The following is a 115,343-nucleotide window of genomic DNA, read 5'->3' as shown; positions in this document are numbered from 1 at the left end:
GTGCTGAATCGGTTGGACGGCGGTGCCAGCATTGCGCAGTTGAGCGCCATCACACTTTTGCACCGCACCACCGTGCGCCGCCTGCTGGAAACATTGCAGGAAGAGGGCTATGTGCGCCGCAGCCCCTCGGACGACAGCTACCAGCTCACGCTCAAAGTGCGTGAATTGAGCGAAGGGTTCCGCGATGAGCAATGGATCTCCGCCATCGCGGCCCCGCTGCTGGGGAAGCTGTTGCAAGAGGTGGTATGGCCCACCGACGTCAGCACCCTGAATGTCGACGCCATGGTGGTACGTGAAACCACCCACCGTTTCAGCCGCCTGTCGTTCCACCGCTCGATGGTTGGCCGCCGCCTGCCCTTGCTGCTGACCGCTTCCGGGCTGACCTATCTGGCGTTTTGCCCGGACCATGAGCGGGAAGCGTTGATCTCACTGCTGGCCACCCGCGATGAAGTGGAATACCGCCTGGCGCGCGAGCCACTGCGCCTGGCGGGTATTCTGCAACGCATCCGGCAGCGCGGTTACGGTGAAAACTACATGGGTTGGCAGCAAGAACAGAAAATCGCCTCAATTGCCGTGCCCATCCATAGTCAACAGCGGGTGATCGCCAGCCTGAATCTGGTGTATATCGCCAAAGCGATGTCCATTGAGCAGGCGGCAGAACGCCATCTGGCCACTCTGCAGGAAACCGCACGGCGCATCGAAGCAGGCATACGCCAAGACACTCCACATAGCCGCTAAATCAGGTTTTTCAGCGCCACCTGCGGATCAAGCAGTTGTTTCTCATCCAGCGTTATGCCCTGCTGGATCAACTTGCGCAGATGGCGGATTTCCCGGCCTTGATTCAGCGTAATCGCACCGGTCAGCCTGCCGTCTTGCAGCGCAAACCAGATCACGCTGTGCCCCTTGGTATTCCCGCGCATCAGCCAGCGATCGCTGTGCATCGCGCCAACAAACTGGATATTGCTGTCAAATTGATCGGTCCAGAACCACATCGGCACCGCTGCGGGTAACGGTTTATCCAGCATGGCGCAGGCCGCCACCAGCGCCTGTTGATTGGCGTTGTCCCAGGTTTCCAGACGTACCAGTTGCCCATTCTGGCGGCGCAAAGTGACGTCACCAGCCGCATAGATATTGGCTACCGACGTGCGGCACTGGTCGTCAACGATGATGCCGTTCGCGGTAGCCAGCCCGGCCTGAACGGCCAGTTGATCGTTGGCCTCAATGCCGATGCCATAAATCACCGCATCACCGCGCAACTGTTCACCGCTCTGCAACGTCAGTACCACCCGCTCCTGCTCAAGTGCTGCATGCTCGATCCGCGCATCCAGGCAAAAACGCACCTGATGTTGCTGATGCAGATTCATCAGGTAATCACGCACGGGTGGCGGTGCGTTACGCCCCATCACTATTGGAGCCTGTTCCACTACCGTCACCTGGCAACCACGCTGCGTAGCGCTGGCCGCCAGCTCCAGGCCGATGGTGCCCGCCCCGACAATCAGAATCTGCTGGCCCGCGTTCAACACGCTGCGCAACCGCCGGGCATCTGCCGCCGTGCGCAAAGTGTGCGATTTATCCCCCAGCGCATCCAACTGCGCCAGGCGGCGCGCTTTAGCCCCGGTCGTGAGCAGCAATTTATCCCACGCCAACTCTTCACCATCGGCCAGCACTACGCTGTTGTGGTTGATATCGATGGCCACTACCCGCTTATTGCTGCGCAGGGTAATGCGATTTTCTTCATAGAACGTGGCTGGCAGAATGTCCTGCAACTGCGGTGTTGGCGACAACAGCATGTCTTTCGACAACGGAGGGCGCTCATAAGGCAACTCGGGCTCTTCGCTGATTAACGTGATACTGCCGCTAAACTGCTGTGCCCGTAGCGCAGCCGCAGCCATGGCTCCGGCCTGGCCGCCGCCAATAATGACTATCTGTTTCATCTGGGCTCCTATAACGACAAGCCACCCGCCACGTAGCGGATACCACGGATCGCCAGGCCCGCATCCGCATTGATCATCACGCCGCTCAGCGTGCGATTATTGCGGCGCGACGCCAGCATCACATAAGGGCCGGTGAAATCTTCCGGCTCAGGGGCGAACTGCAAGGGTAAAATAGCCGCAATCTTTTCTGGCGTGAGGGACTGCATAATCGAGGTATCCTGCTGCCCCAGCGCCTGTGGGCCACGCAGATCGCTGGCCATGCCGCACGGCCCAACACCGTTGACCCGCACCTTGGGGGCCAGTTCGTAAGCCAACTGGCGAATCAGCCCCACGGCGGCATGCTTGCTGGCGGTATACAGCGGGCCACCGCCGCCTGGATACCAGGCGGCATTGGAGAGCGTAAAGATCATGCTGCCACCGGAGGCGATCAGTGCCGCAGCGCTGGCCTTGGCCCCCAGCAAATAACCTTTGACGTTGACGCCAAACAGTTCGTTAAAACCGGATTGCAACTGCTCAGCCGGGGTCGCCAGCAACGAGGCGTTATGATCCCAGATCCCGGCATTGCCGATAAAACAGTCCAGGCTGCCAAAGCGCGAAAGTGCCCTCTCTACCACCCGCTGATTATCGGCAAAACAGGTCACATCCCCCTGCACGGCAACCACTCGCTCGCCAAACTGCTGCTGCAACCGGCTCACTTTTTCTGCCGAACGTTCGAGGGTTGCCACGCGGGCACCTTCTGCAATAAAGCGGGCCACCAGCGCCAGCCCCAAGCCCGAACCGCCACCGGTAATCAGCACCACATCATCCTTAAGATCGGACATCAGGCTCCCTCCGGGATATCGATAAACACGGCCCCGTCAACCACGCTAACCGGGTAGGTTTGCAGCGGTATCGTGGCTGGCAGGCACAGCGCTTTGCCGGTTTTCAGGCAAAAACTGGTGGCGTGCAACGGGCACTCCACCGTGGCGTCATCGTCGATGTAGCCTTCAGACATTGAGGCATTGCCATGGCTGCAACGATCGTTGAGCGCATAATATTCGCCCCCCACGTGAAACAGCGCGATGACGGGGTCAGTATTCAGCCGCAGGGCTTCCCCTTCCGGCAGTTCCTCAGCAAAACAGGCATGAATTCGCTTCATCAGAAAAGTACACTCAGGTTATGGGAGGTTATAACCACCTGATCGAGAATGATTTCACGCCCGCACAGGCCAAAGCCCGCCGATGTATCACGGCGGCGCAGCAGATCGGTACGCGTACCGATGTAAAACGTCTCATCGCGTTCTTTCTGCGCCCGATACAGCAGATAGTTAACCCGCACAGAAAACACGTCAGGTTGTGCGGTTTCGCTCACCACGCAGTTGTTGACAAAGTGGCGCGTGCGCGACGGGGGTTCTTCGGCCCAGGCCATGCCGGTTTCCAGACGCGCCACCCGGCGTTCCAGTTGCGATTTACTGTCGTTGAAGATCCAGGTGGTTGGCGGCTGCGCACCTTTACGCCGATCGCGGGTCTGGCTATTGACGGTCGTGCGCATGGTGTAGCGCAAGTCTTCGTCCAACAGTTCTAACCAGGCACGGAAATCCCAATCATCCAGCAGCGCGGCTTCGTAATAGAGAAATTGGCTGATTTGATGATGGAGCTCAAAAGAGACGGACATACTCATTTCATCACCTCCTGTTGATACGCCGCAGTTTTCTCTTGCACTTCTTCCCAGGTTGCGCTGCTCAGTAGATCCGCCCAGCGCTGGTACATGCCGCGCGCGGCAGTTTCAGAGAAGATGTAGTTGGTGATCCCCGGGACACCGTCAGCGCGGCGTGTCTCCTGATTTAGCCCCATCTCCAGGCACAGCGGATTGTTGCGGGCCTGATGGCCTTTAAGCAGCTTCTGGATTTCGCACCAGTTTTCCGAATCATCCTGTTCCAGGAAACCGGCAGGGCCGAAGGCGCGGGTGGCGCTGTTTTCAAATGCCGCTTTAACTTCAGGCGATGCGGCTTTATCAGTGATACAGAATGCCCAGACTTCGACCTGATCTGGCCCGCGTGGGTGCCAGACCCGCAACGTCGCGGTGCCGTTCAGCCAGGAAAGGGTGGGGAAAATGTTGTTATGCCCGGCCAAGCGCAGCGCGCGGATCTTGCCCAAGCGCTGTTCCGCCTCGGCATAGCTTTCGCGGTAATAACGCGAAACCTCACCATCAACCCACACGTTGGCATCCGGTTGTTCGGTGAAAAAGAAACCGCAGCCGTGGCCATCCTGACCAAACTGCACCGCATCCTTGGCGGTTTCCCACACCGGGCGCGGGGTCTGATCGTTACCGAGTTTTTTCTCGCTGCCATCTGCCATACCGCCCAGCACCTGCACCGCCGAGACGTGGCTGAACAAGGCGTGATACTGATCGCTGGCAAACTGTTCGGCGGGGAATTTCCAGTTACAGTTGATCACCCACTTCTGCACGCCGCCAACGATTTCGGTGCCGCCTTCGCGGCGATCCAGCAGGCCATCCAGATACCAGGCCATATCCCCCAGATAGTCGGTCAATGAAGGGGCACTAGTGTCCCAATTGCCAAAAATCAGGCCTTTGTACGATGCCACACCAGGCACTTCTTTCAGCCCCCAATGCGATTTGCACAGCCCTTGCGGATAGGCGCGCGGTTCCAGCGGCACTTCAACCAGTTCGCCATCAATGCCGTAAGACCAACCGTGATAAGGGCAGGTAAAGGCACGGGTGTTGCCGCTGTCGGCATAGCTGACACGCATCGCGCGGTGTCGGCACTGGTTGAGGAACGCTTTGACGGAACCATCTTTCTGGCGAATCACCACCACCGCGTCCTCACCCATGTAGGTGTTAAAAAAGTCTCCTGGTTTTGGGATCTGGCTTTCATGGGCCAGAAACAGCCAGCAACGGCCAAAAATCCGCTCCAGTTCCAATTGATAAATTTCCGGATCGGTATAGATACGGGGCGTAACTTGCCCGTTTTTAGCGTCGATCAAGCCGTAGATGTCTAATTTTGCGCTCGTGGTCATATTATTTAATCCTCATTCAAGAGATGTATTGACCTTCGTAGGGGTTGGCGCAAAGGATGTTGCTTTCCAGTTGCTAGTTTGTGAAATAGTAAAAATCTACCGTACTAGACATTTTTTCTATGATGAGAGGAAAAAGCATGGAGTTAAGGCACTTACGGTATTTTGTCGCGGTAGCTGAGGAACTTAATTTCACGCGGGCAGCGGAAAAACTGCATACGTCACAGCCCTCACTGAGCAGCCAGATCAAAGATCTTGAGCACTGTATCGGCGTACCGTTATTGGCCAGAAATAACCGTCAGGTGTCACTGACCCGCGCTGGCGAAGTGTTTTTTCAACAGGCGACGCATATTCTCGCCCTCTCTGAACAGGCCAAACACCTGGCACGTAAAGCCATGGAGGAGCAGGTGCGGCTGACCATCGGTTTTGTTCCCTGCGCAGAGGTGAATATCCTGCCGGACGTTCTGCCCCCATTGCGTCAGCAGCTCCCTGCTGCCCATATCGAGTTGGTCAGTCTCATTACCACTCAGCAGGAAGAGAAATTGTTGAAAGGGGAAATTGATGTTGGCTTTATGCGGCGGCCCATTACCAGTAACCAGTTGAGTTATCGTGTGGTTTATCGTGAACCATTGATGGTGGTGATGCACGTCAACCACCCGTTAAGCCAGGAAACACAGCTCAGCCCGCAACATCTGCATGGCGAAAACTTTATCAGCACCGATCCGGCCCACTCGGGCGCGCTGTATCAGATGGTAGAAGCTTATCTGGCGCAAGCCCACAGCAAACCCAATACCGTGCAGGCCGCCACCAATATTCTGGTCACCATGAATCTGGTAGGAATGGGTCTGGGGATTTCTATCGTGCCGCGCTATGTCTGCCATTTTCAGTCGGCCAACGTAGTGTTCAGGCCGCTACCGGCCAATGCCCCGCAGATCGAATTATTGATGGTCTGGCACCAAAAGAATAACAACCCAGGTTTGGCTCACCTGCTCGATCTGGTGGCAGAGCAGCCCGCAGCCTTGGCCGAACCCACGTAGCTTTACGAATGCGCTGCCTGTTTAAAACGATCGCGAACAGGTGACATAGGTGGCGCCATCGAGCGGGAAGTCGAACAAGTTGCCATTGCCTAAATAAACGTAATGGCGGGCATTGCCCGCGCTGACCAGTTCAGCCGCCCAATAGTTACCCGAGAACCAACCGTCAGAGTAACGGCCCATAGGGCCCCATTCGTTCCACAAGCGGCCATCGGCATCGCGGTTAGCCCCGGTCTGGCTGGTTGGCGTTCTGTCGGTCATCTGGGCATAGCCCGGCACCGCATAGCCGCCGCCTTGAGAACTGCACCAGGCGGCAGCATTGCTGAACGTCATAAAGTTGAAACTATTATTTCTGAACCAGCGATTAACCGTGAACCGGTAGGTTAATGAAGTCCCATTGCTCTGATGTTCAGCCGTCACCGTGACGCTGTTATTGCCCGCGCTCGGTTCCTGATTGAATCTGACGTTGCCGTTGCCATCCACGCTAGCCCAGCTCTGATTGGTGCTCCAGTTGTAGTCGCTGTTGCCTGCCGGGGTTTCGCCAATCACCAGTTGGAACTCTGCACCGACAAATCCGGTTCTTGGGAATCCGTCATTAACCGAGAAAGAAGCGCCGTTGGCGATGACATGCGTCATTTGCAGCTCTTCAGAGAAATCAACGGCCACCGTAGAAGCAATGCCATTGCTGGCAGTGGCGGTAATCGCACTGCTGACCGGCGACTCGCTGGTGATCGCGACGGTAACCTCGCCTTCGCTGTCGGTTTGCGCACTGGTTTTACTCAGCGTCACGCCGTTTGTCGCAGTGAAAGTGATGGTTTCCCCCACCACACTATTGCCCTGGCTATCCTCTACGCTGACCAGCACATTGTTATCATCAACGCCATTCGCCAGCGCGTTATTCTGCGTCACTTCCGCATCAACAACGTAGGCCGGGCCTGCGACAAACAGTGTATCAATAGATTTTGAGTCATCATCAATGCGGGCGGTCACCTGCGTGGTTCCGGCGATCACGTTGCTCACGTAAGCGGTCGCCACACCGTCGATCCCCGTTTGCGCCGTGGCGGAAATGTTGCCCATATTGTCGGCATCAAACAGCACCGTGGCCCCCACGGCGGGTGTGCCATCCAGATATTGCACCGTCGCACGCACGGTATTCAGCGCCTGCCCATCGGCCACGACGCCCAACGGCGCTTCCACCCACGCCAGGCTGGCAATGGTTCGCTGCCACTTGATATTGATCGGCGTCGGTAGCTGAACCGGTAGCCCTTCGCTAGGGACAGTGATATTGGGATCGGTCTGCGGGGTGACGATCACATTCAGTTCGCTGCCCGCCAGAATATCGCTGAGATCCAGGGTATAGCTCGGCCCCGTCGCCCCGCTGATGGCGGCACCGTCTAACGTCCACTGATAGGTTGTTCCCTGCTCAGCATCGCCATCGACGTCGTTGAAAGCAGAGGTGACCGTAATAACGTCCCCAACCTGTGGTTGGGTATTATTGACCGATGGCGCGGCGCTCGGCGCGCGGCCATGAACTGGCGTGGTGGATTGCTGAACGGCCTGTACCGCCTGGCTCATAATGAGAATCAAAGCCAGTAATATCGCGCATAACAAAACCTTAAAGATACTTTCGCGGCGCAGCATTCAGCGTATCCATCATACCTGATTAGTGAAATAGGCAGGCTTGACACCCGATCAAGCCTGCCTGAACTGACTTTTATGGTGCGTTGCCAACCACAACCTGCACTCTCAGCCGCTGATCTGTCCGTACTGGTGTATAGGTATTGCTGGTTGCGCCACTGATGTCGCTGAAGGCATTGGTGCCGACACCCGTTTCGATCTGCCACTGGTAAGTCACATTGGTACAGGTTCCACCCGCACAAGTTGCGGTAGCGACCAGAGGTGTATCAACCTGTGGATAGCCGCCCACTTCACCAGTGACCGTCACGCCAGTGACGATACCACCCGCAATCACCGTCAGGGCATTTGAGGCCACGGCCAGCCCTTCTGCCGGATCGGTAATCGCCGGGTCGGTGTGCGGGGTGACCAGCACCGTGATGGTTTTGCCTAAATCACCGGCAACGATGGTGTAGGTATTACTGGTGGCGCCGGGAATATCTGCACCATCAGCCTGCCATTGATAAGTTTGCGGTATCGCGATGTCACCGTCTTCATCGCTGAACGTGCCGGGAGTACTGATACTCAAGGTATCCCCAATATCGATCAGCCCATTGCCGCTGGCATTGTCTGAAACGATGGTGCTTTGTGTCACCACCGGAGCTCGCCCTCTTACGGTAGAGGTTGGCGTGGACGTGACTGCCGCCCAGGCTGATCCTATGATCAGCATGCTGAGCACCATCCCCGATAGCAGAGAGCCTATTTTATGCTTCATCGTTTTCTTTCCTCTATCTGTACTCAAAATCAACGTTTGAATAACATTCCGGTACCGCTTGGAATAGCCAGAATTAATGCGAAACCACTCTAATAGCCCGTTTCTGTAAATCCCCTGTCACCGTCAATGTTTCTGAAGTCGCGCCAGGAATCGCGACAAATACCCCTGAACCCACCGCAGACTCCACTTCCCACTGGTAACTTATTGACACCCCGTTACATAAAGCAATTGAGCACATGGCAACTGCGACCAGCTTATCGCCAACGACCGGATGCTCAGTCAATTCAGCCCCGTTGTGGTAGATCAGTAATTTCTTGGGCGTCTCCGCCATAAAATAGATTTCAATCTGTTCTTCATGGCCAGCGGTGCTGGCAGTGACTCTGGTGATACCCGGATTGATATTCGCCAGTTGCGTCTTCACCACCCCTTCGGCATCCGTCATGCCGTCGGGAGAGATCACCGTCGCCCCGTTATCAGCATCGAACTCCACAGGCACATCATCAAGGGGGTTACCATGCAGGTCTGTCACCCGCGCTTGCACTTTGTTGGCAGCAATCCCGTCAGCTAGCGCCTCATCGTTAACGATGGTCAGGCCAATAGTCGCCGTGCTGTGATCGGCAATCAGCCTGACTTCGTGCGACGCCACCGCCATCGCTTCGCCATTCACCGTCGGGATGACCGTGACGCTGCCCGCCACCACCCCGCTGAGGGTCGCGCTATACACGCCGTTATTTTCCGTGACTGGGCTCAGGGTCACTTCCGGTTCACCCGTCACCTCAAAGGCCAGCTTTAACCCGGTAATCGGCTGATGGCGATCGTCCTTAGCGCTAAAGCTAAGGATGCTGGTCTGTATACCATCAGCAACAATCTCTGCTGGCTCAACGCTGAAAATGGAATTATCCAGATTCGGGGTATGGCTGCTTTCCGTTAAAATAACTTTAGCTGATGCCAGAGAGATATTTTGGATGGTTGGCACAATAATCACTTCACCATGAGTGAACCCTGCGGTTAACTGCGCGGTATAAATACCCGGTTCGGTTTCCGTTATCGCCCCCAACACAGGCTGGTTAACCGGCTGAGCTGCCGCCGCATCTGGCGTAAACTGCAAGTCTAGCGTCAGTTGATCGCCCACGCCCTTGACCGGCAGGTTGTTTGTATCTTTTAAATTGAGGGTGATCAGGCTCTCGGCCACGCCATCTGCCGGTATTTCAGCCGGTGCAACCTGTAAAGTAGAATGATATTGACTGACCACCTGTTGCGTGACCACGATCTGCGTCGTGCTGCGGTTTGAGGCATTCCCTTGGCTATCGTAAGCCACCGCCCCTAAGGTATAAATATTACTGCCCGCAGTATAAGGCGGCAGTTTTATCGAGATACTCTGCGCAGAGATTTGCTGCACCACGCCCCCCGCCGCCACTAACGCTGCAGTATCCCAATCGATTCTTTCAAGCCCGTATTTTGCCGTTACCTGCGCATCTATTTTGATGGTTTCAAACGCGCTGCCGCTCATCTGATCCGGTAATGCCAGTTGGATCAGATCCTGTTTCTGATACTCCAGCACAATATTGTTATTACGCTCCACCAGATCGTAACGGCTGCCAGCCAATGTACGGCTGGCGGCCACCGCCGAGGGATCGATTTGTGTCTGCCAGGGTTCCCCAAGGTGATAATTCAACTGGACGCTAATATTGGTGTCGTTTCTGCCACTTTTACCGGCGCGGTGCTCTGCCCCGATGGTGATCAAGGGAATCGGCGTGTAGTTAATCCCAGCGGTGAAGGCAAACGGATCCTTCTGCCTGTCGTCCTTGCCAAACAGCGCCACTTCATTGCCCCAATAATGTTCGTACACCAAATTACCGCCTAACTGTGGGTAAGCCGGTAAATAAGCGTCAACCCGCAGATCGTAACCGTTGGCTGGGCGCTCGTTGTAATCGGCAAAGTCGCGGGACTGATGCCAATTGGTCAGGCGCAGATAGCTGTTAGCCGATAACTTCAAATAATCCGTCCAGGCTTCGGCACCAAAACCAACGCGGTTGTTCTTGCCCGTCATATCACGATCAAAAAACGCGTTGGCCCCATACATCCAGTTCCCTTCCAAGGTGCGAATGCCTGCGCCGAGATTGACGGTATTACGGTTGTCTTTGTTGCGAACCCCAAACTGGCTGAAAAATAAGGATTGCCGATCGTCATACAGCGGCACCAGCATGTCGAATGAGCTGCCTTCAAGGCTGAGCTGGTCATTCAGGTTAAGCTGAACACGGGCCGTGCCAAACTGGCTCAGCCAGTGCTGCATGGAGTCGTTGGCCTCCCCCACCACCATTGAACGCGCCATACCGGCGGCGGCCTGTGGCGTGTTATCGTCAGCCAGCAGCGTCGCACCCTTTAACAGATTGTGGGCCAACCGTTCTTGATATTGAGGGGCCGGTGCCGCTTGAGCCTCTTCCTGGTGGTTTTTCAACGTTAGCGCCGCCGCGTGCGGAATATCAATTTCATCGCCGCTGCCCAATTGTTCGAAGGGTTTTGAAAATGCGCGAAACTGATTAATTTTTTTTAATTCCTCAACCGTAAGATGATATTTTTTCGCAATAAGAAAAACGGTTTCACCCGTTGCCAGAGTATAGGGTTCGGTTTCATGCGGCATAGCCGAAACCGTTTGCGCTGCAGGAGCCAACATTTTGGCTATTGCAGGATAAAAAGAGAGGCTCAACGGCAATAGCAGTTGTAAGGTTATATTGATCCACACCACTACAGATTTGCATGTCACCGTGGAAAACTCCTTCTGGATATCAGTTAGAGTAGACGCGCTTTATGCTTTTCTCAAACCATCGGTACGCGTAGCAGCAGGCCGAACTCAGAGTTTTATGTTTCAAAATCAATCAATTTATGCCGTGTGTGCTCGGGGCCTGCTTTAAGCATTTATCGTCGTTTTCAGTTAAGACTGCGTTGATATCCAGCATCAATACCGTCACCCAAGATGAGCCGCTACGCACGCCAAGCTCATTGTGATACGACTCACAGCCGCTTGTGCATCCGCCCAAGTGACAACCTTATTCTCGAAGCAATTTGCATTAATTTCCTAATGACTATTGGATGAACATCCTCAATAATTCAATAAAATGAAATATCATTTCCTTTTAAATGGAACATAATTTTATTAAATCGGGATAAATGACATTAATATAAGCAAGGTTTTGTACCAAAAATAATTCGAGGCTGGTAACACCATGAAAATAGAATCTATTAACGTCCAGGTATTCACCTATCCCACCCGTCGTGTTTCCGACAGCGCTGGGCATTCCCACCCGGGCCCGAAGTCACTGGCAAAAATGGCAATGCTGACCATCACCTGCGACGATGGCAGCGCGGGTTATGCGTTTGCGCCACCGGAGGTGATCCGCCCACATATCATCAACTCCTTTTTCCGTAAGGTGCTGATTGGGCAAAACCCGTTCGACCGCGAACGGTTGTGGAACGATCTGGTGCATTGGCAACGCGGCAGCGCCAATCAATTGACTGACCGCGCGCTGGCTATTGCCGAGCAGGCCATCTGGGATCTGCTGGGGCGTAAGCTGGATTTACCGGTGCATAAGCTGCTGGGGGGCTACCGCGAGAAAGTCCCGGCCTATGGCAGCACCATGTGTGGTGATGAGCTGAGCGGGGGCCTGTCAACGCCGGAGGAATATGGCCGCTTTGCCGAGCAACTGGTTGCACGCGGCTATAAAGCCATCAAGCTGCACACCTGGATGCCGCCAGTGTCTTTTTCACCTAGCCCGAAGATGGATGTCCGCGCCTGTGCCGCCGTCCGCGAGGCCGTGGGGCCGGATATCGCCCTGATGCTGGATGGCTACCACTGGTACAGCCGCAGCGACGCCCTTTACATCGGTCGCGAACTGCAAAAGCTCAATTTCGCCTGGTTTGAAGAGCCGATGGAGGAGCAAAGCATGGCTTCTTACGTCTGGCTGACGCAAAACCTGGATATCGACGTGATCGGGCCAGAAAGCCTGTCGGGCAAGTATTTCAGCCGCGCGGACTGGGTTAAAGCGGGTGCCTGCGACATCTTGCGTGCCGGTGTACAGGGCGTTGGCGGTATCACCCCTTGCCTGAAAGTGGCCCATCTGGCGGAATCCTTTGGCATGGATTGTGAGATCCACGGCAACGGTGCGCCGAATCTGGCCGTCGTGGGTGCCATCCGCAACTGCCGCTGGTACGAACGCGGTCTGCTGCATCCGTTCCTCGATTACGACGAGCCTGCGGCCTATCTCAACAGCCTCATTGACCCGATGGATGCAGAAGGTTTTGTGCATCTGCCGACACGGCCTGGATTGGGTGAGGATATCAACTTCGACTATATCGCGGCGCATCAGGTCGCACCGGAATAAGCCCCGTTTTCGATAACAATAACATCAGAGTCCTATCCCACTTGGAGATGGTCCATGAAAACAACATTGATATTACGTTCCCTCTGCCTTTCCCTACTGGTTGCCACGGCGAGCCCTGCCGTGGTCAACGCTAAAACCCCCAACGATCAGCTGATCGTTGGGATGAACATGAACAATCTGCTCTCACTCGATCCGGCGGCAATGACCGGTAACGACGCCGTCGGCATTATTGTTAACCTTTATGATTCACTGGTTGAGCTGGATCCCGTCAACCTGAGCCACGTGCTGCCCGGCGCAGCGAAAAGCTGGGAAATCAGCGAAGACGGCAAGCTGATCACTTTCCACTTGCAGGAGGGGGCGAAGTTTCACTCGGGTAACCCACTGACAGCCAGCGACTTTGCCTGGTCGATGAAGCGCCTGCTGAACCTGAATATGGCGCAGGCGACCACCTGGAAGTCGTACGGATTTACCGCCGACAACGTGGAGAAAATGATCAGGGCCACCGACCCACTGACCATTGAGATCGAACTGCCCAAGCCTACCGACCCCAAACTGGTGATCTACTCGCTGGCAACGCTGGGCAGCGGTTCGATCCTCGATCACGACACGGTGATGCAGCATGAAAAAAATGGTGACTGGGGCAACGGCTGGCTGACCACCAATGAGGCCGGTTCCGGGCCGTTCAAGCTGGATGTCTGGCAGGCGAAAGACGTGCTGCGCATGAGCCGCAACGACAGTTACTGGCGCGACGACGCCAAAATGAAGCGTGTGATCTTCCGCCATATGACCGAATCACAGGCGCTGCGCCTGATGATCGAAAAAGGCGATATCGATATCGCCACCGGTATGTCGGTGCCTGATATCAACGCGCTGAAGAACGATCCGCAGATCGTCATCGACGACGTGAGCAAAGGCACCATTTACTACGTGGCCATGAGCTTCAAAGAGCCGCATTTCGCCAATCCGAAAGTCCGTGAGGCGGTACGTTCCCTGATTGACTACGATGGCATCAACAAAACCATCATGCCCGGTTACGGCCTGTACCATCAGCGGCCAATCCAAAAGGGCATGAGCGCCACGTTGCCGGATCCTGGTTACAAGCTGGATGTCGCCTACGCCAAGAAGCTGCTGGCAGAAGCGGGCTACCCTGACGGCTTTACCACCACCCTGCGCGTGCTGGCCGATCCGCCATTTATCAATATCGCCACCTCCGTGCAGTCCACGCTGGCTCAGGCCGGTATCAATGCCAAGATCATGTCAGGCACCGGTAACCAGGTTTACGGTGCCATGCGCGATCGTCAGTTCGATATGCTGGTTGGGCGCGGCGGTGGCGGTGTCGATCCCCATCCACACTCCAGCCTGCGCTCGATTGCCTATAACCCGGATAACAGCGATGCGGCCAAACTGACCAACTTCCAGGGCTGGCGCACCTCATTCTACGATAAACAGCTGAATGAAATGATCGACCAGGCGCTGGTTGAAAAAGATCAGCAGAAACAGCAGCAGTTATATATCGCGGTGCAAAACCGTTATGACGCTCTGTACCCTGCTATTTTACCGATTTCTCAGATGGTGGATTCCGTGGTCGTGCGTAAAGATATTATCGACTATATTCCACACCCATCTTCCACCACGCATTTACGTGGCGTGTATAAGCAGCGTTAATTTATTTACCCAAGAGCAATGTTAATTACATTATCTTTGCCTACGACTCACATCTGATTAAAACGGAAAATAATGCCTGACGGATTTGGGCATTATTATTCCGCATCATGTTGAGAGGAAAACATGAATTACTCTGATTGGTTACAACCCAATGGCTTATTACGCCGCCTGAGTAAGCGCTTATTACAGGTAGTCGTTACGCTATTTGGTTTATTAATACTGACTTTTATTATAGGCCGGGTAATGCCTATCGATCCGGTCCTGGCGATTGTTGGGCAGGATGCAGATCAAAGTACCTATCAACAGGTTTACCAACAATTGGGGCTGGATAAACCCCTCTGGACACAGTTCTTTATTTATCTGCATTCGCTGCTGCAGGGGGATTTAGGCAATGCGTTGCTGACTGGCCGCCCGGTGGTGGACGACATCATCCGCGTCTTCCCCGCCACAGTCGAGCTGGCCACCATGGCGATCCTTGTGGGGGCTGGTCTTGGGATCCCTTTAGGCGTGATGGCGGCAGCGCGCCGTGGCAAGCTCGCAGACTATATCGTGCGCTTTATCAGCCTGGCGGGTTATTCCACCCCGATCTTCTGGGTCGGGATGATGGGGTTACTGGTGTTTTATGCCTGGTTGAATCTGGTGGGCGGCGCTGGACGGGTCGACATGGCTTACGATGGCCTGGTGGATAACCGCACCGGCCTGCTGCTGATCGATTCCGCGCTGGCGGGTGAATGGGAGGTGTTCCGCAGTGCTCTTAATCACCTGGTGCTGCCCGCCACGATCCTCGGTTTCCATTCGCTGGCTTATATCAGCCGTATGACGCGCAGCTTTATGCTGGCGCAACTGTCACAAGAGTACATCATCACCGCCAGAGTGAAAGGGCTGTCGGAGTTTCGCGTACTCTGGTCGCACGCTTTCCGCAATATTCTGGTGCAACTACTGACGGTGGTGGCCTTGGCCTATGGCTCACTGCTGGAAGGGGCGGTGCTGATCGAAACCGTGTTCTCCTGGCCGGGCTTCGGTTCCTATCTGACCGGCAGTCTGCTGCTTGGCGACATGAATGCGGTGATGGGCTGCGTGCTGTTGGTTGGGCTGATTTTCGTCACGCTCAACCTGATCTCCGACATGCTGTATCAATTCTTCGATCCGAGGACCAATGCATGAATATCTCCTCTGAACCGACACTGCAACTGCGCCAACCGGGCGCAGCCAGCGGCAAGCTGAGGCTTTTCCTGCGTGGCGTGCTGGATTTTCTGCTGCTGATGCTGAAGAACCCGCTCACCGCCATCGGCGCGGCGATTGTCTTTCTGTTAATCCTGGTCGCGCTATTTGCCCCATGGCTGGCGACCCACGATCCGCTGGCGCAAGATCTGGCGAATGCCCTGCAAGCACCGGGAGCCGCTCACTGGTTCGGCACCGACGAGTTTGGCCGCGATCAGTTCAGCCGCTTGGTGTATGGCTCGCGGATCACGCTGTATATCGTGGCGCTGGTTTCGGTGACCGTTGGCCCTATCGGCCTGATGCTTGGCGTGGTGGCCGGTTACTTTGGCGGCAAAGTGGATACGGTGCTGATGCGCGTTACCGATATCTTTATCTCCTTCCCCAGTTTGGTGCTGGCATTGGCCTTCGTTGCCGCCTTGGGCCCAGGGTTGGAGCATGTGGTGATTGCGATCACCCTGACCGCCTGGCCGCCGATTGCGCGTTTGGCGCGGGCGGAAACCCTCTCGCTGCGCAACGCGGATTTTATCTCGGCGGTAAAACTGCAAGGTGCTTCCCCACTGCGCATCCTGTTGCGCCATATCGTGCCGCTCTGTCTGCCGTCGGTGATCATCCGTATCACCATGAATATGGCCGGGATCATCCTCACCGCCGCCGGTCTGGGCTTCCTCGGTCTGGGCGCACAGCCGCCTGACCCGGAATGGGGCGCGATGATCTCCAGCGGACGGCGCTACATGATGGAGTGCTGGTGGTTGGTGACCATTCCTGGGCTGGCAATCTTATTGAACAGCCTGGCATTCAACTTTTTAGGAGATGGCTTACGTGACATCCTCGATCCTAGAACTGAATAAACCTGCCCCGTTACTGGAGGTGGAAGATCTGCGCGTCAGCTTTTTCAACGGCACGCGGGTAACGGATGCGGTGCGTGGGGTCTCGTTTACCCTGGGTAAAGAGAAGCTGGCGATTGTCGGGGAATCGGGTTCCGGCAAATCCACCGTCGGGCGGGCGCTGCTGCGCTTGCACCCGGGCAGCGCGCGCATTACCGCCAAAACACTGCGCTTCGCCGATACCAACCTGCTGGAGGTGAGCGAAGCCACCATGCGCCAGGTGCGCGGCAAGCGCATGTCGATGATTATGCAGGACCCGAAGTATTCGCTGAACCCGGTGGTCTGCGTCGGCGATCAGATCGCCGAAGCCTATCTGGCACACCATAAGGTGTCGCGCGCCGAAGCGAAAGAGCGGGTAATGACCATGCTCAACGTGGTGCGCATCCGCCAGCCCGAGCGGGTGTACGGGCTGTATCCCCATGAAGTCTCCGGCGGCCAGGGGCAGCGCATTATGATCGCGATGATGCTGATCACCGGGCCGGAACTGGTGATCGCCGATGAACCGACTTCTGCGCTGGATGTCTCGGTACGCTTGCAGGTGCTGGCCATGCTCGACGATCTGGTGGAGGAACGCGGCCTGGGGCTGATATTTATCAGCCACGATATCAATCTGGTACGCAGCTTCTGCGATCGGGTACTGGTGATGTACGCCGGTCGGGTGGTGGAATCGATCGCGGCCTGCGATCTGGATAACGCTCAACATCCTTACACCCGGGGGCTGCTCAATGCGCTGCCGGATATTGCCCATCGCCGGGCCACGCTGCCGGTGATGGTGCGCGATCCCGCTTGGCTCGATGGTTAAGGAGCAAACCTATGTCAGTTGCAACCATGATTGAAGTGAAGAACCTGAATCTGAAATTTGGTGAAGGGAGCCAGCAGAACCAAGTGTTGTTCGACGTTAACCTGGCGGTGAACAGCGGTGAGATTTTTGGTCTGGTCGGCGAGTCCGGCTCTGGTAAAACCACGGTGTTGAAGTGCCTTGCCGGGCTGTTTAACCACTGGACGGGTGAATTAGCTATCGACAGCCATCCTTTACAACACCGGATAGAGCGCCAGCGCTGCCGCAACGTACAGATGGTGTTTCAGGATCCCTACGGTTCGCTGCACCCACGCCACCGGGTGGAGTCGATTCTGGAGGAACCGCTGGCGATTCATGGCTTCAGCGATCGCCACCAGCGCATCGATAGCATTCTGGAAAAGGTCGGGCTGAGCACGGCGTTCCGTACCCGCTACCCGCACCAGTTGTCCGGTGGCCAACGCCAACGCGTGGCGATTGCCCGCGCGCTGATCCTCGAACCGCAGGTGCTGCTGTTGGATGAACCGACCTCGGCGTTGGACGTTTCGGTACAGGCGGAAATCCTTAACCTGCTGGCGGAATTGCAGCAACGGGAGAAGCTGACCTATCTGATGGTGACGCATGATTTGGGGGTGATCGCCCATCTGTGCCATCGAGTGGCGGTGATGCAATATGGGCGTATTCTAGAAACCCTGGCTACCAGCGACTTAACTACCCAGACACCAAAAACCGCCTATACCCAGATGCTGGTCGACGCCAGCCGCAGCTACAGCCGCGATCTGGCACAAGAGGCGGCCCTGATGCAGTAGCGCGTAGCTTCTTCTTCGAACGTCCACTGAAACGTTTGCTGACTGAGGAAAAACGTACCTTTGGCGATGCCCGCAACACGGCCAAGACTGAGTTGGCGAACGCGAAGCTAGCCACGACGTTTTATTTTATCCTTTATTTCAGTTGACTCTGGTCAATGACAACCAAGGCGGGTGAGTGGGAGCATCACTCGATGTATCATAGCCCGCAATCGTCATCAAGCTTGCCGCTCGAACCCAGGCGCGAGCCAGAATTTAGCAAGGACATACGTTTGAAATATGCATCAGTACCGTTAAATCAGAACCAGAATGGTTGGCTGAAAGATGATCGGTTACCCACGGCTTACCCTGTGCTTATCGGCGATACCGAAGCCGACTGGGTGGTCGTCGGTTCAGGATTTGCCGGTATCTCCTTTGCCAGAAGGTTGGCAGCCCATGCACCACAGCTGAAAATCATCGTTATTGATGCAGCCTGCGCGGCAGAGAGTTCCTCAGCAAGAAATTCAGGTTTTATCATTGGGTTACCGCACAATATCGGCAGTTCAACGGCGGAACTCAAAAAGGCACAGTCTTACCGTTCTTTGCTGCAAGAGGGTATCAACCAGTTAGCAACCCTGATTGAACAACAAGGCATTGAATGTGAGTGGGAGAACGTTGGTAAATATCATTGCCAGGTCGACAGCCACAATGAACGCGTACTGAAGGAATACACCGATAACCTGGATGTGATGAGTGAACCCTATCAGATCCTCACTCAGGATGCGCTTTATCAGAAGTTAGGCACCCGTTTTTATCACAAAGGGATTTATACCCCGAGCGCCATTCTGGTGAACCCCGCCAGCCTGATCAGCGGTTTAGCCAGTCATTTGCCACACAATATCAGCGCCTATAACCACACGCCGGTGCTGGCGATCCGCCCCGGTAAGGTGGCTCAGGTCATTACCCCCTACGGCACGATTAAAGCTGGCAAAGTCATGCTGGCCACCAACGCCCTTTCCAGAGAGCTTGCTCCAGTCACCAGCAAACAGGCCGCCATGGCGACCTTTGCCAGCATCACTGCACCATTAACCGCAGAGCAGCGGCAAAAACTCCCGGCCATGAGCAGTTGGGGGTTAACCCCGGTCAATGCAATTGCCGGGGCAACCTTACGTTATACCCAGGATCACCGCTTCTTAATCCGCCAGCATGTGACACCGGCCTTGAACGGCAGAATAACCGCCGCACAGACTTATCAGGCCACCCGGCTGCACCAGCAGATTTTCAGTAAAATCTACCCACAGTTGAAGGATGTACCGATCACGCGCACCTGGTCTGGCACCATCAGCGTCACCCGCAATGGCGCGCCGGTTTGGGGGGAGTTGCAGCCGGGGATCTATACTGCTGGTGGCTGTAACGGCGCGGGTGTCTCTAAGCAGACCATCGCCGGGACCCTGTTGGCAGACTACGCACTCGGCCATGACAATCCGCTGATCGGGGCGATGCTAGAACTCGGCAAAGCCAATTATCTGCCACCTTCGCCGGTGCTTGATGCCGCAATCGCGTTGTCATTGATGAAGGAAAGATTTTTAGGCAGGAAAGAGATTTAAGCCGGTTAACCCCCGCGCCTTTGGCAGCGGTTTCTTGTTCACACCTTAAGACTGTGGCGGCCTGTTTATTTCGGTCGCTAAACCTTTTTTTCATGGATCACGTTGGGGGCTCAAAAACCAGCCCCCAACAACCCGGCGACTGCCCTATCAGGCAGCCGCTACGCGGTTACCCTCACTATTCCGTTGCCGCTTCCAACGTCATCACTCCGGCACCCGTCACGCTAACCACATCATTGTTAACGCTGTCTTTCAAGGTGATATCTTGCACCTGCATGAATTTCCATGCCGCTGGCACATTCTCGAAAATCACCTGATTGAACTGGCTATCTCTCAGGAATGAAATATCCGTCGCTTTGGTATTCTTGAATTTCACATTTTCAAAATGCAACCCACTGTGGAAAGCATCGCGTTCAAAGGCAAAGCCGTAGGCGCTCTCCATCTCGGCGATCGTCATACCATCAACCAGAATACTGTTCTTTTTGCTGGTACCATCAATCGTCACGTTCTTCACCGTCACGTCGCGGAACTGCGCAGGCTCGCTGGCAGGCACAGTATCATTGACATCAGCAGCATATTTGATGGTGAAAACAAACGGCTGTTCGTTAATTGCCACCATTGCATTATCACGGAACAGCACGTCACGCGCGCCACCGCCATAATAAGGGCGGCTCTTCATGCGCAACCCGACAAAAGTGAGATACATAACGTTATCTTCTGCGCGGATCTTCTCAATCCATGCACCGGTATGGCTCCCCGCCACCACTGCACCGTGGCCGTTACGGAAATAGTTATTGAAGATCCAGGCTCCACTCTGTGCTTTCTGGCCAAACTCCTGCACACCCGCACCAAAACCTGCCGCAAAGTTGACGCAGTCATCGCCGGTATCAAAGAAGTTATTGAAGACCATCACATTCTGGCTGTTACCGAACTCGATACCGTCGGCATTGTTGGCATCAAAGGTGGTATGCGATAAAGCATTCATCACCACGTTCTCAGACTCCAGCACCATCACGCCGTGGAATGCCGGGTTCAGAATCGTCAGGCCATCAACGTACAGATTACGCACCCCACGCAGGGTCATCAGGCTGGAGCGGCGGTTCTTGTAAGCCTCGGTCAGCGACATCCCCTCCCCTACGGCAACAGCGACCTGAGACTTCGCCAGAATACCGTCGCTGTGTACTTTGTCTTCTTTACTGGCACGATACTGCGGCAATGTATTGCCAACTTCATCGGTAATCTCGTCCACGCCACCCGCACTGATGCCGCGCGTCCAGCCGTTACCATCGACAGTGCCTTTGCCGACGATACGGATATTTTCAAAAGTCCCCGCATGGGTGCTGCCTTGGTCGTTCGCCTCCAGCACGTTCAGCAATGAAGGCGGGCGCTTGGGCATCGGTGCCGGGACGGTATAAGGATACAGGGTGTAACCCTTGTCCAGCGGGTAGTCAGCCGCGTCGGCAGAGCCCAGCAACACGGCGTTTTCGGTGATCTCGAAGGTCATATTGCTATGCAGGAACAACGCGCCAGATTTGTATTTCCCTGCGGTGAGTTGCACCTTGCAACCCTGGGGATAGCGTTCCAGCGTACAATCGTTGATAGCACTCTGAATCGCCGCCGTGTCCAGCGTATCGCCATCCCCTTTTGCTCCAAAGTCTTTTACGTCGATCAGATAGGGCTTGGCCGTGGTTTTCTGCTTCACGGTTTCGCTGTCTACCGACTCTTTACCATCGGCATAAACCGCACGAACGGTGAAACTGTACTCCGTTGCTGGCGCTAACCCTGTCACCGTAAAGTTATGCAGGCCAATTTTGGTGTGCCAGTTTTCGCTGTCGATATTCTGATAGAAGTTATCGATATAAGGTTTGGCCGGTGAATGAAGATCGTGATTGGTATTAGTGTTCCCAATCAACTGACCGTTCATGTAAACGTTATAATCCTTGATCTCGCTGTACTGTTCAGGCTTCTCCCAGACCAACACCACGCTGTCCTCATCAAAGGCCAGCGTAGGGACTTGAACTTTCTGCGGCGCGGCAGTGCGATCCACCGTGTTGTTGTCACCCCCCGACGTATTATTGTTCTCTGAACCGTTATTGTTCTCTGAGCCGTTATTATTATTTGAAGAGTTATTGTTCTCCGAGGTGTTATTATTGTTCGAGGAGTTGTTATTTTCCGACGTATTGCCGTTGTTCGAGGCATTATTGCCGTTCGACACGTTGTCACTCTTCGAAGCACTGTCACACCCCATCAGCAGGCCGCTCAGGACGACAACCGCCCCGAGAGTCAGACGGGATTTTGGTAAGGAATAAAACATGCAACCTCCTGTATGATTAATATCACCCACTAAAAGCCTCATCTTTAATAACCGTCACCACCCAGGATTTACGGTTAAAGATATCACCCTGATTTTTCAGGAAAAGGTTAAAGCAGAATGAATATGTCACAGCATCAAGGGTATTATTCAAACACAATAAAGATTCTACGAAGCATTATCGTATTCTCAATATCCCCCCTAACACCGAATAACTAAAGCCGGGTATGGTTTGATCTGTAAAAATCAGGTTAAAAATATTAACACTGCACCATTTCCCTGTGTCACCCCATTAACACCCCAACATGAAAAACAGCAGACCAAAAATAATAAAACAATGTTTCATTAAATCACATTATTATCTTTTTTTCGCGACGGAGTTCAAGTTTTTACCTCTATCTCACTAAATAAAGAGACTTTTAGCAAAAATACAGTTCAGCTCACAGAACAAACTTTAAAACAGTGTTCATGCTTCCTTTTTACACAAAAATCAGGCATGGCTGAGTAGAACACTCTGCCAGTGGTGATAAACTCGCCAGCCATGATGGTGGCAAGCGATGCAACTCAGTAATGACTCTTTTTAACTCAGAAATATCTTATTTATTTAAATTGCAGGTTCAGTTCAGGTAAATAGTTTCTGATCTTTTGTGAAGTATAAAATTTCAGTTGTACAGCTGAATACTTAAGTCTAAATAACTTATATGGACACCGCACCACTGCAAGCGTGAGCAGACCTTTTTCTGACAATGTAGTCACAAACATATATTCGGCTTCGTGAGCCCTGATGAACATCCGTACTCTCTGATCTCATTAGCGCCATGGCTTATAACAGCCAAGCTATTTGCCAAGTCTACAGAGAGTCGATTCTACCTGTCAGTATATCAACTCGTTGACTTTATTTGATAAGGGACTTCACTTAGCTAGATAAACTGTTTTCTGATTCACCAGCGCCCACGCCATTCGCGCATGTTTATTCGCCAGTGCCGCAACCGCTTTATTCACGACGCTTCGGGTGATATGCCCTTCAGCCAGCGTTGCAGGCCGCTGCAACGCTCATCCGGGAGATTTACGACGTGATAGACCACTAAACGAGCACCATGGATACACCCAGAGCAAAACAAATCAATATGGGCAATTGGCGTTGCCCTTAACGATACAGCCTGCCGGGTGCTGAGAGATCAGATAGGCAGACATAGCAAATGGGTGTTTATGTATACAACAGCAAAGTGACACGCTGATGGATCGCGAACCCCGGTGTGCGCAAAATGCGCATTGACTCAAACCATGCCAGGATAGTGCGTTAAAACGAGCAGGGATAGAAAACTTCCGCTTTCATGACCTACGTCATACTTGGGCAAGCTGGCTGATTCAGGCCGGGGTGCCGCTGTCTGTACTGCAGGAAATGGGAGGGTGGGAGTCAATAGAGATGGTGCGTCGGTATGCCCACCTAGCCCCATCTCATTTGACTGAACACGCACGCCAGATCGACTCTATTTTCGGTGATTGTGTCCCAAATCTGTCCCACCTTGAAAAACAGGAAGGAACTAATGACGCGTAAGCATATGATTTTTATGGTACGCCCTAAAGGATTCGAACCTTTGACCTACGGCTTAGAAGGCCGTTGCTCTATCCAACTGAGCTAAGGGCGCATTGAGATGAGAATGCGGCAACCGAGAGGTTGCGGAGTTGGATTATACGGTCAGAGGTTAACGAGTCAATGCCTTTTCATGATGTAGCAATCGCAGGCAGGTTTTATGGTGTTTTTTTGCGCATAAAACAGAAAAACACAACCCTAACATAATGATCTGCCTGCGCTAATATCCTAACCTCCAGCGGTATTGCGTCAGCACGCCTCAAAGAACGGCGCAACACCATGTCACCGATGCCCAAAAGAAGATAAAAAGTGCAGCAGATCATTCTGTTGCTCCAGACAAACCATCAATGGCAACGCCTTCGCCTGCGGATTCTCGGCATAAGGCTGATTCAACGCCTGACAGCGCGCCTCTCTTCTGCCAAAATAGCCACATTCCCCGCTTTTCTTAAATGATGGATTTCCTCACTGATGGCAGCAAAGATTATTGATGGTAAAACGATTGCACAGCAGGTTAGAAACGAAGTGGCTGAGCAAGTTAAACAACGTCTGGCAGCAGGCAAACGTGCTCCTGGCCTGGCGGTGGTACTGGTCGGTGAGAATCCGGCCTCACAGATTTATGTCGCCAGCAAACGCAAAGCCTGTGAAGAAGTGGGCTTTATCTCCCGCTCTTACGATCTGCCCGCTACCATCACCGAGCCTGAACTGCTGGCCTTGATTGACAAGCTGAATGCCGATGGCGAGATTGATGGCATTCTGGTGCAACTCCCTCTGCCAGCCGGCATCGACAACGTAAAAGTGCTGGAGCGCATCCATCCCGACAAAGACGTGGACGGCTTCCACCCTTATAACGTTGGTCGCCTGTGCCAGCGTGCGCCGAAACTGCGCCCTTGCACCCCACGCGGCATTGTCACCCTGCTGGAACGCTATAATATCGATGCGTACGGCCTGAACGCCGTTGTCGTCGGTGCTTCCAACATCGTTGGCCGCCCGATGAGCATGGAACTGCTGCTGGCCGGTTGCACCACCACCGTCACCCATCGCTTCACCAAAAATCTGCGCCACCATATCGAACATGCTGATCTGCTGATCGTCGCCGTCGGTAAGCCGGGTTTTATTCCCGGTGACTGGATCAAACCCGGTGCTATCGTGATCGATGTCGGTATCAACCGCCTGGAAAATGGTAAAGTCGTCGGCGACGTGGATTTCGAGGCCGCAAGCGAGCGTGCCTCTTACATCACCCCGGTTCCGGGTGGCGTTGGCCCGATGACCGTGGCAACCCTGATCCAAAACACCTTGCAAGCCTGCGAGGAATATCACGACGTTCAACCTAAATAAGTTAAGGCAGTATGGAAATTTTTAATCTGGAAAATCACCCTCACGTCGAGCTGTGCGATCTGCTGAAGTTTCAAGGCTGGTGTGAAAGCGGTGGTGCCGCCAAAGAGGCGATCGCCGAAGGGCAGGTAAAAGTTAACGGCCAAGTGGAAACGCGCAAGCGCTGCAAGATCGTCGATGGCCAGAAGGTCAGCTATAAAGGCATGAACGTCACGGTCAAAGCCTGATCGTTCAAGCAGAAAAAAAGCCGGGTGGCTCACGCTCCCCGGCTTTTTCATTTGGCTGACGGCACTACTTACGCCGCCAGGTGGTCCCCTGCGGGCCATCTTCCAGCACGATATTCATCTCATTCAGGCGATCGCGCGCCGCATCGGCCAGCGCCCAGTCTTTCGCTTTACGCGCATCGTTACGCTGCTTGATCAGGGCTTCAATTTCAGCCACTTCCCCGTCATCGGCTTGCGCCCCGCTCTGCAGGAACTGTTCAGGCTCCTGTTGCAGCAGGCCCAACACTTTGGCCAATTTACGCAGTTCCGCCGCCAACCCGTTCGCCGCCGCCAAATCTTCGCTCTTCAGGCGGTTTACTTCACGCGCCAGATCAAACAGCGCGGAATAAGCTTCCGGCGTATTGAAGTCATCATCCATCGCTTCGCGGAAGCGGGCTTCAAAGGCTTCGCCACCGGCAGGTTGCGCATTGATATCGGTACCACGTAATGCGGTATACAGGCGTTCCAGCGAAGCACGCGCCTGCTTCAGGTTGTCTTCGCTGTAGTTCAGTTGGCTGCGGTAATGGCCAGACATCAGGAAGTAGCGCACGGTTTCCGCATCGTAATACGCCAGCACATCGCGAATGGTGAAGAAGTTGTTCAATGATTTGGACATCTTCTCTTTATCGATCATCACCATACCGGAGTGCATCCAGTAATTGACGTACGGGCCGTCATGCGCACAGCTTGATTGCGCGATTTCGTTCTCATGGTGCGGGAACATCAGATCGGAACCACCACCGTGGATGTCGAAATGAGTGCCGAGCTGTTTGCTGTTCATCGCCGAGCACTCAATGTGCCAGCCTGGGCGGCCTGGGCCCCAGGGTGATTCCCAGCTTGGTTCGCCCGGTTTGGACATTTTCCACAGCACAAAGTCCATCGGATTGCGTTTTACGTCGTCCACTTCGACCCGCGCCCCAGCCTGCAGTTGCTCCAGATCCTGGCGCGACAGCAAACCGTAGTCGGGATCGCTATCAATAGAGAACATCACATCGCCATTGCTGGCAACATAGGCATGGCCGCGCGCAATCAGACGCTGAGTGATCTCAATAATTTCACTGATATGGTGCGTGGCGCGCGGTTCCAGATCCGGGCGTTCGATCAGCAATGCGTCAAAATCCGCATGCATCTCTGCCAGCATCCGCGTGGTGAGTTGATCGCAGGTTTCACCGTTCTCTGCGGCGCGGCGGATAATTTTGTCGTCTACGTCGGTGACATTACGCACGTAGTTCAGCGAATAGCCAAGATAACGCAGGTAGCGCGCCACCACGTCAAAAGCCACAAAGGTACGACCATGGCCGATATGACACAGGTCATAAATGGTTACCCCACACACGTACATGCCCACTTTACCGGCATGAATAGGTTTGAATTCCTCTTTTTGACGACTCAGGGTATTGAAGATCTTTAGCATCAGGGCATTCCGTGGTGTGCAATGTTGATCGGGTTAACTCACGTATTGAAACCCGAAAGGCTGCGCCAATGCAAGGTTAAGGCCAAGGATTGCTGATTTCAGCGGCAAAAAACGGCTTAAAATCAGAGATCCGCCCATCGGTTCGGTTGCTGACTCACTCATTGAGATATGTTATAAAGTCAGCCTGTTCGCTTACCTTTCCAATGTGATCACTCACTTCTTCTGTTAGGACAAAACTATGGTTACTTTCCACACCAATCACGGCGACATCGTTATTAAAACCTTCGCAGATAAAGCGCCGGTTACCGTTGAAAACTTCCTGAACTACTGCCGTGAAGGTTTCTACAACAACACCATTTTCCACCGTGTGATCAATGGCTTTATGGTACAAGGCGGCGGTTTTGAACCTGGCATGCATCAGAAAGACACCAAAGCCACCATCAAAAACGAAGCCAACAACGGCCTGAAAAACACCCGTGGCACCCTGGCGATGGCGCGTACCAACGATCCACACTCTGCGACCGCTCAGTTCTTTATCAACGTGGTAGATAACGACTTCCTGAACTTCCGTGGTGAAAACGCTCAAGGCTGGGGTTACTGCGTGTTCGCCGAAGTGGCTGAAGGCCTGGACGTGGTCGACAAAATCAAAAGCGTAAAAACCGGCCGTAGCGGCATGCATCAGGACGTTCCGGTTGAAGATGTAGTGATCAACAGCGTTACCGTCAGCGAGTAATTGCCAGCGCATGAATACGCTGTTTATTGCAGATTTGCATTTATGCGCACAGGAACCGGCAATCACTGCCGGTTTTCTGCGTTTTTTGCAGCGTGACGCCGTTCACGCCGATGCGTTATATATTCTGGGCGATCTGTTTGAAGTCTGGATTGGCGATGACGATCCCGAGCCTTTGCACGGCGAAATCGCCGCTGCCTTAAAAGCGTTGCAACAGGCAGGCACTCCTTGTTACTTCATCCATGGCAACCGCGATTTCCTGCTCGGCAAGCGTTTCGCCCAGGCCAGCGGCATGACTCTGCTGCCGGAACAACAGGTGATCGACCTGTATGGCCGCAAAGCGTTAATTCTGCACGGTGACACCCTGTGTACTGACGATCAGGCTTATCAGGAATTCCGCCGTAAAGTGCATAACACCTGGATCCAGACCCTGTTTCTGGCGCTACCGCTGCGCTGGCGCTTGCAGATCGCTGCCAAAATGCGTGCCCGTAGCCAACAAACCAATCAGCACAAGTCAGCAGCCATTATGGACGTTAACCCCCAGGCCGTTGAGCAAGCGATGCAGCAACACCACGTACACCTGATGATCCACGGGCACACCCATCGCCCAGCGATCCACCCGTTGGCACTGAGCACCGGCAAAGCCCAGCGTGCGGTGCTAGGCGCTTGGCACACCGAAGGTTCAATGATTAAAGTTACGCCAGAAGCCGTTGAACTGATCGCCTTCCCTTTCTGAGTTTTCGCTGCTTTCGCCACGCAAAACTGGCGACGCAACCGTTTTCCTCGCCATACACTCATGATATGCTCTACGCCCTCATCCGGCCTGCCGGGCCGACCTCTGTACAACGACAGGAGCCATATCCACATGGGAGCCAACGCTGCTTCAGCCACCAAGGCTGAGGTTAAAATCGCAATTGTTATGGGATCAAAAAGTGACTGGGCCACCATGCAGTTCGCGGCTGAAGTCCTGACCCAGCTTGATGTCCCTTTCCATGTCGAAGTCGTCTCCGCCCATCGCACGCCAGACAAGTTGTTCAGCTTTGCCGAGCATGCCAGCGCCATCGGTTTTGACGTCATCATTGCCGGTGCTGGCGGTGCAGCGCACTTGCCGGGCATGCTGGCGGCGAAAACGCTGATTCCGGTGTTGGGTGTTCCGGTGCAAAGCGCCGCTTTGAGCGGCGTCGATAGCCTTTACTCCATTGTGCAGATGCCACGCGGCATTCCCGTCGGCACGCTGGCGATTGGCAAAGCCGGTGCCGCTAATGCCGGTTTATTGGCCGCACAAATCCTGGCGTTGCACGACGCAGCGCTGGCCCAACGCCTGGCCGCCTGGCGTCAGGCACAAACCGACGAGGTGCTGAACCACCCAGACCCACGGGAGGGCGCATGAAGCCGGTTTGCGTACTGGGGAACGGCCAACTGGGGCGCATGCTGCGTCAGGCTGGCGAACCGCTGGGGATTGCGGTTTATCCGGTGGGCCTGGATGCAGAACCGGAAGCGGTGCCCTATCAGAACAGCGTGATCACCGCCGAGATCGAGCGCTGGCCAGAAACCGCGCTGACGCGCGAACTCGCCGTACACAACAACTTCGTCAACCGCGATATTTTCCCGCGCCTGGCCGATCGTCTGACGCAAAAACAGCTGCTCGACCATCTGAATCTGGCTACCGCGCCGTGGCAGTTGCTGGCAAGCCCGGAACAATGGCCGCAGGTGTTTGCGAATCTCGGTGAATTGGCGATCGTCAAGCGCCGTGTCGGCGGCTACGATGGCCGTGGCCAGTGGCGCCTACGCCCAGGCCAGGAAAACCAATTACTGGCTGAGGCTTACGGCGAATGCATTGTCGAGCAGGGGATCAATTTCTCTGGCGAAGTGTCATTGGTCGGGGCGCGTGGCCATGATGGTCAGTCGGTGTTCTACCCGTTGACCCACAATCTGCACGAAGACGGTATTTTGCGCACCAGCGTCGTTCTGCCACAGCCAGACCCGGCGTTGCAGCAACAGGCCGAGCAGATGCTGTCTGCCATTCTCAATGAGCTGAACTACGTTGGCGTGATGGCGATGGAATGCTTTATCGTCGGCGATCGTTTGCTGATCAACGAGTTGGCACCCCGGGTGCACAACAGCGGGCACTGGACGCAAAATGGTGCTTCTATCAGCCAGTTCGAGCTGCATTTACGTGCCATTCTGGGTTTGCCGCTGCCAACACCGGTAGTGAATACGCCGTCGGTAATGGTCAACCTGATCGGCACGGCGGTGAATCGGCAATGGTTGGCGCTGCCGCTGGTGCATTTGCATTGGTATGAAAAAGAGGTGCGTGCAGGCCGCAAAGTGGGGCACCTGAACCTCAACGATCCTGATGCGGCCTCGCTGCAGCAGGCGTTACAGGCTCTGGCTCCCCTGCTACCAGCCGAATATCAAAGTGGTTTAGCCTGGGCACGGCAAACGCTGGGCTAACGGTTCTGAGCGGTTGCAGGGCCCCAAATGGGCTCTGCAATCCTGCCAATCTTTACCATTCAATCGCCGCCTTTACGGCGCTAAATATCCTTTAACTGCTGCTTCGCCAATTTCAACCTGAGCTATGCTATTGATCATGTTTCAAGCCGCATCTGCGCAGGAGTGTTCTATGCAACTTTTCCCACTCAATTTACGTCAGGCTTGCACTTTCGCCACGGTTGCCCTGTTCAGCAGCGCGACTTCGGCCAGCATACAGATTAACGGCACTCGGGTGATCTACCTGTCCGATGCCACCAACGTCACTCTTCAGGTCAAAAACGTGGGTTCATCCACCGTGCTGTTACAAAACTGGATCGATAACGGTGATGCAGACGCCCAACCGGAGACAATCGCCACACCCATTTTGCTCAGCCCCGCCATCAACCAGCTCGAACCGGGTAAAAGCCAAACGTTGCGCTTCAGCTATACCGGCAACACGCTGCCGATGAATCAGGAATCGCTGTTCTGGCTGAACGTGCTGGAGATCCCCTCCAAAAACCGCAGCGAAGCCGATGCTCAACACCCACAGATAGCTTTCCGTAACCGTATCAAACTGTTCTATCGCCCAGTCGGTTTACCCGGCGATGCCAACGAAGCCGCCAAAGCGATCGCCTGGAGCACCCAGGGCCAAAGCGTGCAGGCCAACAACCCGACGCCCTACTATGTCTCGTTCGCGAACCTGTCGGTGAATGGCCAAAAACTCGAAGGAACCCTGGTTCCCCCCCATTCCACACGCATCCTGAAACTACCGGGGCGAGCGGGCCACCAGATTAGCGGCAGTTTTGTTAACGACTACGGTTCCGTCATTCCCTTTAGCGCCGCGATTAAATAGCCAACAGTCGGGCAAAGGCAGCAATATCCTGTGGCCGTTCGGCTGGGTTAACCGCCAGTGCGCTGTCGATAGCCACCAAGAACTGCGGTGAATAACCCGACGGTTGGCACTGCACAAGCGGCTGATAGCGGTCTTCAATGCAGCGCGTCAGGCTGACCGGCGGCAAACGACCGCTCATCAGCGTAAACACCAACGCGCCGATGGAGTAGATATCTGACCAAGGGCCATGGGCGTATCCTCCCGAGTTGCAATAGAGTTCCGGTGGGGAAAAACCGGGTTTTAACACCAGATTGGTCTTTTTCAGACAATCAGCAGCCAGAAAACAGGCGGAGCCAAAGTCCAGCAGAACCGGGGGATGGTGCTTGCCGATCTGTATGTTATCCCATGAAATATCCCGATGCAGGCAGCCCTGCTGATGCACGGCGGCCACGGTATTCAACAACGTGGCCAGCAGCTTTCTGAGCCAACGCTCGGTCACTATGGCGGGGTTCTCCGCGTAGCACTTTTTCAGGGTTTGGCCTCTGTACAGCGGCGTACTGATATAAGCCGTGCCATTCTCCTGCCAGAAGCCCAAAATCTGCGGTATGCAGGGGTGGACCAGGCTGTCGAGTATTTTGGCTTCCTGGCGAAAGTAATCGCGCCCAGCGTTGAACGTCGCCTGCAAGAAGGGGTTCCGGGGTAATACTGTGCCGTCACGGTTGCGCACCGCGATGGTGGTGGGGAAATACTCCTTCACGGCCACGCAGCGCTGCTGGCGGTGATCGAAAGCCTGATAAACGATGCTAAAGCCACCTTCGCCAATCACTTGCTGAATTTCCAACTGCGCGAAACGATAGCCCGTATGCAGCGCCTGAGCGCCGCAGCCGAATGTTTCCATCAGCGGCCCTGCCGGTTGTATCAGCATGGGCCGCACTCCCCGCCATTACGCCTGGAAGTCATAGACAAACGCCTTATCGGCATAGCTGATATGCAAATGCCGGAACTGCTGCAACTCGGTGCTGGCAGTCAGCAAGCGGTGGCTGATTTGCGGCAACAAGGTGTTGGTCAGAATGGTATCCACCATCCGTCCACCGGACTCCACCTCCGTACAACGGTTGACGATCTGCTGGATCACCTCGTCATCAAACGAGCAGGTAATGTGGTGATTCTCTAACAGACGCTTGCGGACACGTTCCAACTGCAACTTCACAATATCCCCTAGCACCGCGTCGCTGAGCGGGTAGTAAGGGATCACATTCAAGCGGCCAAGCAACGCGGCGGGGAACGCCCGCAGCAGGGGATCGCGTAACGCAGCGGTGAGCTGTTCAGATTCTGGCGGCATGGCCGGATCGGCACACAACGCGCTCACCACCTCGCCACCCACGTTAGAGGTCAGAATGATAATGGTGTTACGGAAATCGATACGCTGCCCTTCGCCATCTTCCATCCAGCCTTTATCGAACACCTGATAAAAGATTTCATGCACGTCGGAGTGCGCTTTTTCGATCTCATCAAGCAGAATCACGCTGTAAGGGCGGCGGCGCACCGCTTCGGTCAACACGCCCCCTTCACCGTAACCCACATAACCAGGGGGGGCCCCTTTCAACGTGGACACGGTGTGGGGTTCCTGAAACTCGCTCATGTTGATGGTGATAACGTTACGCTCGCCGCCGTAGAAGTTTTCTGCCAGCGCGTGCGCAGTCTCGGTTTTGCCAACGCCAGAAGGGCCGCACAGCATAAATACCCCGATGGGTTTATTAGGATCATCCAGGCTGGCACGCGAAGTGATCAGGCGGCGAGCGATCAGTTCCAGGCCATGTTTCTGACCAATCACCCGCTCGTTTAAGCTGTCTGCCAGTTTGAGCACCGCTTCCACTTCATTTTTCATCATGCGGCCCAGCGGGATCCCGGTCCAATCGGCCACTACCGAGGCGATGGTGTTGGCATCCACCGAGGAGAACAGCAGCGGATCGTCCCCCTGCAGCGCTGCCAACTGTTGCTGCAATTCGCAAAGCTCCGCACGCAGCGCGTCTTCACTTCCTTCATCCTCGGCCTCACCAGGCCGATAAAGCCTGGCGCGCAGCTCGATAATCTCGTTCACCAGCACTCGCTCATCGTTCCAACGGGCGTTCAGAATCGCCAACCTTTGCTGCACCTGCTCCAACTGCTGTTTTATCTGCTGTGGGCGCTGCGCGTCACCGGCACCGATGCGCACGTCGCGCACCGCCACTTCCAGCTCGGTTTCCAGCGCTTCGATCTGGCGGCGGCAACTTTCCACCCGACCCGGTTCGCCATGCTGGCTGACCGCGACTCTGGCACAAGCGGTATCCAACAGGCTGATGGCTTTATCCGGCAACTGACGATCGGGAATATAACGGTGAGACAGGCGCACCGCCGCCTCTACCGCCTCATCCAGCAGGATGATCTGGTGATGCTGCTCCAGCGTGTGACGCAGGTGGCGCAGCATCAGCACCGCTTTTCTCTCGTCCGGTTCAAGCACCTGCACCACTTGGAAGCGACGCGTCAGGGCCGGATCCTTTTCGATGTATTTTTTATATTCCGACCAGGTAGTGGCCCCGATAGTGCGCAACTGACCGCGCGCCAGAGCAGGTTTCAGCAGGTTGGCCGCATCGCCGGTGCCCTGCGCGCCACCTGCGCCGATCAGCGTGTGGATTTCATCAACAAACAGAATGATCGGTGACGGGCTGGACTGCACTTCGTCAATCACCGCCCGCAGGCGCTGTTCAAACTCGCCCTTGGCTCCCGCCCCCGCCTGCAGCATCCCCATATCCAGTTGATACAGCGTGACGTCCCGCAGTTTCGGCGGCACGTCACCAGCGGCGATATAGGCCGCCAACCCTTCCACCACCGCGGTTTTCCCTACCCCCGCCTCACCGGTCAGCAACGGGTTGTTCTGCCGACGGCGCATCAGGATATCCACGATCTGCCGGATCTCTTCATCACGCCCGGTCACCGGATCCAGCTCACCACGGCGTGCTTTTTCCGTCAGGTTGCTACCGTATTGTTCCAGCATGCTTTCACCGCTGCGCGGGGCTGCCAGCGTATTGTTGCTCTGCTCGGCCTGCGTTTCGGCAGATGCCGCCAGAACCGCCTCGAACTGCTGTAACAGGCTTTCGCTGTTAATCTGCTTAAAACAGGGGGAAATGGCCAACAGTTGGTTATGCAGATTGGTGGTGTTGAGCATCCCCAGCAGCAGGTGCCCGCCACGAATCTGTTGAGCCCCGAACTTCAGCGAGCCAAAGACCCACGAACGTTCCACGGCGCTGTCGATATGTTCCGACAGATCAGAAACCGAGCTGGCACCGCGCGGCAGCCGATCAATAGCGGCGATCACGTCCTCACCCAGCTTGCCCGCATTGATGCCAAAGTGGCGGATAATCTGTTGCCAGTCCCCTTCGGGATGCTGCAGCAACTGATGGATCCAGTGAGCCAGTTCAACGTAAGGGTTGCCCCGGAGTTTGCAAAATGCGGTGGCATTTTCCAGGCTGCTGAGTAACAGGCCGTTTAACTTACCAAACAAAACTGCGCGGCTGATCTCTCTCATAGTTACACCTTAATCATCTGTTTTAATTAAAATTAATGGCAAGATGCGGATCGATGGGTTCGGGTGAAAAAATCAGGTCACCCGCATCGTTAGCGCCATCGTTATCGCGCAACCAGCTGCTCAGCCCAAGGCGCTGCCCGCCGTTCAGCGTCGCTCTGCTGACCTGTTCCTTACGCAGGATCAGGCGCACATCCCAGAGATATTCGATGCCGACGTAATGCCGCACCCAGTCGCGTAACTCCATCGCCTGCGGGCTGCCGGGCATAAAGCGCTGATACTCCGCCAGCGACATCGGCCCCAGTTCAATGCGGAACTTGTGCTGAACATCGCGCACCGCACGGCCAAGGAAAACGTCGAGCCCCAGTTGCAGCCCCTTGTCGGCCACCAGCCGCGTCTGCTGCTCCGGGGCGATACTCAACCACACGGGTATGTTCTCGATAATCCGCACCGGCACCTGAAAGTAATAACGCAGGATCTTGGCCAACCCTTCTGCGTCGCGCCCCTGCCGCACCAGATGCCCAGCCATAAAATACTTTGCGTGGGTCGGCAGGCTGTCCTGCGGGCGTAGCCTGTCGGTGCCCATCCCAATCACCGAAGAAAGGTAACGGGTGAAAGCCTGATCGTCTTCCCGATCGAGCGATACGGTGGGTTGGCTGTTGGCCCAGGCGCGGTAAAACAGCAGGATCAGGCGATGATGGAACAGGTTGATAAAGTCGAGCAGCGTCCGATCCTGATTGTGCAGATAACGCTCGCGCACATATTCGGTGAAATGCAGCGGCAGTGGGCCGTTGGGGCCAAACAGCCCGAAGCTGTAGATCATCAATTGGTAGGCTGGTGAATCGCTGGCTGGCCCGGCGCTGGCCAGCGTTGAAGGGGCGAACGACAGCGAAGGCTGCTGCCCCAAACGTATCGGTTCCTGGTGCGGATGCGGCGCACGCCCAAGCGGCCATTCGAGCCCCCCTTGTGCATCAAGACGCCGCAGGATCTGAAACAGATCCTGTTGGTACGGCTGCTCGCTGAGCGTCGTCCAGAAATCATCCGGCAGGCGCTGCGTATTACGCACTTCCAAGGCCGAACTCATACCAGGGTTCTCCTGCCGATACGCGGTGCCCACCGGGCGATCTTACCGCGCTGCGGCGTGCTCAAAGAGGTGGTGACAAAGGTATTCATGGTGACCAGGCGGCTGAACAGCCGCTCCAGCACACAGCCAAGCAGATAAGGTGTGCTGCCAGCAAACGCCTGTTCATCAATCGTCAGATCGATAGCCACACCACGCGAGAACACAATCGGCCCGGGCACTGGCGCACGGTGATAAGAAGGCGACAGGCGGCAGTGCTGTACCCCTTTGATCTCCTTGTTAATCTGTGGTTCATCCAGTTTGGCATACAGCGTCAGTAGTTCTCTTAACGCCCGCGCGCCCTGCTCATCGTCCCCTTCCATCAGGTTGAGGTAATCCAACTGTAACTGGCTGATTAAGCCCCAGGAGATGCGGCCTTCTGCCAATGCCGCACGCGGCGCAGACAGCGGCGTTTTCAACGTGACCTGACGCAGCGGGATCGAGTCTGAGGCGACAAACGAGAGCGCCTCTTGCCGTTGCAGCAACAGCGGCAGGTCGCGGTTGGTCACCAGCACCTCCGCCGTGATGTACTCCAGATCGTTACGCCAAGGGGTGTGATAGGCATCCACCAGCGAGAAAAAGACCTCCGACCCGGCATAGCTGCTGCGCAACCCCTGGCGTTGACTTTTGGCTGACGGTGGGCGCGGTGAACGGCGTAGCGAGAAATAGGCACCGTAATTTTGCCCATCGCGCCCGTGGGTGCAATAAAATGGCCGGAACTCCTGCTCATGCGGGCTATTAGCCGGGGTGCCCCACAGCCGCTGCACGGAAAAAACCTCATAATCCAGCGGTTGAATATTATCGACCACCAAATGGTATTCATGGGTTTTGTCATTCAGCGTAATACGCTCTGCCACCTTGGAAAACAGGTTGATCACCGGCGTGCAGTGCAGCGCGAGGTGGCTGGCATCCACGCGCTTGGCCAGCGCAGGCAGCTCTTTGTCCAACAACAGGACGATGTCAAACTCCCGCACCCCGGCATGCTGCGCTTTGCCCGCACCAAACAGCGCAGCATGCCCAGCGACGCTGAAAAAGCGGAAACGAGCCGGAAAGGCGAAATACTCTTGCAGCAGGCGATAACCATCAAAATTGCGCAGATCGTTGGGTAACAGCGCCTGCTCGGCCTCAAACCCTTCGTGGCTCAGCCGCTCTTTCGGCAAGTAATGCCCCTGGCGAGCGGCTCCCCCCACCGGCAGGCAAACCAGGCCCGTGGTGTGCTGCATCAGCAGTTCCAGCAACTGCAAGGCTTCCAGATCCTGGCCGCTGAGGTAGAACATCAGCTTATCCAGGCTCAGGCTGTCGAAGGTGACGTTATCGTCGAGCCGCAGACGGATCTGCAGCGCATGGCGGCTGGCATTGCGGTTGGCGCGGGCGGTGCTGACGGCATCGGCAGGTACTGCACCCAGTGAAACCTGGCTGATGCTGAGCGGGTAAAGCATCACGTCATGGGCAGTGCGATATTTGCAGACAATCCCGCTTTTCCTGAAGGTATCACAGGTCATCACCGTGCCGCGCGGCACCAGAAAACCGCTGTTAATGTTGCCCTTGCGGCCATCAGGGTGCAGTTCGGCCACCGCCATCGACGGGGTTGGCGAGAGATAATTAGGGTAAATCACCTCCAGCATCCGCTGCGAGAAACGCGGGAACTCCGCGTCCATTTTCAGTTGAATACGCGAAGTGAGAAAGGCAAACCCTTCCATCAGGCGCTCAACGTAGGGATCGTTGACGTCAATGCCCTGCATCCCTAAACGCCCCGCGACCTTCGGGTAGCTTTCAGCAAACTCCGCGCCCATCTCACGCAGATAGAGCAGTTCACGGTTATAGTATTCAAGCAGTTTACTGTCCATGTGATCACCCTATGTCTTTGAGATTGAAATAACCGTTTTCCAAATCGACGTCAGAACGAAAACAGAACTCCAGCGGATGGGGGCTGCACCACAGCAACCCACGGATCTCTATCGACAAGATGTTGTGCGTATCCAGGTCATCCCAACCGGAAACACAGAGCAACTTCAGTTGGCTCGGGATAATGCGCGGTTCAAAATTGAGGATGGCCTGGGTGAGGTTTTTCTGGATATCCGGCCACTCGATTTCCGACATTTTTTTCCCCGCCAGCGGCGTAATGCCATAGTTGACGGTGGAACGCCGCACTTCTGGGAATGCCTGCAGTTCGAGCATCGGCTCGTTGTTGTTGCAGTTAAACAGCCATTGCAAATCGCGCAGGATCATTTTCCGCAGCGTACTGTGCGAAATGGTCTTGTTTCTGTCCGCTTCCCGTGGGTTCTGCGGTTCAAAATCCGTCAGCCGATCAAACAACGCAGGCAGCATCCGATCGCGCGAGGAAATCTCACTGCTTCTCCGCCCAGCCCGTGCACCTGCGGCGGGTGCGGGGCTCACACGATCGTTGAGGGTATCGGTCATTACGCTTCATCCGTGGTGAACTGAATCTGCCGCAAAGTCAGCAATGCGCACTCGTCTTCATCGGTGATCCAGGATTTTTGCCCCTGCCCCGCGTAGTGCCCGTTGTCACTCAAGTCTTGCCAGTCGGTTTTGCGGCCCAGGCGGTGGGCATCGTCGCAGTTTGCGGTCAGCGGATAGCGCGCCGGGATCTGACACACCTGCTGCTTCCCTGAACGGAACTTCACCATCGCATGGGCCCAAATCAGGTGAACCACATTCTGCGGCGGCTGGAACTGAATCGACTCGATGTCGTGAAAAGGCACCCAGTAGTAACGGCCATCCAGAAACAGCTCGCAGACTGGCCCCAGGCGGCTGTCAGCGTCCGCCAGCCAGTTGAAATGGGTAACCGCTGAGGATTCTTCCGCACCGTTGAGCGAAAACTGCCCGGCATTCGCCACCGCCAGATCGAAAGCGCGATCGCGCAGTTCGCTGGCCTGCTGTGGCGCAGCACGCAGCGCTTCTGCCAACAGCAACAGCCATTCATTAGGGGGCGTGACAAACCCGGGGCCCATGTCGCCACGAAAAACCTGCTCGCGCTGGAGTTCTGCCGCCAGGTTTTCAGACAACTGCTGCGTGGTGGGGCCAGCCAGCGGGGCTAACGCCTGCCAGGCTTGCAGGTGCATTCTGGCGCGCGGCCAATCGCCGTAAAGCAACAGTAATTGCACCCACTCGGCACGTTTGTCGGCGTTTTCGGGCGCGGCCTTAACCGCCAACTCGCTTTGCTCAAGCGCGCTGACTAAGGAAGTATCTTTGAGAACAGAGAACAAGGATTTCACGGGTTATCTCCTGTTTCTTTGGGGGTTAGGCGTCTGGAAGACAACTTTCTCTTCCAACGGGAGTATCTGTAATAAGGTCGATTCCTGCGGGGAACCGATCCACACGGCAATCGCGCTGTAGTTATCCTGCTGCGAGAGCGGCGGTGTTAAATGCTCGATCAGCGTCAACCACTCCGTCGGGGTATGGGCCAGACGCAGCGTGTATTCCAGTTGCGCCAGGTTGTAGCGCTTCCAGAAACCGTCGCTGCACAGCAGAAATACATCGCCATCGGCCAGAGTCAGCGTGGGGCTATAGCTGGCATCCTGATATTTGCCGGTGCCGAGTGCGGCATACAGCAGGTTGTCTGGCAGACCGCCGGTTTGAAAACCGGCATCTTTCATTTTTTGCACCAGGCTATGGTCGGTGGTGGACTGGCATAGGTAGCCATTGCGGAACAGATAGAGCCGGCTGTCCCCGGCATGCACCCAATGCGCCTGCTGAGTGGAACGATTGATAAACAGCGCCACCAACGTGGTGCGCATGCGGCTGTAGGCCTGATCCTGCTGCTGAGCCTGATGAATCCGCTGCTGGAGCTGGTCGATTAACGCAGGGGTGCCGTCAGGCTGGCAGGGGATGCCCTGCGCGGCGTGCTCCAGCAGAAACTGGCAGGCCAGCGTAGCGGCCTGCTCACCGCCCGCATCCCCCGCCACGCCATCGCACAGCACAAAGCAGGCTGAGTGTTCACCGAGATACTCGCCGGTTTTATCCTGATTCTGCGCGCGGCTACCCCGGTTCGAGTACCAGACGGCCTCTATTTTCATCACTGAGCCTGCTGATTCTGAGACGCTTTGTACTGGCGGATCTCCAGGTCATAAGCGTGGAGAAAAGCCTCGCCGAACAGCGTATGGAAATCATCCTCCACCTCATTAGCCACCCGCTGATACTGGGCTTGCAGCGTATCCCACAGTGCCGCCTTGCGGTTACCCGCAAACACACCTTTGCCCGGCAACGTGCCCTGCTCCGCCGCCATTTTCTCCAGGGTATTCGGGTGGAAGGTTTGCAGCATGGCGGCAATAATGGCGCGCACCCCGGCAATCATGCCCAGTTGATGGGCCTGCAGATCGATCATTGCATCGCGCACGGCGTTTTCCGGCGGAATAAAGCCCGGCATCGGGGTGCTGAAGATTTGCAGCAGCACGGTTTTACCCGACGGCAGCATCTTGAACGGGTTATTCTCCTCCTCCAGGATCATGGTCATTTCGGCCTTCAGGCCGCGCTTTAGAATGCTGCGCGACGACAGTAACGCCACGGTGCCCTGTGAGAACAAACTGAGCAGCTTACCGGCCAGATAAAGCTGCTCTGGCGAGAAATCCGGCTGCAACACCGCATCATCCAGCCCCAACCCAGCCACAAAGGCGCTGAATAGCTCACCGTGCAACTGTTCCTGTGAAGCAGACTTGGCCGGTTTGAAGGGTTGATGCCTGACCGGATCGACCCCCAGCCGGGTGAGCGAGGGCAATGCGTCGTCGGCTTTTTCTTCACGATATGCCACCGGCTCCCTATGCCGCATTTCACTCGCTTCGGCGGCAACATCATTAAAAGCAAAGTGTTCGGTCGCCCGCATCTGCTGCGCCCAGGAGAGATCTTCCTGCTGAGCGCTCACCTCAGACTTGCTTTCTGCTTCAGCAACGGCCACCGCAGCCTGCGGCGGTGCAGGTGCCTCTACCGCCACCAGATCCTCAGCTGCAGCGGGCCAGATCGCAGGGCCAGCGTCAAAGGCAGCACCGTCGTCGATAGTGGAAGAAAGCGGTATCGCGTTGTCGGCAAACAGGCCGAGCAAAACATCATCCTCACTGCCGCCGTCGGCCTGCGCGGGCCACGCTATTTCCTGCTCACCCGACAGACCCAGAATGGATGGCGCGTGGTCCATTGCCGGTTGCTGGGCAGATTCGGACGGCGGCTGGTCCTCTGCCACCCATTTACGGTTCACCGAGAGCACGCTGGGCGTGGTGTCTTTCATAATAGGTGGCAAAGAGAAGGGATCATCCTGCGCAAACAGTTGGTCTGGATCGCAGATTTTTTCATGCAACGAGGCGAGATCGGTCTCTTGCTCCATCGCCAGCGGATCTTTAGCTGCACGATTCTCTGGTTCGTTGGCCAACAGCGGGTGATGAGGATCCTGAGTTAACGGTTTGTGATGCAACGATGGGGGCAATAAAAACTCGGCCTCCAGGTTATCCCAGACTGACTCATCGATGTCATTGGTCGATGAGACCACCCCGTGAGACACCAATAACGGGGCCAGTGAAACCGGCTGATTAATCAGGCTCACGCTGAACTGGTAACCGGCGATATCGATAATATCGCCATCGGCCAGCGGCTGTTGCACGTTATAGGGCAACTCGCTGCCGTTCAACAGCAACGCGGTGGTGCTTCCCCGGTGCGTAATAGCCGCTTCTCCATTCGGGGAAATATGCACAACGGCCTGCAGACGGGAAATTGCCCGGCTTTGGTCAGGCAGGATCAACGTATTATTCGTATCACGCCCAATGGTTCCCCCTGGTGCCGTAAAATCACAGTAATTCTGGGGGAGCCGCTCATTGTCCCTGTTCCTGATCATCGTTAGCCGCATAATCACTTCCCTATTGATATTTGCTTATACCCGTCATACTTCAAGATGCAGGCAGCGCCCCCCTGCATCTTGAAAAACAATGGGCGTAATGGACGATTTCCACAGTCATACATGGAAATCGTCCACATTAATTACGCTTCGCAGTTCTGTTTAATATCCCAGCCAGCGCTGCTTTCTGCGCCTTTGCCTCCTTGCTCAGTTTGCTCCCAGTATTGCTGCTGTACTTTGGCAGCCTGGAAGGAATAAAGGATGCCTACGGTGTCGCCATCATCAGCACCGGTATATTGAACATTGGTGACCAACACGTCATCCAGCGTAATTCGGGTATATTCCATCTGACCGCCACCTGCTTTGCAGACAGATAGCTCGACTTTGCCCAGATGTTTGCCGCTGGAGCAGTGCTTCAGTAACGCCGGGGTGGATTTATCGATCAATGCCTTAATATGCAAATCGTTAAAACACACCTTCCCGGTACCCCCACCACCGCCAACGCCCATATTTCCAGGCTGAGATGCACCCCAGGTAAAGGAAATAATGTCGGTCCAACCTTTATGATTCGCGTCTTTGGATTCACCATTGGCGCCATCAACTTTCATAAACATATCAATTGCCATATCTAAAACCTCTTGGGTATAGAGTTGAGTAAATTCCGTTTTTTAAATCAACGGTGGTACACGGCATGAGAAATCCGAACTATCCCGTAAGGATAATTATGATTCCTCTGCTGTTCTTTAAGGCCCAATAGTTATCACTGCCGCTATTTACCCGCTAAATTTCCACCCGGGTAATCTGCGATATAAATATCGGGCTAATTAACTCTGTTTTAATGAGGGCAGTTTCGACACCAAGCGTAACGAAACGGTTAACCCTTCCAGTTGATAATGGGGCCGCAGGAAGAATTTCGCCGCGTAATATCCCGGGGCATCTTCAATTTCCTGCACCTGAACCTCTGCCGCCGCCAGTGGTTTTCTGGCTTTGGTTTCTTGCGATGAGTTGGCCGGATCGCCATCGACGTAATTCATGATCCAATTATTCAGCCACACCTCCATATCGCTGCGTTCGCGGAATGAACCAATCTTGTCGCGCACGATGCATTTCAGGTAATGGGCAAAACGGCAACAGGCAAACAGATAAGGCAAGCGGGCTGCCAGTTGGGCGTTGGCCGTGGCGTCAGGATCGTAATATTCCGCCGGTTTCTGCAGCGACTGAGCGCCGATAAACGCCGCAAAGTCCGAGTTTTTACGGTGAATCAGCGGCATAAAGCCGTTTTTAGCCAGTTCAGCTTCACGCCGATCGCTGATGGCAATTTCCGTCGGGCACTTCATGTCCACGCCACCGTCATCGCTGGGGAAGGTATGGCATGGCAGATCGGCAACGGCCCCACCGGATTCCACACCGCGAATAGCGGTACACCAGCCATACTCTTTGAACGAATGGTTGATGTTGGCCGCCATTGCGTAAGCCGCATTGGCCCAGGTGTAATTCTCGTGGTTAGCGCTGTCGGTCTCTTCTTCAAAATCAAACTCATCGACCGGATTGGTTCTGATGCCATAAGGCAGGCGCGAAAGAAAGCGCGGCATAGCCAGGCCGATATAGCGTGCATCCTCAGATTCGCGCAGGCTGCGCCAAGGCGCATATTCGGTGTTCTGGAAGATTTTGGTCAGATCGCGCGGATTGCCCAGTTCCTGCCAGGACTCCATCTGCATCACGCTGGGTGCCGCCCCCGAGATAAACGGGCAGTGCGAAGCGGCGCTGATTTTTGCCATTTCACCCAGCAGCTCGACGTCCGGTGGGCTGTGATCAAAATAGTAATCCCCCACCAGGCAGCCGAAGGGTTCACCGCCGAACTGACCATACTCGTTTTCATACACGCTTTTAAACAACGGACTCTGATCCCAGCCCACGCCTTTATAGCGCTTGAGGGTTCGCCCCAGCTCACGTTTGGAGATGCTCATAAAGCGGATTTTCAGCATCTCGTCGGTTTCGGTGTTGTTGACCAGGTAATGCAACCCTTGCCAGGCCCCTTCCAGCTTCTGGAAGCTTTCATGGTGGATAATCTTGTTGATCTGCCGCGACAGTTTGCCGTCGATCTCCGCGATCAGCGCCTGAATGGTGCGATAGGCATCGGCAGAGACGGTGACGGTATTTTCCAACGCCTGTTGCGCCAGGGTTTTCACCGCATTTTCAACCGCTTCTTTCGCCTGATCGGTTCTGGGGCGAAACTCTTTTTGCAGCAATGAACTGAACTCATCACTGGTATAGGCTTTCGCCACGGGGGCAGCGTAGTGCTCAAGTTGTTGGCTCATGATTTACTCCTCCGCCACCGGTTCGGCATTGGCTGGGCTACCGGTTTGTGGTTTTGGTGCCTGGGTCAGCGACTGCAACAGTGCCGGGTTGCTCAGCACGCTGGTAATCAGCTCTTCGGCACCGTTTTTGCCGTCCATATAAGAGAGCAGGTTTGACAGTTGGGTACGGGCTTCCAGCAGGCGGCTCAGCGGTTCGACCTTGCGAGCGATCTCTGCCGGGGAGAAGTCATCCATGCTTTCAAATGCCAGCTCGACGTTCAGGTGGCCATCGCCATTCAGGGTGTTCTCTACCTGAAACGCGACTCTGGGCTTGAGTGATTTCATGCGTTCGTCGAAATTATCGATATCGATCTCAAGAAACTTGCGCTCCTCCAGATTGGGCTGTGGCTCAAGCGGCGTTCCCACCAGATCGGCCATCACACCCATCACGAAAGGCAACTGGATTTTTCGTTCTGCACCGTAGATCTCAACGTCGTATTCGATCTGTACGCGGGGTGCCCGGTTGCGGGCGATAAACTTCTGCCCGCTACGCGTTTTGACATTTGCCATTATTTTCTCCATAAATCACTGTTATTAGAGGTTTTTGATAACATCCACTCCGCTCTTTGCGGTAACCACGCTGCCTGACTAATTCTCTCCATCCTGTTTCTCTCGCGTTCCGAGAATGACCTCCAGCTGGCGTAAACCGTCCGGTGCCAGATCGCTGACAATTTCGAGAAAATTCAGATTGATCAGCTTCTGCAGCCGCTCAATCATCAGCGGTGCCGGGTGGCTGGGTTCGTAGAGCTGGAAGTAACCTTTGACTTTCTCCAGCAGATGCAAAGCATCGGCGCGGGATTGCACCTGGCCGTAACCGAACTCCCCCAGCGGTAGCGGTAAAGGATCGCCGGGCAGGTTCAACGCTTCAGCGGTCAGGATCACATCCGGCTCGGCTTCGCTCATGCCGTGGTTTTCAGACTGCTGAATCGCCTGCGTGACGCTATCAACGGTTTTTTGCAGCAGCGTCATCTCCGGCAATGCGCTCTCGCCAAGATGGAGATGAATGGCATGGCGCAGTTTTGCCAGCGTATTGCTGATGGCCTGCACGCTCTGAATGTTGCTCTGCTGTGGATTGCTCAGTTCGTTACGCAGATAGGCCACCCCATTAGGGAAGTTGGGCAGTTCCTGCTTGCTGCCGTCCAGCAGCGCCACCGCATCGCGCAGTGAAAGTTCGCTGCCGCCATTCTTAATCAGGCTTGCCGCCCGCACCGCGTGGGTCAGTTGAGTGTTATCCCCCAGCTCTGCCAGCGCATTGGTGCGGAACATCGGATCGTACACACCGTCACTCTCCAACAACGGATGGAGCTGATGCCAGTAACGTTCGATCGCCAGATAGATCAGCTGTAAACCGTCGGCATAGCCTTGTAGCCCGCGTAACTGCGTCCAGGCGAGGGACAGGAAAAACATCACCCGCAGATCTTTGGTGCGGCTCAGCAGGGCGGTAGCCAGGCGCTCCACCGCGCCCCAGTCGGGGGCTTCTGCCGGAATAATCGTGTCGCCAAACTGCTGTTCAGGTTTGCCAGCAGCGGCCTGCGTCATGCGCATAAACTCAGCGTCATATTCCAGGTTGTCACCGCAACTGGTTTCCGGCGTTACCGGCGTCAGCAGGCGTTCAATCGTCATCACTGTTCTCCCTAATCGAACATCGGTCCATACAGCCCTTGGCGCGCATGTTTTACGTCGCTGACAGGCTCAAATAGATGATGAAAAAGCTGCACCGTCAGATTGCCGCTGTGGATATGAGCATCAAACGGTTTGCCAGCGCCCGGCGTGCTCCACCAGAAACTGCCGTATTGGAGCGGATCAAACTCCGCCACTGCCATCGGCCACCCTGGCGTTATCTCACTCTCCCCCTGCGATGCCTCAATAAGAGGTAACGCCTGCAAAGCCCGGTCGATGCGCTCAATGGAATGGCACTGATGCACGCCGCGCTGCAGAATCTGCCCGATGCCGTAATAGCGCTCCGCCGCCAGCGACAGGTGTTCATTCCGCCACTGCTCCGGGGAAACCAGCCACATGGCGAGCAGCGGATAGTGACGCCCAACGCGATCCTGCGACGCCAACAGGTAACCCAACTGGGCAAACGGCGTGCCGAGCGTGGCAGGCAGCACAAAGTTCCACATTGGCGCACCGTTCAGTGAGTAGCGGCCATCGGGCGGTACAGAAAGCTGCCGGGCTATCAGGCCAGACTGGAACCAATGCGCCCACTGATTCACCAGCGTGGCAGGCAGGCGGCGCTGCACAAAGTCGCCACAACTGGGGATCTTGCCGTACCAGCCAATACCATTACCCTGTTCAACCGAGGTTTCCAATTGCGTCATTGTTCGCTTCCTATGGACAGTTAAAGGCCGTGGGCTGGAAAGGATTGCGGATGCTGTCTGGCGTCAGTTCCAGCAATACCCGGTGCCCTTCCAAATTAAAGGTCGCCGTCTGGGTGAGCGATGCCGAGTTGGGCTTCAGCGCGGCTTTGTCGATCAGGCGGTTCAGCGCCCAATCCCCGTTGGTAACCAGAGTGGCCATTTGCCCGTTAACCAGTGCCAATTGCAGGCTGACCTGATTGGTATTGCCCGTCCCCGGCCAACTCACCACCAGCGGCACCAGCGGGCCGTGGCTGTAGTGGAAGATTTGCCCGTCGATATCCAGCGTCATGCTGAGAATGTCCGAATCCATGCTGACCGGTTTGATCGTCAGGTGGTAAGAGGGTTTCTGATTCTGCCCGCTGAACCAGGTCTCGCGGATGTCACGAGCCTGCTGGAACGAGCGCAGCATGTTACTGCCGCCGGACAGCGTTTTACCGTCCACGCCTGGGTTGAAACGCCAGCCACCGCGCGAGGTATCCACCTTGCCTTCCAGGTTCTGGCGGAAAAAGCTGTCCATAATGCCGCTGTTAGGCGCAAACATGCGCGAAAAGTCATTACTGGCGATCTCCTGCTGAGCATGGCTCACCAGCGGGTAGCGCCCGCTGATGGCCTGCTTGCAAAAGTTGCCCACTTCAAAGCCGACGCGTTTTTGCAGCCCTTCCAGCTCTTTCATTTGCGAATCGCTGCTGGCACCGACCGCCAATGAAAGCATCATGTCTTTAAATGGCTGCGGCAGACGGCCCGATTCGGCCTGCAGTGCCAGAATGACGTCGCCCGGTGGAGGAGCCATGCCGCTATTGGCCGCGCTTTGTACCGCAATCAGGTAGTTGTATAAGCCATCGGCCTGTTTGAGCACCGTATCAAACGGGATGCTCTTTGCCGCCTCATCGGTGCTCTGTGCCAGTTCGATAATCGGCGCAAAATGCTTGATCACCACCTGCTCCGGCAAAGAGGAGATATCACCGACATCTTCAGAAGGCGTGCTGTAAAACAGCGTATCGAGAAAATGACCGGGGCCAGCGCTGTTTTTCTCCCCATTACTCAGCTTCAGACCACTGTCTTTCTGTTCCTGCTCGTCGGTCAGCTTGATGTTCTTCACCACGTTGATCAGAAAGTTGCGTAACGGCGAATCCCCGGCAGAGAGCAGACGTGCGGTGTTGATCCGTTGACTCAGATTGGCAATGTTTTTCAGCTCGATATCACCCAGCACACCGTCCCAGGCGCTGATGAAATCCTGCATATACAGCAGGCGAACAGTTTTCAGCAGATCGGCGCGGCTCTCTCTGGCCAGTTCACTTTCATTGACGTTCATCACCCAGCCGTCTTCCGTCAGCAGCGTTTGCGCCACGTTATCGATGCGTTTATTGAACGCCAGCCAATAACCTTTGGGGGTGTACAACCCCGGGATCCCCTCACCTGCCGGTTTGCCACTTTTACGCCGGAAGGCCAGCTCTGCCTGTGCGCCAGCGAGATCGGTCAGCGAGACGGTTTTCAGCGAAGGTTCTTTCAGCAGAATACGCTTTAGCCGCCCATAGATGCGCACCGACAGCGGGGCCTCGCTCAAGCGTTGCTGTGCCGATTGCTCCAGAAAAGCATCACGCACGTAAGGCGAGGACTGAATACGCTCGTCCAACAGCTGTTTCAGGTGCCCGTCCAGCACATCCCACGCCGCTTTGCTGGTGCCCGGCCCCGAGATCCGGTGCAGGTTGAACATCACCCAGGCGCGCAGAAACTTACCGTCGTAATGTTCCGGCTCATAAAGCATGCGGTAGGCTTTCAGCGCTTCGAAGCTGAAATCGGCATCCGCCCCCATGTCGTTGCGCAAAATGGCGGTCACCTGCCAGGCGACAAAAGGCAACAGCATGTTTTTCAGCGCCTTTTGGTACAACGCCTGGCTGGCACTGGCCACTTGAGCACCGCGATACAGCCCCAAGCGATAGCTGAGCGGCGGTTCTTCCAGCGAGAAACTGCTGCTGCCACCTAACTTTTGCAGGCGATTAAGGTAGGGCAGCAGAGTGAAAATATCCTGATAGTTATACAGCTCCATCTCACTGCCCTGCTGCTCCAGCACCGGAACGTGGGTGCTGACTTCTTTCAGGTAGTTGTGGTTGTTGGTGTAGCTGGAATACCAGAACAGCCCAGCCGTCACGAAGATGGCCCCCAACAGCAGATAGCCGACCCAGTGCAGCGTGGTGTTGCGGTAGATCCACCAGCGGTTGTTGCTGGCTAAATCCGACTCACGGAACACCACTTCCTCCAGAAACTTTTTCAGGAAATAGCTTTTGCCTTGGGTCTGCTTCTCTTCTTCCGCCTCTTCGCCGTGCTGTGCGTCTTCGGCTGGGCGCGGAGTCAGGTGGAGCGAACCACTCATTTCCGACATCATTTTGTCGAAAGGCATCCGATCCTGCGTGCCACTGGTGAAGTAGACACCGCGCGGCGTGAAAGAGGCTTCAAAACTGGAAGTGGCAAACAGCGTGTTGAGGTAATCCCCCAAGACCTGCCGCAACCGGGCAAACGCCTGCGGGAACAGGTAACTTTCGGTACGCGTTTGCTGATCCTGTTCCGCCAGCATGGTGTCCGCCAGCCCGGCATTCAGGCGCTGTTGCAGCAGGGTAAAGTGATGTTCAAACGCTGCCATCAGTTCGAAACTGGCCTGCTGGGTCTCGCTGCGGGCAAAGGTAAAGCCCCAGATCTGGCTCCGCTGCTCTTTGTCATACTGGCCGAAATAGCCCAGGAACCCGCGCAGCAGGTCAACTTTGCTGACCATGATGTAGACCGGGAAGTCGATTTTTAACGATTCGCGCAGTTCCACCAGGCGCTTATGCTGCGCCTGAGCCTGCTCCTGGCGCTCCTCTGGGGTGTCATTCATCAGATCGCTGATACTGACGGTCACGATCACACCGTTGATCGGCTGTCTTGGGCGGTATTTCTTCAATAAGCCCAGGAAGCTGCCCCACTCCTGCGCATCCTGCGTCGGGTGGCTCTCTTGCGTGGTATAACGCCCGGCGGTATCCAGCAGTACGGCGTTTTCGGTAAACCACCAGTCGCAATGGCGGGTGCCGCCAATGCCGCGCAGCGCCGTTTTCCCGAAACGATCCGCCAGCGGGAAGTTGATGCCGGAGTTAACCAGCGCCGTTGTTTTCCCGGCACCGGGAGCCCCGATCAGCACATACCAAGGCAACTGATAGAGATATTGCCGCCCAAAGCGGTTCAGCCAGCCGGGCAACAGGCGCGAGGGTTGGCCGTTGAAGCGGGCCTTTTTCAGCAGGCGCGTGGCCTCTTCAAAGCGTTCCACCAGCTTGGGATCGTCGCGCTTCGCGTCGTTGCCTGCGTTTTCCGCTGGCGTCTCCGCCATCTGTGCCAGCATTTTGCGGTTCCGCTGTGCGCGCCAGGCTGCGGCGATCAGTCTGAACAGCAGCCAGATCCCACAAATAATGGCGATCGCGATCTGCCGGTTGACCGTCGATTCCAGCGGACGATAGTCGCCCACAGCAACGTAAGGGCCGATGAACCAGATGATCATCGAAATGGAACCCACGCCCACCATTCCCCACAGAAAACGGCTGGTAATAATGGCAATGATTGAATTCAGCATCTGACCCCCATCTAGAGCGACATTGTCGTGTTGTGGACAGCACCCGGTGCCAGTTGCAAGGTGATCTCAACCCGGCGATTCAAAGCCTTATTGGCTTTACTATTGTTGGGCGCGACCGGATCCTGCTCACCTTTCCCTTCGATTATCAGCCGGTCTGGCTGTGTCAGAGACTTTTTCAGCAAAGCGCTGACCGAGTCGGCACGTGCCAGCGAAAGATCGTAATTGGAAGCAAAACGCGCTTTACGGATGACATCGCTGTCGGTATATCCCGTGACCATCACTTTCCCATCGATTTTATTGAGGGCTTCCCCCACCCGCAGGAGAATGGGCCGGTAAGCCTCGCGTACCGAGGTTGAGGCCGAGTCAAACAGGCCATCACCGCGCAACACCACGGTACTTTTCTGGTCTTCGTCATGTATGCTCAGGACGCCTTTATCGATCTCCTGTTGCAGAAAGCTTTTAAGGCTGGCAACGGTGGGCGTTGGCGGTGCCGGTACCTCAGCCGAGAGTACCGGTGGCAGATCCAGCTGATAGATGGAGGCCACTACCGGCGTGGTGGCTTCGCCCAAGCGCCAGTCCAGCGAGATAAACCACAGGCAGGACATCAGCCCCAGAAACGCTGCGCAGGCCCACACGGGTAGCATTGGCCGCCAGGTTTTTTTGCTCACCGGCAGATCGGTCGGATGCTGGGATAACGGCACCGGATACTCACCGCGCACCGAGTGGATAATCTGCGCCAACCGCTGTTTCAGGGTTTCCAACTGTGAATAACCGTTCTCGATGATGTGATAGCGGCCTTCAAAACCAAGCAACAGGCAATAGTTGATTAACTCCAGCAACAGGATGTTTTTCTGTGGCTGTTTAGACAGCCGGGCCAGCAGTTGGAAGAATTTCTCCCCGCCCCAGGTTTCGTTATGGAAAGTGACCAACAGCCCGCTGGTGGACCACACGGTATTTTTGCCCCAAGGGGTGAACATCGCCGCTTCGTCCAGTGCGGTACACAGGCAGTAACGGGCACCAATCAGCACGTCATAGGGTAACCCCGCCTGCTGCCCCTGCACTTCGAAACGGCGGATATCATCAATCAGCGTCTGGCGTAACTTCACCGGATCGGGGCGATTGGCCAGATTCCGTATCTGCGGGATCCGGTTCAGCAATGGGTTTGCCACCGCCACCAACGGGTTGTTTGAGGCTTTCATATTCGCCTGCGGCGCTGCACGTTCATCGCCAGCCGTTTTAGAATGAGTATTCTGCATGGAACGTTCCTGTTTCCTGAGCGCTCTACCCGTCATGCTGCAAGCCGCAACTTGAATGATTTAGGGTATGCACCAACGGGTTACCTGTTACGAATTGCCCAAAATTCCATATTCAGCCCGGGGAACTCCCCGGCGAGATGCAGCGCAAAAGCACTGGACTGGCTCATCTGCTTCCATAGCTCGCCGCTATTTTCCAGCTCAAAGTAGGTATATCCGGCGTGATAAGGCAGTTGGCGCGGTGCCGCAGGCATGCTGCGCAAACCGATCCCCGGCAGTTGCAACTGCACCAGATCGCGGATGCTATTGACCGGGGCAACTTTCAGTTGAGCCGGGAAGCGGGTGCGAATGGCGTCCATCGGTACGTCGGCATTGACGGCAATGACGAAACCAAATTCGTTGGTCATGTTGGCATAAGGGATGGTGGCAATATTCAGGCCGTGCGAACGCTCGATCAGCGGTAGCTGAATGGCATTTTCTTCAAAGACAATAGAAAGACCTTGCCGCAGCCAGTTCATCAACGCGTTGAAGCTGAAGGCCAAATCGTCGTGGTCATAAACCGGTAATGCCTCACCCGCCGTGCGCCCCGGGGAAAAGGTCATCAGTTCACAAGCCAGCGCCAGCCATTCGGTGAACAGCCGTTCCGGGTGATACTGATTGCGGTGGTGCGCGTGATGCGTGATGCCCACGTAGCGGTTGATCAACTGCAACATCATAAAGTCTGAGGTTTCTGATATTCCGCCCCGTCCGCTTTGGCCCAGGCGCTGCCCCAACTGCTGGCTGCGCTGCTGCAACAGGCCAAGAACATCGCTGATGAACGTGTTCAGCAATGGGTTTTCCTGGCAGGACAGCATCGGGGGGATGTAGGATGCGTCGATCTTCAGGCTGTTATCCGCGCTTTTTTCCAACACCCGCAGCACGCCAATCGCGCACCAGTCGGCAGTCAGTTCATTTTCCGGGATCAGGTGCAAACGCAAGCGGCCAAACTGCAATTCTGCGCTGCCAACCGATACGGTATTCATGTCTTCCACTTCGCTTTCATAAGCGACATAGCGCGCCAATCCGTCTGGCGAATCGTCAAATGCCACTTCTCGGCTGCTGGCACGATGAACCGGTAGCGCCAGCATGACGTTAGTCACGTTTTTGCCATCCGCTATTTTAATTGGCAGCGGCGCTTCATCGGCTCCATAAAAAGAAAAGAAGCTGCCATCAGGCATAATACCGCTGGCGGAATTGAGTGCGATATTCCCCAGGCGCAGAGAACTCTCGTCAATATCCAGCGATATAAATCCCCAGTGATGTTCCTGCTGTGCCATTCCCCATGAACGAATATAGTGTTCAAGGTAATTTTCTGATTGCTGAAAATGATGAGGACGCAGAAACATACCTTCCGTCCAAACGACTTTATGTACTCGTTTCATTACCGAGATCCTTGGAAATAAAAACTTTTTATATCCGCATACTTCAAGTTGCCGAATACTTGAAATACGTTAGGTACCACGTTCAGACTGCTGACAAAGCCCGTTATCAGGGAAAGCCTACCGCAGAGGCGTAGCAGCGTAAGCCGCCAGATCGCCCCTCAGTACACCAGGCCCGAGTCTCTCGAATTAAACAATAACTTTGTCATCCATCTTATTTTGGCGTTTATTTCTTGTTATGACTATTTTCCGTTACACTCAGCCCTTGCCCATTGGCCACCACCTTAATCTCTTGCGGCGGCGGTTGACCACGCCAGAACTTATAAAATGGCACTTTATCCGGATCGGGGATCGGAATAATAATGCGCCAGGTTTTATTATTTAAATCCTGAAACTCACCGGTTACCCCAACGTAATAACGTTCGCTCTTTTTCTCGCCGGATATTTTGACCGTTTCATCACCGGGTAACAGAAAGAACTGCTCAGTACCCAATAAGTTTTCACCTAATACAGCCGCCGCCTTATTATGTAACGCGAAGAAATCGGCACTCATAAACCCGGTATCTGAACGCAAATAAAACACGCTGATCTTTAACGGGGCCGGATTGTTCTGTTGATTAATATTCGCTTCGCGGGTCGCCATGAAGCTAATACGGTAAGACGCCACCACGGGTTCGGCTTTTTTGCTGCTCATGCCCATGCTCAGGCAACCGCAGAGCAACAGGCCAGCCACGATCACCGCGAGCGCTCTACCACCACGTTGAACCCAAAAACAGACGACCTGTTTCATTGTTGCTCCCGTTTTCTCTGACACTGCGCTCTTCACTTGCTGGCGAACCGTACCAAATCCTGCTTACCGCTCTACAGCCCCAATAACCAGATAGTCAGTTGGCTGGGCACCACTCGCACGCCGATCACGTTGGTGAGATTCTGCTGCGTCAGGCAGGTCAAACGGGTTGCCGGAAATCCCGCCACTAAGAAAGTCACCACCCCGGTAATATGCCGGGAAGGCCCCATCACGGTTCCCGAGCAGACGCCGCCAAGCACACCGGGTGAATCCCCTCCGGTACAGGGAATAATCGTCAGCAGGTTATGCGCGGGCATCGCACTGAAAAAAATATGCAGTACGTTCGGAATAGCCAGACACCCCTGCGCAAAATTAGGGTACGGAATCGGCACGACCGGCGGAGTGATACAGACATCAACGATGGCAAAATCTATCCCAGCCAATTGGCAATTTGCAGGCATCAATAAGTTCCTTCTTGTTAGCCAGTATTCGGTGTTATGGGTTGTCCGTTGCGGCCTAACCGACGTGGATCTGTTCCGAATCTATTTTGGTTATCGTTTCCGAAGTAATCATGGTGCTGCGAGCGTGCAACCGCGCGTAGTCTTCGGCCTGATAGTCGATTTGCCCGGCACGAACATGCTCCGTTTTCCTGACCTGACGGAACACCACGTCACTCAGTTGCGTCAGCGTTTGCCAGACGGATTCGCAGCGATCCCCGAGCCAACGGCTGAGGGTAACGCGGGCGCTAAACTCGTCCCCACGGTATTCCAGGTTGCCGATGCTGCAATCGCCATGGGCAGAGTTCACCTGTAGCTGGTGGCTTTTCAGCGCCAACTGGCGTTCACTGTTCAGAGTGAGTGAACCGCCGCGTGTGGCAATATTCAGATCGCCCTCAACCATGATTTGCGCCGCCTGCTGCGGTTTGGCCCGCTCCAGCACCGCCAACAGCCAGAGTTTTTCATCGCTGGAACGGGCGATCAGCGCGATATCGCCCGCCTCCGGCGTCAACAGGCAACTGGCCGCCCGGCGGCAATGCCAACCGCGTCCTTCACTTTCAACAACCATGCTGCCATCGGATAAAATATTGGCTACCTGCCCGCTGAATTGTTGCGGTAAATAGACCGGCAGAGCATGTGATGTGGTTGCGGTGCTCATTGGACTCTTCTCCTTATCCATGCTTCGGGTGATACGGCTGCTCGCTCCAGCTTTCAGCGGCAAACAGTTCGGGATCGTTGGCAAGCACCCCGGTTTTGTCTCCCCAGCGAGTGTCCTGCTGTACGGCCCGATGAAATTGTGTCTGGTTAAAATGCGCCCCGCCAAAGTCGGCGTAGCTGATGTCTGCATACGAAAAATTGGCATAGACCAGTTGGGTGTCGGTAAACAACGCCCCCGAGGCCCGACTTTTGTTGAACTGCGCCTGCACAAGCTGGCAGCCCGCAAAATGGGTGGCGGACAAACAGGCGTTAATCCACACCGACTGGTTCATCTGGCTGGCACGGCAGTCAGCGTAAGACAGATCCGCGTCGGCAAACTGAGCCCCTTCGGCCTGAACGCCACGCAGGTTCGCATTCTGCATTGATGCTCCATGGAACAGGCTGAAATTGAGCACGGCGGCGGCAAAATTCACATTGTCCAATTGGTTGCGGGTAAACATGCACTGAATCAGTGACTGGCCGTGATAATCGAGCCCCTGCTGTTGGCATTCAAAAAAATTCACCTGCTCAAAATGTGCACCAGAAGGGATGTACTGACGTAGATCCAATTGATACAACGTGGTTTTTTGCAGTTTGGCCTCGCTAAAATCGCTGTTTCCCATCATCGACTCAGAAATAGCGCTCTTCTCGAACTGCGCCTGACGAAACAGGCTGTGCTCTAAACGGCAGCCGATAAACTGCATTTTTGTCGCCTGCACCTGGCTGAAATCCGCGTGCTGCAAATTGCATTCGCTGAAGATCAACCCCGGCAAGGACGTGCCGCTAAAGTTGGCATGGCGTAAATCAGATTCACTGAAACTGACACTCTGCAAATGGGCGCGGGTAAATACCGCAGCCACCAGGGTGCAATCAATAAACAGGCAGCGCTCCAGATTGCAGTCGCTAAAGTCGGCATCACTGAAATCCACCTGCCTGAAAATGCCACCGGCCAAATCACCCGAAACCAGGTTGATGCCACACAACACCTGCTCCTCGATCACCTCGCCCTGTTTAACTTTTTGCTGTAGCTGAGCGGCATTCATTGTTCAGCTCCTTTACTGCGTTGCGGGTAGATCTTCATCTGTTTGACCCAGGCATCCCGCATCAGAGTGGTGTCATCGATCTCCGCCTGTGAAATATCTGCACGGAACAGGTTGGCGGCGGTAAGATCGCAACCGATAAGCCGTGATTTCTGCAACCGGCTGCCAATCAGGCTGGCTTGCCTGAGATCGGCCCCTTCCAGATTGCTGCGAATAAACAGCGAGTCGTTGGCCTGCACCCGCAGCAGGGTCACCTGCTGCAAGGTGGCTTCAGACAGATCGCAGTTCTCCAGCGTGGCAAAGCTTAAATCAGCCCCTTTCAGCGGCATTTGGCGCAGGTTGCACTGCATCAGCACCGCTCGGGTGAAACGGGCGTTTTCCAATGACGTCCCCGCCACAAAAGCGCAGTTCTCCAGCCGGGCACGCGTGAAATCAATGTTATCGGCCTGGCACTGAGTCATGGAACAGCGCTTAAGCTGTGCGTTTTCAAACACGGCCCGCTCCAAACGGCTGTCAACAAAAGTGCCTTTGTTAAGGCGCGCAGAGGAAAAACGAGGGTTCTCCAGCGTGATCCCGTTGAAAATAACGTTATCGAAGGAAGCCGCGCTGAAATCACAGTCAGTCAACGAGGTTTCGCTGAACATCTGGTGCGCAATCGTCGCCTGGCTGAAGTTGCAGCGTTCAAACTGCGTACCTTCGGTTGCTACCTTGCTCAGTTCGGTGCTGGTAAAATCACAGCCGTGGCAAATGGCCTGCGCCAACGTCGCTTCATTGAGCAAGCTATAGCGCAGCGAGGTGTGACTCATCAGGCTACGCGCCAGAATGGTTTGCGTCAGCGTGGCGTGATCCAGAATACAGTGGCTCAGATCGGCGTTTTCCAGCATGGCGCGCGTCAGATTGGCCCCGCTGAGATCCAGATGAGAGAGATCGGCACCGGTCAGATCGCAGCCGGTAAAGTTACGGTCCTGCGCCATTTTGCCAATCACCCACGTTCTCAACTGTGCAGCCTGCTCACCGCTCAGGCGCGGCGCAACATTCTGGCTGGTGACACCCAGGCGATACAGCTGATGCAGCCCTTCTTCCTGACCGGGATGCAATGCACCTTGCTGCTGTTGCAAAGCGCTGCGCATTTTATGCATTGATTCCGGCCCCGTTGGGCGGCGCGCATCATACTCTTGCCTTTCTGGCATGCGCTGCTCCATGTTCTGCATGGCGTCTTCTTTCGCCTTGCTGGCCATCTCTTCCATTTGTGCCATAAATTCAGGCAATTGCGACAGCATAGGGCGCTTGATATCCGGCACCTCTTTCGCTTCTTGGTACAGTTTGCTGTCGACCACTTTCAGGCGTTGGTCGGCATCCTGATAGATGGCCTGCTTGCGGGCTGCCAGGTTTTGCTGCAACGGATGCTCGGTTTCTGCTTCAGGCGTGTTATCGATCCACGGCCCAATGCTCTCTTCCGGCAATAAATCATGATCCTGAAAAGCGAAGGCGCTGCCTTTTTCCCGATCGCTGCGCTTAATCCAGACATCCCGGTAATGCTCTAACGAACGTGGCTGGTCTTGATGTTCCAGTGCGGGCATCAGCATATGAACGCCATGGGCATCATCATCCAGCGCTTCAAGCGGCAGTTCACCGTGATACACCAGAATCAGTTGCTCCAGGTGTGGCAGGAACCAGACCGTGGTCTGACGCAGTGCGATCTCCGAGAAAACCTCTTCCCCCTGTTCCGTGTGGTGGGCAAAGCAGCGCGCCTTCCACTGCGGGAGTTGCCCTTCCAGCACGGCATGCTCGGGGTGCATATTCTCGATCCGGTACTGCGCACCGCGCGGTAATTCATCCTGTTCCTGCCATTGCTGATCGCGCGGAGCAATGTTGAACAGGCGGAGATCGGCGTCATCGGCCAGGCCAATCGCGCCACGCTGTACCCAGGCTTCATCGTAGCGTTTGCCAATAAACGCTTGCCGGGCAGGCCAGGTGATATCGATGGCGTCAAAACCGGCAGGGGTTACCCGCTGCGCAGGCTCAGTCACCCGTTCATTCGGTAATTCGATGTTGGGCAGAGGTTGCGGAGCCCCTTCAACCTCTGCGCCGATGCCTAACGGATTGTCGGCAATGAGCGGGCCACCATACGCATGGGACCAGTCAAGCGGCAAAGAAGTGAAAGGCCGTGGAGCAGTGGGGGTGGCGCCCTGCCATTGCCGATCGCCAGAAACGATTAATGATTTTTGTTTTTCGCCCAGCGTAATGCTGACCCGGCAAACATTCTCAGCTAAACAGTTGTGCGGATAAGCCTGACCCGTGGCCAGAAACTCGGCGTAATATTTGGGGCAAGCGGTATCAACCACGCCCCCGGTGCTGGACAATTCACGTTGGGCCAGTTGCCATAATTCCGGCTCTGGGCGCAGCATGGGTTGTGCGCCCATATCGACCAATGCCAGAACGGCAATACCTAAGTACGGCTTATGTGCTTTATAAAAACAAGGACGATTCATCATCCCAAGACGTAGGGGTTTGATAATTCTCATTTATAATTCGCCTTCCAGATGGCAATCTGTGAAATATCACAGGCAATAGAAAAGTATTATCTTTTTTAATTATTTACTGCTGCTTAGCGCTCCATTAATGATGGATCGCTAAGTGCAGTTTATTTCCAGGGAAAATCGTCCCTTGATACTTTTTTAATTAGAGATACAGCACCAAATCTTTGGCATTTAACTCCAGCTTGCCAATATTAATTTGTGCTTTAAATATTTTCAGTACGGTATCATCAGCCAATATTTTAGCGCTGGTAACGCCCAAATAAGTCGGGATCACCTGTGCTTCAAACTGGGTCGAGTCAATATGCATCCCACGTACCCGAATATCGGCCCCCACCGCTTGAACTCTCAACCCGGCAGCAAACACTTTTAATTTTGTTGCCTCCAGATCGTCAGGCGTAATGGAAACCCGGTTAGTGGTAGGCTGAATCATCATGACTGGCGCAATGGTGGTCAGCGTTTGTGCCACCGTCGTCGTCAGATTACTGGAGAAGGTTTCTACCGCATCCCCCGTCACTGCAAGTGTGGACGTTCTCAGGATCGTACTGGTCGTATCGCCTTCCACCAGCAGATCCAGATTATTTTCCACTGAAACGTTCATATCCCGTTCGGCATGCAGGTTAAAGTTCTCTTCACCTGGAACATCCTCCATAAAGAGGCTGTTAGCGTTCGAGATCCCTCCCTCAGTGGTACGGCTCATAATCCCCATTCTGGCGGCGTTGGCTGGCAAGTCCCACGGGGGCATATTGTCCTCGTTGTAGACACGCCCGATGATCAGCGGCCTGTCAGGATCGCCGTTGATAAAATCGACCACCACTTCTTCGCCAATCCTTGGGATCTGTACGCCGCCGTATTGCCACCCGGCCCAGTTGCTGGAAACCCGCACCCAACAGGAGCTGGTTTCATCGCCTTTGCTGTAGCGATCCCAGCGGAACTTGAGTTTTACCCGGCCATAGCTGTCGGTCCAGATCGTCTCACCCGCCGGGCCAACCACCTCTGCCGTTTGTGGGCCATATGTTTTTGGCCAGGCGGTTTTGCGTTTTGGCCGCCACTGGGTGCTGGCGGGCAGAACTTCAAAATCGGTGTAATGCTCGGCGTCATCCTCGTCATTACTGGTGTAGCTGTTTTCCTGAAAGAAATAGCGAGCGGCGATGGTCAGATATTCACGAGCATCTTCCGGGCGCGGGGCGTTACCCAGCATAAACCGGTAACCAGGTGCCATACCGAGAGAAGAGGCACGGCCTCGCATATTTTCATGATTCGCTTCAAATTCTTGCTGGCGAACGCGAGCATAAAACTGTGCGTGACTCAGTTCGGTATAACATCCCGGCCAGTCGAAAACCTCTGCTTTCTCTTTAGCGTAGGACATCGGGTTACGGCGGTTTTCCAGCAGATTTGCACGGGGCTTACGGAAGTCGTAATCATCCATGCTATACAAACTCGGGGTGATAATATCGGAAACGTTCCACTCATAAATCGTAGAGTCGTTTTCGGTTAATCCCCCTTCCGTCAGGCGATACACAATATTGCTATAGCCCGTCAGAATATCGTGCCCTTGCGGGGCATCGGCCAGCACCATCGTGTGACCATCAGCTTGGTGGGTAAAATAGAAATAGATACCCTCATGTTCCATCAGGCGGCAAATAAAGTCATAGTCACTTTCCTGGTATTGCACAGAATAATCCCAAGAGCGGTAATCATAGCTCAGGCGATTTTCAACTTTGACTTTGTACTCACTTAATATAGTGGTAATGATTTCTGGCGCACTTTTACCCTGGAAGATCCTACAGTCCTGGTTTTGCGTTAAATACCAGAGCGTAGGGCGCAGCGTGGCGCGATAGAGGTAATATTTATCCCCGCTTTCTTCGCGACCCGCCAGCGACATACCGGTGATGTTGCCATTTAAATAGCGTTCATTACCAGGTAAGTCATTAATTGTAATGGTAAAAGACTTACCAAGCAGTGAAGTGAGATCCAGGGTATTACTCGGGCAAAGCAGTTCAACATCCAGTTGATAAATCTCGGACAGTCGCTCCTCCCCCTTTAGCGTGCGAAAAAGAAGGGGTTCGGAAATATCTGTAATTTGTTGAGCGACAAAATAACGGTTCGGATTTAGTGTCATCATTTTTTATGCCCGCACATTTAGGAATGTAAGCATTAATATATCCGCACCTTCCAAGGTGCAGATGCATATTCAAACTCAAGAGTACTCAGGTACATATTTGCACCATAGTTTTTAACAACTCGAACATAACAACCCTACTTTAACTAGGCTTTAAAACAGAGTCAAACTGGGTGTAACAAATAACGCCCATAAACTAATCTAGGTAAATCAAAGTTTCTCCTAGCGCTTTAGGCCACTTTTTACGTGAATAATCTTATGCGCGGCTATTTTTTTCGCTGGTAAAAATAAATATACAGAGAAAGGATTTTTAGCATGAGAGCTTTCTTATTCTTGGTGGTGTACGGTTGAGCCGTTCAATCCGGTGATTAGATCCTGCCACGCCCAATAAAAACCTTATAAATTATATGGATGATAGATCTTTAATGAACAATAAAGAACGATTTTTTTAAACACCTCGCCAGTTTACGATCCGGTTAATTTCTTGTGTAAAAAGGATGCAATCAATAAACAAATTCTTTTATCGCTAAATAAGCATAAAAAATACCCATTAATAGGTATTAAATTGGCATATAAAGACATAGCGAAGACTTAAATAAGAAAAGGATTAGAAAGAATAACCAGGCAAATAGTGAAAATAGTTTATTTAAACCAATTATTGATGATATTTTGGTTTTTTATTCCTAAAAAAATGAGACACAGCTCTCACGCTTAAGAATCACTTAACATTCCGCTTCAATATCGTTCACCTCTCAGCCAACAGGTATATTCAGGGTAAATATTCATCCAATTCATAAACCAGCCACTGGACTTACCCAGTGGCTGGCGGATTATGGCAAGACAAACGTTAACCTTCGTAACCGCGAAACAGCGCCTGCCCACGCAGCAAACGCACGCCAAGCCAACCGCCGCAGAGCGAAAGCAGCAATGCACTGAGTAGCGGCAATGCCCACCACAGCAGCAACGTCGGCGACCACGGGAAGTCGAATACCTGGGTTTGCAACAGCCAAAGCGCTGCCTCCGCCCCCACCGCTGCGGCAATCCCCGCTACTAACCCGAGCAAGGCAAACTCACACCACAGCGTGCCACACAGCAGGCGTTTGCCCGCCCCCAACGTGCGGTAAACCACCAGTTCCTGCCTGCGCTGGCGCATGCCCACCTGTACCTGTGCCAACAGCAGCAAACCACCGCAGATCACCACCAGCACCACCATCACTTCCAGCGCACGGCTCACCTGCTGCAACACGCCGCCAACCTGTTTCAGGATCGAGCCAATGTCCAGCAGACTCAGCGTAGGGAACTGACGGTTAAGCTGAGTCAACATCTTGCCGTCGCCGTCGTAACGGAAGCTGGTTAGCCAGGTTTGCGGCAAACTATCCAAGGCACCCGGCGGGAAGATAAAGTAGAAATTCGGCTTCAGGCTTTCCCAGTCCACCTGCCGCAGGCTGGTGACTTTAGCGCTGAACGATTGGGTGTCGCCGCTGAAGGTCAGGGTGTCGCCCAGTTTGATCTTGAGCCGCCCGGCGATCCCTTCATCCATCGAAACCTCCCCCTTCTGTGGCGGCCAAGTGCCTGCCGTCAGCGGGTTATGATCTGGCCGCTCGGCCTGCCAGGTCAGGTTCAGCTCACGATTGACGGCTTCACCACCCGGATCGTTCTCGTGCACCCTTTCGGTTGCCAACTGCTGGTTAATCTCGGTCAGGCGCACACGCACAATCGGGTAGAACGTCTCTTCCTTTAACTGATGCTGTTGCAGGAAAGTTTTGACCTGCGGCACCTGCGCCTGCGTCATGTTCAACAGGAAATAATTCGGGCTATCCGGCGGCAACTGCTGCTGCCAGCGATCGAGCAGATCGTTACGCAGCACCAGCAACAGAGCCAATAGCATAAACGACAGCGAAAACGCCGCCAGTTGGCTGACCGTCACCCACGGCTGATGCAGCAGGCGGCTCACCGCCAGACGTAGCGCCAGGTTTTTCAACGTAATGCGCCGTAACAACAGCAAACTGCCCCAACCGATCCCACCTAGCAGCAACGCCAGAACCACCATCCCGGCGAGGATCGCCCACAGCAACGTGCTGGCTCCCATCAGCAGGGTGAGCAAAGCCACGACGATCACCGCCGCCACGGGCAGGAAGTAACGCAGCGGCCAGACGTTAGCCACCACGTCACGGCGCAGCACGCGCAACGGTTGGGTCGCCAACAATTGCCGGTATGGGCGCAGGCCGACCAGCAATGAGATCATCACCAGCGCCCCCATTGCCCACACCCACGGCCAGGCTCCGGCGGCAGGCAACTGCCCAGGTAATACCGGGGCCAACAGGCGGATCAGCAAAGCTTCAAACCCCAGCCCGATCAGGCTGCCGCAGGCTCCAGCCAGCAACAGCACCGCCAGCCACTGGCCCACAATCAGCCTGCTCAACGCGTTGCGCCCAGCCCCCAGGGTTTTCAGCACCGCGATCAGATCGTAACGGCTGCGGCAATAGTGGCTCATCGCCACCGCCACGGCGGCAATCGACAGCAGCAGCGTCAGCAAGGCAGAAAGCAGCAGGAACTGCTGCGAGCGCTGGAGCGATTTCCCCAGCGCGCTGCCGGATTCTTCCAGACCAAACCAGCGTTGATCCGGCTTAAGCTGCGGCTTCAGGCGCTCTTCATAGCGCTGAATATTCTCCGGCGTACCGGCAAACATGTAGCGATAGGTCAGACGGCTGCCCGGTTGGACTGCACCGGTTTTGTCCACATCGGCCAGATTGATGATAATGCTTGGCGCAGTCTGGAACGGGTTGAAACCAGAATCCGGTTCCTGAATGATTTCACCCGCGATCCGCAGGCGGGTATCTCCGACATCCAGATTGTCACCCACCTTGATATCCAGCAGGGCCAGCAGACGAGGGGCCACCAGCACCGTGCCGGGCTCTGGTTTGATATTGACCGGGCGGGTTTCCAGCTTGCCATACAGCGGGTAAGCCACATCGGTGGCCTTCACATTGGCCAACTGTGGGCGATCCCCGGCATAGGTCATGGTGGTGAAGCTGAGCTGACGGCTGACCCGTAAACCCTGTTGCTGTGCATCAAGCAGCCAGCCCTCCGGTACCGGATGCGCAGCGCGCAACACGCGGTCACCGGCAATAAAATCGCGGCTTTGCTGGCTCAAGCCTTTGTCCATACGATCGCTGATACTGCCGAGCGCCAACACGCAGGCCACCGACAGCGTCAGTGCCAGCCAGACAATCAGCAGCGAAGGTGAACACCATTCACGCCAGAACCAACGCCAGATCATGCTTCCTCCCACAGCTTGCCTTCACGCAAGCGCAACCGCCGCTGGCAACGCGCCGCCAACGTTTCGTCATGGGTGACCAGAATCAGCGTGGTGGAAAAATCGCGGTTGAGGGAGAACAGCAAGTCAGCAATGCGCTCGCCAGTCTGGCGATCGAGGTTGCCGGTCGGTTCGTCGGCAAACAGCACACTCGGGCGGCCACTGAAAGCCCGTGCCAGCGCCACGCGCTGTTGCTCACCGCCGGAAAGCTGCGCGGGCAAATGATTCAGGCGCTGCCCTAAGCCAAGCTGCTCCAGCAATTTCACCGCCTGTTCACGGCTGTGGCGATCGCTCTCACCGCGCAGCAACGCCGGTAATTGTACGTTCTCCAACGCATTCAGCGTCGGCACCAGCATAAAGGATTGAAACACAAACCCGACATTCTTCGCCCGTAACGCAGCCCGCCCCTCTTCATCCAACGTGGTCAGCGATTTGCCCAATAAGCGCACCTCGCCTGCACTGCCATCGTCCAATCCGGCCAGGATCCCCAGCAGTGTCGATTTACCCGAGCCAGACTCGCCAATCAGGGCAATTGTCTGCGCGGGTTTGACAACCAGCTCGACTCCGGTAAGGATGGTGAGCTGATGTTCCCCCTGACCAACGTGTTTACTAAGATGATGAACTTCAAGAACGTTTTCCGCTGGCATCTTCCCTTCCTTTTGCTGTTGGGATTATTCAGTTTACGTGCTGCCGCCACCGATACCTTATTGATTCTTGGCGACAGTTTAAGTGCCGGTTACCGCTTGCCGGTAGCTCAGGCCTGGCCAACGCTGCTGGCCAACCATTGGCAAAAACAGCCCGGTGGCCCACAGGTGATCAACGCCAGTATCAGCGGTGACACCGCAGCCCAGGGCTTGGCGCGCCTGCCTGAACTGTTGAAACAGCACCAGCCGCGCTGGGTGATGATTGAACTGGGCGCTAACGATGGGCTTCGCGGTTTCCCGGCCCAGGATGTTCAGCGCGATCTCAGCCAGATCATCACTCAGGTGCAGCAGGCTGGCGCACAACCGCTGCTGATGCAAATCCATATTCCGCCAAACTATGGCCGCCGCTACACCGAGGCTTTCAGTGCCATCTACCCAGCATTAGCCAAGCAGTTCAATATTCCGCTATTGCCGTTCTTTATGGAACACGTGGTGATCAAACCGGAATGGATGCAGGATGACGGATTGCATCCTAATCAGGATGCCCAGCCGTTTATTGCCACCTGGATGGCAGAGCGGCTGGAACCTCTAGTAAAACATGAGTCTAACTAAATAGGGCTGCCTACTAGGTAAAGTTATGCAAAAAGCAATATTGATAACCGGCTGCTCCAGCGGAATTGGATTGATTGCCGCACAGGATCTGCGTAATCGTGGCTACCGCGTGCTGGCCGCCTGCCGTAAGCCGCAGGATGTCGAAAATATGCACCAGCTCGGGTTGGAAGCGGTTGAGCTGGATCTGGACGACAGCGCCAGCGTAGAACGCGCCGCCGCGCAGGTGATAGACATGACCGGTGGCCGTCTGTACGGCCTGTTCAACAATGGCGGTTACGGCGTTTATGGCCCGCTCAGCGCAATCTCACGCCAACAGCTGGAACAGCAGTTCTCAACCAACCTGTTCGGTACGCATCAACTGACGCAGTTATTATTGCCCGCCATGCTGCCACACGGCGAAGGCCGCATTATTCAGACCAGTTCGGTGATGGGGCTGGTTTCCAGCGCCGGGCGCGGAGCCTATGCCGCCAGCAAGTTTGCGCTGGAAGCCTGGTCGGATGCGCTGCGGATGGAACTGCACGGTACTGGCATTCAGGTCAGCCTGATCGAACCCGGCCCGCTTACCACGCATTTTACCCAGAACGTCAACCAGACCCAGAGCGATAAACCGGTACATAACCCCAGTATCGCCAGGTTGCTGACGCTGCCGCCAGAGGCCGTGCTGCCGAAGCTGCGCCACGCGCTGGAAAGCCCGAGGGCCAAATTGCGTTATCCGGTCACGCTGCTGGCCCATGCGTTGGGGATCCTGCGCCGCGTGCTGCCTGGCCGTATGCTGGACTGGCTGATGCGCAGCAATGGTTAAGACCAGGGTTGAAGTGCATCAGTTCGCCCCCATTTAGAATCAAATCGCTCCGCAAGCTCAGAGAGAAAAACCATGCTAGCTCACGCTGTTGTTGATATTAACGAAACAAACCTGCACCAGACGCTGGAACAGTCCATGTCCATTCCAGTGCTGTTCTACTTCTGGTCCGATCGCAGCCAACATTGCCTGCAACTTAATCCGGTGCTGGAGAAGCTGGCGGCGGAATACGCGGGGCAGTTCATTCTGGCCAAGGTAGACTGCGATGCCGAGCAGATGATCGCCTCCCAATTTGGGCTGCGCTCGATCCCAACCGTTTATATGTTCCAAGAAGGCCAGCCGGTTGACGGCTTCCAGGGCCCGCAGCCGGAAGAGATGATCCGTGAGTTCCTGCAGCGCTTTCTGCCTAAAACCGAAGACCTGAAACTGGCGGAAGCGCTGGAACTGTTGCAGGAAGATCGCGCCGCTGATGCCCTGCCGCTGCTGAAAGAGGCCTGGCAAGCCAGCAACCAGCGTAGCGACATCGGCCTGACGCTGGCTGAAACGCAAATCGCGCTGAACAAAATGGAAGATGCAGAAGCAGTGCTGGCCACCATTCCCCTGCAGGATCGCGATACCCGCTATCAAGGGCTGGTCGCCCAGATTGAGTTACTGAAACAGGCCGCCGATACGCCAGAAATCCAACAGTTGCAACAACAGGTGCAGCAGCAGCCAGAAAACGCTGAGCTGGCGGTTCAACTCGCCCTGCAACTGCATCAGGTTGGCCGTAACGAAGAAGCGCTGGAACTGCTGATGGGCCATCTGCAAAAAGATCTGGCCACCGCAAACGGTAATGCGCGTAAAACACTGATGGATATTCTGGCCGCGCTGGGCACTGGTGATGTGCTCGCTGCCAGATACCGCCGTCAGCTTTATTCTTTATTGTACTAACTCTTCAATCATCAGGGTGCAGCCTGCTGTGCCCTGCCTTTCCAACTGCGGCTTGAAGTATGGCGGGCATATTATCTCGTGTTGGCGTACTATCTATTAATACGTCTGACAGGAGGTTATGCCATGTTTACCGTTATTCCGGTTGTGATCGTTGTTGCGTTGATTATCGTCTTCGCCAGCGTAAAAATTGTGCCGCAAGGCTTTCAATGGACAGTAGAACGCTTTGGCCGTTACACCAAAACCTTGATGCCGGGGCTCAATATCGTTGTGCCGTTTATGGATCGTATTGGCCGTAAAATCAATATGATGGAGCAGGTGCTGGATATCCCTTCCCAAGAGATTATCTCGCGCGATAACGCCAACGTAGCAATTGATGCCGTGTGCTTTATTCAGGTGGTCGATCCGGCGCGTGCCGCCTATGAGGTCAGCAACCTGGAACAGGCGATCGTTAACCTCACCATGACCAACTTCCGTACCGTGCTTGGCTCCATGGAACTGGACGAAATGCTTTCACAGCGCGACAGCATCAACAGCCGCCTGCTGCATATCGTCGATGAGGCCACCAATCCTTGGGGCGTCAAAATTACCCGTATCGAAATCCGTGACGTGCGCCCGCCTGCCGAGCTGATCGCCTCCATGAACGCACAGATGAAGGCTGAACGTACCAAACGTGCCGATATTCTGGAAGCTGAAGGGGTACGTCAGGCAGCAATCCTGCGCGCCGAAGGGGATAAACAGTCGCAGATCCTGAAAGCCGAAGGGGAGCGCCAGTCTGCATTCCTGCAGGCGGAAGCGCGTGAACGTGCCGCCGAAGCAGAAGCAAAAGCGACGCAGTTGGTTTCTGATGCCATCGCCAACGGTAACCTGCAAGCGGTTAACTACTTTGTGGCACAAAAGTACACCGATGCGCTGCAGAAAATCGGCTCTGCCAATAACAGCAAAGTGATCATGATGCCGCTGGACGCCAGCAGCCTGCTGGGTTCCATCGGTGGCATCACTGAGCTGCTGAAAGACACCAAAGGCAAATAATCATGATTGAGCAGATCGCAGCAAACCCGCAATGGTTCTGGATCTCTCTCGGTGGGTTGCTGCTGGCAGCCGAAATGCTTGGTGCCAGCGGTTATCTGCTGTGGAGTGGCCTGTCGGCGGTGTTGGTCGGGGTGATCGTCTGGTTGCTGCCCCAGCTCGACTGGGAGTGGCAGGGGGCCATTTTCGCCGTTATGACCATCGTCGTGGCCTATCTGTGGTGGTATTGGCTGCGCCAGCGGCCTGCGGCAGCCAGCAGCGGTTCGCAGGTGCTGAACCAGCGTAATCGCCAGTTGATTGGTATCCGCTCAACCTTGACCGAACCGATGCACAACGGCATGGGCCGTATCAACATCGGCGATAGCAGTTGGCGCGCGCAGGCCAATGAGGATCTGCCGGTCGGCACCGAAGTTGAAGTGGTGGCCGTCGAAGGTGTTACGCTGGTGATCCGCGCGGTTAACCGTTAATGCTGATGACAGCAGCCTGCCAGATTGTTAATGATCGGGCAGTCTGCTCCCTCATCTCCCGGGCACTGTTCCGCCAAGGTTAACAAGCGTTGGCGCATTTTGCCCAATTCGCTGATGTGCTTTTCAATCTCGGCCACTTTCTGCAGCGTGCGGGCCTTAACATCGGCACTGTGGCGCGCGGGATCGTTGAACAATGTCACCAGTTCACGGCATTCATCCAGGTTGAAGCCAACCTGACGCGCCTGGCGCAACAGCGTCAACTCTTCAATATGCTTCGCATCGTAACTGCGGTAGCCGTTTTCCGTGCGGATTGGCGCAGTCACCAAGCCTTTCTCTTCATAGAAACGGATTGCCTTGCTGGTTAAACCGGTTTTTTTAGCAACGTCACTGATATTCATTGAACCCCCTTGACCTTAACCTTGCGGGAAGGTTTAACCTTATTCTTAATGATAATCATCAAGGCGGTCAAGCCTTAAGCAACGGCCCTTTTTTGCGAGGAAATAAATCATGAGTCACATTACCGTGCTGGCACTGCAGGGTCTTTCCTGCATGAATTGCGCGCAAAGGGTGAAAAAAACCCTGGAAAGCCGCAACGATGTCGAACAGGCCGAAGTAAACGTTCACTATGCCAAGGTGACAGGGGAAGCCCCGGCAAACGCTTTAATTGAAAGCGTTATTGCCGCTGGCTATCAGGCGCAGATCGCCACACAGGCCGATACCGAGCTACAGCTCTCCGGCCTTTCCTGCATGCACTGCGTTGGCAGCACCCGCAAGGCGTTAGAAGCCGTGCCCGGCGTCATCGCCGCTGAAGTCACTCTTGCAGCGGCTAAAGTGTATGGCGAGGCCGAAACCGAACAACTGATCGCCGCAATAGAAAATGCCGGTTTTCATGCCAGCCTGACGGGAGCCAGCAGCCACCCAAAAACTGAGCCGCTGACTGCATCTGAACCTCCTTTGCCGGAAACTCAGGCAGCGGCCCACACACTCCTTCCGGCAACTGACAACGATAGCGTCCAGCTGTTGCTCAGCGGTATGAGCTGTGCCAGTTGCGTCGGTAAGGTACAGAACGCGCTGCAACATGTTCCCGGTGTTGAGCAGGCGCGGGTCAATCTGGCAGAGCGTAGCGCGCTGATTACCGGTAGCGCAGCCCCCGAGGCCCTGATCGCTGCAGTAGAAAAAGCCGGTTATGGCGCAGAGATGATCCAGGACGAAACCGAACGCCGCGCACGCCAGCATCAAACCGCTCAGGCGAATATGAAACGCTTCCGCTGGCAGGCAGCGCTGGGGCTGGCGCTGGGGATCCCGCTGATGCTGTGGGATCTGTTTGGCGGCAGTATGTCGCTGACGCCGGAAAACCAGCAACCCTGGCTGCTGGTCGGCCTGCTCACTCTGGCGGTAATGGTGTTTGCCGGTGGGCATTTTTATCGCAATGCCTGGCGCGCGCTGCTGAACGGCAGTGCAACCATGGATACGCTAGTCGCTTTAGGTACCGGCGCTGCCTGGCTGTACTCCATCAGCGTCAATATCTGGCCCGACCTGTTCCCAATGGAAGCTCGGCATCTGTATTACGAAGCCAGTGCAATCATCATCGGTTTGATTAACCTGGGTCATGCTATTGAACAGCGTGCGCGGCAACGCTCGTCCCAGGCGCTGGAGCGGTTGCTCGATCTGACGCCCCCCACCGCCAGGCTGGTGACAGAAAACGGCGAACGGGATATTCCGCTGGCCGAAGTACAACTGGGTATGACCTTGCGCCTGACCACCGGCGATCGCATTCCGGTGGATGGCGAAATCCTGCAAGGCGAAGTGTGGATCGATGAAGCCATGCTGACCGGTGAAGCCGTGCCGCAGCAAAAAGGGATCGGTGACAACGTGCATGCCGGTACGGTAGTTGACGACGGTAGCGTGCTGTTCCGCGCAGCGGCCATCGGTAGCCAAACCACATTGGCGCGCATTATCAAGCTGGTGCGCCAGGCACAAAGCAGCAAGCCGGAGATCGGCAAGCTGGCAGACAGGGTTTCGGCGGTGTTCGTCCCGGCAGTGGTGGCTATCGCCCTGTTCAGCGGCGCAGTCTGGTACTTTTTGGGCCCGCAACCGCAGTTGATCTACACCTTGGTGATCGCTACCACGGTGTTGATTATTGCCTGCCCTTGCGCGTTAGGGTTGGCGACACCGATGTCGATTATCTCCGGCGTTGGCCGTGCGGCAGAGTTTGGGGTGCTGATCCGTGATGCCGATGCGCTGCAACAGGCCAGCACATTGGATACTCTGGTATTCGATAAAACCGGCACACTGACAGAAGGCCAGCCACGGGTGGTAGAAATCATCGCCTTTAACCCGGTAAATGAACAACAGGCATTACGCTGGGCGGCAGCGCTGGAGCAAGGGGCCAACCACCCGCTGGCGCGAGCCATCGTGGAACATGCCAGTGAACAAACCTTGCCGCAGGTGGCGCAGTTCCGCACATTGCGCGGCTTCGGCGTCAGCGGCGAAGTGGAAGGTGTACCGTTGTTGTTGGGCAATGCCAAGCTGCTGCAGGAAAACCAGATCGCGATCCCTCACGAATTGGATGCTCAGATGCAGCAACAGGCCGAGCGTGGTATCACTCCGGTCCTGTTGGCAGCCAATGGCAAACCAGCGGCCCTGATCGCCATCCGCGATCCGTTGCGCAGCGATAGCGTGAAGGCGCTGCAACGTTTGCATCAGCAAGGTTACCAACTGGTGATGTTAACCGGCGACAACCCGGTTACCGCCAATGCGATCGCTAAAGAGGCCGGTATTGACCGGGTGATCGCTGGTGTCTTGCCGGATGGCAAAGCAGAAGCCATCAAGCAGTTGCAGGCTCAAGGCCAGCGCGTGGCGATGGTGGGTGACGGCATCAACGACGCCCCAGCATTGGCTCAGGCCGACGTAGGCATTGCTATGGGAGGGGGCAGCGATATCGCGATTGAAACCGCCGCCATTACCCTGATGCGCCACAGCCTGCATGGGGTTGCTGACGCGCTGGCACTGTCAAAAGCCACCATCGGCAACATGAAACAGAACCTGCTCGGTGCATTTATCTACAATTCGCTCGGTATCCCGATCGCCGCCGGGGTGTTGTATCCGCTGACCGGCACGCTGCTCAGCCCGATGATCGCCAGCGCAGCCATGGCGCTTTCGTCCATCACCGTGGTCAGCAACGCCAATCGGCTGCTGCGCTTTACGCCCAAACAGTAACCCTACAGCGCAATGCAACCAATCCAACGGTTGCGTTGCGCTTGGCTTTGGGATCATTCCTGCACTGTTCAGACTTTCTTATGGGGCTGATAGCGTTTAGCATGTGGCAAACGTTAACCAGGAGCCACGCCGTATGGGTCAACTGCTACGCCGCATCGCTGCTTTCCTCGGCATTATTTCCCCAATCGCCCATGCCTATCCAGCCTTGGATATCACTCTGCCGGGCAACCGTCAGCTCCATCTGGTGGGTAGCATTCATATGGGTACGGTTAATATGTCGCCACTGCCTGCGCGCTTGATCGCGCGCTTGCAACAGGCCGATGCGCTGATCGTTGAGGCCGATATCACCAGCTCTTCCTCACCCTTTGGTCAAACCACAGAGCAAGAGCGGCTGGAACAACGCCTCTCTGCTGAGGAGTTTTGCCGGTTACAAACCCTGTGTCTGGAGTTGGGAACCGATGTGACCCCCCTCTCTACCCTGCCAGGCTGGCAAGTGGCTCTGATGTTGCAAGCACGACAGGCGCAGCAGCTAGGATTGCGTGCTGAATACGGTATCGACTATCAGCTGTTGCAGGCCGCTAAAGCACAACAGAAACCGGTGATTGAACTGGAAGGCGCTGAGGAACAACTGGGGATGCTGGAACAATTGCCAGAGGGCGGAATGGCGTTGCTGCACGATACGCTGGAACACTGGCATACCAATGCGCGGCTGCTGCAAACCATGATGAGTTGGTGGCTAGATACCAAACCGAACGCCACACAAGAGACCTTACCCTCCACTTTTTGCGCCGAACTGTATGACGTATTGATGCATCGTCGCAACCGCCATTGGCAGCAAAAATTAGAAGCGTTACCGCCGGGCAATTACGTGGTGGCCGTCGGGGCCTTGCATCTGTATGGCGAAGATAATCTGCCCGCCATGCTGAAAAACCGTTAAAAAAGTGGCCAATATCGCTATTGGCCAGTCAAAGAGGAGTTTTTCATATTTTAGTTATATCGGCAGAGTAGCAATCCAGCGAACCTGTTGGCAACCGCCTTTATTTATTCTCGCTGCTGGTTGCCTAGTCAGTTAGGTTTTTGTAGTTTACGGCTTCAGGCTGCAATCTTCCCACCGTTTAGGAAAACACCTTATGACGCCCGCAGTGGTACTGCTTGAAAAACAAAAGGTCGCCTTTACTCTTCATCCCTATCATCACGACAGCGAAGAAACCAACTTCGGTGACGAGGTGGTGAAAAAGCTGGGGTTGAATGCTGAACAGGTCTATAAAACCCTGTTGGTGGCGCTTAACGGCGATGGCAAGAATCTGGCAGTTGCGGTAACGCCAGTCGCCACCCAGTTAGATTTGAAAAAGGTCGCCAAAGCGCTGGGAGCCAAAAAAGCCGAGATGGCTGATCCGCTCCTGGCACAGCGGGTAACAGGCTATCTGGTGGGGGGTATCAGCCCACTTGGGCAGAAAAAACGACTACCAACGGTGATCGACAGCCAGGCACAGCAGTTCACCACAATTTTCGTTTCCGGCGGCAAACGCGGGTTGGATATTGAACTCGCCGCCAACGATTTATGCCGTTTGCTGACGGGTAACTTTGCCGATATCGCCAAGCGGGACTGAATGGTGGGGATTGAGAATGGAAAACGGTGGCCGCCTCGCAGCCACCGCAGTTCACACCTTAGAATCACTTGATAAACTTGATGTTCTTAATCTCGTACTCAAAGCCTGCTTGTATATTCCCCCACGCAGGGAATATCGTGAAGCTCTTAAGACTCTGATCAAAGTAAGCATTACTGACTTTAGCCACCACGCTACTCATCGGGACGACAATGGTTCGCCATTCGCCTATAACCAGCTTCGAGCCTGCCAGTGATTCGACAAACATATCCCCTGTGTCACCTTTGTTGCCATCGATTTTAATCACTAACCCGGTTTGTGCAGCATCTTGCTTTTGCGCGCCCAGCGATTTAACCAGGATATCGAACTGTAAATTACCGCTGGCGAACTGTTTGAAGTTCTGGGGCGCGAAATTAAAGTGCAATAGGCCTTTGTATGCTTCTGGGCTATTCGCGTTATATGCAACGCTGGTGACAGAATCCGTCGTCGTAACCGCCATATGCGTGAAGCCTTGCGGTATTGGTTGCCCATTATCCGTGCTGTACTGATCGCTGGTGACTATTGTTGCACTCAAGTCCGCCAGAATATCGTAGCTTGCACCCTCCAGCGGGGGCAATTCACTTGCATGGAACGTCTCGCAGGGAATCGCATCCTTCGGTAAACCATCAGGCTGCGGCACATAACGGATTGCACCGATATCAAAGTTTATCGCTTCTGCGGTGTAGATGAGGAAAGGCGTATTCATCATCTGATACGACATCCCGGTTTCTACCATACATTGAACAGGGATTTTAATTGTCGACCACTCGCTTGAAGGCTTGGGCAGAATATTGGCGATATTAACTTCGCCACGGCAAGGATATTCACAGTGCGTAGACAGGTTAACCAAAGCAGGGTTGCCTGAGTTAATGCGAATGTCGAATTCGATAGTCGAATTAGCATTCACATAGCGACTGTAATCAGCCCCTTTCCCGTCAATGGTCTGCATATAAATTTGAGCGGCAGATTTACCGACAAAGCCCTCGGTTTCCCCGCTGAAATTGACGTTCAAGGCCGACTGCTGCATGCCCTGATAGTCGATCCCTTTAGTGGTAACCGAACCAATGGTCGTTTCGCCTTTAGTAATTACCAGCTTCGACCAACCGTTAATATCTCCTGACATTGCAGCGACAAATTCGCCTTTGGCATTCTTACCGTAGATTTCCAGAGGAGAATCAGCCACGCCGGTATCAGGTGCGGAAATACCGCAGCCATAATCACGGGGATCCAGAGGAAGATTGTTCAAATCGGCTTCCGTTGCCGCTACATCAGTTTTGCCCGCGTAGTTCAAGCCATAGCCGTAGGGAAAGAGCTGCTTATATTCGCCATTAAGCTCCTGTTCAATCGCTTGGCCAGTGATCCCATCAACCGGAGTGACGTAGCCTGCAATATTGGGCGCAGCACGGTTAATGGTGGTCGAGCACTTGGTTGCTCCCCAGGTGTAGGATAATTTGCCTTTAAAATCCTTATCACCGAACAGCACATCCGTGATCCCCAGGCCTTCTGTACCGGGTAACCAGGCCGCGACAAACGCATTGGAGTTATTGATCTCTTCGTTCACATACAGAGGGCGCCCGGAATAGAACACCGTAACCACTTTATAGCCCTGTTCTTTGAGCGATTTAATCAGTTCAGCATCTTGCTTATACTTCGGTTTTAGCGCAGCGAACTCCAGCGTCTGTGATTTTGAAATATCACCGAACATTTCAGCGTAAGGATCTTCACCAATGACAGCAACCGCCACCGCTTCTTCAGGCGTAGTGGCTGAAACATCGGTAATCACATTCTCAGCACCGACCACGCGCTTCATGGCCATTAACAGAGTCTGAGCGTTCGGGAAGTCTTTTTCGATGGTGTTCCCATCGCCCTGCCATGAAAGCGACCAGCCCCCTGTTTGCTTGGTGATATCGTTGGCAGCAGAACCCACCACCAGATATTTCGCCCCTTTCTTCAGTGGCAGCACCTGCCCTTCGTTCTTCAACAGCACCAATGATTCTGATACCGCCTGGCGCGCTACGGCAACGTGTTCAGGGGCGCTCAGGATCTCCTGCTTGCCCGCTAAAGCACGCTGGCTGGGCATCGGTTTTTCCCACAGGTTGGCACGCATCTTGACGCGTAAAATACGGGTTACCGCATCATCGATACGCTCCATTGGGATAATACCGGATTTAACCTGATCGATGACGTTCTGGTAAAATGCGTGCCAGTCATTGCGCGATGTCACCATGAAGACGTCATTACCGGCGATAACTGCCTGCGGGCAGTTAGCCGCAGAGCAACCGTTGATCTCACCTTGACCGTTCCAGTCGGTCACAACCAAGCCATCAAAACCCATTTTGCCTTTCAGCACATCGGTGATCAGATACTTTGAGCCGTGGATTTTCTGGTTTTGCATATAACCAGAGTCGGTGTCAGAAGCAGAATAATACGGGTTACCTACCATCGGATCGAAGTTGGCCGGGTTCCACCATGAGTTAAATGAACTCATCACCACCTGTGCCCCCGCACTCAGGCCGCCGATATAGCCCATGGCATGAATGTTACGCAGATACTCCTCGGTGTAGCGGTTTTGACCGTGATCGATACCTTGCAGAGTGCCGCCGTCCCCCACCCAATGCTTAACGTTCGAAATCACGTTCAGTTCGCCTTTCAGGCCTTCTTCACCGCCCTGAATACCTTGCACCATACGTTTGGCATACTCGTAAACGATCTCGGGATCTTCAGAATAACCTTCGTATACGCGGCCCCAGCGATAATCACGCGGAGTTGCCACGGTCGGGGCAAACGTCCAGTCCAAGCCGGTTGCGACAATTTCACGCGCAGTCACTGCGCCAATCTTTTCAATCAGGTCAGGGTCACGCGCAGCCCCCAGGCCAATGTTGTGCGGGAAAACCGTTGCCATAAACACGTTGTTATGGCCGTGAACCGCATCTGTCGCCCACATAAAGGGGATTCTGAATCCGCGCCCTTCATAAGCACGTTCTACCGCCAGCCAATATTTATCCGCTTCTTTCGCCCACTCTTCAGCCGTGGCGTATTTATTATTACCTGGAGCAGCACCGCCGCCGTTCAGGATAGAACCTAATTTATATTTCTCTGCCTCTTCAGGGGTAACATCGCGTAAATCAGGCTGTACCATCTGCCCTACTTTTTCTTCCAGCGTCATCATCGCCAGAATGCGCTGAATTTCCGCCTCCATGGCAGGATCTTTTTTGATTACGCTGTTAACGTTTTCCCAATCGGCAAAGTAAGGCAGAGTGGTTGCTGGTGGCTTGATATCACCGCCATTATTCCCGCCGTTATTACCGTTGCTATTGTTGTTACCGTTGTTGTTGTTACCACTATTGTTGCTGCTATTGCTCCCGCTGTTATTGCTGCTATCCATAGTGCTTTTTTCTGCCGTATCACAGCCCGCCAGGGCTAAAGAAACAAGCATGCTAATGATTAAACTCTTTGCCTTCATTGCAAAATCCCTCTCTGAGTCACAAAGTGAATACTTTAGAAGACAGCCAGCTTTCCAAAGCATAAGCAATGTTTAACAGAGGGGAATAAATAATACTACGATATATTTCACACTTCGAAATAAATACCGATTTTGGGTAGAGAGGTCTATACCGAATTGCTTGTAGGCGGCCAGCGCTGGAGGCTCAGGACATCATGTGATTGGGCCGCCAACATGCAAGTATGATGGGTATATCGCTTTCGGTTAAGCACCACCTGTTGCCAGACTGATTGAAGCCGGTACGCGCCACATGACTGATATTGTGGCTTTTTTTTTCAAATTCCAAGTGTGACCATTGAAACCTTGTGTGTAGTTGGCTATGTTACAGCCAAGCCAATCGACAAGGAAAAGTGATGGATACGGTTGAACAGCTGGGCGGGAAGTATTTCTATAAAGGAATGCATAACCTGAGTGCTGGAGAATTGTTTTTTTGGATCTTCGTCGAAGAGGCCCAAAAACAGCTAGGTGTTGGTGATGTCATTGCTTTGGCATTGGTTATCCTGGGTCAGCCACTCAAGAGCACAAAATGGAAGCCCGCAGGAACAACAAAAAGCACAAGCATCCTCAGTGAGAACCTTCGACGCTGGGTTAATATAGAAACAGGGATGCGACTACCAACGCTTACGAATGTATCTATCAAAAGACGAAAGTTTAGTTACGTAACCAATCTTGGCGCTTTTTCTGGCCGATGGATACCTATCTTAGGTGTGGCTTTCATCGCTAATGATGTGACCACAATTGCATGGAAAGCGGTCACAACCTATCACCTCATTGCCAGAAATGGAGATCAATTATGGGGCTAGATGGTAAGGCACAAGAGGTTTTCGAGTGGTATGATTCGAAATGGAATCTTCCCACACCATTCAGCAAGAAACGACCACTAACAATAGACACCAGCCTGTCTACAGGCAGACACCCCTGGGCAAGAGAGGAAGGTGATCTCATCATGAATGAATTCTTCGACAAGTTTAGCGTGAAACGTGCAGGGTTCGATTTTCTAAAATACTGGCCATATGAAAGAGGATTTATTCCCAACTTCCTTTTGCCTAAATCACAGCGGGTTTATTATATCGAACCAGAACCACTAACTATCACTATGTTAATAGAATCCGCCAAAGCTGGCCGCTGGCTGTATTGACCCGATCTTACCCAGCAAAAATTGGACAGTTATCGCGGTGTAATGACGGTCGTTTTTTGTACCGTTTTGCGGAAAAGTTTTTTCGAAGGCAGGAAACAGCGGTTTTCAATCATATCACTGAAAGAAAACCGCTATTAAATTTAATTACTTATAAACAATCTCACCCTTAGGTTCAAACGCCGCCGCATCCAGCGGTGAATGCTTCTCGATATACTGCTTCATTAGGTGAGCGGAATGGAGATAACCAACTGTTTATAAGATAGTTATCTCCATTTCAACCACTGAAAACCATGAAAATATTGCAATTAAAAACTACTTTTAAAACAGGCGGTTAAAAATAGTTTTGCAGAATGGTTTTTCATAGATTTATACTGTATAAAATCACAGTCATCATATGGAGGCTAAATCATGCTGCATGTTGAAGTGACAATCGATAAGAAAAAGAAGCTGCCTGACGGTGCCGCTGCTGCGCTGGCCGTTGAACTCAACAAGCGTCTGCAGCGAAAATTTCCTGACGCGGAGGCTACCGTTCGGATGGCTGGTATGGATGGGCTATCAGTTGGCAGTGCGACACCGGCAGACAGGGAGGCGATCGAGGAAATATTGCAGGAGACATGGGAGAGTGCTGAAGATTGGTTCCAGTCAGAATGAACCCGATCAGCAGCACAATCATTGAAGGGGTGCGAATTTACTACCCTACAGCAGCGGAGCCAATGCCAGTACCTGACCAGCGGCTGCCGTCTTTCACCGTTCGGCCCGCAGGTCGCTGGTATTGGCTTTATGCTTACCGTAACGGGTGTTAGCGCCAATGATATAAGACAGTAATTCACCATTTGGATTGTCCGCTCCACCCAACATGTTGTTTCCTTGAGGTTCTCACACCAGAAAGGACATCAGCATGCTGAGCAGAGAGGACTTTTACATGATAAAGCAAATGCGCAAGCATGGGGCGTACATTGTCGATATTGCGACTCAGGTGGGGTGTTCTGAGCGCACCGTCAGACGGTATCTTAAATACCCTGAACCACCGGCCAGAAAAACGCGCCACAAAATGGTCAAACTGAAGCCGTTCATGGACTATATCGACACGCGGCTGGCAGAGAATGTCTGGAATGGCGAGGTCATCCTCGCAGAAATCAAAGCAATGGGTTACACCGGTGGACGCTCTATGCTGCGTTATTACATCCAACCCAAACGCAAAATGCGGCCGTCAAAGAAAACCGTTCGCTTCGAAACCCAGCCCGGTTACCAGCTTCAGCATGACTGGGGCGAAGTTGAGGTAGAGGTCGCCGGGCAGCGATGCAGAGTTAACTTCGCGGTTAACACGCTGGGGTTCTCCCGCCGCTTCCATGTCTTCGCCGCGCCAAAGCAGGATGCAGAACATACCTATGAGTCACTGGTCCGTGCCTTCCGTTACTTCGGCGGCAGTGTGAAAACCGTGCTGGTTGATAATCAGAAAGCCGCGGTGCTGAAAAATAACAACGGAAAAGTGGTGTTCAACTCCGGGTTCCTGCTGCTGGCCGACCACTATGACTTCCTGCCACGGGCCTGCCGCCCGCGCAGAGCAAGAACCAAAGGCAAAGTGGAGCGGATGGTGAAATATCTCAAAGAGAACTTCTTCGTCCGGTATCGCCGGTTCGACAGCTTCGCCCATGTTAACCAGCAACTGGAACGGTGGATAGCGGATGTGGCTGACAAACGGGACCTTCGCCCGTTCAGGCAGACACCAGAGCAGCGCTTCGCGCTGGAAAAAGCGCACCTTCAGCCGTTGCCGGAGACCGACTTCGATACCAGCTACTTCGATATCCGCCATGTGTCATGGGACAGCTATATCGAGGTGGGCGGCAATCGTTACAGCGTACCTGAAAACCTCTGTGGGCAGCCGGTCTCGATACGGATCTCGCTGGATGATGAGCTACGGATCTACAGTCATGATCAGCAGGTGGCCACACACCGACTCTGTTCAGCCTCATCTGGCTGGCAGACCGTACCGGAACATCATGCGCCACTCTGGCAGCAGGTCAGCATGGTGGAACATCGCCCACTGAGTACCTATGAGGAGTTGCTGTGATGCATGAGCTTGAAGCGCTGTTGGGGCGTCTGAAAATGGAGCACCTGAGTTACCACGTTGAAAGCCTGCTGGAGCAGGCGGCTAAAAAAGAGCTCAACTACCGTGAGTTCCTGTGCATGGCGCTGCAGCAGGAATGGAACGGTAGACATCAGCGCGGAATGGAATCCCGGCTGAAGCAGGCACGCTTCCCGTGGGTCAAAACGCTGGAGCAGTTCGACTTCAACTTCCAGCCAGGTATCGATCACAAGGTCGTCCGGGAGCTGGCGGGGTTGGCGTTCGTGGAGCGCTGCGAAAACGTGATCCTGCTGGGGCCACCGGGTGTGGGTAAAACCCATCTGGCTGTTGCTCTCGGAGTGAAAGCGGCAGATGCAGGTCACCGTGTGCTGTTCATGCCGCTGGACAGACTGGTCGCTACGCTGATGAAAGCAAAGCAGGAGAACCGGCTTGAGCGTCAGTTGCAACAACTGAGTTATGCCCGGGTGTTGATCCTGGACGAGATAGGCTATCTGCCAATGACCAGAGAGGAAGCGAGTCTGTTCTTCCGGTTGCTGAACCGCCGATATGAAAAAGCGAGCATCATCCTGACATCCAACAAAGGCTTCGCAGACTGGGGAGAGATGTTCGGCGATAACGTCCTGGCAACGGCGATCCTGGATAGACTGTTGCACCACTCAACGACACTGAATATCAAAGGAGAAAGCTATCGGTTGAAAGAAAAGCGCAAAGCAGGTGTTCTAGCTAAAAACGCAACGCCAATCAATGAAGATGAAATGGCGGAAAGCGGGCAACAAAAGTGATCAAATAGCGGACATTAAAAATGGCGAAAAACGGTCATAAATCTTGGCGTTGACACGGGGGCTGGCATCTGGCTTACAACCAGCCACTAGCTACCCCCTCTGCTGTCATCATTGCTGCCGTACGCCATCACTGAAGCAACCAGTTCTTACATTAGTAACTTCCGGGTACCCTTGCATATGAGAGGTAAAGGAAATATTCTATCTGTGAAAATTTCAATTGCTGATAGAGAAATCCTACCAATACGTTGATTTCTGGTAGATATTCTCATTATAATTAGTTTTATTCGATATAATTACTAGTGATTCAATCACTCTTTGGAAAGGTCTTTTAGCATATCCTGCTTTCTTTTCTTCTTGGCATCACGTTGGACTAGTTGGGCCTTGAAATTTGAAACTTCTATTATTGTTTTGTGGATCAATATAACTGAGAGTAAAGACAACCCAAAACAACCGCCAGTAATTAAAACCCCTGTCTTGACGTACTTAATATCCGATGACGATAGGTAGTTCATTATTATCAACATAGTTGCAGAAAAAACATAAAAAACCAGCCACAAAAAGAGTCTCTTAACTCTCCTGTCAACTGTATAGTCTAACCTGGGTAGTTCACTATCGGAAAGGGTGGTATTTTCCTTAAGCTCATTTGTCTTGGAAATAGCTTGCGAGCAATACGTTATAGGGATAATCAAAATCCCGACCATACCAAGAGGGATCAATACGCTCTCGCTAACTTTAAATGTTAAAAAGTAGAATAAGGCGCCACCTAGTAAAAATGATAATGTTATCAAAATTATTTTTTTAAACATTTCTCGCGCCTTACTTTTTAGTCCGCTTTATCAAGCTCACCAACATTAATTTTAGTGCTGAGCCAAGTATGCATTTTTAGGTAGAGATCATCCTCATAGACCAATCCGTCTATATATTTAATGCTAACATTACCAGAAAGTTTCAAATCATTTCCTTTCAGAACACCACCACCTTTCAGAGATACAGTGACATCATCACCCTCTGAGTGCCTAAGCGAAGTAGCAATTGCATCTATCGCCTTTTGCCCTCTTTGTGTTGTTTTTCGTAAGTATGTAATCTCCAGATTTACTTGAAGATTTGCCTCGTCAAGCACATCACCAAGATCAAGTTGATCCACCCAATCATTACCTAAAACCGCAGCAATCACATCACCTCCCTTGCCAGCAGGCATGAACTTCACGGATTTAACCTTCCGAAATTCCGCTCCGGGTCCTGTCTGTACCATGGTGTCTTGAAGCTCAGACTTTCCTTTTATCGGTGAACCAATTTTAATGCTTTTAACCGGGGCTGCATTAAGTTTTTCGACTGCATCTTTTGTTGGTTTATCTTGTAAAATTATAGCCGATTGGTCATCTAGCAATGAGCACTCTGTAAGTAGCCAGTTTAAATGATCTTCCAACTCTCTAGCCCTAAGAGAACTAGACTGAAGCATAACCATATGATTGCCATAAACACCAAAGTATAAAAACGAGTCTACAAACTCTCGTTTTAATCTCATTTTGTTTGCTGGTCTAGCGCTTCCCTCTATTTTAAGTTCAATCTCACTTGATGTTATTGCTTTTATATCGTAGAAGGGAACATCACCACTCATAGTTAGAAGCGCTTGGCTCCTTCCCTTCTCAAAGGAAATAAGCTGACCAAAGAATACAGACTTGTAATTATCACTTTTATTAAGAAACCTGAAGCCGCTGTTTTCGTCTGATGGATTAAGGCATTCTTGCCGACTATCGACCTTTTCCCTTATGCCATGCTTCCCTACAGCAGATTCAAGCAAACTTTGCAGCGTGCAACTCGCATTTTTTATTACCGCTCTTTTATAATGTATCGCCTTTTGCTTGTTTTCTTGAGACATCATCATTCCTTGTAATGAAAGATACAGAGAATTTACATCATATATCTCAAAGAAAAATTTAGTTATCTGTATTTTTGAACAGTCAACTGTATAAATAAACAGTAACTTACTACCTAAGTTTGAACAACGAGGTTTTACCTATCGATTACCCACACAGTATCGCTAGGTAGACCGCCCACTGCGCGCCGGCCCACCGCCACTCCTGCAATGAGCCGGGATTTCTCCCGGCCTGGTTGTTACTCCTTGGTTTCAACTTCCGGTGTATCGCCCTGTTCCAGTTCGGTGCCGCTCTCCGGTTCAGGCGTAGCCGGTTGCTCAGTTTCGGGGGCTGACTGCTGATCGGTATCAGGTACCACCTCGGGATCTGGAATTGGTTCGGGTTCAATCACCGACTCTGGCTCATCTCCTGCGGGCATCTCTACACGCAGATCAATCCAGCGACCCGCAGGGATATCGATCGGGGTTCCATCAGCGATCGCTTTCCCATCCTGCAGCACGATGTTACGAGTGAATTCAGGCCCGGTTTTGTATGCCCGGTGATATGTTTTAATCTCAAGATCACCGTCTGGCAGCACAGTGTAATCAACCCAGATCAGCGGGCGCTTGTTCTGGTCCGTTGGAATTTCGATCCCCCCTGCTGGACCGCCCCACGCTGGATCGCTGTTGAACCCAAAAACCCCATGCACGATATAGTGGCCGGTATCGATACGCTCAGTTGTTACGCCCTGGCTCTGTTCATTGAGTTCGCTGTGGCCGTCACTAAATAGCTTAACGATCGGAGATGCTTTCTTGATGAAGCCGTTGGCATCTACTGTAGTGTTTGCTGTTGTATAATGTTTATTCCATGGCGTTGAATCGGTATCCGGCGTGTCTGAGAGTGAGAAACGACTCGTTACGGTCCCATCAGTAGAGATATACAGTTGAGCACGACGATTAGAGGCGTATGCCGATTGAAAACCGGCACCGTTGCCCGGAGCCAGCCCCGTAGCACCCGCTTGAGCAATGAACCCGGTTGTTTTTGAAGCTATGCTCATACCGAGATAACCCAGCCCATAAGCGCCTATTTGCACAAATCGCGTATCGTTTTTGCCACGGGAATCGAAAATTTCCCAGCTAGACCATGTATCGGTAGATGGAATATAAGTTCTTGAAAAGTAGGAATCAGCAGTATGCCATGGATAATAAAATTGGCTTACGGCCTCCTTGCCATTTGTCGATGCTCTTGACTTGATGACTTTTAAAACGCCCGCAGCACCAATCGGATAATTGCGAGCTACTGTTGCGTTAGCGGTTACAGGTTGATAATAATCCCCTTCATCAGTAACGGTATTTAAATCCAGTGCGCCCAGTGATGTTGCTTGAGTGGAAACTTTGATACCGTTTGAATAAAGCGCCCCAGGGAACCACGCAGTACCATCCGGTTTGAATTGCGCCGTGTATGCCGTACCGCTCCAGCGAAGATTTAGCTGCCCTGTATCGGTCTGTGCGTAAATCCCTCCTTTATCGGCACCAGACTCATCACGGAATCTGAACAGCGTATTAGGCTTGCCAGCCGTAGCCTGGATCATCACTTCGCCATACGAGTAAATGTTAGCTTTAGAAATCAATGTGCCATTAATCGTTTGGTCTGTTGTCACTGATTTTTTAACAGTGTCATTTGCTGATGCCGCTGCATTTGTCTCGCTGATCTTTGCCGCTGCTGCTGAGTTTGCTGCTTCTGCACGCATACGATCGACAGTGGCCACAATCTCCGGCGTGAGATCTGCTTCGCCTGGAATAGTCAGGAAGTCGTTGAGCGTCCCGTTTTGTGAGTTCAACGCGACGGTAATACCGCCCACGCGCTCCGGCTGACGGCCGCCTGCCGTGATCATCACATCGTATGCGCCGGGCTCTACAGTCAGCGTGTACTTGCCAGTTGCATCGGTGATCGACTGAGAACGCGCCTGGTTAACAACTGTTGCCGAGGTTCTGATTGCTCGTAATTCGATGACTACACCCACGCGCGGGCCGCCGATCGGGTCTTTCAGAATACCGCTAATTACTGCCATAGGTTTATTCTCCAAATAAAAAACCCGCTCAGTGGCGGGTTATGATGATTTCAATAATTAATTGCTTATGAGAAACGGTTCTGGCCTTTTCTAAATGCTATTACTGCCATTTCACCGCCAGTACCAGGAGTCCCTGGCCCCGGGTTAATTGTGCTAGTCCATACAAGGCCGCGTTCAGCCCCTGTAATACCAAACTCAACGTCAAGTGTTCCGTTTGCCGGAACATCAATGACTATAGAGCCGCGATACACAGATGTTGGTCCTGCGTGCGCACTCCAATATTCAACCCCGTTAATTTTTATATAAACAGACCCTGCCCCGCTTCCAGTTCCATACACAGATATAGTTACATACGGAATTACAACTACGGAAGGGTATGGCAATCCGCCATGGAAATACCTATGCGTACTGTCGTTAGCACCGACCACGTAAACAGGACTCCATACACCGACATGCGTGTTATCGCCGATTAAATTTTCCGCATAAACAGTACCTTTAAATGTACCGTTGGAACCCGTTATATCTCCTTTGAAATATCCACTATCAGCGTATATTGCCCCTTTAAAATATCCGCTATCAGCGTGAATGGTCCCTCTGATATAAACATTATTAAACCAAGCCGCACCCCGCTTATCGATCGCCCAGCCTATCGTTTTTGCCGGATCCGCATTCCACACCCAATCATATGATGTTATAGATTCACCAATTTTTGCGTTAGTTATGGAACCGTCCTTGATGAATGCCGCGTTCATAAAAACTTGGTTTTTATCAATTGCAAACGGGATAGATACCCCTGCTGCTGTACCGTCTACAGAATTTAAAACCGCAAACCGATTAGCATTTATCAGCACTTGACTCTGCATGCCATCTGGCGTGTTCTCAACACCAACACCGATACCGGCAAGATATTGTTTTCCGTCTATGGTTTTTGCAACTTTGACAGACCACATATCCTGCAACTTACTGGCATCTTCAATTGGTTTTTGCAGCTCTTGTGCGAGTTGCGTTTTAGTAATCTGATCTTTCAGATAACCTAAAACCACGTCGGCTTCACTGCTTGATGTGCCTTCTGTCCAGGCTGTCCACGGCCCGGTATTGCCGAGTCTGTCAACGAGACGGGCTTGAAACCAGAACCGCACCCCAGCATTTAGACCGGTCATCGTATGGCTCCGCTGAGGATAGGCGTAATCGCCCAGGTGCATCGCGCCAGCGCCGTCCGGCTGTGTGCTGTACCAGATTTCAGTGCGTTGCGTATCCTCAGCGCCAGGCGGGAATGCCCAATTCAGCACGATGCCAAACACCTGGCCGGTGGTCGTGAAACTCGCTAACGCTGGCGGTTCACCGATTTTTCCGGATAATGTGGCCTCCGGCGCATTAGCCCAAATACTAGAGATTTCAGCCGCGTTGATGGCGCGAACGCGAGCCTGATAGCGCCCTGCATAAATCCCCTGCACTTCAATGCCGAGCGCTGACGTACGCAGTCCGGCAACCCAATTGCCATTATCACGCCGCCACTCCACTTCGTAGGCGATCGCGTTCTCAGTGCTATCCCAAGTCACTCGCAACGTGGCAACGGATAAGCCTTGGATCATCGCTGATGTTTCGCTGATTTTAACGTTCTTCGGTGGTCCCTGAACCCCTGGCGGGATAATAGAAACAGGGCGATCTTCCAGTCTGGCGCCATCATCTATGTACGCATATTTGTTTGGGTCATGCTGAGCGGCCGTTATCGAATAGGTATTGTCGCCATTGTCAGCAATGCCTATAACGCGGTACTGCTGAATAGCGAGATCATCAGCATCGATTGACCATGCCGACTCCGGTGCTGGTGTTTCGCTGTAGTTTGCCGTAACAGTCACGGTATTGCCGCTTACTGCTTGAATGGTTCTGGCTTGAGATCTTCCTGAGGGCAAATTAATAATCAGGCGATCACCCACTTTGGCATCAGGCTTTCTATCCAGAGTGATATTCCGCCCGGATACAGAGCGAATGCGGCCGCCAATCGCCCGGCCTGCCAACATCTGATCAGCAACCCCGATGATATGCCCGGGTAGCGGGATAACCCCATCCAACCCCACAGAAAACGAAACCACGCGATCTTTGCTGTTGGTGAGCAATGCCCAACGCCCGCGACGATTCGCTTCACTCTGTCGGGTGCAGCCTATCACAGTAAGTTCCGTTTGGTTGGTGCCATAGCGACGGGCCAGGTCGTTATCAAAAACAGCTTCAACAGCATCAGCGTAATGATTATCTGGATCAGACCAGGCGACCATTGCAGTTGTGTAACGAACGCGTTCACTCGATGCCGAGTATGCAAATTTCCCGTTAATCACGTTGGCACGGGTGTAAATGTAATCGACATCGCGAGGCATGTCAGCCAGCGCAACAAGTTGATTCTGCCCCCAGTAAGTCATGCCCCGAAAGATGGCAGCCAGATCACTTAATACTGTCCATGCATCTTTGCGAGACTGGATATACACGTCGCACGTAAAGCGAGGCTCTTTGCCCCCGCCGCCTCGCCCATCAGGCACCAGTTGATCGCAATACTGCGCGATGCGATACAGCTCCTCCTCTTTAACCAGGCTGGAATCAATGCGATTTCCCAGGCCGTACATGCTGGACGTCACAATATCGTAAAACACCCAGGCAGGGTTATTGCTGTGTGCCCACTTAAAGCCGCCGTACCAGGTACCTGTATAGGTTCTGGTTACAGGATCGTAATTATCCGGTACGCGGATAATCGCCATTTTCGGCTTGCAACTGATTTTGGGAATGTTGGGAAACTGTTTTGCATCAAATTCAATAAATAACAACGCCGTATTTGGGTAGCGGAGTTTTGCATCAATCACTTCAGTGATCGCCTCAACCGTCATCGCGTCAGTAACACGGGCAGTGCTTGAGTCGGCCGTAATGCGGCGGGCGCGAATTTGCCAGCCCGTGACCGCTTTGGGTAAGTTAATGCGGTGCGAGCGCTCGTAAAGCGTTGTTGTCTTACCATCAACAGCGGATTTTAATACCTCTTGATAGGCTCCGCCGTCCGTCGCCAGATCGATAGCGTACTCAACGCGGGTGCCGTTGACGTCGCCATTATCTTCTTGCCTGATTAAATTGGCCCATCCGAAACGAACCCGCACGGCGGACAACTGCGTATTGCTGATCGAGCGTACCCACGGCATGGTATTTTTCAGAGTGGTATTAACGGTTATTTCATTCTCCACAGCAGGTATGCCCTGAATATAATCCTGATGCTGTGTGCCGGGCCGAAACTCCCAGGTTACCCCGCTGAAGTTATCCGTCCCATCTTCATTGGTAAGCGGGGTGCCATTCAGATAAATATTCTTTCCATCCAGTCCGCCAACCCATTCCCCTTCGCCCAGAGCAAGCAAAATTTTGGCGCGGGCAATAGACTGAATACTATCCGGCGACTCTACAGGCGTACGCCCGCCACCACTCCCACCTTTGTGGCCTTTAATTATGTTTGTCATATTTCTCCCATAACAAAAATCCGCAAAAGCGGCATGAGGATATTTAACGAGGGGGAATTATTTACATCTGATCTTCGGTATGGATACCGGCGGAAATTACAGCACCACCAATTTCACGGCAGCCATAACCTATAGCAACAGGATTGCCCTGCGCCACTGAGTTAACCGGCCCACCGAAGGCATAGCTCGGCTTATTATCCGGGCTTTCGCGCATTCGCAATTTACCAGCCTGCGGGGATAGCATTTGAACAATACCACCCAGGGCCATTGATGCACCAACAAGAGCCACAGATCCCCACGCTCCCGCACTCGCAAATCCGGCACCAAGTCCTATAGCTGCCCCGCCAGTAAACGCAGCAGCTACGGCGATAAGCGCAACGCCGAGAATTGTTTGGAATAACCCGCCGCGTTTGCTTCCAATAATCACCGGCACCAGGTGAATATCTTCATTGCCTTTGGTCATTTCCAGCTCAGCTTCCGCAATGTTACGCTTTCGTTCATTACCGACAAATACGGCAAAGGTTAAACCTCGCTTATGCGCCTCCATCATGTACCGCTCGAACCCATCAAGCAGGCATTTAGCCGCTGACATCATCTTGGGTACACTGTGAGCTTTATATTTAAACTCACGCCCAAATCGCTCGATCAGGGGGCCATGAAAAACCATTTTCCTGATTGGGACATCAATAAAAGCCATGTTACCTCCAATAAAAAACCCTCCGAAGAGGGCTACTTTTTCTTATTTAAAAAATGCTCTTTTAGTGTCTCTGCTATTGGAATATTGGTGGGTTCAGGTGTTTTACTTTCCTCACTACAAGAATCATAGCTACCTTTCATTGATGACATTTTTCCTATTTCAAGATCAATAATGGCATTCATTTTTTTGTCTATTGATTCCAGTAATTCAATTTGCCTATTAGCTCTTACGCTTGCCCTATTGAGATAAAACCAAACTGCGATACCAATAATCCAAAGAATAATTATCAGAACAACTGCTCCAGCACTATATTCATAACCACCACCATACCTGTACATGCCATTCTCCAAATAATATTGATAAACCCCAGAATGATAGCACTCACCGCAGGTCTTTGTGACGCAGTACCTTCACAGTTCTCTCAAGCCATTGGCCGCCGTATGGCACGCGCTGGCTCAACATCCCATACATATGGTGGAGCAGCATGCCGTCTACCAGCAGCACCCCGGCGTGGTTCGGTACTGGGGCCGATATCTGCATGATAACCAGATCACCGGGTTGCGCTGGGCCGCTGAACTCACGAAAACCGCACTCGAACCAGTTATCCAGATAGCGGTTTTCGGTACCGGATTCCCACCAGGGGTAATCTACCCGATAATCATTAAGTTCAATGCTGTGCTCCTGCCGGTAGTAACTCATGATTAAGCCCCAGCAGTCCGTATACCCCAGCACAAACTGGCGACCGATAAGCGGCAGATCACCGCGCGGGTAGATCGTCCGCAAATCACCTTCGGGCCAGCTCACAATATGCCACGGCAGCTCTGTTGCATCACACTGAGCCTTGTCCAGTTCGCTCGGCTGCGTGGTTGCGTCAGGGTGGCTATGCACAATGGCAGTGATCTTGCCCCACTCCTCAACCTCCATATAACCCGCAGGATCAAGCTGAAAGTCTTCGGTGGGCTTTTCTGCCAGGTTCTTGCAAGGAAAGTAGCGCTCCACGCGTGAGCGTTGCGCCACCACTCCGCAACATTCTTTGGGGTACTCCGCTTCAGCATGAGCCATGATGGCCGATAATGTTTTTTCCCGCATAACTCACCTCATTGGCGGATCAGTGCAGCACCAGGCATGCCACCGAACGGCACCGGATTATTTTCACCGAAACGCTTTTGGCAGTCGCTGAGCAGGCCGCCGCACCGATCTTTGCTTGGGTCGTCTACCGGATTGCCTTTTTCGTCAAAATATAAGTTACCGGCGTAATCACATCCCTTGCCGGTTCGATACCAGCCGCGGGAACACCAGGTACAAATGCTGTGAATCTGGCGCGTTGGGATGAGTTGCCCGCGCAGATCGGCCGGGCTCGACAACTCAAACTCGACCACTTCATCCGTTTCCGTCGCTTTGCGATCGATGTAGAACACCTGCACTTTCTCCTGCACCGGATCGGCGGTCGGGTTACCATCTGGAAAATTGCGGGCATCCAGGTAATGGGCGAAAGTGTCGCGTATCGTCACCTTGGCCTGAGCCATATCGTCAAACCTGAGACAGAGCGCAGTGATCAGCCCGTTGAGGTTTGCTACGGATAATTTGGGGTGTGAGCTTTGTCCGTCGCCGGAGATTTCCAGCCCTTCGATCTGAACCGGCCAAGGGCCGTACTCCTTTCCCTGCCACCATATTGATTTTGCCGGTAACTTATTTTCGTCACCGCCAGCAGCGGCCAACTCTTCGGGTGTAAAAGGTAAGGTGTCGCTGTGAAACCGCAAAATATCAGCACCAAATAAAGTACCGTCAACCTCATAGAGCCGAACGCGGTTACCCGGCTCCAGCTTCTGTACATCAGCATTAAGCATGATCTCTCCTTACGGGTTAAATGCTTCGGTGAATGTGGCTGTCAGGGAATAATTACCGGCACCCAGCGCAACAGGCTTGAACCCATCACAGCGATACAAGCCAAGGTCACCAAGTGGCGGCACCCACTGAAAAGACTTGGTGCCTTGGTGTTCTTCAAGAAATTGAATTACCGGCATGATTTTTTTCAGTTTTCCGGCAAATGAAACTTCCCATGAGCGGGTTACAGGGTTGATGCCATCACCGGCCACTTGAGAGTAACCATCACCGAATTGGGCCTTGCGCAGCCGAAACTGCACATCACCGGTAGCGTTCACGCGGGCCGGGAAAGTAAATGTTTTGATTGCCATTACATCCCCTTAATTGCTTTCCAGATCGGCATGCCTGGATCGAGGTTTTTATTGATGACTTTTTGGCTTTCCTGCGCAGCAATATTTCCCATCTGCTTTGCAAAATCCCCCCAATCATTTACATCAGCTTTTGCACTGGTATTGCCTGCACCATCAATGTTGATTTCCACATTAACGATGGTGCTTGCTCCAGTGCCATCACGGGCTATTGGCGGCTGAGTGCCAGTTGTTGGCCTAAAATCCAGAGATCGATCAAAGGCGCTGGTTGGCGCTGAATAGGCTGTTGCAACATCCCAGACCGCTGACCCCGCACTTAACCCGCTATCAGGCATAGCAGAACTGAGCCAACTGGTTACGGTTGATAGGGCTTGCATCATGCTACCGAGCACCTGACCGGATAACTGTTCCCTGCCCTGCGGAGTATTCTGCACTGACAGATCGGCGCTATCGATATAAACGTTAATCTGCGGCGCCACACTTGCGGGTGTTGGTGGTGCGTATGCGGCTGCTACGGAAGGTACCCCATCAGAAACCAGCCCACCGGTTGCGTAACCACGCATCATGCCGTAGAGATTATCGACACCGATCCGCTCGGTAGCTTCTTTGGTGAAAACAAACTCGCCTTTATGGACAACTCCAGCGGGTTCATATTTACCGCCCAGACCAGTAAAACCACCGGTATCAAACGTGAGCCCACTGTATGCACCTGTATCAAACCCGCTCGCCCCAGATCCACCGCCAGCCACACCAAACGCCCCCATCACGCCACCAGCCACTGATTTTATTACGCCTACCATCGCCGCGTTAACCAGGACTTTCTCTATCTCCTTCAGCACACTGACAGACCAGTCTTTCCATGATGCTTTGTTACCATTCAGCATTTCGGTGATGTTAGTAACCATGCCGCTCATGGCATTGTTTGTTGCGCTCGCCGCCTGCCCGGCATAATTCGATGCCTCATCAACCCAATCAGCCATGCCAGCGCTGACGCCGGACATCCAATCCGCTTCTGCGGCCTTGGCTGCTTTATATTTTGAGTCAAGAGCATCAAGCGCAGCGATTCGCGCAGCAGCAGCTTCAGTACCCTTATCCGATTTATCGTAAACGCGCTCAACTTGCTGCCGCTCATCAAAATAATCCCGCTGGCGCTGCCCCATACCCCGAGTTTTCTGGCTGGCTGTGGCCTCATCGTTGTATTTCCGGGCGGCATCGGTCAAATCCTTTAATGCATCAGCCATTTCACGCTGCTTTCTGACAGCCTCATCAGCCTTCTGAGTCCAGGTAGCTAACTCAACTGATGATGCCTCGATCGCCTTGCGCTGCTCATTAGTCCACTTAACACCACTTTCATGAGATGCCGCGTACAGTTCGGCGGCTTTCTCACCCTGAGTGGCCCTAACCCTTTGGACATCTACCGCAATACTCAGATCAGCAATTTTTCGGCTGTACTGCTCTGCGGTTCGCGCGGCCTCGGTTTCAGCTTTGTTGTGGGCACTGGTCGCAGCTGTGGCTGCTTTCTTGGCCTCTGATGCTTTCTGATCCTTTCTAAATGCCTCCTTTGCGAAATCTATATACTTTTTGGCGTATTCATAGTTTTCGGGGCCAGTTTTGCCCATTCTCTGCAAATCAAACTCAGCCTGCTTGACTACGCGACGCTCACCCTCCAGCCCTGCCAGTTCTGCTGCCTGCTGTTTTTGTAACAGAGCTTGCTGCTCTGAATCCGTCACTGTTGCCTGCGGTAAACGAAGGGGGCCGTTAGCCAGCAACCCCTGGCGAGAGGCTAGCAGATCGTTACCCAACCCCAGCAAGCGGTTAAATTCCGAGTGCTGACCGGTCATCATGACCAATGACTGGTAGGCGGCGTTCTGTTCTGCTGCATTTTGCCGGATGAGAAAATTACGACGATCTTCTATTCCTGCAAGCGCATCCTGAATCGACCTAGCCTGACTTTGCATTTCAGACAGGCGCGCCTGTTCCACAGCTAGGCTAGCTGTAGCCTCCTCAATCGCCTTTATGTTGTCCGCTTCGCTGGGAGAGTAGGCACTATAACCCTTCTTCCAGTCTGGCGTTTCGCGCGCTTTGTTAAGGCTGGTGATCCTGTCTTCCAGATCACCAATCAAAACAAGCTGTTCGCTAATCTTACGATTCTGCTCTTCGAGGGATTTTTTTGCGCTTTCTTGGTTCTCACTTACATCAGGCAGCGTCATTGAGGGTAATTTTGCCCGTACTTCATCCAGCGTTTTTGCGTAGGACTCAGCTGATGCACGGGCCTGCTCCTGCTGCTGGTACATGTAGTACCACGCCCCCGCGCCAAGCATGAGTAAACCAGGGATACCGCCAACAAGCCCCAGCGCGCCGGACATAAGGCGAGAACCCACAGCAGTAACGTTGTTGAGCGCCGTTTGAGCCGCCGTTCGCGCTGCAATATTGCGGGTTAACGCCTGCTGGGATGCGGCTAATCGCCTTTCTGCAGCAGCCTGTCCATCCGTACCTTTAGCCGCGGCAAGCGCCTGCTGCGCACGGTATACCGCTGCACGCGCCCGAGCGGTTGAAACCTTGGTGCCCTCCAACTGTGCAGCTGCCAGCGCCACTTCACCTTTTTTGGCCTGGATCAAACCAACGGACGCTGATCCCAGTGACGTGGTCATGTTACCCAGGTACCGAGCAACACCGATGCCGATCAGGACGCCGGTAACATTACCTACGGTCTCGATATTGTCCGCAAGGTGCCCAATTCCACCAGATAGCACTTGTGTAGCACCGTGCGCCTCATTAGTTTCACCAATATACTTTTTCCAATGGTTGGAAAGCTTGGTGATCGCGTCGCCAACTGTGGTTGGCATAGCTTCAGCCAGCTCAGCATTACGTTCACGAGCAGCGATTGTGGCTTTCGCGAAAGTATCCATGGACAACTTGCCCGCTGCAGCCATCTGTTTAACGGCGGTTTCAGTAATCCCCAGGTATCGACCAATATCGCCGATCACTGTCGGCATAACCTCCATCACGGTTTTCCACTCATCACCAGCAACTTTGCCGGTCACCATGGATTTAGACATGGCATCAATTGTTCTGGCCCCCTTTTCAGCACTGGCGGCGTTGATCGTCAGCGAGCTAGAAATGGAATCAATGAAGTCAATGGTTCCTGCTGTACTGTAACCCAGCTCCTGCATTGCCTTGGCGCTGCGAATGAATAACTCGGACTGTTCCTCGATCGGCTTGTAGGTGCGATCGCTGATTTCCATCAGTCGTTGCTGCACCAGGTTATATTCATCCGCCGAACCTGTTGCCATTTTGATGCGTGACGACAACTGCCCCCAGTTATCCGCAGTGGTAATAAGTGAGTCCACGGCAAACGCGCCCGCAACCACCCCCGTCAAACCTGCTGCAACCCCGGCAACAGAGGCCAGTTCAGCATTCAAAGCCTGAATTGCCTGCTGTTGCTGGCGCGCGGCAGCGGCTGCTTTCCTGCCACCTTGATCCATGGTTTTGTAATAGTCAGCCCCCATGCGCGACGCGCGGGAAATTTCAGTCTGGAACGAACTGGAATTGGCCGAAATTTTAATGATTAATTCACGCAGCGATGCCATATATCACCCATAAAAAGCCCGCTGCATGAGCGGGTGTTAATCAGCCAGATTCCCCAGAAATGCCTCAAGTTCTGATGCATCTTCTTCCCCTGTATCTGTCGTGGCATTCCAACGCAGCAGCACATCAGAAATAGACAACGGGTCTTTTGTACGCTGGGAGTTGTAGACTGCGGCGGTGATTTGCGCGGCGTGGTAATCATTACGCTCGTCACCGATCGGGTTTATCCGGTCAAAGGCCATCCACAAACGTAATTCGCTAATGCTCATCGATTGGCGCAACTCGCCCAGGGTTTTACCCAGGCGAAGCGCCAACTTCATCAGGAATTGAGTTTCAGGCTCTTGGACTTTTTTTCGGCATCTGCCGGGGTGGTACTCAGATCAAGCGCCTGCTTTAGTAAGCGTGCATGGATTGGCCCGTAAATTCCCGCAACCAGCTCCTTGTCATCCGCGGTAAAAACATGCTCCCCGTTTTCATCAAGCAACGCATCAATGAACAGCACAACATCAGCATCAACGTTGCGCCGAGCGGTCATCGCGGCGCTCAACTCCCCAGGAGCTTGCCCCTCGGGCGGGGTGATAATTTGCCGCCACTCAACCCACGCCGCGCCGGATGGCTCTCGCAATACCACTGTTGTCCCTTCCCATTCCTCAACTATGACGGTTTTGGTGCGAAATCCCGCCATTGGGGCCGAGGCCAGCGCCTTCAGAGTCAGTTTTTTTCCTGCCATGGGTTATGTTCCTTACGCTGTGACAGTCACGACGCACGTAGCGGTTTTTGCGCCGTCCGTGGTCTTAACTGTGATTGTTGAGGTGCCTACCGCAAGGCCAACGCCACTGCCAGAGGCTGCAATCATTACATTCCCTGGTGTTGAAGACGTCCAAGTTACGGCGCGATTGGTGGCAGATGCAGGGGCAATCGTTGGTGTCAGAGTGAAGCTCTCGCCAAGTTTCACAGAGAGCGTTGTCTTATCCAGCAGCACGCCGGTTACCGGGATTGTCACTGCAAAGATTCTGATGGGTTTGCCGATGATGCGCAGCGTGAACGATGCTGAAACCACGCCAGATGTGGCAGCGCTCCAACTGTTCTGGCGCACCTCTGCAAGATAAGCGAACCCGTTACCAGACGGGAAGATCACACGGACGGCGCGGCGGGTGTCCGTTTCGTAGGCAGCCATCAGTGAATCTTGAGCGTCGTCGTAGGCGCTCCAGTTTTTGTTAATGGTCATTTCAGATGGCGCAGAGAGCCCGTTGGTCATTTCCTTTTCGGTGGAGCACAGGGTGGTCACATCGATATCGTCCTTCTGGCCGCCCGTATAGCTAAGCTCTCTGGCCGAGCAAGATGTGGAAAGCCAGGTAATGCCTGCCGGGTTGGCCTCGCTGGCTTCGGTAGCGGAAATGCTCACCACCGTGCCTTGTGTTTTTTCGAACTTGCTTGTCATGAATTTTCTCCAGACATTAAAAAACCCGCACGCGGCGGGTTGGGATCAAGATGGGTTAAAGGTCATTGCCACACTTTGAATTCAAGCGAGGCGCGGAAAAGGCCGGTATCGGGTTCATGGCCGCTGAACAGATGGATTTCTGCCGGGGCCAAGATGGCGATCGCCTGCTCGGCTTTGGCTCGGAGTTCTTTGGCCTGGTCAATGCTGCTGGCATACACGTCGATCTGTGCCAGGTAGGCGGTTTCTGCGGTACCGCAAAACACATCGGCACGGTTTTCATCGTGCACCGTGTAGACGATCCACGGTGGTTTTACTGCTGGCATTCCCTCCGGGGTCAGCTTGACAACATAAGGGTAAGCCTGCCCGCCGACCAACGGTTTTAACAGCGGATTGAGATCGGCCTCGGTCATTTTGATAGCACCTTGTCGATCGCTTCGTTGGCTTTCGCGAACGCCGCTGCCGCTGCATCATCCTGCCGAGCGTCGAACGCCGGGCGAATGAATGGGACGGCGGGCATCTGCGATGTACCCAGCTCAACAAAGCGCCAGTAGAAGGAGTTGTTGCGGTTTTCTGCCTTGCCCGCACTGCGAACATGGACGCCTGCGACCGCGCCGCCATCACTGGCGCGCTGGTTAATCACAACGATGTTGCGCTTCAGCTTGCCTGTATCCTCTGGCGCAAGCTCCCGGGCCTCATCGCGAAATACCGTGGCCGCCGCCCGCGTTGCCTGCCGCAGTACATTGCGGCTTTCGGCCTTGCTCAATACCTCCAGCTCCTTGGAGATATCGAGTAACCCGGAAAAATCCAGCTTGGTATCGATCATGTTTTCACCCCGCTTTTACAAAGGATCTCCAGCCGGGTTCCCTTGGTATCGGGAATCGGTGGGCCGGTAATTTCCAAAATAGAGCCACGAAACGGGCCGGTGAGGCACAAGAGCCGGGAAGATGCTGTAACGTCTGTGCGGTAGCGCATCCAAACGCGAATGGTTGCCTCTGCTTTTTCTGCTGCGGATGCCACCAACTCACGTCCGCTAATACCAGTGGTTTCAGCCCATACGGTTTTTCCGTCCTGCCACTCTTCAATCTCTGTGCCGGAGGGTAGCTCCACCGTGACAAAGTTTTGAATGGTGACGCGGTGACGTAATCTGCCTGCTTGCATGCGTCCTCCCTACAACGGAATAAATCGGTATGGCTCCACCAGAGCTTCAAAGGTGTATGGCAATACCGTAGAGATGTTGCCAATATTCACCGTCTCGCGGTTTTCATACCAGAACCCAACAAGTAACATCACGGCCAGCTTGATATCATCGTCAACCAACAAACCAATCGCATCATCACCCGGCACCGCTGTGTCGTATAACTTTCTATTGGTAAAGTTTTCGATTTTTTTTCGGGCAGCTTTGGCATAAATAGTCAGGAGTTTATCGTCGTCTGGATCTTCATGATCTATACGACATTGCAACCGCAGCTCTTCTAATGTTGGTACCATTTTTACTCCTTATGCCCGCAACCCGTTACCAGATCGCAGGCACAAAAAAACCGCCGAAGCGGTGCAGGGATGCACGGAATAACGATTATTTGCCGGTCAGCGCCTTGATAGCCGCGGTATCCTCCAGTACGCAATCGAAACGATGGAAGGCCAGGAACGCGGTCTGATCGAACTCGGCATAACGTTCAACCAGGCGCTTCAGCGTCATATAGGTGATACGGCGCAAAATGAAGCGATCGAAGTCGCCGCAGTAAATAAACTTCTTACCCGTCGCCATACTGTCGATCGCCTGATCGATAACGTACTGCATACCCAACACCGAAGCGGGTACTACACCGACAATATCCGGCAACCACAGGGGGCGCTTGTTACCGTCCACCAGCTCAGAAAGCATTTTCAGCGTGGAGTCATTAAACGCAAGGCGGAACTTGGGTCCGTTACGGTAGGCCGGATCAATGCTGTGTTTAAGGGTATTCACATCCGTCCAATCCAGCGTGAGCGCCTTGGCCGCCACCGTACCGGTAACAGAGACTTCGAGCCCTTTCGGCTGTACTGGAGAGCCGGTGCCGGTGCCTTTAACAATGTATTTGGCTTCGCCGCGGCCAATGCGCTGAGCAATCCGGCCTGCCAAATAGGCCTCGATATCCACCCCGCTATCCTGCAGCAATTCATTGGAAACCCGGATAATTTTGGAACTGAGCTTTTTCGCACCCAGGATCGCGGTACCGAATTCCACATCCTGCTCGGATGCAGCGGTATTCTCGCCCAGCAGCTCGCCTTCTTCTGCCGTGCCGTCAGAGGTTGACCAGGTGATATCCTGCCCGTTGGATGAGTTCAGGACTTGTGCCACACTGGCGATACCGCCATAAGCCTTCATCGCATCAACGATTTTTGCCAGCATTTGAGTGGGTACGGTATAACCGCCTTTTTCATCCGGCGTGGTGCCTTGAGCACGGAGCTCACGCAGAGCGGCGCGCTCTTCTGCACTCAACTCACCCAGCCCCTGACGCAAGAATTTATCGAATGCAGCAGCACGGCGCTCCTGTTGCTGGTGCTCCGGTTTGTCTTTGCCCAACTGCTGGCGCTGCTCATCTTGATTATCATCAACAAAACGCTGATCCAGTGCGCGCAGCTCCTCTTCGCGGGTGATCTGCTCATCCAGCTTGGTCAGCTCATCCTTGGCCTTGTTCCACTCGGTGCGCTGCTCCTCCGTCCAGGCGTTATCACCAATCTTTTCATTCAAAGCGCGCATGTCGGTGGCGATGGTGTTACGTTTTTGCTTCAGTTCGTGCAACTTGATAATAGTAGGCATGGTCATTCCTTACACATTGAGTAAAGTCAGCAGGCGCTCGCGCGCCATTCGTTGGTTAATGGCTTTCTGCAACGCGCCACTGTCACGCGCTTCCTGCCAGGCTTTCATGGATCTGACGGCTGAATCCGCCTCTTGATAGGCGGGGTAGGTCACCGGGCTTACGTCAAACAGGCGTGAAACCTTGGTGATCTCGCGGATCACCACCCCTTGCTCATCCTGATACCAGTCCTCGCCATCACGGGCGACACGGAAGGAAAAGGAAGATTGATTGATATCGCCACGCTGCATAGGGCTGATCACCAGGTCGCGGATGGTCTGGGTTTCTGGTGCCACGATGTTGTATTGCAGCCCCCGCACATCAACAGATAACGACAGAGTGCCAGCAGAGCTACGACCAAGAATGTAGTTGGCATCGTGGTTGAACAGGCCGCGAACGTCATCCTTCAGCACATCATCGAAAGCGCCGGGCTTGATGATTTCGCGAAAGCCCCACAGCACCTCCGAACGACTGTCGAACACCGAGCCATAGCCGATAATGTGCGTAGGCTGGTTTTCCTCCTGCTGGGCGCGCACCTCTCCACCGTAACAGCGTGTTTCTCTGTCACTCATTGGGTTTGTCCTCTTTGTTTAAATCGGTAATGTCTTTGGCGGGATTGGCCGCATTGACGCTGACCAGCATTTCATCCAGGCCATCAACCGGGTTCATGTCCTCAAAGGCGCGAGCCTCGTTTCGACTCATCCAGCCATCGGTGATTGCAAAATGATAGAACTGGGCGCGCTCTTGCGGTGTGCCGCGCAGCAGTCCAGCCAGGTTAAAACGGACGTAATACCCTGCCGCACGCTCGGCGGTGGTGAACAAACGGCGGTTAAGTTCCTGCTCCCAGTTCACGATCCACGGCATCACTGTATGGCGTACAAACTGGATGGATTGCTGGGTGATGTTGGAGAATGTTGCCTTTTCCAGATCGTTGATCATGTGCGCAGGAATATTGAAGATCCCGGCAATCTGCGACCGATTCAGCTTCATCAGATCAATAAGCTGAGCGTCAACCGGCGAAACCGTCAGCGCCTTGTAATCTAAATCAGCGGGAAGCAGCAGCGTTTTATTTTCCTGGCTCCGTAGCGCCTGCGTGGCCTTTTGCCACATTTCCTTGAGCCGTGACCACGATTCTGCATTCAATGAAGATTTAACAGACACGATCCCCGCTGGCCGTGCATTACCACCAAAAAAATTACTGGTGTATTGCTGCCCACTCATCCCCATACCGATAGTTTCAGCATGCTGCAAGATGGGGCTCAGCCCCATTTTCTGGTTATTGCCCAGCGCCCGGATGTGGATCATATCGTGGGGGTTAATCGCAAAGCTGCCCTCCTCGTTGTAAACCCCGTAAGTGTACCGACCGCCGGTATTGAGTAGCGTGGTTTCCCACGGCATGCAGGCCTCTAGCGCAGTAACCTCACCGCGCTGAGAGCGAACAATTTTGGTGTAGCCATTGCCCCAGCCAAGAACATGACGCTCTTTCAACTCACGCCACTTGTAGCTGGTCTGCCACACGTTAGGCTCATCATGCACCAGGTAAAAAACTGGATGATCTCTGCCCTGCTCCACTTTTTCGCCGGTCTTGCGCATTACATGCAGCGGCATTTGTGCGATCGTGGATGACAGCACGTAAATACAGGCGTAGACCGCCGCCAGTTTCATGGAGGTTTCCGGGCTGACAAACACGTCACCCGCCCGAAACCCTAAATCAAGACTATCGCCAGTGATCGGGTTGGCAGGATTCTCCAGCGACTCACTACGGAAAATGGCATCAAGTAGCACGTTTACTCCTCCTGGCCGCTGCCAACGCGAACGCCAGCATTGAGCCACCACCCACCATTAACGCGATCGCGGTACCGTATTGCAGGTAAATCCCTGCCACGAGCAGGCCGAAACCGGCCAACCCGCAAAGGTCAATAATGAATGATTTCATAGGGTTAAAAGTTCTTCATCTGGATCAAGGTTGGAAAGGAAATCACTATCGCTACCACCGTTAACCAACAACCGGCTCATCCCCGTAAACAGCGCCGTTGGGCCGTCAATCTTGGCTTCAGGTGTGGATTTGTTCGGGAAAATGTTGTCGTTCTTATCCGGCTTGACCGTGACATTGCTCATCATCCAGTTCATTACCGGGTGGTTGCTATGATGGAAGCGGCCGCCGTAAACCAGCGCTTCAACCTCCTTCATGGCCTCGGAGAAGTTACGCACCGTTTGCGGTACCTCAACCAGCGGCAACCCTTCTTCCGCCAGCGCCAGACTAAACTGGGTGGCACTCCAGGGGTCAAAACCGATTTCACGTAGGCTTTCACCGGCCACCCATTGCTGTAATTCCTCTTTGATCTGCGCGTGATCGATAACATCGCCATCGGTCAGGATCAGCTTGTCTTGCTCCGCCCATTTGCGGTACAGCTCAGCCTGCTGGCGGGAGCAGCGCTCCAGTCGCCCTTCCGGTAACCAGAATTTAAAGTCAGCATGCACATGCCCATTATTGGCTTGCCAAATCTTGATGGCGGCGCAAATATCAATCTTGTTGGACAGGTCAACACCCGCCCAGCACGGATAGGTCTTCAGCTCATGTTGCGGCGCAATGTATTCACACTTGCCCCACTTCAACATATCCATCCACGCCGACTCTGCGGTAACCCACAGGTTCATGTGTTTGGTGAAGAAGTTATGCCGGGCTGAAACCTGCTCACGCGCCTTCTTCGCCAGGCGGCGCAAATCATCCCAGCGCTTGCAGATCCCCAGGCCCGGATTGGCCTTCTGCCAGACCGTTTCATCAAAGGGATCGTCTTCTTTGTCCAGGGTGAAGATGATGGCGAAAAAGGTATCGTCCTCAAACTGGCCGGTTTTCGCCCCCTGCAGAACCTTGATCGCATAGTCGCGCAGCTCGTAACAGATGCCCTCTTTGTTGAAGCCCGCTGTTGTGATGCCAAACAGCAGGGACTGCAAGCGCGCGCCGGTTGCTGTTTCCAGCACGTCCCAAACGTCACGGGTTTTGTGGGCATGGAGCTCATCAACGATAGCGCAGTGAATGTTCAGGCCGTCGAGGTTATTGGCATCACTGGACAGTGGCCCAAAGCGTGACGAAGTTTGCTCCTGATAGATCGCCAGCTTGTTGAACTCGAACAGCCTGCCCAGTGTTGGCTTGGCCTGCTTAACCATGCTCTTGGCATCTTCAAACACAATCCGCGCCTGGTCGCGAGTTGTGGCCGCCGAATACACCTCGGCCCCACCTTCACTATCTGCCCCGGTCATGTACAACCCGACGCCGGAGGACAATGTTGATTTAGCGTTTTTACGGGCCACTTCGTTGTAAGCGGTGCGGAACCGACGAACCATCACCGGGCGGCCACTGCCATCATTACGCAGCACCACTTCTCCGGTGTTCTCATCCACCAGCGGGATGATGAAACCGAAGATATTGATCAGGATAAAAATGTGCCAGTCCATCAACTCGATCGGCTGGCCAGCCAGCGCACCTTTAACGTGCGGTATGAACTTATAGAAATTCAGAATGTGTTGTGCTCTGGCCTCGCTGAACGTGATCCCGCGATCGGGCCCGTGTTTCAGATCGTTAAGAAAACGCTGGCACGCCAGCCTGACCAGATCACAAGCAACAATCTCCCCCGCCACGACGCGCTCGGCGTAGCGAATACCATCGGCAACTTTAGCCATTAATCTCTCGCTTTCAGGAATTCAGCCAACGGATCATCCGCATCGGGGCCGCTGGCATTAACTTTCGAACGGCTGGCCGGTGTCATACCGAACTCAGCCAACATGGCGCGGATACGCTTCCAGGCATCAGCCTTCATCATGGCCGCCGGGTGAGGCTTGATCATGCGGATTTCACGCTCTTGATCTTCATCGCTATCACTGTCGCTATACACGGCGTAGGTGTAGCCCTCGCGTTCCAGGGTGTCGCAGTGGTGCCGATACTCGGTATAGGCTTCCACCAGTAATTCAAGTGCTCGCGCATCGAGCTGAGACATGACGCCAAGTGCGTCAAGTTCCTCGGCCATGCGCTTAAACCAATACTTCCCCTGCTTATCAAAATGCTTGGGAGTTGGGGGTACCCCTGACGGGGGGTTGGGCTCATTTTTATTTATGGCCCGCTTCGATGGGTTACCCCTGACCAAACGTAGGTGGGTAGGGGTTTTCGGTGGCCCTGACATAATCGAAAACTCCTATCAATCATCGCTTGGGGTTCCCAAAAAAAAGTTTCTAACCTGCGGGTGTGTGAGAAGAGGCAAAGCGGCGGTACTTTTGGCAAAAAGTTGCAGAGATTTTACCCCCCCCTCCCCGGTGATGAAAATCGATATCATTTGAGCCTTTCACGCCCCGTTTTCGTCCTATGGCATGGCCAGCACAGGCTTTCAAGGTTCGAATCATCATCGGTACCCCCATGCGCTTTGGGTATGATGTGATCGACGGTTGTTGCCGGTACCGCTCGACTGTTACGCAGGCAGTTCTGGCAAATATGGTTATCACGCTTGAGGATGCGAGCGCGGCGGATAGTCCAGTCGTTGCCATAACCACGCTGGTGCCTGCTCTTGCCTTGCTGGTGCACTTCCCAGCCAGTGTTCTGGTGTTCGGTGCAGTAGCCAGAGCGGTCGGTTGTGGTATGGCGGCAGCCATGCTTGCGGCATGCTCTCGGTATTCTGGGTGGCATGGCTATACCTCAAATAGAAAAGCCTCGGCATAACACGAGGCTCTTAGGTATTGTTCACTATTTGGCTTCTGCATATATCGTTTTTATCTGAATACTGTACGCCAGTATGCTCGGGTCTTAGATCGAGTTAAAAAATAGTTAATACTGAAGTCACGAGACAATTTATCAAGAGATTTACCAGATAATTTACAGCATACTTTTATAAATAAATATTTCATATAACACTCCAATAAAAGGCCACAATATTAATTAGTGGCCTTGGTTTATTATTGGAGATTAAATAATATCCCCAATAAACTTAGCTTGTATCTGTATGGTGCTATATGGCATACCTTCAACACTTCCTTTAAGCTCGTAATTATTTCCAAACTCAGTAATTACAAGGTTAAGGTTAAATGCAGAAAGACCGCCAAAAACAGATGTCACGCTCTTGTCATGCTGTGACACATATAGCGTCACGTTGCTATCACTGACTGCGCCTTTGTATGCGAATCCAAAATCACCACCATTGATTTTGTTGTCTCTGACTACAACGGTTCCGTTGCCAAAATCTTGGCTATTACTACGGAAGACTACAAAATAAATTCCGTTTTTCATTTAAGCCTCAGTATTTATATTTGTGCCAAATAGCACCCATCTAAATTACCTCAACTTATAAAATTCCTCTTGTTAATTTTGAGTATTCCTAAGCCACTCAATTACTCCATCAATCCTTGAGGCGCATATATCAAGTTCACTCTGCACCACCTGCAGCGCCATCACCGCATCACCGAACGTTTCACCTGTGAACGCAGTCTGCTCACACTGCTGAATCAATGCTGCTGGCGGGTACACGTAAATCAGTTGCGGGGCCGGTGGTGGCTTCGGGTTCTCTGCGCAAGATACGGCGAACATCATCAGGCAACCGCTGATTGCTGCAGCCGTTATTCTCCAGCGCCTTGCGTAGCTTTTCGTTATCAGCATCGGCCTTTGCCCTCTTCTGCTGTTCAATCTTTAACTGTTCTTCGGTGGCGCGGCGGTCAGCACTGGCGGCATCTTTCAGTGCGGTAATTGTTCCATCTCGGCTTTGTACCGCAGCCACCAGCGATTTGTTTTCCTGTCGGGCACTATCCAGATCGCCGGACAGCGAAGACGCATACCAACCGAGACAGATGGCCACCAACAGCAGGCTGATTAATCCGTATTTACTCATGCTGGCATTTCCACGTGAGGCGCATCTAAAAACTTGGCTGGGGTGTCACCCGGGTTATCCGTCCAGGTAATACCGAATCGCAGTGGAACACCCAACTCCTTACCGGCCTGGTGCATGGCATCGAGCACCGGTAGCCAGCATTTATAGTCGTTCCAATTCCCACCAACGGGAAAGAGATCCACCGCGTGCCCGGTAAGATGGCGGCTGGCCATCGTCTTGCTTGCGCCTGCGGCCACTAACTGCTTTTGCCGCTCCATCGTGCGCTTACCTTCAATCACTGAAAAATCGACGGTCGAAAGCTCCAGCGCCCGGCGCACCACTTTTACCAGCGCGGGGTTTACGCCAACAAGGTTGCCCTCGCTGCGCTGGCTGAATCTGAAATTAGGCATCGCTACCTCTCCTTACTTTGAACAACTGCACTACGTTGCCCTTTGCACGCAGCACCATCACGCAGAGCACCGCATTGATGAACAACTCCGCCGGATCGGTGGTGCCTTCGTATGTACCCATGGCGATACGGATCGTCACAGAACCAGTGGCCAGAATTAAGCAGTAGGCTAACCAAGCCGCCCATTGAACATGCGCCCCACCATCGCGGCGGAACGTCAGCAGTCGGATGGCAATCACCGCGCAGACGACAGCGTTGATTAACGTTTCGGGATCATGAGTTACCATCGCTGCCCCCTTTCTTTTTCAGGAATCCACCACCGCTGTTGATCATCATCAGCAATCGGATAACACAACCAGCAGCCAGTAATGCGCCAGCGGCATCTGCGCCCCGGTCATAACCTGCTGGCAGGAAATCGACAATCCACGCTGCAGCCGGTTTGTACATCGTCAACCCGGCCGTAAAGCTGCCGATCGCCAGAATCACGCGGGAACGAATGCCGTACTCAGAGGCGGAAACAACAAACAGGATCGCGCCAGCAAAAGCGCCCAGTACAACGTCTGCTGGTAGCCCAGCGAAAAACGTCATGATCGCAACCCCTGTTACTGCTCCGCCTGCTACGGTTGTTGTTGTGGTAACAGGCTCTGCCATGCTTTCTCCTTTGTTCGTCGCTCGACGAACGCCGGGCGTTAGATATGATAAAAGCTGCCTCAGGCAGCTAATGATTTGCATTCATGTTTTCAGATAAATAGAGAAGTGGTATTTTCTAAGCAATTAAACCAAAGGTGGGAGGGTAATATGTCAGAAAAGGCCATTAATGAGTTACGTAATAAGTTATCTATACAAGGTGAGGTGATAGAACATCTTCTCGTTCGATCTGAGTTATCCCTTCATCTTATCTCTGCGATTATACCCACAAGCCAGTTGGGTGCTGACCAAATAAAACAAAAAATTGAGCAGTTCAAATATGAATCACCACATATTAGCGCTGAAGTGCTTGAGATGGAGAAGCGTAAGTTGATCAAGAGCCTGTAGGTATCATTTTTCAAAATCAAAAAATACTTTGTGCAATTACCGCGTTCTTTATTACACTCTATGGCGTGTTGGCGCCCTGCCAACATGAGAAACTTTGGAACCAACAATTTAGCCCCGAATCGCCCTCATGCGAGCTAGGGGCGTTTTTTTTGCTACCAACTGCGGTTGAGCAATAAGACGCGCCACCGTTTCATGAGTTGCAAACGTGCAACTGCAATTAACGTTTTGGCACTGGTGATAACGCTCTTTGGTTTCATTGCTCAAGTATCTGCTTGATCGGGTGTGCGCCGTATGCCCGCATAGAGGGCAATGCATCATTTTTACTTTCCCCCAGAAACGCAAAAACCCGCCTGGGTGCGGGTTCTGATGATTATCTGTAGTGTTCAGGTGAGATATGCCACTCTTTAAAGAATCTACGCCATGTTTATGCAAAATGCAAGCCTGCGCTGTTAAAATGTCGGCATCCGTGCCAATCGTGCTCTACTTGGTTACTTTCTGGAACTCTGCCGCTGCCCTTCCTTCCTCTATATCGCATTTCGCCACCAGCGCTTCATAGAACGGCTTCCAGTTGCGTGACCAGGATGATTGTGTCAATTCTGGCAGCAGCGCCGTGATAGCCCCATAAGCCACCGAGGAAGGCATGCGGCTGAATCCCTTCCCGTTACACCGTTCGCAATCCTTGATTACCGGTGCGCCGCTGGCCTTCGTTGCATCACGGTCTATAGCTTTACCCGTACCTTTGCAGTTGCGGCAGCGCTTGGCGATTACCCCCTTCCCGTTGCAGTGCTGGCAGAATTCCTGCACCAGCTCTTTTTCAGTTCGTGGTGGGATCTTCTCTTCACCATCTGCGCCAACGTATCCAGGGTATTTCACGATATCACGGTAAACCGGCAGCAGGCCTTTGCCGTTGCAATGCTGACACTCACGGCTACCAGCAGCAGAGTGCGAATATTCTTCGTAGGCCATCGTGGCCAGTATCACCATGCACTGAGCCATCTTTCGCCCCGCTACCTTGCCTACGTGCTTTGGTGCTTTCTGTTTGGCGTATTGCGTCAGCGCATGAATGGCTTGCTCCCGATCGCCGTCACTGATGCCGGTTTTACCCAGAAACGCCGCCATACCGAAACGGGCCTTTGATTGCACAACACCAAGCGCCGCCATAACATCGGTACCCGTAAGCCGCTCGGCGCTGGTGCCGTTTGGTGTATCGGTGATGGTCAGTCCCTGAGGGCTGAAATGCTTTAAAGATGCTTCAAGCTTCATCAGCCGCACTCCCCGACCAGATTGAGAAAGATGGAATTAGTGAAATCACCACGATCCATAAACCGGTCTTCTTCTAGAATCCACTTGCACACCTCAACCGCTTCCTGCCTTGTCGCTGGCTTGATTTTCGAAAGCAGGGTTTCCAGGTAATCTTCACGATCTGTAATTTGGCTCCGTTCACCACCCGCATACTCATAGCCCAGTTCTTTTTCAGCGCTATTTCGCATGGTGTAGAGCCAATTCCAATATTGGAATTCACGAACAACATCAGAAAGCGTTGCTGGTTCGGGGAGCTGTTTTACAAAGCCTTGAGAAATCGCCTTTTGCTGCTCATGAATTTCATTACAACGTTCGCCCCACACGCATTGTTCTGCTATTTCTTTTTCCGTCCACCCCCAGCATGCCGCGTAAACGTCGCCAAGCTCTCCAATAAGCATCAGGTTTTCAGGGGGCATGTTATCCAGCGCTGATTCATAACTGCCAAATGTTGCCCGTACCTGGCTGGCCTTTTCAATATTCCGCTTTGCGCCATTGATATAGCCTTGCGGGTTATCCATCGACATTGTGCCAAAGGCGATCTGGAATGGTTGGGCGCCCGATTTCATCAGGTAAGCGCTGTAGCGTTCCTGCGCCTGCTTGGGGGTGATCTTTAGCTTTTTCAACGCATCTTCCGCCGCCTGCAGGTGTGCCGGCTCATTCAGTTGAATAACCTCCAACACCCATAAATACGCATCCGTCTGCTTATGGCCGGTAATAACGCGCTGTGGCGGGAGTGGTTTGGTTGTCGCCAGTGCGGTGCTGTATTTTGCTGTAGGGATCGTGAATAACGTTTTATGCTCTGGATTGTCTTTGCGCATTATGCGGCCACCTTTTTGTAATAAACCAACTCGCGAACCTGATCACCATTCATCAGGAGATCGTTAAAATCACCAGCGTCACACCATCGAACGCTTACAGATATCAAATCGTTTTTTGCCAATAGGTTGGCATGAGCACACTCAAAGGCCGCTGCCTGGCCGGTTGCTGAATGGAGATCCATGTCAGCAAAAATAATCAGGTGTTTTACGCCGGCCGGTACCCTGAATTTCTTCATGAATGTGCTGTTAATGGTCGCCCAGGTGTTCACGCCGTATACCTGATAGCAGGAAAGCGCGGTTTCAATGCCCTCCGCGATGCCCAGCGTTGAGGCTACGGGGAACATGCGTATCGCTACTGAACGGGCGTGATCCAGGTAGTTTTGTTCCTGCAGTGATTTGAGGCGTTTGGCGCTTTCGCCTATATCGGCTTTTCTTTCACCATCCAGTAGCGTCTGGTGCAGGTAACACAGTTCCCCCTTATCATCGGTGGCCAGTGAATACAGCGCCTGATAAACCCGCCCGGCGTGCCGTTGGCGGTCATTAAAACGGATGGCCTCAGCAGGCAATCGGCTAATACCGCGCTGGCGTAAATAGCTGGCCGCTGTCGTACCACGCAACCCCACCAGCTTGGAAAACTTGCTGATCACGCGCTGCCGCTGTTTTGCCGCCGAGCTGTTGACGGGGAAACTCATGTGTCGATAGTTGTTGCCAAGGAGTTGATCTACCTCGGTACATAACTCAGCAAACGATTTGCCTTGAGTGAGGTTAAGCAGCTTCATCCCGTCGCCGCTGTCACAAATGCAAATCCATGATCCCGTTCCTTGGTGATCATCAATGCGGAATTTCCCGCGAGCACCGCATAAAGGGCATTCGCCTTTAAAGTGATTTTTTCCGGTGATAGGCGGCAGCCCAAAATGTTCAAAAATTTCAGCCCACCGGCCCTTTGCCGCTTCGGATGTCTTCATACTGCCTTCCTCAGACTTTTGCGCATTTCTTCAAGATCTTTTTTGGCGTTAATCACTTTCATAGTGGTGTTGGCGCTTCCGGCATGAGATTGTTGAACTGCCGCCGCAGCCTTCTCACGCCCTTTCGCAAAGGCGATCCGTTTGTGTTTTATGTAGCTGTTGACCTCAGGGGTGATCTCCATCGGAAAATCACTAAGGTTATTCGGCCACTCGCCGAACTTGTCGTGAAAGGTGTGAGAGCACCAACCGTCACTGACGGGTTTCCCCATCGAGGCACGCTGACGCTGATAAAACTTGATCTGGCTCCACCAGGCTTGTTTCTCGGAATCGGTGGGAACGCGCTTTCCTTTGCCAAGCCTTTTCAGTCCACGCTGGGTATCTGTTTCCACGTCTTGCCCGGCGAGGGGTTTAAATCCACACTTCGGGCAGACATACACACCAGCGGGTTTCATGAAGTGGCACTCGCTGCACTCTTTGGGTAATTTCTCCTGGCGCTCTTCGGCTGCACGGGCGGCAGCCTCCTTCATGCCGTCACTTTTGGATGGCAGATCGTCATATTCGATGGCGTCAGGAAAACCCAAGCGGTGCACGGTACCTGAGTGGTCGAAGATGAGGCATGACTCTTTACCCGGAGCTGTGCGCAATCCCCTTCCCAAAGCCTGTAACCAGCGGATCTCGCTTTTTGTTGGACGGGCATAGATCACGCACCGAACATCACTGTCGAAGCCAGCTACCAGCACACCGACGCTGACAATGATTTTCGTTGCGCCCGTTTCAAAGCGATGAATGATAAGTTGACGTTCTTCATGGGGCGTTTCGGCCACCATCACTTCGGCATTGATTCCGGCCTTGTTGAACTGAAGCGTAACGAAGTTGGCATGAGCAACATCAACGCAAAACGCCACCGTGGGTAGATCCCTGCCGTTCTGTAGCCAGTTATCGACAATGTCACCAACAAGATCAGAGCCGCACATAATCTCGGCCAGTTGCGCTTCGTTGTAGTCTCGCCCGTAATCATCAGACTTGGTTGTTTTTACCCCTTTGAGGTCAGGCTTGGACGGCGCATAGAATTCGTAACTACTCAGGTCGCCGCGCTGGATCAGTTCACTGATGGTGGTTGGCTTTACCAGTCGCTGGTAGTAGCGCCCCAAAAATGACGAGAATGGTGTACCAGACAGGCCAATGACCTTCACACCCGCTTCACGCGTAAGGCGCTCAATCTCAATCAGGATTTGCTTTCTGCGCAGGTGGGCCTCATCAATGATCAGCAGGTCGATGTTGTCTGGAAAATCACGGCGGATCAGCGTGTCGGCACTGGCGATCTGAATTTTTAGCGCTGGATCGTGGCTTGGATGGTCGCGCCAGATGAAGCTGATTTCATCCTCTGGTAGCCCGTATTCAACAAAGCGGCGCGATGTCTGGTTAACCAGCACAGTGAACGGGGCAACGAAAAGCACACGCATACCACGACTAACAAAACCGGCTGTGATGAAAGCCGCCAGCCCGGTCTTACCACTGCCTGTGGGTGCATAGACCATGAAAGAGTTAAATGACTTCCAATCACGGCGCAGCATGTTCAATGCGCGTTCCTGTGCGAAGTTAGGTGTAATACTCAGCATTGTGCAACCTCCCACCAATTCACTTTTCCAAGGAAAACCCATCTCGGGTTTCGGTTTGCCCTGCGAACCAAACGACAGTGCAGTGGCGCTTTAAGGGCTAACCCCTCAGATCGAGATCTACCTAACCCATGGAGTTGTCTGTTGGAAAAGGCTGCTATTCCTTCCCCTACTCCCATCTCCCCCCTTACCCCCCTCTTCCCTCTCCCCCGTAAAATAGGGGTTTAGGAGTCTGGAGATAAAAACATCTAGCCATCCAAACCAAGCACCTTTAAGCCTGGCTATCCTCAGGAACGATTAACTTTTCCTGCCAGGGGTGGTTCGGCTGTGTACCCCTGCAATGCCTTGCCATGGTTTTCTACAAACTTTCGCAGTCGGGTGTTGGCCTCATGCCGCGCCCTGTTTTCCTGCTTGAATGACACTGGTTCTTCATCCCAGGCCGCCTGATAAACGTCCGCATACAGCGCCACGATTTTGTGCCTGGCTGATACCGTAAATTTCTGCAGTTGCTCCTGAATCCACGCTGCATCAGCCTGGCAGTACACTCGAGGCATGATGGTTGTGAGATAGTCAGGCTGATTCACAGCAGATCACCTTTACGCTGCTTTCTGGCTGTCTTGCGCTCGACCTTACCGGTCTGCCCCTGCGCCCATACTCTGGCCCTGTACAGGCAGTCATCAAACGCGGCCCCCTTCTTGCTCGCCTGCGACATGCGGCGGTAGTGGTCAAGGCCGTAGTCAGCCCCCCCCTTGCAACACTTTCAGGAAAGCCCTCAGCCACCAGCGTCGCGGTGATATGCTTGCGAATGAATTCGGCTGGAGTCATGGTTATTCCTCTGTGCTTTTGAGTGCAGCAGGCGGCATGCTTGGATGCTCGTAGGGGATGCTTTCATCCAAGTGACTAAGAATCGCCACATCTTCAGGTACGCCGCGAATCTTCCACTTTCCGACAGCTTGCGGCGACCTCGGCTTACCTCTGCGCGGAAACGCCCTCCCGATAGCCGAATCGCTACCAAAGCGGATCTTTAAAATGTTATATAAGTCCATTAGGTCACCAATAAACTAAAGTTTACAGAAAAGGTAGCAAAAATAATCCAAAGTGGCAACAATGGGTGATACTTTAGTTTAAGAGAACAATCTGGAAGGGAACTACAATGACGAGCCTTGCTGAGCGCTTAATGCAGAGAAGATTGGAGCTGAATTTATCCCAGGAGGATTTAGCTCGCATGGCCGGTGTGAGCAGAATGGCTATATCAAAAATAGAAATGGGATTAACTCAGAACCCCCGAGCAGATAACCTCTTCACCTTAGCTAAAGCTCTACGTTGCTCTCCATACTGGCTACAGACAGGCAAGACTGACACAACAGATGGTTTCCCTTCGCAAGATTTGACAAGGCCTCGCGTTGAAACTCAGACTTACAGCTACCCAAAAATCAGTTGGGTCAACGCAGGAAATTGGAGTGAAGCCATTGAGTTAGATAATAAGTTTAACACTGAAGATTGGATCTCTACTTGTAAAAATGCAGGGGGAAATGCGTTCTGGTTAGATGTAAAGGGGGATTCAATGACCGCGCCATCGGGATTAAGTATTACTGAAGGAATGTCCATATTGGTTAATCCTGATGCGGAGGTGTTGCCTGGTAAGCTGGTTGTAGCAAGGCTGCTGGATAGCAATGAAGCCACCTTCAAAAAGTACATAGAAGACTCGGGAAAGAGATATCTTAAGCCATTAAATCCTCAGTACCCTCTCATAGAGATCAATGGTAATTGTGAAATTATTGGGGTCGTCGTTGAGGCCAGAATAGAATTTTAATTAATTGAATTCAAAAGCGATACCGGCATCAGCCGGTTTTTTTTCGCCCCTCATGTAAACTTTAGTTTAAAAACAGCTTGAACATTCTGTAAACCAAAGTTACAGTTATCTCATCCAATACGCATCTTAAGTTACATACATAAAGTGGCAGCTAATACTTGCTATATAAAGGTAGGAGGCACAGATATGTTACCCACGAAAATAGCTGGACTGGTAACTGACAGCGTTAATCTATCGCTGCGCATAACCGCCATAATGAGAAATATTGGTTATTGCGATTGTGAAGAAGATTCAGAAGTCTTTAAAGTGATGGGGTGTTCATACGCAATAGAATTAACGAAGACACTTCGTGAGCTCGAAAAAGCGGTTCACTCAAAAAGCGACAATAACAGGGATTAATTGAATTTATCTAGCCGGCTCTGGATCCGCGCCAACGAAACCAGAGCCTAATCAACGTCAATGCCTGCGAGGGTACTAACATGATCGAGCAAAAGCATAGCACAAAGATTTATTTGTTTGCATCCGTTTTACGCAGTGACACGAAGTCACACCCTATTATGCAGCGTGTAAAAGCCACCAGCGAGAAGGAAGCTCGCCGTCAGTTGTCTCGCAATTATGTTTTGTTGTTCGCAGGATGCCTGCCCGTAGTAAGCGGAGTGTACCATGCGTGATATTTACCATTTACTGTCGGTTAATAATTTTAAAGCCGTGAGCAACGAAGAATTGCTAGATATTGAGCATGTCTATGGCGCTACTGCTTCAGGCGTTAACTCAGCATTGCGTGTCATTGGTAATTTACTTCTCGAAGCTGGAGAAAGTGAGGAGTATTTAGATAGCGAGGCAAAGCGAGATCTACTTTTAATTGGTTCAGTGCTTAGGAGTCTCCCGAGACTGAGTCAGGTACTAAAACAAAATAGCGATAACGCCGCTTTTGAATTGAGAAAGCGTCAAGGGGGGGGGGCTGAATCATGAGCAGCCTACACGCAAACCTCATCGTTTCCATCAAGGAGAAAGTGATAACCCCACTAATTCCTGACGCCACCACCAAGATTGTGCTCAGTATTGAAAGCGGGAAACTCGTAGCGTTCCGCAATGTTCGTGAGGACGAAATTACAGCTTCTTTTGATACGTTCCTGCATTACGCAAAGCAGGCAGGTTGGAAGGTAATACCACCGAAGGAAAGCAAAGATGAATAACCATAAAGTTATTGATTATGCCCGTATGGGTGAGGACTACGTGGCGGATGCTGGTGGCATTGAAGATGCAATGCGCAGAATTGATATGCCGGTTTACGTTATATACCGCCATGGCATTTATAAACGCTTTTTAAGTCGTAGCGCCGCCATCGACAATTTGGCACGCATTATGGCCACAGAGGTATATAAACGCCAAGGGCTTGAGATTCGTTATGACTCTGCTTTTGACCCGCAAAAAAATGTATGGGTGCTTGGCAATCTAACGCTTGAATACCTCAATTGCCGATATCGTGCCAAGCGCCGAATTCTTCGATTACTTGCCAAGCGCCGAGAGATAGTTAATTGGCAAAAAGAATATGACGCTTGGGCTAGCAAGCACGATGAATTAATGAAACGCCGTCCGTATTAATTAAGCAACTCAGAAATAAATTTAATAACAGCCATCAGGCTGAGGGATTCGCTCGGCCTAAACTCAGGAAAAGGTAATTAGCTATGTCAGAGAGAATTAACCTAATCGAAAGAAATAGACGCCGGATTATCACAGCCTATTTAGGTTTCTGCCAAGGCCATTATGGCGGTGGGTGGGCTGATATCGTTCTGCCGAAAAACAATGTAGTCCGTGTTTACGTAACGCAGAAAAGCCTTGAGCAATGCATGGTCAGCCTGATTGAGCATCCAGGCTATGAAGAATTTGGCCGGCAAGCTGGAAACACCCACATAACCACCCTTTATCACGGAATGCTGACTTGCAAGCACAAATTAACAGCCCTCGGCACCACGGTCATGGAAGAAATGATGAAAGCCGCTGTATCGGATGCATTGGAAAACCCAGGGAAATCGCCCCTGCAGGTGGTGCACTGATGGCAACTGACTCTCAAAAAGCACCATGCAACCTAGGCGCAATTGATGCTCTGGCAAAGATCAAAGATCTAGCTGAGGCCGCTTTATGCCTCACCGCAAACAGTACCGAACGAGGCGTACAGCTCGAACTTATCGGAGTTATCCATGACATCGCCAGCAACATAACGGAGGGGGGGGGGATCATGCAATTAACTGACGTTCAGTGCCGGGTGGAGCAAGCACAAGCAGTCATAGGTATCTGGCTGGAGACATGCACCGCCGAGGATAAAGAACTGATTAAGTTGGTCGGAGCGCTCAGCTCCCTCCTCGATGATGTGCCCGAAGCTATTGAAGGTTACATCAATAGCAAAGTCGCGGAGGGGACTAAATGAACTTAAGCCCCTACATGCTCAACGCGATCCAAGCGGCCAAATTCGAGAAGGCTGGACAGTTAGACCTTGCGGCCACGTTCTGGCGACAGGCCAGCGCAGTCGCCGTAAAGCTTGTTAATCGTGAATGGGCCGACCGCAGAGCTGACCGCTGTGATAAGCACCGCACATTGTCTGCACGCTATGAGGCATGGCGTCAGAAGGCCGCTGCCGAAAAAGAAGCGAAGAAGATGGCCGAGGCGCTCGGCAACCACATCAACAAGACCACCAGCGGGGTGCGGTGATATGGCAAAGGTCTACAACAGCAAGACGCCCAAAAGCCCGAGCAGCGCATTCCTGCAGTTGCACACCAAGGCCGGAGCTTTGGCAGAACGCAGCCTTTATCGTCGGGCCGCCGAGGTTTGGCGTGGAGGGCACACCTCAGCAGGACTCACAGAGCAAGAGCGTGATCTGTGTGTTCATAACGCCGATTTGTGTGCAGGGCAGGCGAAATACACTGGCAAACCGGAGAGTTAACCATGCCAAAGAGACGCAACAGCAAAACGCGCCAAGGTTTGTGCGGCGTGACCTTGGCGCAGGGTCACCGGCTGACCAGGGAGCCGGTTCATGAATACGCCAACGTTCAGCAGTCGGTGGCGGAGTACCGCACCAATGACGGCAATGTGCAGATGCCGCTGAATCGCAGCATGCGCCGCTATGCCAAGCACATTGGCATAAAGTTAAACCCGGTGGAGCCAAAGCAATGAAAATCGATTATCAGGATCATGGCGTTACCGCCAGCCTCACGACCACCAGCACGGTGTTTGAATTCCGTAAGCATAACCGGGTGGTCGATACCGCCCTCTTTCTGACCAGCGTTACGGCGGTGCACTCTGGTTTCTTCCGCATGAAAACCGTAATCAGTGGCAAAACGCCGATAGTGATGCGCGCTTACCGCGTTGTGCGGC

General features: G+C 53.5%; 112 protein-coding genes, 1 tRNA gene and 3 pseudogenes (2 of these 116 running past the window's edge). 42 read left to right on the top strand and 74 right to left on the bottom strand.

Annotated elements, in window-relative coordinates; translation table 11 throughout:
* Positions 1–738: the 3' portion of a DNA-binding transcriptional regulator gene (locus IV04_RS14670; protein ID WP_037394386.1), read on the top strand. 69 nt of this gene lie to the left of the window's left edge; 738 of the gene's 807 nt are visible here — the last part of the coding sequence; its start codon lies off the left edge, out of view; it ends in the stop codon at positions 736–738.
* On the opposite strand, the gene hcaD is transcribed toward IV04_RS14670, so the two are convergent.
* From hcaD to hcaE, 5 genes are read right to left on the bottom strand one after another with little or no spacing between them, the layout of a single operon-like run.
* The gene (hcaD, locus tag IV04_RS14665; RefSeq protein WP_037394387.1) at positions 735–1,934 is read right to left on the bottom strand and encodes a 3-phenylpropionate/cinnamic acid dioxygenase ferredoxin--NAD(+) reductase subunit; all 1,200 of its coding nucleotides are present in this window, start codon (positions 1,932–1,934) and stop codon (positions 735–737) included. The two genes, IV04_RS14670 and hcaD, sit on opposite strands and share 4 nt — an antisense overlap.
* An 8-nt stretch (positions 1,935–1,942) precedes the next feature.
* Positions 1,943–2,755, bottom strand: coding sequence for a 3-phenylpropionate-dihydrodiol/cinnamic acid-dihydrodiol dehydrogenase (gene hcaB / locus IV04_RS14660; protein WP_037394389.1), 813 nt, complete (start codon positions 2,753–2,755; stop codon positions 1,943–1,945).
* Positions 2,755–3,072: a 3-phenylpropionate/cinnamic acid dioxygenase ferredoxin subunit gene (gene hcaC / locus IV04_RS14655; protein WP_037394390.1), complete on the bottom strand. Its 318-nt coding sequence runs from the start codon at positions 3,070–3,072 to the stop codon at positions 2,755–2,757. The genes hcaB and hcaC overlap by 1 nt, the downstream gene beginning before the upstream one ends.
* The gene (gene hcaF / locus IV04_RS14650) at positions 3,072–3,593 is read right to left on the bottom strand and encodes a 3-phenylpropionate/cinnamic acid dioxygenase subunit beta (RefSeq protein ID WP_037394392.1); all 522 of its coding nucleotides are present in this window, start codon (positions 3,591–3,593) and stop codon (positions 3,072–3,074) included. The genes hcaC and hcaF overlap by 1 nt, the downstream gene beginning before the upstream one ends.
* Positions 3,590–4,951, bottom strand: a complete 1,362-nt coding sequence (gene hcaE / locus IV04_RS14645) for a 3-phenylpropionate/cinnamic acid dioxygenase subunit alpha (protein WP_037394395.1) — start codon at positions 4,949–4,951, stop codon at positions 3,590–3,592. The genes hcaF and hcaE overlap by 4 nt, the downstream gene beginning before the upstream one ends.
* Positions 4,952–5,088: 137 nt before the next feature.
* Here hcaE and hcaR point away from each other — a divergent pair, with 137 nt between their 5' ends.
* The gene (gene hcaR, locus IV04_RS14640) at positions 5,089–5,985 is read left to right on the top strand and encodes a DNA-binding transcriptional regulator HcaR (RefSeq protein WP_037394398.1); all 897 of its coding nucleotides are present in this window, start codon (positions 5,089–5,091) and stop codon (positions 5,983–5,985) included.
* Between the two features lie 21 nt (positions 5,986–6,006).
* On the opposite strand, the gene IV04_RS14635 is transcribed toward hcaR, so the two are convergent.
* The 3 genes from IV04_RS14635 to IV04_RS14625 all read right to left on the bottom strand — a co-directional run bounded on the left by IV04_RS14635 (position 6,007) and on the right by IV04_RS14625 (position 11,135).
* The gene (locus IV04_RS14635) at positions 6,007–7,557 is read right to left on the bottom strand and encodes an Ig-like domain-containing protein (RefSeq protein ID WP_231566224.1); all 1,551 of its coding nucleotides are present in this window, start codon (positions 7,555–7,557) and stop codon (positions 6,007–6,009) included.
* Between the two features lie 139 nt (positions 7,558–7,696).
* Positions 7,697–8,371, bottom strand: a complete 675-nt coding sequence (locus IV04_RS14630) for a ZirU family protein (RefSeq protein WP_037394404.1) — start codon at positions 8,369–8,371, stop codon at positions 7,697–7,699.
* A 73-nt stretch (positions 8,372–8,444) separates the two neighbouring features.
* Positions 8,445–11,135, bottom strand: coding sequence for a ZirU family protein (locus tag IV04_RS14625; protein ID WP_152562886.1), 2,691 nt, complete (start codon positions 11,133–11,135; stop codon positions 8,445–8,447).
* Positions 11,136–11,595: 460 nt separating this feature from the next.
* On the opposite strand from IV04_RS14625, the gene IV04_RS14620 reads away from it, so the two are divergent.
* From IV04_RS14620 to IV04_RS14590, 7 genes are all read left to right on the top strand, one after another.
* The gene (locus tag IV04_RS14620) at positions 11,596–12,750 is read left to right on the top strand and encodes a mandelate racemase family protein (RefSeq protein WP_037394407.1); all 1,155 of its coding nucleotides are present in this window, start codon (positions 11,596–11,598) and stop codon (positions 12,748–12,750) included.
* A 54-nt stretch (positions 12,751–12,804) separates the two neighbouring features.
* Positions 12,805–14,415 (top strand): ABC transporter substrate-binding protein, encoded by a 1,611-nt coding sequence (locus tag IV04_RS14615; RefSeq protein WP_037394409.1) that lies wholly within the window; start codon positions 12,805–12,807, stop codon positions 14,413–14,415.
* Between the two features lie 123 nt (positions 14,416–14,538).
* Positions 14,539–15,579, top strand: a complete 1,041-nt coding sequence (locus IV04_RS14610; RefSeq protein WP_037394411.1) for an ABC transporter permease — start codon at positions 14,539–14,541, stop codon at positions 15,577–15,579.
* On the top strand, positions 15,576–16,484 hold the full coding sequence (locus IV04_RS14605; protein WP_037394413.1) for an ABC transporter permease: 909 nt from the start codon (positions 15,576–15,578) through the stop codon (positions 16,482–16,484). The genes IV04_RS14610 and IV04_RS14605 overlap by 4 nt, the downstream gene beginning before the upstream one ends.
* Complete coding sequence (locus IV04_RS14600; RefSeq protein WP_037394416.1) at positions 16,456–17,322, top strand: ABC transporter ATP-binding protein; 867 nt, start codon at positions 16,456–16,458, stop codon at positions 17,320–17,322. The genes IV04_RS14605 and IV04_RS14600 overlap by 29 nt, the downstream gene beginning before the upstream one ends.
* A 26-nt stretch (positions 17,323–17,348) precedes the next feature.
* The gene (locus IV04_RS14595; protein ID WP_037394927.1) at positions 17,349–18,125 is read left to right on the top strand and encodes an ABC transporter ATP-binding protein; all 777 of its coding nucleotides are present in this window, start codon (positions 17,349–17,351) and stop codon (positions 18,123–18,125) included.
* Positions 18,126–18,394: 269 nt separating this feature from the next.
* A complete protein-coding gene (locus IV04_RS14590) occupies positions 18,395–19,708 on the top strand; it encodes an FAD-binding oxidoreductase (protein ID WP_037394420.1) in 1,314 nt (437 codons plus the stop codon).
* Positions 19,709–19,883: 175 nt separating this feature from the next.
* On the opposite strand, the gene IV04_RS14585 is transcribed toward IV04_RS14590, so the two are convergent.
* Positions 19,884–22,019 (bottom strand): glycosyl hydrolase family 28 protein, encoded by a 2,136-nt coding sequence (locus tag IV04_RS14585; protein WP_037394423.1) that lies wholly within the window; start codon positions 22,017–22,019, stop codon positions 19,884–19,886.
* 1,083 nt (positions 22,020–23,102) lie between these two features.
* Here IV04_RS14585 and IV04_RS25300 point away from each other — a divergent pair.
* Positions 23,103–23,574: pseudogene (locus tag IV04_RS25300) on the top strand (tyrosine-type recombinase/integrase); the annotation flags it as partial.
* 14 nt (positions 23,575–23,588) lie between these two features.
* On the opposite strand, the gene IV04_RS14580 reads toward IV04_RS25300, so the two are convergent.
* A tRNA-Arg gene (locus tag IV04_RS14580) sits at positions 23,589–23,665 on the bottom strand.
* A gap of 413 nt (positions 23,666–24,078) precedes the next feature.
* On the opposite strand from IV04_RS14580, the gene folD reads away from it, so the two are divergent.
* Positions 24,079–24,945, top strand: a complete 867-nt coding sequence (gene folD, locus IV04_RS14575) for a bifunctional methylenetetrahydrofolate dehydrogenase/methenyltetrahydrofolate cyclohydrolase FolD (RefSeq protein ID WP_037394426.1) — start codon at positions 24,079–24,081, stop codon at positions 24,943–24,945.
* Between the two features lie 11 nt (positions 24,946–24,956).
* A complete protein-coding gene (gene ybcJ, locus IV04_RS14570; RefSeq protein WP_037394429.1) occupies positions 24,957–25,169 on the top strand; it encodes a ribosome-associated protein YbcJ in 213 nt (70 codons plus the stop codon).
* A 64-nt stretch (positions 25,170–25,233) separates the two neighbouring features.
* On the opposite strand, the gene cysS is transcribed toward ybcJ, so the two are convergent.
* Positions 25,234–26,619, bottom strand: coding sequence for a cysteine--tRNA ligase (gene cysS, locus IV04_RS14565; protein ID WP_037394433.1), 1,386 nt, complete (start codon positions 26,617–26,619; stop codon positions 25,234–25,236).
* A gap of 238 nt (positions 26,620–26,857) precedes the next feature.
* Between cysS and ppiB the strand changes: the two genes are divergently transcribed.
* From ppiB to IV04_RS24720, 5 genes are all read left to right on the top strand, one after another.
* On the top strand, positions 26,858–27,352 hold the full coding sequence (gene ppiB, locus IV04_RS14560) for a peptidylprolyl isomerase B (RefSeq protein WP_037394436.1): 495 nt from the start codon (positions 26,858–26,860) through the stop codon (positions 27,350–27,352).
* A gap of 10 nt (positions 27,353–27,362) precedes the next feature.
* The gene (locus IV04_RS14555) at positions 27,363–28,085 is read left to right on the top strand and encodes a UDP-2,3-diacylglucosamine diphosphatase (protein ID WP_037394439.1); all 723 of its coding nucleotides are present in this window, start codon (positions 27,363–27,365) and stop codon (positions 28,083–28,085) included.
* A gap of 129 nt (positions 28,086–28,214) precedes the next feature.
* Positions 28,215–28,739, top strand: coding sequence for a 5-(carboxyamino)imidazole ribonucleotide mutase (gene purE / locus IV04_RS14550; RefSeq protein WP_037394442.1), 525 nt, complete (start codon positions 28,215–28,217; stop codon positions 28,737–28,739).
* On the top strand, positions 28,736–29,803 hold the full coding sequence (purK, locus tag IV04_RS14545; protein WP_037394445.1) for a 5-(carboxyamino)imidazole ribonucleotide synthase: 1,068 nt from the start codon (positions 28,736–28,738) through the stop codon (positions 29,801–29,803). Before purE ends, purK begins: the two co-directional genes overlap by 4 nt.
* Positions 29,804–29,972: 169 nt before the next feature.
* Positions 29,973–30,674, top strand: a complete 702-nt coding sequence (locus IV04_RS24720) for a molecular chaperone (RefSeq protein WP_051916812.1) — start codon at positions 29,973–29,975, stop codon at positions 30,672–30,674.
* On the opposite strand, the gene IV04_RS14535 is transcribed toward IV04_RS24720, so the two are convergent.
* The 24 genes from IV04_RS14535 to ybbA form a co-directional block, all read right to left on the bottom strand.
* Positions 30,667–31,578: a serine/threonine-protein kinase gene (locus tag IV04_RS14535; protein WP_051916811.1), complete on the bottom strand. Its 912-nt coding sequence runs from the start codon at positions 31,576–31,578 to the stop codon at positions 30,667–30,669. The two genes, IV04_RS24720 and IV04_RS14535, sit on opposite strands and share 8 nt — an antisense overlap.
* 18 nt (positions 31,579–31,596) lie before the next feature.
* Positions 31,597–34,218 (bottom strand): type VI secretion system ATPase TssH, encoded by a 2,622-nt coding sequence (gene tssH / locus IV04_RS14530; RefSeq protein ID WP_037394448.1) that lies wholly within the window; start codon positions 34,216–34,218, stop codon positions 31,597–31,599.
* Positions 34,219–34,240: 22 nt separating this feature from the next.
* Complete coding sequence (tssG, locus tag IV04_RS14525) at positions 34,241–35,299, bottom strand: type VI secretion system baseplate subunit TssG (protein ID WP_037394451.1); 1,059 nt, start codon at positions 35,297–35,299, stop codon at positions 34,241–34,243.
* Entirely contained in the window at positions 35,296–37,182 is a 1,887-nt protein-coding gene (gene tssF / locus IV04_RS14520; protein WP_037394453.1) for a type VI secretion system baseplate subunit TssF, read from the bottom strand. Before tssF ends, tssG begins: the two co-directional genes overlap by 4 nt.
* Before the next feature lie 4 nt (positions 37,183–37,186).
* Complete coding sequence (gene tssE, locus IV04_RS14515) at positions 37,187–37,756, bottom strand: type VI secretion system baseplate subunit TssE (protein WP_051916810.1); 570 nt, start codon at positions 37,754–37,756, stop codon at positions 37,187–37,189.
* Positions 37,756–38,571, bottom strand: coding sequence for a type VI secretion system accessory protein TagJ (locus IV04_RS14510; RefSeq protein ID WP_037394456.1), 816 nt, complete (start codon positions 38,569–38,571; stop codon positions 37,756–37,758). Before IV04_RS14510 ends, tssE begins: the two co-directional genes overlap by 1 nt.
* 3 nt (positions 38,572–38,574) lie before the next feature.
* A complete protein-coding gene (locus IV04_RS14505; protein ID WP_037394460.1) occupies positions 38,575–39,372 on the bottom strand; it encodes a PP2C family serine/threonine-protein phosphatase in 798 nt (265 codons plus the stop codon).
* A complete protein-coding gene (tagH, locus tag IV04_RS14500; RefSeq protein WP_161782098.1) occupies positions 39,372–41,171 on the bottom strand; it encodes a type VI secretion system-associated FHA domain protein TagH in 1,800 nt (599 codons plus the stop codon). The genes IV04_RS14505 and tagH overlap by 1 nt, the downstream gene beginning before the upstream one ends.
* Positions 41,172–41,314: 143 nt before the next feature.
* Positions 41,315–41,797, bottom strand: coding sequence for a type VI secretion system tube protein Hcp (locus tag IV04_RS14495; RefSeq protein ID WP_037394467.1), 483 nt, complete (start codon positions 41,795–41,797; stop codon positions 41,315–41,317).
* Between the two features lie 198 nt (positions 41,798–41,995).
* Entirely contained in the window at positions 41,996–43,489 is a 1,494-nt protein-coding gene (tssC, locus tag IV04_RS14490; RefSeq protein ID WP_051916809.1) for a type VI secretion system contractile sheath large subunit, read from the bottom strand.
* A gap of 3 nt (positions 43,490–43,492) precedes the next feature.
* Positions 43,493–44,038: a type VI secretion system contractile sheath small subunit gene (gene tssB, locus IV04_RS14485; protein WP_037394470.1), complete on the bottom strand. Its 546-nt coding sequence runs from the start codon at positions 44,036–44,038 to the stop codon at positions 43,493–43,495.
* A gap of 78 nt (positions 44,039–44,116) precedes the next feature.
* A complete protein-coding gene (gene tssA, locus IV04_RS14480) occupies positions 44,117–45,151 on the bottom strand; it encodes a type VI secretion system protein TssA (RefSeq protein ID WP_037394473.1) in 1,035 nt (344 codons plus the stop codon).
* Positions 45,152–45,162: 11 nt separating this feature from the next.
* Complete coding sequence (tagF, locus tag IV04_RS14475) at positions 45,163–45,849, bottom strand: type VI secretion system-associated protein TagF (protein WP_051916808.1); 687 nt, start codon at positions 45,847–45,849, stop codon at positions 45,163–45,165.
* A 10-nt stretch (positions 45,850–45,859) separates the two neighbouring features.
* Entirely contained in the window at positions 45,860–49,483 is a 3,624-nt protein-coding gene (gene tssM / locus IV04_RS14470) for a type VI secretion system membrane subunit TssM (RefSeq protein WP_037394475.1), read from the bottom strand.
* Between the two features lie 11 nt (positions 49,484–49,494).
* Positions 49,495–50,775, bottom strand: coding sequence for a DotU family type VI secretion system protein (locus IV04_RS14465; RefSeq protein ID WP_255351710.1), 1,281 nt, complete (start codon positions 50,773–50,775; stop codon positions 49,495–49,497).
* A 44-nt stretch (positions 50,776–50,819) separates the two neighbouring features.
* Positions 50,820–52,157: a type VI secretion system baseplate subunit TssK gene (gene tssK / locus IV04_RS14460; RefSeq protein ID WP_037394477.1), complete on the bottom strand. Its 1,338-nt coding sequence runs from the start codon at positions 52,155–52,157 to the stop codon at positions 50,820–50,822.
* A 223-nt stretch (positions 52,158–52,380) separates the two neighbouring features.
* Positions 52,381–52,944 (bottom strand): type VI secretion system lipoprotein TssJ, encoded by a 564-nt coding sequence (gene tssJ / locus IV04_RS14455; protein ID WP_051916807.1) that lies wholly within the window; start codon positions 52,942–52,944, stop codon positions 52,381–52,383.
* A 71-nt stretch (positions 52,945–53,015) separates the two neighbouring features.
* Positions 53,016–53,402: a DUF4150 domain-containing protein gene (locus IV04_RS14450; protein WP_037394479.1), complete on the bottom strand. Its 387-nt coding sequence runs from the start codon at positions 53,400–53,402 to the stop codon at positions 53,016–53,018.
* A 55-nt stretch (positions 53,403–53,457) separates the two neighbouring features.
* A complete protein-coding gene (locus IV04_RS14445) occupies positions 53,458–54,096 on the bottom strand; it encodes a DUF3540 domain-containing protein (RefSeq protein ID WP_037394481.1) in 639 nt (212 codons plus the stop codon).
* Between the two features lie 13 nt (positions 54,097–54,109).
* A complete protein-coding gene (locus tag IV04_RS14440; protein ID WP_037394484.1) occupies positions 54,110–55,177 on the bottom strand; it encodes a pentapeptide repeat-containing protein in 1,068 nt (355 codons plus the stop codon).
* On the bottom strand, positions 55,174–57,699 hold the full coding sequence (locus IV04_RS14435; RefSeq protein WP_037394486.1) for a DUF2169 domain-containing protein: 2,526 nt from the start codon (positions 57,697–57,699) through the stop codon (positions 55,174–55,176). The genes IV04_RS14440 and IV04_RS14435 overlap by 4 nt, the downstream gene beginning before the upstream one ends.
* Positions 57,700–57,856: 157 nt before the next feature.
* Positions 57,857–59,836 carry a type VI secretion system Vgr family protein gene (locus tag IV04_RS14430; protein ID WP_051916805.1) on the bottom strand — a complete coding sequence of 660 codons (1,980 nt, stop codon included), beginning with the start codon at positions 59,834–59,836 and terminating at the stop codon, positions 57,857–57,859.
* Positions 59,837–60,680: 844 nt separating this feature from the next.
* On the bottom strand, positions 60,681–63,113 hold the full coding sequence (ybbP, locus tag IV04_RS14425; RefSeq protein WP_037394489.1) for a putative ABC transporter permease subunit YbbP: 2,433 nt from the start codon (positions 63,111–63,113) through the stop codon (positions 60,681–60,683).
* Positions 63,110–63,796, bottom strand: a complete 687-nt coding sequence (gene ybbA / locus IV04_RS14420; RefSeq protein WP_037394492.1) for a putative ABC transporter ATP-binding protein YbbA — start codon at positions 63,794–63,796, stop codon at positions 63,110–63,112. The genes ybbP and ybbA overlap by 4 nt, the downstream gene beginning before the upstream one ends.
* Between ybbA and tesA the strand changes: the two genes are divergently transcribed.
* From tesA to IV04_RS14395, 5 genes are all read left to right on the top strand, one after another.
* Positions 63,767–64,405, top strand: coding sequence for a multifunctional acyl-CoA thioesterase I/protease I/lysophospholipase L1 (gene tesA, locus IV04_RS14415; RefSeq protein ID WP_161782099.1), 639 nt, complete (start codon positions 63,767–63,769; stop codon positions 64,403–64,405). The genes ybbA and tesA overlap by 30 nt on opposite strands.
* Positions 64,406–64,430: 25 nt before the next feature.
* Positions 64,431–65,207 (top strand): SDR family oxidoreductase, encoded by a 777-nt coding sequence (locus IV04_RS14410; RefSeq protein WP_037394498.1) that lies wholly within the window; start codon positions 64,431–64,433, stop codon positions 65,205–65,207.
* 72 nt (positions 65,208–65,279) lie between these two features.
* Positions 65,280–66,134: a co-chaperone YbbN gene (locus IV04_RS14405; protein WP_037394500.1), complete on the top strand. Its 855-nt coding sequence runs from the start codon at positions 65,280–65,282 to the stop codon at positions 66,132–66,134.
* A gap of 123 nt (positions 66,135–66,257) precedes the next feature.
* The gene (locus IV04_RS14400) at positions 66,258–67,163 is read left to right on the top strand and encodes an SPFH domain-containing protein (protein ID WP_037394503.1); all 906 of its coding nucleotides are present in this window, start codon (positions 66,258–66,260) and stop codon (positions 67,161–67,163) included.
* A gap of 2 nt (positions 67,164–67,165) precedes the next feature.
* The gene (locus IV04_RS14395) at positions 67,166–67,627 is read left to right on the top strand and encodes an NfeD family protein (RefSeq protein WP_037394506.1); all 462 of its coding nucleotides are present in this window, start codon (positions 67,166–67,168) and stop codon (positions 67,625–67,627) included.
* Here the strand turns inward: IV04_RS14395 and cueR are convergent.
* A complete protein-coding gene (gene cueR / locus IV04_RS14390; RefSeq protein ID WP_037394509.1) occupies positions 67,624–68,025 on the bottom strand; it encodes a Cu(I)-responsive transcriptional regulator in 402 nt (133 codons plus the stop codon). The two genes, IV04_RS14395 and cueR, sit on opposite strands and share 4 nt — an antisense overlap.
* 109 nt (positions 68,026–68,134) lie before the next feature.
* Between cueR and copA the strand changes: the two genes are divergently transcribed.
* From copA to ybaK, 3 genes are all read left to right on the top strand, one after another.
* The gene (gene copA / locus IV04_RS14385; protein ID WP_037394512.1) at positions 68,135–70,846 is read left to right on the top strand and encodes a copper-exporting P-type ATPase CopA; all 2,712 of its coding nucleotides are present in this window, start codon (positions 68,135–68,137) and stop codon (positions 70,844–70,846) included.
* A gap of 133 nt (positions 70,847–70,979) precedes the next feature.
* Positions 70,980–71,783: a TraB/GumN family protein gene (locus IV04_RS14380; protein ID WP_037394515.1), complete on the top strand. Its 804-nt coding sequence runs from the start codon at positions 70,980–70,982 to the stop codon at positions 71,781–71,783.
* A gap of 193 nt (positions 71,784–71,976) precedes the next feature.
* On the top strand, positions 71,977–72,456 hold the full coding sequence (ybaK, locus tag IV04_RS14375) for a Cys-tRNA(Pro)/Cys-tRNA(Cys) deacylase YbaK (protein WP_037394518.1): 480 nt from the start codon (positions 71,977–71,979) through the stop codon (positions 72,454–72,456).
* 64 nt (positions 72,457–72,520) lie between these two features.
* On the opposite strand, the gene IV04_RS14370 is transcribed toward ybaK, so the two are convergent.
* Complete coding sequence (locus tag IV04_RS14370; protein ID WP_197062132.1) at positions 72,521–75,928, bottom strand: glycoside hydrolase family 3 protein; 3,408 nt, start codon at positions 75,926–75,928, stop codon at positions 72,521–72,523.
* A gap of 419 nt (positions 75,929–76,347) precedes the next feature.
* Between IV04_RS14370 and IV04_RS14365 the strand changes: the two genes are divergently transcribed.
* The gene (locus tag IV04_RS14365) at positions 76,348–76,797 is read left to right on the top strand and encodes an STM2901 family protein (protein ID WP_037394520.1); all 450 of its coding nucleotides are present in this window, start codon (positions 76,348–76,350) and stop codon (positions 76,795–76,797) included.
* Positions 76,788–77,132: a DUF1493 family protein gene (locus tag IV04_RS14360; RefSeq protein ID WP_037394523.1), complete on the top strand. Its 345-nt coding sequence runs from the start codon at positions 76,788–76,790 to the stop codon at positions 77,130–77,132. The genes IV04_RS14365 and IV04_RS14360 overlap by 10 nt, the downstream gene beginning before the upstream one ends.
* A 144-nt stretch (positions 77,133–77,276) precedes the next feature.
* On the opposite strand, the pseudogene IV04_RS27120 reads toward IV04_RS14360, so the two are convergent.
* Positions 77,277–77,363: pseudogene (locus IV04_RS27120) on the bottom strand (bifunctional metallophosphatase/5'-nucleotidase); the annotation flags it as partial.
* Between the two features lie 180 nt (positions 77,364–77,543).
* On the opposite strand from IV04_RS27120, the gene IV04_RS14355 reads away from it, so the two are divergent.
* The 3 genes from IV04_RS14355 (at position 77,544) to istB (ending at position 80,000) form a co-directional block, all read left to right on the top strand.
* Positions 77,544–77,783: a DinI-like family protein gene (locus IV04_RS14355; RefSeq protein WP_037441089.1), complete on the top strand. Its 240-nt coding sequence runs from the start codon at positions 77,544–77,546 to the stop codon at positions 77,781–77,783.
* Positions 77,784–78,030: 247 nt separating this feature from the next.
* Complete coding sequence (istA, locus tag IV04_RS14350) at positions 78,031–79,203, top strand: IS21 family transposase (RefSeq protein ID WP_037441061.1); 1,173 nt, start codon at positions 78,031–78,033, stop codon at positions 79,201–79,203.
* On the top strand, positions 79,203–80,000 hold the full coding sequence (gene istB, locus IV04_RS14345; RefSeq protein WP_037441058.1) for an IS21-like element helper ATPase IstB: 798 nt from the start codon (positions 79,203–79,205) through the stop codon (positions 79,998–80,000). Before istA ends, istB begins: the two co-directional genes overlap by 1 nt.
* A gap of 308 nt (positions 80,001–80,308) precedes the next feature.
* Here the strand turns inward: istB and IV04_RS14340 are convergent, their stop codons facing one another.
* The 30 genes and pseudogenes from IV04_RS14340 to IV04_RS14200 all read right to left on the bottom strand — a co-directional run bounded on the left by IV04_RS14340 (position 80,309) and on the right by IV04_RS14200 (position 105,073).
* Positions 80,309–80,806 carry a hypothetical protein gene (locus IV04_RS14340; RefSeq protein WP_037441056.1) on the bottom strand — a complete coding sequence of 166 codons (498 nt, stop codon included), beginning with the start codon at positions 80,804–80,806 and terminating at the stop codon, positions 80,309–80,311.
* Positions 80,807–80,823: 17 nt separating this feature from the next.
* Positions 80,824–81,879, bottom strand: coding sequence for a hypothetical protein (locus tag IV04_RS14335; protein ID WP_037441054.1), 1,056 nt, complete (start codon positions 81,877–81,879; stop codon positions 80,824–80,826).
* Positions 81,880–82,115: 236 nt separating this feature from the next.
* Positions 82,116–83,927, bottom strand: a complete 1,812-nt coding sequence (locus tag IV04_RS24715; RefSeq protein ID WP_051916803.1) for a prophage tail fiber N-terminal domain-containing protein — start codon at positions 83,925–83,927, stop codon at positions 82,116–82,118.
* 65 nt (positions 83,928–83,992) lie between these two features.
* Positions 83,993–87,412, bottom strand: coding sequence for a phage tail protein (locus tag IV04_RS14325; RefSeq protein WP_037441051.1), 3,420 nt, complete (start codon positions 87,410–87,412; stop codon positions 83,993–83,995).
* Positions 87,413–87,473: 61 nt separating this feature from the next.
* Positions 87,474–88,109 (bottom strand): tail assembly protein, encoded by a 636-nt coding sequence (locus tag IV04_RS14320; RefSeq protein WP_051916802.1) that lies wholly within the window; start codon positions 88,107–88,109, stop codon positions 87,474–87,476.
* A 32-nt stretch (positions 88,110–88,141) separates the two neighbouring features.
* Positions 88,142–88,447 carry a YebO family protein gene (locus IV04_RS14315; RefSeq protein WP_037441049.1) on the bottom strand — a complete coding sequence of 102 codons (306 nt, stop codon included), beginning with the start codon at positions 88,445–88,447 and terminating at the stop codon, positions 88,142–88,144.
* A gap of 43 nt (positions 88,448–88,490) precedes the next feature.
* Complete coding sequence (locus IV04_RS14310; protein ID WP_037441046.1) at positions 88,491–89,198, bottom strand: C40 family peptidase; 708 nt, start codon at positions 89,196–89,198, stop codon at positions 88,491–88,493.
* 8 nt (positions 89,199–89,206) lie between these two features.
* A complete protein-coding gene (locus IV04_RS14305) occupies positions 89,207–89,956 on the bottom strand; it encodes a phage minor tail protein L (protein ID WP_037441043.1) in 750 nt (249 codons plus the stop codon).
* Positions 89,957–89,965: 9 nt separating this feature from the next.
* Entirely contained in the window at positions 89,966–90,304 is a 339-nt protein-coding gene (locus IV04_RS14300) for a phage tail protein (RefSeq protein ID WP_037441040.1), read from the bottom strand.
* A complete protein-coding gene (locus IV04_RS14295; RefSeq protein ID WP_255351944.1) occupies positions 90,304–93,786 on the bottom strand; it encodes a phage tail tape measure protein in 3,483 nt (1,160 codons plus the stop codon). Before IV04_RS14295 ends, IV04_RS14300 begins: the two co-directional genes overlap by 1 nt.
* A 141-nt stretch (positions 93,787–93,927) precedes the next feature.
* The gene (locus IV04_RS14290) at positions 93,928–94,209 is read right to left on the bottom strand and encodes a DUF4035 domain-containing protein (RefSeq protein WP_037441038.1); all 282 of its coding nucleotides are present in this window, start codon (positions 94,207–94,209) and stop codon (positions 93,928–93,930) included.
* Entirely contained in the window at positions 94,209–94,619 is a 411-nt protein-coding gene (locus tag IV04_RS14285; RefSeq protein ID WP_037441036.1) for a phage tail assembly chaperone, read from the bottom strand. The genes IV04_RS14290 and IV04_RS14285 overlap by 1 nt, the downstream gene beginning before the upstream one ends.
* Before the next feature lie 12 nt (positions 94,620–94,631).
* On the bottom strand, positions 94,632–94,871 hold the full coding sequence (locus tag IV04_RS27115) for an Ig domain-containing protein (protein WP_369794923.1): 240 nt from the start codon (positions 94,869–94,871) through the stop codon (positions 94,632–94,634).
* A 21-nt stretch (positions 94,872–94,892) separates the two neighbouring features.
* Positions 94,893–95,330: pseudogene (locus IV04_RS27110) on the bottom strand (phage tail tube protein); the annotation flags it as partial.
* Positions 95,331–95,392: 62 nt separating this feature from the next.
* The gene (locus tag IV04_RS14275) at positions 95,393–95,740 is read right to left on the bottom strand and encodes a DUF3168 domain-containing protein (protein ID WP_037441029.1); all 348 of its coding nucleotides are present in this window, start codon (positions 95,738–95,740) and stop codon (positions 95,393–95,395) included.
* On the bottom strand, positions 95,737–96,153 hold the full coding sequence (locus IV04_RS14270) for an HK97-gp10 family putative phage morphogenesis protein (protein ID WP_037441026.1): 417 nt from the start codon (positions 96,151–96,153) through the stop codon (positions 95,737–95,739). Before IV04_RS14270 ends, IV04_RS14275 begins: the two co-directional genes overlap by 4 nt.
* Positions 96,150–96,488, bottom strand: coding sequence for a phage head closure protein (locus IV04_RS14265; protein WP_037441023.1), 339 nt, complete (start codon positions 96,486–96,488; stop codon positions 96,150–96,152). The genes IV04_RS14270 and IV04_RS14265 overlap by 4 nt, the downstream gene beginning before the upstream one ends.
* Positions 96,489–96,497: 9 nt before the next feature.
* A complete protein-coding gene (locus tag IV04_RS14260; protein WP_037441020.1) occupies positions 96,498–96,818 on the bottom strand; it encodes a head-tail connector protein in 321 nt (106 codons plus the stop codon).
* Positions 96,819–96,903: 85 nt separating this feature from the next.
* Positions 96,904–98,118 carry a phage major capsid protein gene (locus tag IV04_RS14255; RefSeq protein WP_037441076.1) on the bottom strand — a complete coding sequence of 405 codons (1,215 nt, stop codon included), beginning with the start codon at positions 98,116–98,118 and terminating at the stop codon, positions 96,904–96,906.
* Positions 98,119–98,139: 21 nt separating this feature from the next.
* Entirely contained in the window at positions 98,140–98,739 is a 600-nt protein-coding gene (locus tag IV04_RS14250) for an HK97 family phage prohead protease (protein ID WP_037441017.1), read from the bottom strand.
* Positions 98,732–99,952, bottom strand: coding sequence for a phage portal protein (locus IV04_RS14245; RefSeq protein WP_037441014.1), 1,221 nt, complete (start codon positions 99,950–99,952; stop codon positions 98,732–98,734). Before IV04_RS14245 ends, IV04_RS14250 begins: the two co-directional genes overlap by 8 nt.
* Positions 99,942–100,103 carry a hypothetical protein gene (locus IV04_RS26585; protein ID WP_037441011.1) on the bottom strand — a complete coding sequence of 54 codons (162 nt, stop codon included), beginning with the start codon at positions 100,101–100,103 and terminating at the stop codon, positions 99,942–99,944. The genes IV04_RS14245 and IV04_RS26585 overlap by 11 nt, the downstream gene beginning before the upstream one ends.
* Positions 100,100–101,848, bottom strand: a complete 1,749-nt coding sequence (locus IV04_RS14235) for a terminase large subunit (RefSeq protein ID WP_037441008.1) — start codon at positions 101,846–101,848, stop codon at positions 100,100–100,102. Before IV04_RS14235 ends, IV04_RS26585 begins: the two co-directional genes overlap by 4 nt.
* Positions 101,848–102,345, bottom strand: coding sequence for a phage terminase small subunit P27 family (locus IV04_RS14230; protein WP_037441005.1), 498 nt, complete (start codon positions 102,343–102,345; stop codon positions 101,848–101,850). Before IV04_RS14230 ends, IV04_RS14235 begins: the two co-directional genes overlap by 1 nt.
* Positions 102,346–102,491: 146 nt before the next feature.
* A complete protein-coding gene (locus tag IV04_RS25290) occupies positions 102,492–102,842 on the bottom strand; it encodes an HNH endonuclease (protein ID WP_037441002.1) in 351 nt (116 codons plus the stop codon).
* A gap of 276 nt (positions 102,843–103,118) precedes the next feature.
* Positions 103,119–103,439: a GrlR family regulatory protein gene (locus IV04_RS14220; protein WP_037440999.1), complete on the bottom strand. Its 321-nt coding sequence runs from the start codon at positions 103,437–103,439 to the stop codon at positions 103,119–103,121.
* Between the two features lie 202 nt (positions 103,440–103,641).
* A complete protein-coding gene (locus tag IV04_RS14215; RefSeq protein WP_037440998.1) occupies positions 103,642–104,034 on the bottom strand; it encodes a DUF2570 family protein in 393 nt (130 codons plus the stop codon).
* Positions 104,031–104,423, bottom strand: a complete 393-nt coding sequence (locus IV04_RS14210; RefSeq protein WP_037440983.1) for a M15 family metallopeptidase — start codon at positions 104,421–104,423, stop codon at positions 104,031–104,033. Before IV04_RS14210 ends, IV04_RS14215 begins: the two co-directional genes overlap by 4 nt.
* A complete protein-coding gene (locus IV04_RS14205) occupies positions 104,416–104,709 on the bottom strand; it encodes a phage holin family protein (RefSeq protein ID WP_037440974.1) in 294 nt (97 codons plus the stop codon). Before IV04_RS14205 ends, IV04_RS14210 begins: the two co-directional genes overlap by 8 nt.
* Positions 104,696–105,073 (bottom strand): putative holin, encoded by a 378-nt coding sequence (locus tag IV04_RS14200; RefSeq protein WP_072010893.1) that lies wholly within the window; start codon positions 105,071–105,073, stop codon positions 104,696–104,698. Before IV04_RS14200 ends, IV04_RS14205 begins: the two co-directional genes overlap by 14 nt.
* Before the next feature lie 147 nt (positions 105,074–105,220).
* On the opposite strand from IV04_RS14200, the gene IV04_RS14195 reads away from it, so the two are divergent.
* Positions 105,221–105,457, top strand: a complete 237-nt coding sequence (locus IV04_RS14195) for a hypothetical protein (protein ID WP_037440968.1) — start codon at positions 105,221–105,223, stop codon at positions 105,455–105,457.
* Positions 105,458–105,565: 108 nt separating this feature from the next.
* Here IV04_RS14195 and IV04_RS25280 read toward each other — a convergent pair whose 3' ends face one another.
* The 6 genes from IV04_RS25280 to IV04_RS14170 all read right to left on the bottom strand — a co-directional run bounded on the left by IV04_RS25280 (position 105,566) and on the right by IV04_RS14170 (position 110,712).
* Positions 105,566–105,775 (bottom strand): ogr/Delta-like zinc finger family protein, encoded by a 210-nt coding sequence (locus IV04_RS25280; RefSeq protein ID WP_072010892.1) that lies wholly within the window; start codon positions 105,773–105,775, stop codon positions 105,566–105,568.
* Between the two features lie 162 nt (positions 105,776–105,937).
* Complete coding sequence (locus tag IV04_RS14190; RefSeq protein WP_037440967.1) at positions 105,938–106,720, bottom strand: antitermination protein; 783 nt, start codon at positions 106,718–106,720, stop codon at positions 105,938–105,940.
* Complete coding sequence (locus IV04_RS14185) at positions 106,720–107,577, bottom strand: hypothetical protein (RefSeq protein WP_037440964.1); 858 nt, start codon at positions 107,575–107,577, stop codon at positions 106,720–106,722. The genes IV04_RS14190 and IV04_RS14185 overlap by 1 nt, the downstream gene beginning before the upstream one ends.
* The gene (locus tag IV04_RS14180) at positions 107,577–108,542 is read right to left on the bottom strand and encodes a toprim domain-containing protein (protein WP_037440960.1); all 966 of its coding nucleotides are present in this window, start codon (positions 108,540–108,542) and stop codon (positions 107,577–107,579) included. The genes IV04_RS14185 and IV04_RS14180 overlap by 1 nt, the downstream gene beginning before the upstream one ends.
* Complete coding sequence (locus IV04_RS14175) at positions 108,539–110,161, bottom strand: DEAD/DEAH box helicase (RefSeq protein ID WP_037440957.1); 1,623 nt, start codon at positions 110,159–110,161, stop codon at positions 108,539–108,541. Before IV04_RS14175 ends, IV04_RS14180 begins: the two co-directional genes overlap by 4 nt.
* Positions 110,162–110,445: 284 nt before the next feature.
* Entirely contained in the window at positions 110,446–110,712 is a 267-nt protein-coding gene (locus IV04_RS14170; RefSeq protein WP_051916817.1) for a hypothetical protein, read from the bottom strand.
* 599 nt (positions 110,713–111,311) lie between these two features.
* Between IV04_RS14170 and IV04_RS14160 the strand changes: the two genes are divergently transcribed.
* From IV04_RS14160 to IV04_RS14110, 11 genes are all read left to right on the top strand, one after another.
* A complete protein-coding gene (locus tag IV04_RS14160; RefSeq protein WP_037440952.1) occupies positions 111,312–111,971 on the top strand; it encodes a LexA family transcriptional regulator in 660 nt (219 codons plus the stop codon).
* Between the two features lie 479 nt (positions 111,972–112,450).
* Complete coding sequence (locus tag IV04_RS27030) at positions 112,451–112,642, top strand: host cell division inhibitor Icd-like protein (RefSeq protein ID WP_072010891.1); 192 nt, start codon at positions 112,451–112,453, stop codon at positions 112,640–112,642.
* Positions 112,635–112,943 (top strand): hypothetical protein, encoded by a 309-nt coding sequence (locus IV04_RS14150; protein ID WP_037440946.1) that lies wholly within the window; start codon positions 112,635–112,637, stop codon positions 112,941–112,943. The genes IV04_RS27030 and IV04_RS14150 overlap by 8 nt, the downstream gene beginning before the upstream one ends.
* Entirely contained in the window at positions 112,940–113,167 is a 228-nt protein-coding gene (locus IV04_RS14145) for a hypothetical protein (RefSeq protein ID WP_037440941.1), read from the top strand. Before IV04_RS14150 ends, IV04_RS14145 begins: the two co-directional genes overlap by 4 nt.
* Positions 113,160–113,576 (top strand): hypothetical protein, encoded by a 417-nt coding sequence (locus IV04_RS14140; protein WP_037440938.1) that lies wholly within the window; start codon positions 113,160–113,162, stop codon positions 113,574–113,576. Before IV04_RS14145 ends, IV04_RS14140 begins: the two co-directional genes overlap by 8 nt.
* An 83-nt stretch (positions 113,577–113,659) precedes the next feature.
* Entirely contained in the window at positions 113,660–114,028 is a 369-nt protein-coding gene (locus tag IV04_RS14135) for a hypothetical protein (protein WP_037440935.1), read from the top strand.
* Complete coding sequence (locus IV04_RS26785; RefSeq protein WP_235212863.1) at positions 114,028–114,399, top strand: hypothetical protein; 372 nt, start codon at positions 114,028–114,030, stop codon at positions 114,397–114,399. Before IV04_RS14135 ends, IV04_RS26785 begins: the two co-directional genes overlap by 1 nt.
* Positions 114,396–114,680 (top strand): ANR family transcriptional regulator, encoded by a 285-nt coding sequence (locus tag IV04_RS14125; RefSeq protein WP_037440932.1) that lies wholly within the window; start codon positions 114,396–114,398, stop codon positions 114,678–114,680. Before IV04_RS26785 ends, IV04_RS14125 begins: the two co-directional genes overlap by 4 nt.
* Before the next feature lies 1 nt (position 114,681).
* Positions 114,682–114,912 carry a hypothetical protein gene (locus IV04_RS14120; protein WP_037440930.1) on the top strand — a complete coding sequence of 77 codons (231 nt, stop codon included), beginning with the start codon at positions 114,682–114,684 and terminating at the stop codon, positions 114,910–114,912.
* Between the two features lie 2 nt (positions 114,913–114,914).
* On the top strand, positions 114,915–115,142 hold the full coding sequence (locus IV04_RS14115; RefSeq protein ID WP_037396616.1) for a hypothetical protein: 228 nt from the start codon (positions 114,915–114,917) through the stop codon (positions 115,140–115,142).
* Positions 115,139–115,343: the 5' portion of a hypothetical protein gene (locus IV04_RS14110; protein ID WP_037440928.1), read on the top strand. Its footprint extends 17 nt past the window's final position; the window shows 205 of its 222 coding nt (coding positions 1–205); it begins with the start codon at positions 115,139–115,141; its stop codon lies beyond the right edge, outside the window. Before IV04_RS14115 ends, IV04_RS14110 begins: the two co-directional genes overlap by 4 nt.

The sequence above is a fragment of the Serratia sp. Ag1 genome, assembly GCF_000743355.1.
GTDB lineage: Bacteria > Pseudomonadota > Gammaproteobacteria > Enterobacterales > Enterobacteriaceae > Chania.
This window is presented reverse-complemented; position numbering and strand designations above follow the sequence as displayed.

Excerpts from the sequence above, each read along its gene's own strand:
- IV04_RS14635 (WP_231566224.1), bottom strand. The coding sequence starts at position 7,557 with ATGAGCCAGGCGGTACAGGCCGTTCAGCAATCCACCACGCCAGTTCAT.
- IV04_RS14610 (WP_037394411.1), top strand. The coding sequence starts at position 14,539 with ATGAATTACTCTGATTGGTTACAACCCAATGGCTTATTACGCCGCCTG.
- IV04_RS14445 (WP_037394481.1), bottom strand. The coding sequence starts at position 54,096 with ATGAGCACCGCAACCACATCACATGCTCTGCCGGTCTATTTACCGCAA.
- IV04_RS14190 (WP_037440967.1), bottom strand. The coding sequence starts at position 106,720 with ATGAAGCTTGAAGCATCTTTAAAGCATTTCAGCCCTCAGGGACTGACC.
- tssA (WP_037394473.1), bottom strand. The coding sequence starts at position 45,151 with ATGACGATTGAACGCCTGCTGACGCCGGTAACGCCGGAAACCAGTTGC.
- hcaF (WP_037394392.1), bottom strand. The coding sequence starts at position 3,593 with ATGAGTATGTCCGTCTCTTTTGAGCTCCATCATCAAATCAGCCAATTT.
- cueR (WP_037394509.1), bottom strand. The coding sequence starts at position 68,025 with ATGAATATCAGTGACGTTGCTAAAAAAACCGGTTTAACCAGCAAGGCA.
- IV04_RS14175 (WP_037440957.1), bottom strand. The coding sequence starts at position 110,161 with ATGCTGAGTATTACACCTAACTTCGCACAGGAACGCGCATTGAACATG.
- IV04_RS14430 (WP_051916805.1), bottom strand. The coding sequence starts at position 59,836 with ATGATGACACTAAATCCGAACCGTTATTTTGTCGCTCAACAAATTACA.
- IV04_RS14170 (WP_051916817.1), bottom strand. The coding sequence starts at position 110,712 with ATGCCTCGAGTGTACTGCCAGGCTGATGCAGCGTGGATTCAGGAGCAA.
- IV04_RS14270 (WP_037441026.1), bottom strand. The coding sequence starts at position 96,153 with ATGATCGATACCAAGCTGGATTTTTCCGGGTTACTCGATATCTCCAAG.
- IV04_RS14620 (WP_037394407.1), top strand. The coding sequence starts at position 11,596 with ATGAAAATAGAATCTATTAACGTCCAGGTATTCACCTATCCCACCCGT.
- tssM (WP_037394475.1), bottom strand. The coding sequence starts at position 49,483 with ATGCTGAATTCAATCATTGCCATTATTACCAGCCGTTTTCTGTGGGGA.
- IV04_RS14295 (WP_255351944.1), bottom strand. The coding sequence starts at position 93,786 with ATGGATCAAGGTGGCAGGAAAGCAGCCGCTGCCGCGCGCCAGCAACAG.
- IV04_RS24715 (WP_051916803.1), bottom strand. The coding sequence starts at position 83,927 with ATGGCAGTAATTAGCGGTATTCTGAAAGACCCGATCGGCGGCCCGCGC.
- IV04_RS14185 (WP_037440964.1), bottom strand. The coding sequence starts at position 107,577 with ATGCGCAAAGACAATCCAGAGCATAAAACGTTATTCACGATCCCTACA.
- IV04_RS27030 (WP_072010891.1), top strand. The coding sequence starts at position 112,451 with ATGATCGAGCAAAAGCATAGCACAAAGATTTATTTGTTTGCATCCGTT.
- IV04_RS14135 (WP_037440935.1), top strand. The coding sequence starts at position 113,660 with ATGTCAGAGAGAATTAACCTAATCGAAAGAAATAGACGCCGGATTATC.
- IV04_RS14160 (WP_037440952.1), top strand. The coding sequence starts at position 111,312 with ATGACGAGCCTTGCTGAGCGCTTAATGCAGAGAAGATTGGAGCTGAAT.
- IV04_RS14145 (WP_037440941.1), top strand. The coding sequence starts at position 112,940 with ATGAGCAGCCTACACGCAAACCTCATCGTTTCCATCAAGGAGAAAGTG.
- IV04_RS14310 (WP_037441046.1), bottom strand. The coding sequence starts at position 89,198 with ATGCGGGAAAAAACATTATCGGCCATCATGGCTCATGCTGAAGCGGAG.
- purK (WP_037394445.1), top strand. The coding sequence starts at position 28,736 with ATGAAGCCGGTTTGCGTACTGGGGAACGGCCAACTGGGGCGCATGCTG.
- IV04_RS14325 (WP_037441051.1), bottom strand. The coding sequence starts at position 87,412 with ATGACAAACATAATTAAAGGCCACAAAGGTGGGAGTGGTGGCGGGCGT.
- IV04_RS14495 (WP_037394467.1), bottom strand. The coding sequence starts at position 41,797 with ATGGCAATTGATATGTTTATGAAAGTTGATGGCGCCAATGGTGAATCC.
- ybaK (WP_037394518.1), top strand. The coding sequence starts at position 71,977 with ATGACGCCCGCAGTGGTACTGCTTGAAAAACAAAAGGTCGCCTTTACT.
- IV04_RS14340 (WP_037441056.1), bottom strand. The coding sequence starts at position 80,806 with ATGTTTAAAAAAATAATTTTGATAACATTATCATTTTTACTAGGTGGC.
- IV04_RS25290 (WP_037441002.1), bottom strand. The coding sequence starts at position 102,842 with ATGCCACCCAGAATACCGAGAGCATGCCGCAAGCATGGCTGCCGCCAT.
- tssJ (WP_051916807.1), bottom strand. The coding sequence starts at position 52,944 with ATGAAACAGGTCGTCTGTTTTTGGGTTCAACGTGGTGGTAGAGCGCTC.
- tesA (WP_161782099.1), top strand. The coding sequence starts at position 63,767 with ATGAACTTCAAGAACGTTTTCCGCTGGCATCTTCCCTTCCTTTTGCTG.
- IV04_RS14265 (WP_037441023.1), bottom strand. The coding sequence starts at position 96,488 with ATGCAAGCAGGCAGATTACGTCACCGCGTCACCATTCAAAACTTTGTC.
- tssF (WP_037394453.1), bottom strand. The coding sequence starts at position 37,182 with ATGGACAGTAAACTGCTTGAATACTATAACCGTGAACTGCTCTATCTG.
- tssG (WP_037394451.1), bottom strand. The coding sequence starts at position 35,299 with ATGAGTTCGGCCTTGGAAGTGCGTAATACGCAGCGCCTGCCGGATGAT.
- ybcJ (WP_037394429.1), top strand. The coding sequence starts at position 24,957 with ATGGAAATTTTTAATCTGGAAAATCACCCTCACGTCGAGCTGTGCGAT.
- tagH (WP_161782098.1), bottom strand. The coding sequence starts at position 41,171 with ATGATCAGGAACAGGGACAATGAGCGGCTCCCCCAGAATTACTGTGAT.
- IV04_RS14220 (WP_037440999.1), bottom strand. The coding sequence starts at position 103,439 with ATGAAAAACGGAATTTATTTTGTAGTCTTCCGTAGTAATAGCCAAGAT.
- IV04_RS14615 (WP_037394409.1), top strand. The coding sequence starts at position 12,805 with ATGAAAACAACATTGATATTACGTTCCCTCTGCCTTTCCCTACTGGTT.
- IV04_RS14305 (WP_037441043.1), bottom strand. The coding sequence starts at position 89,956 with ATGCTTAATGCTGATGTACAGAAGCTGGAGCCGGGTAACCGCGTTCGG.
- IV04_RS14555 (WP_037394439.1), top strand. The coding sequence starts at position 27,363 with ATGAATACGCTGTTTATTGCAGATTTGCATTTATGCGCACAGGAACCG.
- IV04_RS14440 (WP_037394484.1), bottom strand. The coding sequence starts at position 55,177 with ATGAATGCCGCTCAGCTACAGCAAAAAGTTAAACAGGGCGAGGTGATC.
- IV04_RS24720 (WP_051916812.1), top strand. The coding sequence starts at position 29,973 with ATGCAACTTTTCCCACTCAATTTACGTCAGGCTTGCACTTTCGCCACG.
- IV04_RS14410 (WP_037394498.1), top strand. The coding sequence starts at position 64,431 with ATGCAAAAAGCAATATTGATAACCGGCTGCTCCAGCGGAATTGGATTG.
- folD (WP_037394426.1), top strand. The coding sequence starts at position 24,079 with ATGGCAGCAAAGATTATTGATGGTAAAACGATTGCACAGCAGGTTAGA.
- hcaD (WP_037394387.1), bottom strand. The coding sequence starts at position 1,934 with ATGAAACAGATAGTCATTATTGGCGGCGGCCAGGCCGGAGCCATGGCT.
- IV04_RS14275 (WP_037441029.1), bottom strand. The coding sequence starts at position 95,740 with ATGACCGAGGCCGATCTCAATCCGCTGTTAAAACCGTTGGTCGGCGGG.
- ppiB (WP_037394436.1), top strand. The coding sequence starts at position 26,858 with ATGGTTACTTTCCACACCAATCACGGCGACATCGTTATTAAAACCTTC.
- tssK (WP_037394477.1), bottom strand. The coding sequence starts at position 52,157 with ATGAAACGAGTACATAAAGTCGTTTGGACGGAAGGTATGTTTCTGCGT.
- hcaE (WP_037394395.1), bottom strand. The coding sequence starts at position 4,951 with ATGACCACGAGCGCAAAATTAGACATCTACGGCTTGATCGACGCTAAA.
- IV04_RS14300 (WP_037441040.1), bottom strand. The coding sequence starts at position 90,304 with ATGGCAATCAAAACATTTACTTTCCCGGCCCGCGTGAACGCTACCGGT.
- tssH (WP_037394448.1), bottom strand. The coding sequence starts at position 34,218 with ATGAGAGAGATCAGCCGCGCAGTTTTGTTTGGTAAGTTAAACGGCCTG.
- IV04_RS14260 (WP_037441020.1), bottom strand. The coding sequence starts at position 96,818 with ATGGTACCAACATTAGAAGAGCTGCGGTTGCAATGTCGTATAGATCAT.
- IV04_RS14115 (WP_037396616.1), top strand. The coding sequence starts at position 114,915 with ATGCCAAAGAGACGCAACAGCAAAACGCGCCAAGGTTTGTGCGGCGTG.
- IV04_RS14150 (WP_037440946.1), top strand. The coding sequence starts at position 112,635 with ATGCGTGATATTTACCATTTACTGTCGGTTAATAATTTTAAAGCCGTG.
- IV04_RS14535 (WP_051916811.1), bottom strand. The coding sequence starts at position 31,578 with ATGCTGATACAACCGGCAGGGCCGCTGATGGAAACATTCGGCTGCGGC.
- IV04_RS14205 (WP_037440974.1), bottom strand. The coding sequence starts at position 104,709 with ATGGTAACTCATGATCCCGAAACGTTAATCAACGCTGTCGTCTGCGCG.
- IV04_RS14435 (WP_037394486.1), bottom strand. The coding sequence starts at position 57,699 with ATGAGAATTATCAAACCCCTACGTCTTGGGATGATGAATCGTCCTTGT.
- IV04_RS14200 (WP_072010893.1), bottom strand. The coding sequence starts at position 105,073 with ATGGCAGAGCCTGTTACCACAACAACAACCGTAGCAGGCGGAGCAGTA.
- IV04_RS14370 (WP_197062132.1), bottom strand. The coding sequence starts at position 75,928 with ATGCTTGTTTCTTTAGCCCTGGCGGGCTGTGATACGGCAGAAAAAAGC.
- IV04_RS14630 (WP_037394404.1), bottom strand. The coding sequence starts at position 8,371 with ATGAAGCATAAAATAGGCTCTCTGCTATCGGGGATGGTGCTCAGCATG.
- hcaR (WP_037394398.1), top strand. The coding sequence starts at position 5,089 with ATGGAGTTAAGGCACTTACGGTATTTTGTCGCGGTAGCTGAGGAACTT.
- IV04_RS14215 (WP_037440998.1), bottom strand. The coding sequence starts at position 104,034 with ATGAGTAAATACGGATTAATCAGCCTGCTGTTGGTGGCCATCTGTCTC.
- IV04_RS14180 (WP_037440960.1), bottom strand. The coding sequence starts at position 108,542 with ATGAAGACATCCGAAGCGGCAAAGGGCCGGTGGGCTGAAATTTTTGAA.
- IV04_RS14505 (WP_037394460.1), bottom strand. The coding sequence starts at position 39,372 with ATGAAAATAGAGGCCGTCTGGTACTCGAACCGGGGTAGCCGCGCGCAG.
- IV04_RS14405 (WP_037394500.1), top strand. The coding sequence starts at position 65,280 with ATGCTAGCTCACGCTGTTGTTGATATTAACGAAACAAACCTGCACCAG.
- IV04_RS14315 (WP_037441049.1), bottom strand. The coding sequence starts at position 88,447 with ATGTACAGGTATGGTGGTGGTTATGAATATAGTGCTGGAGCAGTTGTT.
- istB (WP_037441058.1), top strand. The coding sequence starts at position 79,203 with ATGCATGAGCTTGAAGCGCTGTTGGGGCGTCTGAAAATGGAGCACCTG.
- IV04_RS14605 (WP_037394413.1), top strand. The coding sequence starts at position 15,576 with ATGAATATCTCCTCTGAACCGACACTGCAACTGCGCCAACCGGGCGCA.
- tssE (WP_051916810.1), bottom strand. The coding sequence starts at position 37,756 with ATGACCGATACCCTCAACGATCGTGTGAGCCCCGCACCCGCCGCAGGT.
- IV04_RS14140 (WP_037440938.1), top strand. The coding sequence starts at position 113,160 with ATGAATAACCATAAAGTTATTGATTATGCCCGTATGGGTGAGGACTAC.
- tssC (WP_051916809.1), bottom strand. The coding sequence starts at position 43,489 with ATGAGCCAACAACTTGAGCACTACGCTGCCCCCGTGGCGAAAGCCTAT.
- ybbA (WP_037394492.1), bottom strand. The coding sequence starts at position 63,796 with ATGCCAGCGGAAAACGTTCTTGAAGTTCATCATCTTAGTAAACACGTT.
- purE (WP_037394442.1), top strand. The coding sequence starts at position 28,215 with ATGGGAGCCAACGCTGCTTCAGCCACCAAGGCTGAGGTTAAAATCGCA.
- IV04_RS14450 (WP_037394479.1), bottom strand. The coding sequence starts at position 53,402 with ATGCCTGCAAATTGCCAATTGGCTGGGATAGATTTTGCCATCGTTGAT.
- IV04_RS25280 (WP_072010892.1), bottom strand. The coding sequence starts at position 105,775 with ATGATGCATTGCCCTCTATGCGGGCATACGGCGCACACCCGATCAAGC.
- IV04_RS14285 (WP_037441036.1), bottom strand. The coding sequence starts at position 94,619 with ATGGCAGGAAAAAAACTGACTCTGAAGGCGCTGGCCTCGGCCCCAATG.
- IV04_RS26785 (WP_235212863.1), top strand. The coding sequence starts at position 114,028 with ATGGCAACTGACTCTCAAAAAGCACCATGCAACCTAGGCGCAATTGAT.
- IV04_RS14235 (WP_037441008.1), bottom strand. The coding sequence starts at position 101,848 with ATGGCTAAAGTTGCCGATGGTATTCGCTACGCCGAGCGCGTCGTGGCG.
- IV04_RS26585 (WP_037441011.1), bottom strand. The coding sequence starts at position 100,103 with ATGAAATCATTCATTATTGACCTTTGCGGGTTGGCCGGTTTCGGCCTG.
- istA (WP_037441061.1), top strand. The coding sequence starts at position 78,031 with ATGCTGAGCAGAGAGGACTTTTACATGATAAAGCAAATGCGCAAGCAT.
- IV04_RS14210 (WP_037440983.1), bottom strand. The coding sequence starts at position 104,423 with ATGCCTAATTTCAGATTCAGCCAGCGCAGCGAGGGCAACCTTGTTGGC.
- IV04_RS14395 (WP_037394506.1), top strand. The coding sequence starts at position 67,166 with ATGATTGAGCAGATCGCAGCAAACCCGCAATGGTTCTGGATCTCTCTC.
- copA (WP_037394512.1), top strand. The coding sequence starts at position 68,135 with ATGAGTCACATTACCGTGCTGGCACTGCAGGGTCTTTCCTGCATGAAT.
- hcaB (WP_037394389.1), bottom strand. The coding sequence starts at position 2,755 with ATGTCCGATCTTAAGGATGATGTGGTGCTGATTACCGGTGGCGGTTCG.
- hcaC (WP_037394390.1), bottom strand. The coding sequence starts at position 3,072 with ATGAAGCGAATTCATGCCTGTTTTGCTGAGGAACTGCCGGAAGGGGAA.
- IV04_RS14595 (WP_037394927.1), top strand. The coding sequence starts at position 17,349 with ATGATTGAAGTGAAGAACCTGAATCTGAAATTTGGTGAAGGGAGCCAG.
- IV04_RS14465 (WP_255351710.1), bottom strand. The coding sequence starts at position 50,775 with ATGACGGGTAGAGCGCTCAGGAAACAGGAACGTTCCATGCAGAATACT.
- IV04_RS14585 (WP_037394423.1), bottom strand. The coding sequence starts at position 22,019 with ATGTTTTATTCCTTACCAAAATCCCGTCTGACTCTCGGGGCGGTTGTC.
- IV04_RS14360 (WP_037394523.1), top strand. The coding sequence starts at position 76,788 with ATGGGGCTAGATGGTAAGGCACAAGAGGTTTTCGAGTGGTATGATTCG.
- IV04_RS14230 (WP_037441005.1), bottom strand. The coding sequence starts at position 102,345 with ATGTCAGGGCCACCGAAAACCCCTACCCACCTACGTTTGGTCAGGGGT.
- tssB (WP_037394470.1), bottom strand. The coding sequence starts at position 44,038 with ATGGCAAATGTCAAAACGCGTAGCGGGCAGAAGTTTATCGCCCGCAAC.
- IV04_RS14290 (WP_037441038.1), bottom strand. The coding sequence starts at position 94,209 with ATGAAGTTGGCGCTTCGCCTGGGTAAAACCCTGGGCGAGTTGCGCCAA.
- IV04_RS14365 (WP_037394520.1), top strand. The coding sequence starts at position 76,348 with ATGGATACGGTTGAACAGCTGGGCGGGAAGTATTTCTATAAAGGAATG.
- IV04_RS14335 (WP_037441054.1), bottom strand. The coding sequence starts at position 81,879 with ATGTCTCAAGAAAACAAGCAAAAGGCGATACATTATAAAAGAGCGGTA.
- IV04_RS14125 (WP_037440932.1), top strand. The coding sequence starts at position 114,396 with ATGAACTTAAGCCCCTACATGCTCAACGCGATCCAAGCGGCCAAATTC.
- ybbP (WP_037394489.1), bottom strand. The coding sequence starts at position 63,113 with ATGATCTGGCGTTGGTTCTGGCGTGAATGGTGTTCACCTTCGCTGCTG.
- IV04_RS14400 (WP_037394503.1), top strand. The coding sequence starts at position 66,258 with ATGTTTACCGTTATTCCGGTTGTGATCGTTGTTGCGTTGATTATCGTC.
- tagF (WP_051916808.1), bottom strand. The coding sequence starts at position 45,849 with ATGACGCAATTGGAAACCTCGGTTGAACAGGGTAATGGTATTGGCTGG.
- IV04_RS14250 (WP_037441017.1), bottom strand. The coding sequence starts at position 98,739 with ATGAGTGACAGAGAAACACGCTGTTACGGTGGAGAGGTGCGCGCCCAG.
- cysS (WP_037394433.1), bottom strand. The coding sequence starts at position 26,619 with ATGCTAAAGATCTTCAATACCCTGAGTCGTCAAAAAGAGGAATTCAAA.
- IV04_RS14120 (WP_037440930.1), top strand. The coding sequence starts at position 114,682 with ATGGCAAAGGTCTACAACAGCAAGACGCCCAAAAGCCCGAGCAGCGCA.
- IV04_RS14195 (WP_037440968.1), top strand. The coding sequence starts at position 105,221 with ATGTCAGAAAAGGCCATTAATGAGTTACGTAATAAGTTATCTATACAA.
- IV04_RS14380 (WP_037394515.1), top strand. The coding sequence starts at position 70,980 with ATGGGTCAACTGCTACGCCGCATCGCTGCTTTCCTCGGCATTATTTCC.
- IV04_RS14320 (WP_051916802.1), bottom strand. The coding sequence starts at position 88,109 with ATGGCTTTTATTGATGTCCCAATCAGGAAAATGGTTTTTCATGGCCCC.